The following is a 111,434-nucleotide window of genomic DNA, read 5'->3' as shown; positions in this document are numbered from 1 at the left end:
GCGCCGGCTGCAGCGTGCCGGCGTCCTTGAGCCGGCCCAGTTGCAGCGCCAGCAACTGCGCGGTGGCGATGCGCCGCGCCATGTCGGCCAGCTTGATCTGTGCGCTCTGCGTCGCCGCCAGCGGCCGCCCGAACAGCAGGCGCTCGCAGGCGTAGGCCAGCGCCTCGCGCAGGCAGGCGATGGCCGCGCCGATCGCGCCCCAGCTGATGCCGTAGCGGGCCTGGGTCAGGCAGCCCAGCGGGCCCTTGAGTCCGCGCACGCCCGGCAGGCGCTGGCTGTCGGGCAGACGCACGTCGTCGAAGAACAGCGCCGAGGTCACCGAGGCGCGCAGGCTCATCTTGTGCGCGATGTCCTGGGTGCCGAAGCCCGGGGTGCCCGCCTCGACCAGGAAGCCCTGCACGCCGTCCTCGGTCTGCGCCCACACGATCGCCACGTCGGCGATGCTGCCGTTGGTGATCCACATCTTGTTGCCGCGCAGGCGCCAGCCGTCGCCGTCGCGCACCGCACGGGTCTGCATCGCCGCGGGGTCGGAGCCGCCCTGGGACTCGGTCAGGCCGAAGCAGCCGATCGCCGTGCCGGCGGCCATCGCCGGCAGCCAGCGCTGGCGTTGCGCATCGCTGCCGTAGGCGTGGATCGGATACATGCACAGCGAGGACTGCACGCTGACGAAGCTGCGCAGGCCGCTGTCGCCGCGCTCCAGCTCCTGGCAGATCAGGCCGTAGCAGACCGCGTTGAGGCCGCCGCCGCCCTGCCCCGCGGGCAGGCTGGCGCCGAGCAGCCCCAGTTGCGCCAGTTCCGGCACCAGCTCGCGCGGGAACCGCGCCTGGTCGAAGGCATCGCCGATCACCGGCAGCACCTTGGCGTCGACGAAGCGCGCCACCGCCTGCTGGATCGCGCGTTCTTCCTCGCTCAGCAGCGCGGCTACGTTGAACAGGTCGTCGCAAGGCAGGGGCATGGCGGTGTCCACGGCGAAAGCCGCATTGTATCGGCCCTGCCCGCGCCGCCACCCGCAAATAGACGAAGGCCGGCGCAAGCGCCGGCCTTCGGGGAGACACACCGGTGGCGGATCAGCGCTGGCTGACGGCGCTGTCGCCGGCCGAGGCGGTCTGGGTGACCAGGCGGCCGTCCAGCACCGGCAGGCGGTCGCTGTTCGGGCGGTCGTCCATGCGCACGGTCTTTTCCTGGCCGTCGTAGCGGTAGGTCACGTCGTAGCCCTTGACCACGTCCTGCGTGCCCATGGCGATGCGGCTGCCCGGCTTGCTGTCCATGCGCATGGTGCCGGTGGTGCCGTCGTCGTTGCGGTAGGTCACGTTGTAGCCGGTGATGGTCGAGGACTGCGCGGTGCTGTTCTCGGTGTGGCACTGGCGCTCGGTGCGGTCGACCACGCGGCCGCCGACGTGGTTCTGGTCGATGCGGTTGCCGATGAAGCCGCCGGCCACCGCGCCGGCCGCGGTGGCGGCCTTGCGGCCGTTGCCGTGGCCGACCTGGTTGCCGAGCAGGCCGCCGACCAGCGCACCGACCACGGTGCCGCCGACGTTGCCGTCGCGCTCGGGCAGGCGCTCCTGCACCACCACGTCGTTGCACACCTGGCGCGGGGTGGTGGTGGTGGAGGTCTCGCGCAGCGGCTCGGTGCCGATCACCTGGGCGTAGCGCTGCTGCTTCTGGGTGATCGGATCGACCCGCACCACGTCGGCGTACTCGAGCTTGCCGCCGACGCTGTTGTCCATCGCGCTGTCGCCGCGCGTATTGTCCAGAGCCGGGCGCACGTCGCTGCTGGCGACGTCCACCGGCTTGTCGCGATTGTTCATGAAGGCTGCGGTGGCGACGCCGCCGACCAGCAAGGCGCCAGCCGCGACCAGAACGGTTGTCGTAGTGCTTTTCATGTGTGCTCTCCTGCGGGCTGACCGCGTTGTCTACGGTGCTGTGATTACCACGCCGAAGCTGAACCGATCCGCTCCCTATTCAGTAACGCGGCGGATACGCGGCTGGTAACGTCCCCGGAACGTCGCCATATCGCGGCTGTTAGCGTTTCCACCGCTGCCCCGGAGAACCTGCCATGCCCAACCCGATCGTGTATCCGCTGCTGCGCTGGGCGGGCAAACTGCGCTACCCGACGCTGTTCAAGATCACCGCCGGCCTGTTCGTGCTGAGCGTGCTGCTGCCCGATCCGGTGCCCTTCATCGACGAGATCGTGTTCGGCCTGGGCACGCTGCTGCTGGCCAACTGGAAGACCCGCACGCCGGCGCAGGCCACCGAGCCGCTGACCTCGACCGCGCAGCGCGTGCGCCGCTGATCGCCGATGCAGTTGATCGACAGTCACTGCCACCTGGACGCGGAGGAGTTCGACCCCGACCGCACCGCAGTGATCGCGCGCGCGCAGGCGGCCGGCGTGCAGGCGCAGGTGGTGCCGGCGGTGACCGCGGCGTCCTGGCCCAAGCTGCGCGCGGTCTGTGCGGCCGCACCCGGCCTGTATCCGGCATACGGCCTGCATCCGCTGTTCCTGGCCGAGCACCGGCCCGCGCACCTGCAGACCTTGGAGGAATGGATCGAACGCGAGCGGCCGTGCGCGATCGGCGAGTGCGGCCTGGACTTCTTCGTCGAAGGCCTGGACGCGGCCGAGCAGCAGCGCTACTTCGTCGGACAGCTGCAGTTGGCGCGCCACTTCGACCTGCCGGTGATCGTGCACGCCCGGCGCGCGGTGGACGCGGTGATCCTGGCGATCCGCCAGGTCGGGCGCGTGCGCGGCGTGGTGCACAGTTTCGCCGGCAGCGCCGAACAGGCCGCACAATTGCGCTCGCTGGATTTCCTGGTCGGCCTGGGCGGGCCGGTCACCTATGCGCGGGCGCAGCGCCTGCGCCGGCTGGCCGCCGCGCTGCCGTTGCAGCAGCTGCTGCTGGAGACCGATGCCCCGGACCAGCCGGATGCGGCGATCCGCGGCCAGCGCAACGAACCGGCGCGGCTGCGCACGGTGCTGGACACGATCGCCACGCTGCGCGACGCATCCCCCGCGTCCATCGCGGCGCAGACCACGGCCAACGCGCGACGCCTGTTCGGCCTGCCCGAGCCACGCGCCGACGCCGCCGATCCGGCCTGAGGCAGGATCGCGTTCGCAGACAGGCGGCGCCGCGCGCCGATGCCGCAGCGATGCGCCAGCGCACCGCCGCCACGCAAGGCACCGAGCGCCTCACGGCGGGCGCGGACCGCAGCAACACGCCCGACCGCCGCTTGCCGCGCACCTTTCGCACGAAACTGTGAACTGGGCTACCGGATCGGCCTCTTTTGGCAGGGTTTCGGCGTGCTCGCTTCTGCTACTGTGCACCGCGCTGAAACGGCGAGCGGAGTGTTTGTCCGCCAGGCACCGGAGTGTGAACCCGTTCGCTCTCAGCGAAGGCTCGGCGGCCGGCTCGATGGCACGCGTTCTGGCAGATCGGATCATCCTGGCGTGAAACAATCGGCAAGCCGTTCCCCCTACCCGCTTCTCCACAGCGCGCGGTGCGCGCGTGCGATCTCCTCGACCGCCGCCTTTCCCGCGCGGACGGCGACCGCGCGCATGCGGGCGCCGTGGCGATGAAGAGTGGCGCCGGGTCGGAAAAATACGCCTCCAACGGCGAAAGCTGGGTCACGCTGAAGTTCCGCGACGGCAATCGCAGCCGCAAGATGCGCAGCACCCTGACCCTGGCCGGGGTGTCGTGCACCACGCTCGGCGTCCTGTGGACCATGTGCTACCTGTACTACGGCCGGCCGGAACTGGCCTTCGCCTTCGTCGGACTGACCGCGGTCGGCCTGCTCGCACTCGGCCGACGCCATCAGTGCGACGAGGCCTCGCTGTCGCTGGTCGCGCACGGCATCTTCGTGGTGGTGCTGGTGATCTCGATCATCGACGCACCGATCGGCACGGTGCCGCGCTCGGTACACACCTATTTCCTGACGCTGGCGGCCGGCGCGCTGTTCGTGTTCGAGCGCAGCCGCAGCTACCGCGCGCTGGTGTTTCCCATGGCGTGCCTGGCCGCCTTCGTCGCCTTCGGCTCGGGCGAACTGGACTGGCTGGCGCCGCATGCGTCGCCACCGTTGCGGATGCGCCAGCTCGGCGCGGTGTCCAACCTGGCCTGCGCGGCCGGACTGCTGGCGGCGATCCTGCACATCTACCGCAACGACGTGAACGCGCGCATCTCGCTGGAACGGGAACTGGCGCGGGCGGTCGGCAACGGCGAGATCGAGGTGCTGTACCAGCCGCAGGTCAACGCAAGCGGCAGCATGCTCGGGGCCGAGGCGCTGGTGCGCTGGCGGCATCCCAGCGGCAAGCTGCTGACCCCGGACAAGTTCATCCCGCTGGCCGAAGAAAGCCAGTTGATCCGCGAAGTGGGCCTGGAAGTGCTGCGCCAAGTCTGCAGCACCCTGCGGCGCTGGTCGCACGACCCGGACCTGCGTGCGCTGGTGGTGGCGGTGAACGTCAGCCCGGTGCAGTTGCTCGACCCCAACTTCGTGGCCGCAGTGAAGCAGGTGATCACCGGCGAGGGCGTGGCGCCGGCGTCGCTGGAATTCGAGCTGACCGAATCGGCGCTGTACGTGGACACCGCCGCGGTGCGCGCCAAGATGCACGAACTCAAGGCGTTCGGCATCGGCTGGGCGCTGGACGACTTCGGCACCGGCTTCTCGTCGCTGGCGATGCTCCGGACGCTGCCGGTCACCAAGCTCAAGATCGACCGGCAGTTCGTCAACGACGCCAAGGCCGACGAGTCCTCGCGGCGCCTGCTGGCGAAGATCGTGGAGATCTCCGAGGTGATGGGCATGGTCGCGCTCGCCGAAGGCATCGAGGACGCGCAGCAGTGCGAGATGCTCTCGGCGATGGGTTGCCGGCACTTCCAGGGCTTCCTGTTCGGCCGGCCGCAGCCGGCGCACGACCTGGAACGGCTGGCCGTGCTGCAGGCCGCCACCGAGCGCAACCTGTCGACCGGCGCGGCGCCCGGCGCACCGGAGCCGCCCGACCCCGGCCCCGACACGCGCTAGGCGGCCGCGGCCGCGCGCGCCGCGGCGCGCTTCAACAGCATCTCCAGCGCCTTGCCGACCGCGGCGAAGGCGAACGCCCCGGTAATGTGCGTGGCCGCGCCCAATCCGGCGCCGCAGTCCAGGTTCAGCGCCGCATCCGGCCCCAGCGCCGGCCGCAAGCCGCAGACGCTGCCGTCGGCCTGCGGGTAGCGCACGTTCTCCAGCGAGTACACCGCCGGCACGCCGAAATAGCGCTGCGGGTTCTTGGGAAAATTGAATTCGCTGCGCAGCTTCTTGCGGATCAGCGCCAGCATCGCGTCGTGCTCGGTGCGCGACACGTCGCGGATCCGCACCAGGGTCGGGTCGGTGCGTCCGCCGGCCGAACCCACGGTCAGCAGTGGCAGCTTGCGCCGCCGGCACCAGGCGATGGTCTCGACCTTGACCCGGAAGCTGTCGCAGGCGTCGATCACCAGGTCGAACCCGGCATCGAGCAGTTCGGCGATGTTGGCCGGGGTGAGGAAGGCCTCGACCGCCACCGCCTCGATCTGCGGATTGATCGCCACGCAGCGCTCGGCCATGGCCACGGCCTTGTTGCGCCCGTACTGCCCGGCCAGCGCCGGCAACTGCCGGTTGGTATTGGAGACGCAGATGTCGTCGGCGTCGATCAGGGTCACATGCCCGACCGCCGAGCGCGCCAGCGCCTCCACCACCCACGAGCCGACCCCGCCCATGCCGACCACCGCCACCCGGCAGTGCGCCAGCCGCTCGATCGTGCCTTGCCCATAGAGCCGGTCGATGCCGGCGAAGCGCTCGCGCCATTGTTCGTTCATGCGCCCATTTTAGGGGATCGTGGGGTGGAGCCGGGATTCGGGATTGGCGATTCGCGCCGTGGCCTGGGCGCTCGCGCGCGACGCGTTGCCGCGGGCGTACCATCGGGACTTCATCCCGCTGCGCACGCCTCCGATGGCCAAGCCGCCCCCGCCCGCCTCCGCCTCCCGCTATCTGTTCGTGCTGCTGGCCGGCTTGCTGCTCGGCCTGGTCCTGACGGTGATGACGCTGCGTGCGGTGCAGGCGCGGCAGGATCCGTTCCCGCGCAGCCTGATGCAGGTCATGGGCAAACAGTTGGCGCTGCTCGAACGCGACACCGCGTACCGGCAGTGCAATGGCGCCGGCCCGCAAGCGCGGCTGCGCACGCTGCGCCTGCTCGGCGACGAACTGGGCACGGCGTTTCCCGCCCTGGCCGACGACAGCCGCTTCCGCGAGCACGCCGCCGCGCTACGCGCCGGCCTGGATGCGGCGCTGGCGCATCCGCCGGCGGACTGCGCCGCGCTGGCGCAGGCCCGCCAGCAGATCGACGAACGCTGCGACGCCTGCCACCGCGATTTCCGCTGACCATCCGGCGAGATCGGCGCCGACCTGCCTGCGGGCTTCATGGCGCACGTGCCGCGGCACGTTTCGCTGCCCACCCGGCGCGCGTTGCCGCGGTCGTTTCGCGGATCCGCCGGCACGCTGTTGCGCTGACCGGCCCGCGCGCCTTTCGATGAATTGCCGCTGACGCCGGCCGCCGCGAGGCTGAACGGCGCCTGCCAGGGTTGGCGTTGCATTCACGCGGGGGTGGACAGGATGCGTCCGAACGCGGCGCTGCCGCGCTCCATCACTGTCTGTCGAGGAGAGCACCCATGAAGATCCAACTGATGGCCACCGCTGCCGTGGCGACCCTGGCGCTGGCCGGCTGCGCCACGTCCCCCGGCTATGGCGGCGGTTACGGCGGCGGCTACAGCCAGCCGGCCGGCGGCGGCTACACCCAGACCCGCTGCGCCGACTGCGGCATCGTCACCCGCATCGACACCGTGCCGTCCGGGCGCACCGCGCCGTCGGCCACCGGCGCGATCCTCGGCGGCATCGTCGGCGCGGTCGCCGGCCACGAGATTTCCGACCACACCGGCGGCAGCAAGGGCAACCAGAACGTGTCGGCGGTGGCCGGCGCGGCGGCTGGCGCGCTTGCCGGCAACCAGATCCAGAAGAACGTCACCAGCGACACCTACGACGTGCACGTGCAGATGGACGACGGCCGGGTGATCGTGGTCAACCAGCGCGACCTGGCCGGCGTGCGCGAGAACACCTACGTGCGCGTGGTCAACGGGCGCGTCGTACCGCGCTGATCGGCCGCGCCGACCATTGCCGGAAACGCAAAAAGGCCCGCATTGCGGGCCTTTTTGCTGCGCTTGGCGCGACGCGGCGCGCGGCGGCGACTCAGAGCGGCTGTACCGCGTCGGCCTGCAGGCCCTTCTGGCCCTGCACCACGGTGAAGCTGACCTTCTGACCTTCCTTCAGGCTCTTGAAGCCCTGGGTCTGGATGGCCCGGAAGTGCACGAACACATCCTCGCCGTTTTCGCGGCTGATGAAACCGAAGCCCTTGGCATCGTTGAACCACTTCACGGTGCCGTTTTCGCGATTGCCGTTGCCGTTCATGATCGACTTACTCCTTGGAACACGTCTCAGGGGTGGGTACGCCGGGGGTGCGGCGGCTGGTTGCAAGGAGGAAGCGAGGTATAACGATGTAGCGGATCGATGGATCTACCGCATCAGGCCACGATTCACGGTGACCTTTGCAAGCGCAGCGGCTGCAACTTACCCCGGCCAAAATGAAAATGCAATCATCAAAAATGCCCCGCCTGTCAACCCCCAAAACTGCCCGACGGTGAGCCACATGGACCCTGCGTTCATCTACTACCTGTGTGCCGGTCTGCTGGTGCTGGTCGGGCTGGCGGGGGTGGTGCTGCCGGCCCTGCCCGGCACCCCGCTGATGTTCGCCGGCATGGCGCTGGCGGCCTGGGCCGACGGCTTCCAGCGGCTGGGCTGGCCGACGCTGACGGTGCTGGGCGTGCTCACCGCGCTGTCGCTGCTGGTCGACCTGCTGGCCACCGCGTTCGGCGCGCAGCGCGTCGGCGCCAGCCGCAAGGCGTTGTGGGGGTCGGTGCTGGGCAGCATCGCCGGCCTGTTCTTCATGCCGATCGGGCTGTTCGTCGGCCCCTTCGTCGGCGCGCTGGTCGGCGAGTACTGGCATGGCCGCGAACTGCGCCAGGCGACCCGGGTCGGCGTCGGCACCTGGCTGGGCATCGTCCTGGGCACCGCCGCCAAGCTCGGCCTGGCGCTGGCGATGCTCGCCGTGTTCGCGGTGGCATGGGTCGTCTGAAGGACCACAACCCACGTTCGCCACGCATGCCCTGTTCCGTGGGAGCGGCTTCAGCCGCGACGGGCGTTCCCGGTAAGCCCGTCGCGGCTGAAGCCGCCCCTGCAGGTCGCGTCCCGGCGTTATTAGAGCGGCCCTGAAGACGGCGTCGCGGTGGCAGCATGAACGTGTGATGACCCTGTTGGCGTGGCTTCCTGTATTTTCGCTGCCGGCCATTCACCCCGGCAGCGCACCACCCGCCCGCGCCGCCCGTTGCAGCGAGAACCGCATGTCCCACCGCCAGGTCCGTCCCCTGTTGCTGCTGTCGATCGCGGCCGTGCCGCTTGCGCACGCCCAGGAAGTCCTGCCCACCCCCGCCTCGCCGGAGGCCTGCGTGGCGATCTCCAGCGACGCCGCGCGCCTGGCCTGTTACGACCAGGCGCTTTCGCGCAAGGTCGCCGACCCGCAGGCGGCCGATGCCGCCGCCCAGGTGGCCAGCGAACGCCAGAAGCAGCGCCTGGACGCCAGCGTACCCGAGGACGCCAGCGTCGCCGAGCGCGCCCGCCAGCGCGCCGCCGCGCTGTTCAAGCAGGACCGCTACGACAGCACCATCGCCAATGCCGGCAAGGGCTCGCTGCTGGACAGCCGCTGGGAACTGGCCAAGGACTCCAAGCTGGGCACCTTCCAGTTGCGCGCCTACAAGCCGGTGTACCTGCTGCCGGCGTTCTGGACCAGCAAGAAGAACGAGATGCCGTCCTCGCCGAACCCGGCCAACACGGTGACCACCGCCGAGCCGCTGGACAGCGTGGAGGCGAAGTTCCAGCTGAGCTTCAAGACCAAGATCGTGGAGAACATCTTCGGCGACAACGGCGACCTGTGGGGCGCCTACACCCAGAGCTCGCACTGGCAGGTCTACAACGCCGAGCAGTCGCGGCCGTTCCGCGAGACCAACTACGAGCCGGAACTGATGCTGGTGTTCCGCAACAACTACAGCCTGTTCGGCTGGAAGGGACGGATGACCGGCATCCAGCTGACCCACCAGTCCAACGGCCGCAGCGATCCGCTGTCGCGCAGCTGGAACCGGGCGATGCTCAACATCGGCCTGGACCGCGAGAACTGGGCGCTGGTGCTGCGCCCCTGGTACCGCATCCCGGAGAGCCGCAAGCAGGACAACAACCCGGACATCGAGGACTACATGGGCCGTGGCGACGCGACCCTGATCTACAACCGCAACGGCCACGAAGTGGCGCTGATGGCGCGGCATTCGCTGCGCGGCGGCGACCGCTCGCACGGCGCGGTGCAACTGGACTGGGGCTTCCCGATCAGCAACCTGCTGCGCGGCCATGTGCAGGTGTTCGACGGCTACGGCGAGAGCATGATCGACTACAACCACCGCGCGACCTACGTCGGCGTCGGCATCTCGCTGCTGGAGTGGTTCTGAACCGGCTCCACGGCCGGAGCGTCTGCGCCGCCGGCGCCGTCTAGGCACACGAAGTACCGCATGCGGCAGCCGGACGGCTGTCGTGTGCGACGGCCGCTTCAGCCGCCGTCCGCCACGCGCGCCACGCGCGCAACGCGAAGCCAGCCCTCCTTACCGCTGCGATGCCACACCAGCGGCACAGTTGAGGCTGGCGCCACCCCGCCGACTCCCCGCACGGCGCCGCCCACTTGCGGCGGCGCCTGGCGAGCACCGACCATGCGCCCATGAGCACCGATGCCGCCGCGCGCCTGGTGGCGCGCCTCAAGACCGACCTGACGGCGGCGCTGCGTGCACGCAACGCCGCCGAGATTGCGGTCCTGCGCCAACTGATCGCCGCCATCGACGATGCGCAGGCGGTCGCGGTCGGCGACCGCCACGACCGCTACCGGGTCCACGCCTTCGGCGATCCGGCGGTGGAAGTGCCGCGCCGGTCGCTGGACGACGCCGCGCTGCGCGCGCTGCTCGAACACGAGATCCACGCCCGCGCCGCCGCCGCCGCGACCTATCGCCGCCTCGCCCAGGACGACCGGGCGCAAGCGCTGGACGACGCGGTGCGGGTGTTGCGGCGCTATCTGCCGCCTGCGCACTGAGCCGGGCGCGGCGGCGGCCGGACGATCGCGACGCCGCAAACCGGCGGGACCGCCTTGCCTGTCGGTCGCCGACCGCATGAAACGCGTGCGGGGCGATGACGACGGCGGCAGCCCGACGCCGATCGTCCACCGGCGCTTGCCGCAACGGCCACGGCGGCCTCGCGCGGCGGCCAGGCGCCTCCGCCGCACTCAGAACCGATAGTTGCCCTTCAGCCACAGGTTGCGGCCCGGTTCGGCGATGCGCACCGGGTCGGCCGGGAAGCCGAAGTCGGCGCTGCCGGCCAGATTGAGGTGTTCGCTGTAGCGCCGGTCGAAGACGTTGTCGATGCCGGCGGTCAGGCGCAGCGCCGCGCTGACGCGGTAGCCGCCGCTCAGCCCCAACGTGGCGAAACCGGCGCTGCGGCCGAGGTCGCGGCCGACGACGTTGCCCTGGTCCGGCGCCACCCGTCCCTGCCGCGCCACCGCGCGCAGCAGCGCCCCGGCCGACCAACGCTGACCTTCCCACTCCACCCGCCACCGCGACTCCAGCGGCGGCATCTGCGGCAACGGCGTGCCGTCGCTGCGGTTCTCGCCCCAGGCATAGGCCAGCGTGCCGCCGAGGGTCAGGCCCTGCCACGGCTGCCAGTCCAGTCCGGCCTCGGCCCCGGCAATGCGTGCGTCGACGTTGTCGACGCGGGTGGTGGTGCCCATCATGCCGCCCTCGGCATAGGTGAACAGGATGAAGTCCTGCACCCGCCCGGCGTAGGCCGACACCCACCCCTGCACGGTGGCGCCGCGATACTGCAGGCCGAGGTCGAGCTGGGTGGTGCGCTCCGGACGCAGCCCGGCGAAGGCGTTGGCCGCGCCGATCGGGCCCATGTCGGCGGAGAACAGTTCCCAGTAGTCCGGCATGCGTGCGCTGCGGCCCAGCCCGGCATACCAGACGGTGTCGGCGGAAAGAGTGCGCTCCAGGCGCAGGAAGCCGCTGCCCAGGTCTTCGCGGCGCGTCTGCCCGGCGGTGGGATTGGGCATGCCCATCATGCCGACGCTGCGGCGGGTGTCCTCGACCTGCGCGCGGTCCAGGCGCAAGCCGGCGATCCAGCGCTGCGCGGTCCCGGCGCCGAAGGTGGCTTCGGCGAAGGCACCGAGGTTGTCGAACCGGGCGTCGGTCCGCCACGGCACGCTTCGGTACACACCCTCGCCGCTGGCGCTGCGGTCGCGGTGGCGGCTTTGCTGGGTGTCCACGCCGGCCTGGACCACGACCTGGTCCCAGCGCCACTCCGATTCCACGCGGCCGCCACTGGTGCGCCGGTCCACGTTGGCGGCCATCGGCATCGGCATCGCCGACTGCGGGTTGGGCCGGCGCAACGTGTAGTTGTCCATGACGTGGTCGGCGTCGTTGACGTAGGCATTGGCGCGCAGCGCCTCCCAGGCGCCGGGCAGATCGGTGCGCTCGAAACGCGCGGCGACACTGCGGCGGCGGAACTGGGTGCCGTCCATGCTGCGCCCGGCGTAGCGGGCCAGGCCGTCGCCGGTGCCGGCGGAGAGTTCCAGCACGGTGTCCGGATCCGGGGTCCAGCCGACCGCGGCGTCGGCGTTCCACTTGCGCCAGCGCGACGGCACCACCGCACCGTCGCCGTCGCGGTAGTCGCCGGACTCGGAGCGGTTGGCGTCCACGCGCGCGTAACCGCCGCGGTTGCCGCCGCGCAGGTCCAGGGTCTGGTCGTTGCGGTTCCAGGAACCGACCAGCGCGCTGGCCTCGCCTTCCAGCGTCGGCGCGGCGTAATGCGGGGTATCGCGCTCGAAGCGCACGGTGCCGGCGGAGGCGCCGGGCCCCCAGCGCACCGTCTGCGGCCCCTTGACGATGGTGAGCCGGTCGAAGGTTTCCGGGGCGATGTAGGACAGCGCGTTGTCCATCCGCGCCGGGCACGCACCGATCAGGATGCCGTCGTTGCTCAACACGTTGAGCCGCGAGCCGAACATCCCGCGCAGCACCGGATCGCCGTTGGTGCCGCCGTTGCGGATCGCGGCGAAGCCGGGGACCGTCTTCAGATAATCGGCGCCGTCGCTGGCCGGCACCGGCTGCCGCGGCAGTTTCGGATCGACCGTCCAGGTCAGTGGCGCGACCGGCGCGGTGGCGGTCACCAGCATCCGGTCGAGGGTGGTGGCAGCGGGTGTCTCGGCATGGCCGGTGGTGGGAAACAGGCTGGCGAGCAGGCAGCACGACAACGCCGCCCGCGCGGGCGGCGGCAGGAACTGAGGCATGAGGTGAACTCCAGAAAGGAACGGCGCCGGCGCGCCTAGCGCACCGGAAGCAGGAGGGCGTTCTGGAGACCCGGTGGCGGCCCACGTGCCGCATGCGCGCGCCGGCGCACGGCGGCGTGGACGCGGTGGCGCAGCGGCGTCGTGGCTGCCGGCGCCGGCAGCGCCGCGGCCAGCAGCAGGACGATCGCCAACCACGGCAACAACCGCGCGGCGAGCAGGCAGTAGTCGCAGGCGGCATGCGCCGAGCCATGGTCGCGCTGCGCGCCCGCTGCATCGGCATGGCCGGCCTGGACCGCACCGTGCTGCGCCAGCCCGTCCGCGGCGGCCTGCAATCCGGCCGAGGTACACAACGGCACCGGCAGCGTCTCCGCCTCGAGGAGGCGGCTGGCCACCGGCGCGCCCACCAGCAACAGCGCGGCCAGCAAGGCGGGCCAGCGCATCAGGCGGCGCAGTCGTGCGGGAAGGCAGGGAACGGACACCGCGTCATTCTAGGTGGCGACGCGGGTGGCGGCCACGGCATGGCGGCGGGTGCGACAACGTGACGCAGGCGGGCCGCCGGGCCTGCGTCGCCACGCGCTGCCGATGGGCAGGCGGCGTGGCAGACGTCCACGACGATGGTGCAGGAGCGTGGAACGACCGGCGCCGGGAGTGAACGGGAGGCGCCTGCTCAGCTCTCGGCACGAGCCTGCGCGTCAATCGCCCATGCCGCCATTCACGCGCGTCTGCGCGCCAGACGCAGCGCCGATGCTGTTCATTCCCTGCTCCGTACTGAAAATGAAGCGATGCTCGGCAGGCAAAGCCCCCTGCGAAACCGGCAGTTCGATCATGGAGTAAGCCGGCGCGCCTTCGCCCGAGAAAAGCGCGGCGTGGATGCGCTGATACTGCGCCTCGCCCTGCGGGCCGTAGGCGATCAAGCGCCCGGCACAAATGCTGATTCCACAAGCAAATGACGCCAAGGAGATGGCGCGGTCGTCGGTGACACCGCTCAACATCTGCCTTGCGTACACTTCAGTCAGTTCCGCGGACTCCACATCGCGCCGGGATTGAGAGGACATCGTCTTCATAAACTCGAGGAAGGCGTCGCCGCTCATCAGGCTGACTGCACGATCGCGCGATAGCTGACCGCCGCGGATCATGTCGATCTCCGCAGGGAGATTTGCGCTCTTCACTGGATTCTCCGCTGCCGTTCCTAGACGCGGCCTGTCCTGCTTCGGTACGTGTTCTTCGTCCACGCGTTGCAGCTGGCGACCATGCGGTGAGGCCGGCACTGCAGCGGACTCAATCGCGTGGCGAGCACGCCCTTCCAGTGCAGTCTTGTCGCCCGGAGCGCATGCAACGACCAGACACGCCACCACGAGCGCGATCGAAAAAATGCGATTCCGTGTAATCCTCACCTCGATCTCCTTGGGCTTTCTGCATCCTGCTTTCGCGGCCACTTGGCAATAACGCGAATGGAGCTGTTTGGATGCGCGCATTCAGAAAATAGCGCTTGACACGCTCGCCGGATCAGGCAGGTAATGCTGCGGCCTGCACATGCAAGTTTCATGGGTGGAGCGCTTGCGCGTCCAGAGCATCATGTCGTATCGGAAAATCGCTTGCGCCACCCATCAAGGAGGATTTTATGAGGACGACCAGTGTAGTGATTGTTTCAACGCTCGTCCTGGGATTTGCGGCTGCAAGTTTTTCATCATATGCGGCCACCCAGACGATCACGGCAAGCGCGAGCCATGGAAATACGTACAACGGGACGGCTTCCACCTCCGTGCCTTCCACCGTGACCTGCACGCAGGCAAGCGCGCCCGGCACCGACGGCACCAAGTGCATGATTCAAGCACCCGGCTGGTACGGCGCCATCAACCAGGGAGATTCCATCGGGACCACTGGCGCGGGGACGGTTGTGCTGAACTGCAGCGGTCAGTACGACTACAACAGCGGGAGTCTGTCGTGCGCCGCCACGGTCGAGGACACGGTCTGCCGCCAGTCGACGACACTGAATTCATCGATAAAAGGGCAGCGCAATATCGTTGCGACGACACCGATCAAGGCTGGCGCGACCGTGAAATGTACCGCGGCATCCGGCGGAATCTACGGAACGACCTGCGGCGTGACAAATCCGGGAGCGTCCATGGTCGTCCTGCCCGTCGGGCAATCGATCGTGGCCAACGGCCCCGGCACCGTCAAAATGGGGTGCAATGGCGCCTATGACGCCAATAGCGGCTCGCTGACCTGCTCGGCGCTGGTGACCCAGGTTTGCCAGTAGCTGGGGCGTCCCATCTGGACGTTTCCACCCCGGCGACAACAGACGTTTAGCGAGCCCGGACCAGATTCTGCACCGGCTATCTCGTTGTTTGCAGACGGTTGCGGAATCAGCAGTTGACCAGCGCCTGGCCGCTGCGAGTCCAACGCTGGGACCGGACACACCACGGGGCTTGCGAATGTTCCGCAAGCCCTGTGCCGGCGCTCAGCGAAAACCTGCCGTGAAACGTCGAAAGCCGCTGCCAGACAGCGCGACCGTCGGTACGGCCAGGCTCAGCGCGCGCGCCTCACATCCAGTCGCTAATGCCCTCGCGGCGATAGGCCTCGTGGAACGCCGGGCGCGCCTTCATCCTGTCGGCCAGCGCCTTCAGCGCCGGCCAGGTGTCGGTGGGCCGCGGCATGTTGCGCGACCAACGCATCAGCATGACCAGCACGAAGTCGGCGGCGCTGCAGTGCTCGCCCAGCAGGTAGGGGCCGCCCTGCTCCAGGTGCGCCGCCACTTCGTCCCAGGCCTTTTCCAGGAACGCGCGGGCGTTGGCGCGCACGCGCTCGGCATTCTCGGCGCCGGCCGGTTCGTCGGAGTAGAACCAGGCGCGATAGGCCGGCATCAGGGTGTAGGCGCCGAACAGCATCCAGCGGTAATAGGCCGCGCGCTCGGGGGTACCGGGCGGCGGCGCCAGGCCGGCGTGCGGATACAGGTCGGCCAGGTGCATGGCGATGGCGACCGATTCGGTCAGCACCTGTCCGTCCAGGACCAGCGTCGGCACCCGCCCCTGCGGGTTGAGCGCCAGGTACTCGGGGCTTTTCTGCTCCTGGCGGTCGAAATCGAGCATGCGCAGTTCGAAATCGACCTGCAGTTCGATCAACAACCAGTGCACGACGAACGAAGCGGTACTGGGCGAACCGTAAAGCACGATGGACACGACGCTTTCCCCGGAGGCGGAACCAGCGCCGATTATTGCCGCGACGCCGGCGTGCCGCCAGCACCGCGCGGAACGCCGGCGCCAGCGCCGGCGTTCGCCAGGCCGATCAGGCCTCGACCACCACCGGGATCTTGCCGATGCGCGCCTGCCACTCGCGCGGGCCGGTCTTGTGCACCGACTCGCCGCTGGCATCGACCGCCACCGTCACCGGCATGTCCTTGACCTCGAACTCGTAGATCGCCTCCATGCCCAGGTCTTCGAAGGCCAGCACCTTGCTGGCCTTGATCGCCTTGGACACCAGGTAGGCCGAGCCGCCGACCGCCATCAGGTACACCGCCTTGTTGTCGCGGATCGCGGCGATCGCCGCATCGCCGCGCTCGGACTTGCCGACCATGCCCAGCAGGCCGGTCTGCTCCAGCATCTGCCGGGTGAACTTGTCCATGCGCGTGGCGGTGGTGGGACCGGCCGGGCCCACCACCTCGTCGCGCACCGGATCGACCGGGCCGACGTAGTAGATGAAGCGGTTGGTGAAGTCCACCGGCAGCGTCTCGCCGCGGTTGAGCATGTCGATCATGCGCTTGTGCGCGGCGTCGCGGCCGGTCAGCAGCTTGCCGTTCAGCAGGATCGTCTCGCCCGGCTTGAAGCTGGCCACGTCCTCGCGGGTGATGGTGTCCAGGTTCACCCGGCGCGCGTTGGTCGGGTTGTAGGTCAGCTTGGGCCAGTCTTCCAGCGACGGCGGATCCAGCATCACCGCGCCGCTGCCGTCCAGGGTGAAGTGCGCATGGCGGGTGGCCGCGCAGTTGGGGATCAGCGCCACCGGCAGGTTGGCGGCGTGGGTCGGGTAGTCCTTGACCTTGATGTCCAGCACCGTGGTCAGGCCGCCCAGGCCCTGCGCGCCGATGCCCAGCGCGTTGACCTTTTCGTACAGCTCCAGGCGCAGTTCCTCGGCACGGTTGGAGGCGCCGCGGGCCTGCAGGTCGACGATGTCGATCGGCTCCATCAGCGCTTCCTTGGCCAGCAGCATCGCCTTCTCGGCGGTGCCGCCGATGCCGATGCCGAGCATGCCCGGCGGGCACCAGCCGGCGCCCATGGTCGGCACGGTCTTGAGCACCCAGTCGACGATGGAGTCGGACGGGTTGAGCATGGCGAACTTGCTCTTGGCTTCCGAGCCGCCGCCCTTGGCGGCGACGATGACGTCGACGGTGTCGCCGGGGACGACCTTGACGTTGACCACCGCCGGGGTGTTGTCCTTGGTGTTCTGGCGCTTGCCGGCCGGGTCGGCCAGCACCGAGGCGCGCAGCTTGTTGTCCGGATGGTTGTAGGCGCGGCGCACGCCCTCGTTGACCATGTCCTCCACGCCCATGGTGGCGTCGTCCCAGCGCACGTTCATGCCGATCTCGAGGAACACGGTGACGATGCCGGTGTCCTGGCAGATCGGCCGGTGGCCCTCGGCGCACATGCGCGAATTGATCAGGATCTGTGCGATGGCGTCCTTGGCCGCCGGCGACTGCTCGCGCTCGTAGGCGGCGGACAGGTTCTTGATGTAGTCGACCGGGTGGTAGTAGCTGATGTATTGCAGCGCGTCGGCGACGGACTGGATGAGGTCTTCCTGCTTGATCGAGGTCACGGCTGGCTCTGCGGCTGGCGGGGGGGAAACCGGCCCATTTTAGGGCAAAGTGGCGGCCCCGCCCGCTGTCACGCCGGCACGCCCTGTTCCGTCCTGGTCGTCATGACCCACGATCCGACCTTCGCATCCCACCGCACCAGGCTGTTCGGCCTGGCCTACCGCCTGCTCGGCAGCCGCGCCGACGCCGAGGACACCGTGCAGGACGCCTGGCTGCGCTGGCAGGCCAGCGACCGCGACGCGATCCGCGACCCCGAAGCCTGGCTGGTGACCGCCACCACCCGGCTCGGCCTGGACCGCCTGCGCGCGGCGCGCAGCGCCCGCGTCCACTACGTCGGCCCGTGGCTGCCCGAGCCGCTGGAGATCGCCGACGACGCCGACCCGGCCGAGCGCCATGCCCGTGCCGAGCAGGTGTCGCTGGCGTTCCTGGCGCTGCTGGAGCGGCTCGGCCCGCACGAGCGCGCCGCCTTCCTGTTGAAGGAGGCCTTCGACTACGACTACGCGCAGATCGGCCGCACCCTGGAGCGCAGCGAGGCCGGCTGCCGGCAACTGGTGCACCGGGCGCGTGAGCGCCTTGGCCAGGACCAGGTGCGCTTCGCGGTCACGCCCGAGCGCCACCGCCAGCTGCTGGAGCGCTTCCTGCACGCCTCGCAGCACGGCGACCGCGCCGCCATCGCGGCATTGCTGCATGCCGACGCGCAGTTGCGCTCCGACGGCGGCGGCAAGGTCACCGCGAGCCTGCGCCCGCTGCGCGGCGCCGAGCGCATCGGCCGGCTGTACTGGGCCTTGGCGCGGCGCAACCTGGGCCTGCAGGCGCGGATCGGCACGGTCAACGGCGAACCGGCGATCCTGCGCTTCCTGGGGCCGCGGTTGCACTCGGCGACGGTGCTGCGCATCGAGGGTGAGCGCATCGCCGAAGTGCTGACCCTGATGAACCCGGACAAGCTGCCGACACCGAGCGCGCGCCCTGCCGCCGGCGACTGACCTGCGGCGGCGCTGTCACGCCGGCACGCGCCGCCGCGTCCTGGAGGGGAAGGCGGCCATGGTGGCCGCCATGACCGCCACGCCCATGCACTTCCATCGGATCGACTACACCCGCCACGAACCCGAGGCGTACCGCGCCCTGCTCGGTGCCAGCCAGCAAGTCCACGGCGGCACGCTCGGCAGCGCCCTCACCGAACTGGTGTTCCTGCGCGTGTCCCAGCTCAACGGCTGCGCCTACTGCATCGACATGCACGCCACCGCCCTGCGCAACGCCGGCACCGAACCGCGCAAGCTCGACACCCTCGCCGCCTGGCGCGACAGCCGCTTCTTCGACGCCCGCGAGCGCGCCGCGCTGGCCTGGGCCGAGGCGCTGACCACGCTACCGGCCGGCGCACCGTCGCAGGCCGTCTACGACGCACTCGCGGCGCAGTTCGACCCGGCCGGCATCAGCGCGCTGACCATGGCCGTGGCGGTGATCAACGCCTGGAACCGGCTGGGCGTCGGCTTGCAGCCGGCGCTGCCGTAGGCGCTGCGCGCCGGGAATGGGGAATGGGGAATGGGGAAGCGGGAGGCAGATGCAGATGCAGATGCAGATGCAGGACAGATGCAGATGCAGATGCAGATGCAGATGCAGGATCTTGCAAGCGGCGGGACGTGTGGGGAATGCCGAATCCCGAATGTTGGCTGCTGGACGCGCTGCCAGGCACGGCACACGCCAACGCAGCGCATGGCCGCAGCGCGCGCGATCCTGCCTTCCCGAATCCCCGATCTCCACTCCCTAATCCCCGATCCCACTGGCATGCGCCGCCGATGACCGACATGTCTCCGCAACACGGCGCCGCTAGCGTGACGCCCATTCCCGACGCGGAGCGCACGCATGATCGAGAACGTCCTTGCTGGCAGCCTGGCCGACGACGCCGACCTGGCCCTCGCCTCCCCCGAGCCGCAGTCCCGCACCGGTGCCGGCCATCGCCACCGCCTGCTGATGTGCGCGCCGCTGCACTTCGCGGTGGACTACGTGATCAACCCATGGATGGAAGGCAACGTGCACGCCGCCAACCGCGTGCGCGCGCAGGCGCAGTGGAACGCGCTGGTGGCCGCCGCCGAGGCCGCCGGCGCCCGCGTCGACTGCATCGCCGCCGCCGCAGGCCTGCCGGACATGGTGTTCAGCGCCAACGCCGGCCTGGTGCTGGGCGACCGCTTCGTGCCCAGCCGCTTCCGCCACGCCGAGCGCCGTGGCGAGGAAGCCTTGTTCACCGCCTGGTGCCGCCAGGCCGGCCTGCGCATCCACGCACTGCCGGAAGCGGTGTATTTCGAAGGCGCCGGCGACGCGCTGCTGGACCGCGGCGCGCGCCGGCTGTGGATGGGTCACGGCCACCGCAGCGACCTGGCCGCCGCGCACGAGCTGACCGACCTGCTGGACATCGAGGTGGTGCCGCTGCGCCTGGTCGATGCGCGCTTCTACCACCTGGACACCTGCTTCTGCCCGCTGCGCGACGGCTACCTGCTGTACTACCCGGCCGCGTTCGACGCCGACGCGCAGCAGGCGATCGCCCAGCACGTGCCGGCGTCGCGGCGCATCGCCGTCGGCGAGGCCGACGCCCTCGCCTTCGCCTGCAACGCGGTGGACCTGGACGACACCCTGCTGCTCAACCGTGCCTCGCCGGACCTGTGCGCCGCCCTGGCGGCGATCGGCTACCGCGTGGTGCAGACCCCGCTGGACGAATTCCTCAAGGCCGGCGGCGCCGCCAAGTGCCTGACGCTGCGGCTGGACGAATAAGCCGAAAGAGGCTCCCCCGAGCCGCCGCAATCAGCCCCTCTCCCACCGGGAGAGGGGTTGGGGTGAGGGTGCGAGACGGCGCATGACACGGCCGGCGCGCCGGACAGCCCGCGCCGCAACCAACCGCCATCAGCACAGACCGAGGACCGCATTGAGCACCTCGCGCCACACCTGATCGAGGTCGATGCCGCCGCGGCCACCGAACAAGCGAAATACGCTGTAGCCGATCGCGAAGCCGACATACGACAGCGTCAGCACCACCATGACGGCGTTGCCCCACCACAGCAGCGCGGCGGCGAACAGAACGAAGACCGCGCAACCGAGCAGCTCGCGCCGCGACGGCAGGTGCCCACCCACGCGGGCGACGATAGGCGCGACGGGATCGGACATGGCAACAGCCTCGGCGGGACATCGACGAGACTAACCGACGCCTCGCCTTCGGAGGTCGCGCGCCTGCCACCCGGGTCAGCGCCGGTGCAGCCGCCGCCCCGGCGCGACCCACACTCCCCGCCCACACCCGCCCCCGGCACAATGCGCCGATGGCCTCTTCCTCCCCCTCCCATGGCGGCGCCCGCGCCGCGTCCCGCACCGGCCCGAGCCTGCGCGAGCGCTTCGACGCGATGCGCAACCTGCCGCCGTTCCTGCGCCAGATCTGGCAGACCAGCCGCTGGCTGACCCTGAGCAGCATCGGCCTGCGCGTGATCCGCGCGCTGCTGCCGGTGGCCTCGCTGTACGTCGGCAAACTGATCATCGACGAGGCCATCCACCTGGTCGGGCAAGCGCCCGGCTTCGAGTCGCTGGGCCAGGCCCTGGCCAGCGGCCGGCTCAACCGGCTGCTGGAACTGCTGGGCCTGGAACTGGCGCTGGCGATCGCCTCGGACCTGCTCGGACGGCTGGTCAGCTATGCCGACACGCTGCTGTCGGAGCTGTTCAACAACACCACCAGCGTGCAGCTGATGGAGCACGCCGCGCAACTGGACCTGGAGGATTTCGAGGATCCGGAACAGCAGGACCGGCTCGACCGCGCGCGGCGCCAGACCATGGGCCGCATGAACCTGATGAGCCAGCTGTTCGGCCAGGTGCAGGACACGATCACCGTGGCCAGCTTCGCGGTCGGCCTGCTGGTCTACGCGCCCTGGCTCATCGCCCTGCTGGCGGTGGCGCTGGTGCCGGCGTTCATCGGCGAGGCGCACTTCAACGCGCTGGGCTATTCGCTCAACTTCCAGTGGACGGCCGAGCGCCGCCAGCTCGACTACCTGCGCCAGCTCGGCGCCAGCGTCGAGACCGCCAAGGAAGTGAAGATCTTCAACCTGCACAACTTCCTGATCACGCGCTACCGCGCCCTGGCCGACCGCTACTTCCAGGCCAACCGCGCGCTGGCGCGCAAGCGCATGCTGTGGGGCACGCTGCTGGCGGCGCTGGGCACGCTGGGCTACTACGGCGCCTACGGCTACATCGCCTGGCGCACCGTGCGCGGCGACTTCAGCATCGGCGACCTGACCTTCCTGGCCGGCAGCTTCCTGCGCCTGCGGCAGTTGCTGGAAGGGCTGCTGATCGGCTTCTCGCAGGTGGCCGGGCAGGCGCTGTACCTGGACGACCTGTATTCGTTCTTCCGCATCGTCCCGGAGATCCGCAGCCGTCCCGGCGCGGTGCCGGTGCCGCGGCCGATCGTGCAGGGCTTCGTGTTCGAGAACGTCGGCTTCCGCTATCCGGACGCCGAGCAATGGGCGGTACGGCACCTGGACTTCACCCTGCGCGCCGACGAGGTGCTGGCCCTGGTCGGCGAGAACGGCGCCGGCAAGACCACCCTGGTCAAGCTGCTGGCGCGGCTGTACGACCCGGACGAAGGCCGCATCCTGCTCGACGGACGCGACCTGCGCGACTACGACCTGGACGACCTGCGCGCCAATCTCGGGGTGATCTTCCAGGACTTCGTGCGCTACCACTTCAGTGCCGGCGAGAACATCGGCGTCGGCCAGGTGGACGCGCTGGACGACGCGCCGCGGATCCGCGCCGCCGCGCAGCGGGCGATGGCCGCCGAGCTGATCGACGGCCTGCCGCAGGGCTACGCGCAGGTGATCGGGCGCCGCTTCAAGACCGGCGTGGACCTGTCCGGCGGGCAGTGGCAGAAGATCGCCATCGCCCGCGCCTACATGCGCGACGCGCAGGTGATGATCCTGGACGAGCCGACCGCCGCGCTGGACGCGCGCAGCGAGTTCGAGGTGTTCCAGCGCTTCAAGGAACTGTCCGACAACCGCACCGCGGTGCTGATCTCGCACCGTTTTTCCAGCGTGCGCATGGCCGACCGCATCCTGGTGCTGGCCGACGGCCGGATCGAGGCCAGCGGCACCCACGACGAACTGATGGCGCAGGGCGGCCGCTACGCGGAGCTGTTCGAACTGCAGGCCGCTGGGTATCGTTGAGCCTGGTCCGCCCCTTCCGACGCCGCCATGCCCCGCATCCTGCTCTGCCTGTTCGCCGCCGCCCTCGCCGTCCCGGCTGCCGCCGCTCCCGCCGCGGACGCGCCGGCGCCCGCCGACTACGCCGCGGCCAAGGCCCTGGCCGACCGCGACGAGGCCGGCCTGCCGGCGGCGCTGGAGCAACGCCTGCAGACCCTGCAGCGCGCGGCGCTGGACGAGGGCGTGGCCAGTTGCGCCACCCCGCGCCCGGACACCTCGCCGTTCACGGTGGTGGTGCAGGTGCAGGCCGACGGCAGCGTCGGCGCCAGCTGGCGCAACGGCACCACCCCGCTCGCCCTGTGCCTGGAACGCTTCCTGCGCCAGCGCCCGCTGCTGGCGCCGCCGCAGGCGCCGCTGTATCTGTCCTACGAGGTTTCGTTCGAGAAGTGAGCGTCGCCGGCGCGATGGCCACCCGGCCCCTCCAAATGAGAGTTGATCTCATTTGAGTCGACATGGGGTAGAATGGCCGCCGTTCCTTCCCCATCACGATCAACGGCATGTCTTCCGCTTTTGGCCCCGAAACGGTGCTCGAGGTCCGCCACTGGACCGAGGACTACTTCAGCTTCACCACCACCCGCAACGACGGTTTCCGTTTCGACAACGGCCAGTTCGTGATGATCGGCCTGGAGACGGAGACGCGGCCGCTGCTGCGCGCCTACTCCATCGCCAGCGCCAACTGGGAAGAACAACTGGAGTTCTTCAGCATCAAGGTGCCGGACGGCCCGCTGACCTCGCGCCTGCAGCACATCAAGCCCGGCGATTCGGTGCTGGTCGGCAAGAAGCCCACCGGTACCCTACTGATCAGCGACCTGCACCCCGGCCGCCACCTGTACCTGCTCGGCACCGGCACCGGCCTGGCGCCGTGGCTGTCGGTGATCAAGGACCCGGAAACCTACGAACGCTTCGACAAGGTGATCCTCACCCATGGCGTGCGCTTCGAGAAGGACCTGGCCTACCGCGACTATTTCGAAAAGGAACTGCCGCAGCACGAGTTCCTCGGCGAGACCATCCGCGAGAAGCTGCTGTACTACCCGGCGGTGACCCGCGAGGACTTCCGCAACCGCGGCCGCCTCACCGAACTGATCGAGAGCGGCGCGATGCAGCGCACCCTCGGCCTGCCGCCGCTGAACCCGGAGCACGACCGTGCGATGATCTGCGGCAGCCCGCAGATGCTGGCCGACCTGCGCCACAGCCTGGACGCGCGCGGCTTCGTCGCCTCCCCGCGCATCGGCTCGCCGGGGCACTACGTGTTCGAGCGCGCGTTCGTCGAGAAGTGACATCGCATTGCGCGTAAGCGGCGCCAGGTGGCTGGCCTCCAGGCCATCGGCCGCGCCGGACGCATGACCGATAACGCCGCACTATCCCCTGTGGGAGGGACTTCAGTCCCGACGCGTTCGAGTTAAAGGCGTCGGGACTGAAGTCCCTCCCACAACAGCAGCAGCCCGGCATTCGCGACCACGCCGGGAGTTCCGCGCCGAAGCGTCACCCCAGCGCCCGCTCGATATCGTCAGCCAGCGCTTCCGGCTTGTCGGTCGGCGCATAGCGCGCCAGCACCTGGCCGTCGCGGCCGACCAGGAACTTGCTGAAATTCCACTTGATCGCGGCGATGCCGAGCAGCCCGGACTTCTGCTGCTTGAGCCAGCGCCACAGCGGATGCGCACCGTCGCCGTTGACCTGCACCTTGGCGAACATCGGGAAATCGACGTCGTAGCTGAGCGAACAGAACTGGCGGATCTCCGCGGCATCGCCCGGCTCCTGGTGACCGAACTGGTCGCACGGAAAGCCCAGCACCACCAGCCCGCGATCGCGGTAGCGCTGCCACAGCGCCTGCAGCCCCGCATATTGCGGCGTGAAACCGCACTTGGACGCGACATTGACGATCAGCAGCACCTTGCCGGCGTACTCGGCCAGCGGCTGCGCCTGCCCGTCCAGCGTGGTCGCGGTGAAGGCGTAGGCGGTGGTCGGGGTGTCCATGCGAGGAACCTCACTGGCGATGCGCGCCGCGGCGGCGCGTGTTCGGCGCGATGCTACGCGCTGGCCGCACGCCTCGCCAGCGCCCAGTGCAGGCCTCACACCGGCAGCGCACCGGCAGCACCACGCGCCTGCGCGCTGGCTCGCGCAGCATCAGCGCCACCCACCGGTGCGCGCCCCTTCACCGGCACCCGCAAGAGAAGGCGCATTGCATCAAGCCGCACGCCACATCCCGCAAAGCCGTACCGGCCGCGGCGCGCCTGCTGCAGCGCGTCCATGGCTTTCGTCACGGGTCACGCCTGCCGGCCTGGGGTAGCCTGCCGGATCACCATGATTGCGGATACCGCTTGATGACCTCTCGCCTCGCCCTTGCCCTCGCCGCCACGCTCGGACTCGCCATGCCCGCCTACGCCGCTCCGGCCACCACGCCCGCCGCCACGGCGGCCACGCAGGCCAACCCGTTCTTCGCCGAAAGCCCGCTGCCGCTGCACTACCCGCAGTTCGACAAGATCAAGGACAGCGATTTCGCCCCCGCGTTCGACGCCGGCATGGCGCAGCAGTTGCAGGAAGTGCAGGCCATCGCCGACCAGGCCGCCAAGCCGACCTTCGACAACACCATCGTGGCGATGGAGAAAAGCGGGCAGGTCCTGGACCGCGCCACCACCGTGTTCTTCAACCTGGTCGGTGCCGACACCAACGACACGCGCAAGAAACTGCAGGCCGAATACGCCGGCAAGCTGGCCGCGCACCGCGATGCGATCGCGCTCAATCCCAAGCTGTTCGCGCGAATCCAGACGCTGTACGACACCCGCAACCAGCTCGGTCTGGACGCGGAGGGCGTGCGCCTGATCGAGAAGTACCACAGCGACTTCGTCCGCGACGGCGCCAAGCTCAACGATGCCGACAAGGCCAAGCTCAAGGCGATGAACGCCGAACTGGCCGAACTGGGCACCAAGTTCAGCCAGAACGTGCTCGCCGAAGTGAACGCGGCCGCGGTGGTGGTGGACGACGTCAAGCAGCTCGACGGCCTGTCCGACGCGCAGATCGCCGCCGCGGCCGAGGCGGCCAAGGCGCGCAAGCTCGACGGCAAGTACGTGATCGCCCTGCTCAACACCACCGGCCAGCCGCCGCTGGCCCAGCTCAAGGATCGCGCCCTGCGGCAGAAGATCTACGAAGCCTCGGTGTCGCGCGGCAGCCACGGCGGCCCCTACGACAACACCGCGCTGGTGTCGCGGATCATGACCCTGCGCGCCGAGCGCGCCAAGCTGCTCGGCTACCCGAACCACGCCACCTATTCGCTGGAAACCCAGACCGCCAAGACCCCCGCAGCGGTCAACGCGATGCTCGGCAAGCTGGCCCCGGCCGCGGTGGCCAACGCCAAGCGCGAGGCGGCCGACCTGCAGGCGATGATCGACCAGGAACAGAAGGCCGCCGGCAAGCCCAGCTTCAAGCTCGAGGCCTGGGACTGGGCCTACTACACCGAGAAGGTGCGCCAGGCCAAGTACGACTTCGACGAGGCCCAGCTCAAGCCCTACTTCGAGCTGAAGAACGTGCTGGAGAACGGCGTCTTCTACGCCGCCAACCAGGAGTACGGGCTGACCTTCAAGCGGCGCACCGACCTGCCCACCTACCGCGACGACGTGCTGGTCTACGACGTGTTCGACGCCGACGGCAGCCAGTTGGCGATCTTCATCGCCGACATGTACGCGCGCGAGTCCAAGCGCGGCGGCGCCTGGATGAGTTCCTACGTCTCGCAGTCGGCGCTGACCGGCGACAAGCCGGTGGTCGCCAACCACCTCAACATCCCCAAGCCGCCGGCCGGGCAGCCGACCCTGCTGACCTGGGACGAGGTCACCACCGCGTTCCACGAGTTCGGCCATGCGCTGCACGGCATGTTCTCGAACGTGAAGTACCCCTACTTCTCCGGCACCAGCGTGCCGCGCGACTTCGTCGAGTTCCCCTCGCAGGTCAACGAGATGTGGGCCGACGATCCGGCCATCCTCAAGCACTACGCCAAGCACTACCAGAGCGGCGCGCCGATGCCGCAGGCGCTGCTGGACAAGGTGGTGGCCACCGCCAAGTTCAACCAGGGCTTCGCCACCACCGAATACCTGGGCGCGGCCATGCTCGACCAGCGCTGGCACCAGCTCAGCGCCGGCCAGGTGCCGCCGGCCTCGGGGGTGATGGACTTCGAGGCCAAGGCGCTGGCCGCCGACGGCATCGCCTATCCGCCGGTGCCGCCGCGCTATCGCACGCCGTACTTCAGCCACATCATGGGCGGCTATGCGGCCGGCTACTACGCCTACATCTGGGCCGAGGTGCTGGACGCCAACACCCAGCAGTGGTTCAAGCAGCACGGCGGGCTGAGCCGCGCCAACGGCGACCGCTTCCGCCAGACCCTGCTCTCGCGCGGCGGCAGCGTCGATGCGATGCAGTTGTTCCAGGATTTTGCCGGGCACGCACCGCAGATCGAACCCTTGCTGGAGAAGCGCGGCCTCAACGCCACGCCGGTGGCGACGCCCAGCGCCCGTTGAGGCGCAACGCGGCACGGCCCCTGCGCCGTGCCGCCCGCTCGCGGGGACAGCGCAACAACACCCGAACCAACCGCATCACCCAATACGCACGACGCCCGGCTAAGCCGGGCGTCGTGTTTTTCAGCCTGCAGTCTCGATGGCGACGCGTGTTGCGTCGCGCGGCCGTCGGCGGCTTATTGGCCGTCGCTGGAGGCGTTGATGCTGGCCCCCAGGGAGGCATTGCCGCCGGCCTGCCCCTGCGCCTGGCCGTTGCCGGCCTGCGCACCGCCCTGGCCGCCCGCGCCCAGCTGGCCCGACACCGACCCGCCGCGCGCGCCGGCATGGTGCGAGGCGCTGCCGCTGGCCGCGCCATTGGCGCTCCCGCTGCCGGACAGCGCCGGCAGGCCGCCACCGCTGGCGGCGCCGTTGCCGTTGCTGTTGCCGCTACCGTTACCGGCCGCGCTCGCGCCCTGACCGGTCATGCCGTCGACCGCGCCGGCGGCATTGCCGGCCGTCGCCAGCGCCGCCGCGGGCGTGGCCGCACTGGTCGCCGCGCCGAGTGCAGCGTCGGCCTGGCCCATCGCACTGCTGGCCGTGCTGCGTGCCGCCGCACTGCCGCTGGCGGCGGCATTGCCGGCCAGCGTCCGGCCCTGGTTCACCGCAGCGCCGGCGGTCTGCGCCGCGCCGTCGGCGGTGGCCGCGCCACGCGCCGCCGCCCGCTGCGCCGCCATCCGCGCACGCTGCGACTGCTGCTCGATGCCGCTGCGCGCGCGATCCAGCGGAACCCCGGCGTCCAGGCGGCCTGCGCCCATCCCGTTGCCGCCGAGGCTGCCGCCGCCCAGGCCGCCCAGGGTGCCGTTGACCGCACCGCCCACGCTGCCCGCACCGCCCAGCAACTGCGCACCGGCCACGCCCGGAATCAGCGCCACCGACGCCACCAGCACCGCGCTCGCCAACAGAGTCTTGCCGTTCATCGCATTCTCCTCGTGTCGCCGCAGGCCATCTGCGGCTCTCATGTAGTCCTACGAATCGAACGGCGCGGAACATCCCCCGCGCGGCGGACGCAGACAGAAAGCGTTCAGCCGCCCGGCGCGCGCTGCAGCGCCAGGTCCGCGCCAAGCAGGCCAGCGCCGTACACCGGATCGGTGCCGGGCGCGCCGAGATCGCGTGCCTGCGCCTGCAACTGCGCGCGCACCTGCGCGGCCGCCTGCGGATCCGGCCGCGACAGTGCCTGCGCCGCCAGCCGCGCCACCAGCGGCGCGGCGAAAGAGGTGCCGCGCTGCATCTGCCAGGGGCCTTGCGGCGCCGCCGCGATCAAGGCGCCGACCGCGGCGAAGGCGACTTGCGGTCCTCGCCCGGCTTCGGGCAAGACCCGCCCACGCGCATCCACCGCGGTCACCCCAAGCACGCCGGGATAGGCCGCGGGATACAGCGGCGGTGCCGCCGGGCCGTCGTTGCCGACCGCCGCGACCAGCACGTGGCCGCGCGCGAGCATGCGCTGCACGGCCAGTTGCAGCGCGCGATTGGGGCCGCCGATCAGGCTGATGTTGACCACCGGCACCTGCCGCTGCGCCATCCACGCCAGCGCCGCGACCAATTCCACCGCGGTGCCGCCGTCGGCCTGCCCGCAGTAGATGTCGGCCGCATACAGCGTGCGCGCGAACGGCCCGTGCGCCACCGCGCGCCCGGCCAGCAACGAGGCGACCGCCGTGCCATGCGGTTGCGCGCGCACCTGCCCGTCGCAGCCCCAGGGCTGCACCTGGATGCCGGCCAGTGCCGGATGCGCGGCGTCCACGCCGCTGTCGATCAGGCCGACCACGAACCCGCCCACTGCGGCCTCCGCAGTTGCCGGTGCAGCGGCTGCGCTGGCCGCTGCCGGGGGCGCCGCCGCCGATCCGCTGTAGACGTGGTTGTAGTCGTAGTCGCCCTGCGGATCGCGCTCGCGCAATTGCTGCAGCGCGCGGCGCGTGGACAGGCCCGACGGCACCTGCAGCACCACCAGGCGCAGGCCGAATTCGCCGAAGCTACGCTGCTCCAGCACCGCGAAGCCGGCCGCCTGCGCCGCCCGCAGCGCCGCCGGGTCCGGTTCCAGCGCCACCACCTGCCCGCGCATCACCACCGCGCCGCCCTCGTCGCGCTCCAGCCCGCGCGGATCGCTGCGCAGCAGCGCCTGCAGGCGTTTGAGCCGCAGCCGTTCGAGGTCGCCGCGCGCGTCCTGCAGCGACTGTCCCAGCCGATCCATCCCGCCTTGCATGCCCTGGGTGACGTCCTGCACCAGGCCGCCGGCCGATGGCAGCGCCAACTGCGCCAGCGCCGGTGTCGCCACCGCCAGCAAGGCCACCGCCATCCAGCGCATCCGCCTGCCCGTCGCCATGCCCCACTCCGTCGTCCGCCCCTGTTGGCGTGCCACACTAATCCTGCCATCCCGACCCGCCGTGAACGCCGCGCCGCGCCCATGGAAGAAACCGCCTCCGCCGAACGTATCCCCCACATGCATGCCGATCCCACGGCCGCCGTCGGCGACGGCATCTGTACCCTGCTGCCGCAGTTGCGGCGCTTCGCGCGTGCCGTCGCCGGCCACCGCGAGGATGCCGACGACCTGCTGCAGATCGCGATCGAACGCGCCCTGCGCCGCGCCGCGCAATGGCGGCCGGAGACGCCGCTGCAGTACTGGCTGTACGGCATCATCCGCCACGCCTGGATCGACGAGGTACGGGCACAGCGGCGACGGCGGCACCTGTTCGTCGATGCCGCCGAGGGCGAACACGTCGGCGACACGCCGCTGGAGCGGCAGCAGGACTGGATGGCGGTGCAGGCCGCGATGGCCGGCCTGCCCGAGGAACAACGCCTGGCGATCGCGCTGGTGCTGATCGAAGGCCTGTCCTACAAGGATGCCGCGGCGGTGCTGGAGATTCCGCTCGGCACACTCACCCGCCGGCTCGCGCGCGGGCGCGAGGCCCTGCAGGCGTCACTGGAGGCGACCGCATGAACACCACGATCGACGCACTCACCCTGCAGGCCTACGCCGACGGCGAACTGGACGCGGCGCAGGCCGCGCAGGTGGAAGCGGCGCTGCGTACCGATCCACAGCTGGCACAGGCGCTGGAGCGGTTGCGCCAGCTGCAGGCGCGGCTGCGCGCCGGCTTCGCCCCGGTGCTGGACGAAGCCGTGCCCGCACGCTTGCTCGCCGCTGCGCGCGCACGACCAACCGACGCGCCCGGCCAGGACGCCGCTGTCGCGGCGCGGCCTCCCTCGCCCGTCCATGCGACGGCGCAGGCGAGCCGGCCGACGCCGCTGCGGCCGCGGGCGCGCCGCCGCTGGGCGCTGCCGGCGGCGTTGGCGGCGGCATTGCTGCTGGGGCTGTGGATCGCGCAGCGGCAGTTGCCGCAGGGCGCTGCGCCGGGCCCGACGTTCGTGGCGACCCAGGGCGGCATCGCCGAGGGCGCGCTCGCGCAGGCGCTGGCGCAGCAGTTGTCCGGCCACAACCAGGGCAGCGTGCGCATCGGCCTGAGCTTCCGCGATCGCGACGGCCATTACTGCCGCACCTTCGCCATGGCGCGCGCCAACGCCGGCCTGGCCTGCCAGCGCGATGGCGCATGGCGGGTGGAACTTCTGGTGCCCGCCGACGCGCGCGGCGACGGCAACGGTGGCGGCATGCGCATGGCGGCCAGCCCGATGCCGGCCGCCGTGCTGCAAGCGGTGGATGCACGGATTGCCGGCGAGGCGCTGGATGCCGACGGCGAACAGCGCGCACGCGCGCGTGGCTGGCGCTAGCGGCAGCGCAACGCCCTGACTCCGTTGGGATGGACAGCGCGACCGAGGAGCGACCTTCAATCACTCCGGGACACGTCCGTTAGGAGCGGCTTCAGCCGCGACGGGCTTATCGGGAACGCCCGTCGCGGCTGAAGCCGCTCCTACAGGCATGCTGCATTCCGCTCGACTGTCGCGGAAGCAGCGTCTTCGAGGTGTCCTTATGGCAGCGCGGCCTGCGTCTTCGATTCGGCAGCATCGAGGCCGTCGATGCCGGCCAGCATCTTTTTCAGCAGCGTCTCCAACTGCTGCTGTTCGCCGGCATCCAGCGCCGCGGTCTCCGCATCCAGGAACGCGCACACGTCCGGCAGCAGCCGCTCGATCAGGGCGATGCCGGCCGGCTGCAGGGTCAGCGCGACCTTGCGCCGGTCTTCCGGACTGGCCGTGCGCGACAGCAGCCCCTTACTGCACAGGCTGTCGGTGAGACGGGTGATGTTGGCCGGTTTCTCACTGGCGGCCTCGGCCACCTCGGTGGGGGTGATGCACTGCTCGGGCGTGCCATACAGCATCATCAGGATCTCGTACTCCGGCGGGCTGATGCCGTACTCCTTGAGCACGCCGCTGGCGTTGGCATGCACGCGCTTGTACAGATGCTTGACCAACCGGACCAGGACGGCGGGTTCGCGCGGGAAAGCGGGATAACGCGCGCAAGTGTGCGCCACACGCCGCTCGGTCTGATCGAAACTGCCCATGAGGAAATCGATTGCAAAGTGGGGTGGCCGCCAATGCTACCCATTGCGCACCGCCCCGACGAGGGCAGGCGTTGCGTTCCGGCGCGCTGTCGACGCGATGCACCAAACGCGTTCGTCCAAGCGCAATGGCGCACTCGCGACCGCTCAGGCGGCGAACAGCGACGCGTACTCCGGCGCCACCAGGGGGCGCAGCACGCTGGCCGGCACGTCCACCGTCTGCGTGCCATCGGCGTACGGCCCCACCTGATACGGCGGGAACACGAAGCGCAAGGCGGTGATCTTGCCCGCCGCGTCGACCAGCGGCTGGAACTGGCTGAAGTTGCTGGCCTGCGGCTCGGTGCCTTCGGCGATCATCTTGCTGGCGCTGCGCACCTGCTCCTGCTGATCCTCCGGCGGCACCTGCTCGGCATCGACCCGCGCCTGCACCGCCTGGCGCAGTTGCGCGGCGGCGTAGTCGGCGACCTGTTTCCAGTGCGCCGCATCCGGGATCAGCGTTTCGGCGGTGAGCATGCGCTGCTGCTGCGGCAGCCACACCCAGCGCGCCACCAGCGGTTCGCCATGCGCGCCGCCGGTATAGCGGCTGCCGTCGGCGCTCAGCGCGACCAGATCCGGACGCTCCAGCAGCATCTCGAACTGCAACGAGAGTTCGTAGGGTGCGCGCGGGCGATCGTTGCCAAGCCCGTCCACCGCCTCCATCAGCTCGCTGCGCGCGTTCTGCGCATAGCGGTTGGCGGCGTCGGCCAGCCCCGGATAGCGGTTGATCGCCGGCGGGAAAGTGATCCCGACCACATAGCTGGGGCTGTGCTCGACGATATCCTTCAGTTCCGGCGGCGTGGCCGGCGCCTGCTCCGCGACCGCCGGCGCGGCGGCCTCGGCCTGCGCCGCGGCGGGCGCTGGTGCGGCAGCCGGTTCCTCGCGCTTGCAACCGGCCATTGCCAGTGCCGCCGCGACCGCCAGTGCCGTCCATGCCATCCGCCCGTTGCCCATCGTCTCTGCCCTGCTCACGTTCGACTGCCCCTGTTCCTGCGATGTCTGTGGAAATGCGCGCATTATCGCGCCGTTGCGATGCCGCGCGCTCAGCCGAGCAGCGCGGCGTACTGCGGATGCCGCTGGATGAACAGCGCCGCGTACGAACACGCCGGCACCACCTTCCAGCCTTGCGCCTGTGCATACTCAAGCGCGGCGGTGACCAGTTGCGCAGCCAGGCCGCGCCCACCGATCGGCGCCGGCACCCCGGTATGGGTGATGACCATGCGCCCCTGCTCCAGCACGTAGTCGAGTTCGGCGCGATGGCCGTCGACTTCCAGGGAGAAGCGGCGCTGCTGCGGATCGTGCGTGATCGGGACGTTGGCTGCGGACATGGGGAGCGGGCGGTGTCGCGGAGCACGCAGTGTCCGCTGCCGCTTGCCGCGACGATGTGAAACACCCGCTCCGGCGCGTCACGCCGCCGACGCGGTGCGTCGGCCACCCGCCGCTCAAGTCGTGCCGCGCGTGGCCGATACCGCCGGGACGGGCCGAAAACCTGGCACGGGAGTTGCAACTCCCATCACGCAGCGATCCAACAGGGAGCCACGCGCATGAGCGAGAACGAGAGCAAATACGACCAGGGCGACCACAACGCCTCCCTGCTGGAAGGGCTGTTCCAACTGTCGGTCCACGGCGACCACCAGGGCGGCGAGTTCAAGCAGCTCGACAACGAGGTCTACCAGCGCCTCAAGCGCACCTACGAGAATGCCGCCATCGGCAGCGCCAAGGTGCAGTTGCGCGGCCAGCAGACCCGCTGAGCGTCGATGGCGGCCGAACGGGCCGCCGCCGCCCGCCCTTGCGCAATGCGGCCGTCCCCGGCCGCGCCGACGCCCCGGCGTCTCTCCCGACGCAGCGCACCCGACAGGCGCCACTCACGCGGCGCCGCACTGCCGTGCTGGCGTCGGCGCGCCGCGCGTCACCCGCGCCCGAAGCGCGGGTTCGCCAGCTCACCCAAGAAGTGCTGCAGTATCGACGGTTCCATGATCAGCAGGAACATCACGCCGAACGCCGCGCCGGCCAGGTGCGCACTGTGGTTGACGTTGTCGCCGCCGCGGCGGTCCATCCAGATGCTGTAGCCGACATAGAACACGGCATAGAGGATGGCGGGGATCGGAATCGGGATGAAGAAGAAGAAGATCCCGGTCCAGGGCGCCATCAGGATGAAGGCGAACAGCACCGCCGACACCGCGCCGGACGCGCCCAGGCTCATGTAGTTGGGGTTCTTCTGGTTCTTCAGGTAGCTGGGCAGGATCGAGACCACCAGCGCCGCCAGGTAGAACAGCGGATACACCAGCATGTTGCCGGTCAGCCGCTCCATCAGGACCTCGATCGGGCCGCCGAAGAAGTACAGCGTGACCATGTTGAACAGCAGGTGCGGGAAATCGGCGTGGATGAAGCCGTAGGTCACCAGCCGGTCGTACTGCTTGTGGCGGTCGATCGCCGGCGGCCACAGGATCAGCCGGTCGAGCAGCCGGCGGTTGTTGAACGCCGCCCACGACACGAGCACGGTCAGGACGATCAGGATCAGGTTGACGGGGGTGACGGAAGGCATGCGGGGTCTCAGGCGGGGCGGTAGTGGTCGACCATGCGGTAGCGGCGCGCGTACAGCCCGAACAGCAGTGCGGCGACGAAAGCGAAGGCGGCGAAGAAGAACATCAGGAACGCGGTCTCGCTGAGCCCGGTGCTGCCGATGTGCGCGGTGACGCGCTCGTTGCGCACCGCGGCGTTGGACAGCAGCACCCACAGGTTGCCGACGGTGGTGGTGAGGTTCCAGAAACTCATCACCACGCCCTTCATCGACTGCGGCGCCTGGCTGTAGGCGAACTCCAGGCCGGTCGCCGAGACCAGCACTTCGCCGAAGGTGAGCAGCGCATAGGGCAGGATCTGCCAGGCGATGGACAAGGCGTCGCCGCCGTCCATCATCACCTGCAGGCTGCCGACCACGATCCAGGCCAGGCCGCTGAAGGCGATGCCGGCGGTCATCCGCCGCAGCGCGGTCGGCTCGTAGCCGCGCCGGCGCAGCAACGGGTACAGCACCAGGTTGTTGAACGGGATCAGCAGCATCACCAGCGCCGGATTCAGCGCCTGCATCTGCGAGGCGCTGAACCACGCCGGCATCTGCATCTGCTGGCCCTGCAGCACCCAGGTCGAGGCCTTCTGGTCGAACAGCGAGAAGAACGGGGTGACCAGCGCGAACACCACCAGCACCCGCAGCACCGCGCGCACGCCGTCCACCGCGGCGTCCGGATGCACCGCGCGGGCGCGTTCCAGCTGCCACCAGGTGCCGCCGCCGATGCCGGCCAGCAGCAGCACCAGCGCCATGCACAGGCAGATCACCAGGCCCAGCGTCGGCACCAATGCGAACGTGCCCAGCGCCAGCAGCACCGCCACGCCGGCCAGGGCCAGCCCGGGACGCCCCTGCCCCGGCACCTGCCGCAGCAACGCGGTGCGCACCACCTGGGCGAAGCCGTGCGGATCCTTGGGCGGCAGCGGCACGCGCACGTAGCGGTGGCGCCCGGCCCAGAACACCAGGGTGGCCACCAGCATCAGGATGCCGGGGATGCCGAACGCCCACGCCGGGCCCAGGTTCTTCAGCGCCAGCGGGATCAGCAGCGAGGCGAACAGCGAGCCGAAGTTGATGATCCAGTAAAAGGCGTCGAACACCACCTTGGCCAGGTGCTTGTTGCCCTGGTCGAACTGGTCGCCCATGAACGAGGCCACCAGCGGCTTGATCCCGCCCGCGCCCAGCGCGATCAGGCCCAGGCCGAGGAAGAAACCGCTGCGGTGGCCCTCGAACAGCGCCAGGCACAGGTGTCCCGCGCAGTAGACCAGGCTGAACCAGAGAATGGTGTTGTACTTGCCGAAGAAGCGATCGGCCAGCCAGCCGCCGAGCAGCGGGAAGAAGTACACGCCGATCATGAAGCTGTGCATGATGTGCTTGGCCTCGGCCTCGCGGCCGGGCGCGGTCACTTCCTGCAGCAACAGCGAGGTGATCAGGAACTGCACCAGGATGTTGCGCATCCCGTAGAAGCTGAAGCGCTCGCAGGCCTCGTTGCCGATGATGTACGGAATCTGCCGCGGCATGCGCGCGGTGGCGCGTTCCTGCGCCGCGCTCATGCGGCGTGTCTCGTGGTGGCTTGGCTGCTCACGGGCCCTCGTCCAGGCAAAATTTTCAGAAGGTTACCCGATCGTTCCGGCGAATCGAACCGCTAGGGCGTGTCCTAGGGTGCTTTCGCAATCGGCGCGCTGCCCGCATCATGGGGGCCTGTCCCGAGACGGTGCCGAGATGATCCGACCCTGGCTGGCCTGCCTGCTGTTGCCGATGCTGCTGTGCAGCATGCCATCCCTGGCCAGCGATGCGGGCCTGTCCACCGAGGCCGAGCGCAGCGGGTTCGCGCGCACCGGCCGCTACGCCGAAACCATCGCCCTGTGCGATGCGTTCGCGCAGCGCTACCCGCAATCGGTGCGCTGCTTCGACTTCGGCACCTCGCCCGAAGGCCGGCCGATGAAGGCGCTGGCGGTGTCCACCTCCGGCACCCTGGACGCGGCGGGCGCGCAGGCGCGCAAGCTGCCGGTGGTGCTGATCCAGGGCGGCATCCACGCCGGCGAGATCGACGGCAAGGACGCCGGCTTCCTGGCGCTGCGCCAGTTGCTCGACGGCCAGGCCGCGCGCGGCGCGCTGGACAAGCAGGTGTGGCTGTTCGTGCCGGTGTTCAACGTCGACGGGCACGAGCGTTTCGGCGCCTGGAACCGGCCCAACCAGCGCGGCCCGGAACAGATGGGCTGGCGCACCACCGCGCAGAACCTCAACCTCAACCGCGACTACGTCAAGGCCGATGCGCCGGAGATGCAGGCGATGCTGCGCCTGGTCGAGCAGTGGGATCCGCTGCTGTACGTGGACCTGCACGTCACCGACGGCGCGCAGTTCGAGCACGACGTGTCGATCCAGGTGGAACCGCTGCGCGCCGGCGACGCCGCGCTGCGCGGCGACGGCCTGCGCCTGCGCGACGGCGTGCTCGCCGACCTGAAGCGGCAGGGGTCGCTGCCGCTGCCGTACTACCCCTCGTTCGTGGTCAACGACGACCCCGCCTCCGGCTTCGAGGACGGCGTGCCCACGCCGCGCTTCTCGCACGGCTACTTCCAGCTGCGCAACCGCTTCGGCATGCTGGTGGAGACGCACTCGTGGAAGCGCTACCCCGAGCGCGTGCGCATCACCCGCAACACCATCGTCTCGGTGCTGCAGCAGGTGGCGCGGCACGGTGCGCAGTGGCGCGCCGACGCGCTGGCCGCCGATGCCCGCGCGCAAGCGCTGGGCGGGCAGACCGTGGCGCTGGACTACCGCACCACCGACGCCTCGCACCTGGTCGACTTCCGCGGCTACGCCTACACGCGCACGCTCTCGCCGGTCTCCGGCGCGTTGATGACCCGCTACGACGAACGCACCCCGCAACGCTGGCGGGTGCCGCTGCGCGACCAGGTCGTGCCCAGCGTGGAGGTCGCCGCGCCGCGCGCCGGCTACGTGGTGCCGGCGGCGCAGGCCGCCCTGGTCGGTGCCAAGCTGCGCCAGCACGGCATCGCCTTCCGCACCCTGGAGCACGACGCCACCCTGCCGGTGCAGACCTTCCGCGCCGACACCGCCAACTTCGCCGCACGCTCCTCCGAAGGCCACCAGCGGCTCAGCGTCACCGGCGCCTGGAAGCCGGAAACCCGCGCCGTCGGCGCCGGCGCGCTGTTCGTGCCCATCGCCCAGCCCAAGGCGCGGCTGCTGATGGCGCTGCTGGAACCGCAGGCACCGGATTCGCTGCTGCAATGGGGCGAGTTCAACAGTGCGTTCGAGCGCGCCGAGTACATGGAGGACTACGTCGCCGAGGACGTGGCGCGGCAGATGCTGGCCAGCGACCCGGCGCTCAAGGCCGAGTTCGAGGACAAGCTCGAACACGATGCGGCCTTCGCCAAGGATCCGCAGGCACGGCTGGAGTTCTTCTACCGCCGCCACAGCTCCTGGGACGAGCGCTACCGCCTGTACCCGGTCATGCGCAGCGACGAAGCCCCGTCCTGATCCGCGGTTCCGCCCTCCCCCCGACTCCCCCCGATGCGCCTTCCCTTCATCTGCTAGAGAGGCTGTTCGCCCCGCTATGAAAACGTTTACAGGATCCCTTTGCCTGACCCTCGCGCTGGCCGCGCCCGCCACCGCCGCCCCGCCGGCGACGGCCGCCAGCGCCACCTCCACGACGAACGCCGCCGCCGATGCGCAGCGCCCGTGGAACGACCGCACCCTGTCGCCGGACCGGCGCGCCGCGCTGCTGGTGCAGGCGATGACCCCGGACGAGAAGTTCCAGCTGCTGCACAGCTACTTCGGCCTGGGCAAGGACGGCGGCCCGCGGCCGCCCGGCGCGCTCGGCTCGGCCGGCTACGTGCCGGCGATCGCGCGCCTGGGCATCCCGTCGCAGCAACTGGCCGATGCCGGCCTCGGCGTGACCAACCCCGGCAACATCCGCCCCGGCGACCATGCCACCGCGATGCCGTCCGGCCCCGCCACCGCCGCCACCTGGAACCGCGCGCTGGCCTTCGCCGGCGGTGAGACCATGGGCCGCGAGGCCTGGCAACAGGGCTTCAACGTGCTGCTGGCCGGCAGCGTCAACCTGCAGCGCGACCCGCGCAACGGCCGCAACTTCGAGTACGCCGGCGAGGACCCGCTGCTGGCCGGGGTGATGGTCGGCGAATCGATCCGCGGCGTGCAGAGCCAGCATGTGGTCTCGACCATGAAGCACTTCGCGATGAACGACCTGGAGACCGGGCGCAACACCCACAGCGCCGACATCGGCGAGCAGGCCATGCACGAGTCGGACCTGCTGGCCTTCGAGCTGGCGCTGAAGATCGGCCAGCCCGGCTCGGTGATGTGTTCGTACAACCGCATCAACGGCGTGTACGGCTGCGAGAACGACTACCTGCTCAACCAGGTGCTGAAGCAGGAATGGAAGTTCCCCGGCTACGTGATGTCCGACTGGGGCGGCGTGCACAGCGGCTCCAAGGCGGCGCTGGCCGGCCTGGACCAGCAATCGGCCGGCGAAGTGTTCGACAAGGCGGTGTACTTCGACCAGCCGCTGCGCATGGCGGTGGCCGCCGGCACCGTGCCGCAGGCGCGCCTGGACGACATGGTCAAGCGCATCCTGCGCGCGTTCTTCGCCACCGGCAGTTTCGACAACCCGCCGCAGCACCAGCCGATCGACGACGCCGCCGGCGGCCTGGCCGCGCAGCGCGTGGTCGAGGAAGGCACGGTGCTGTTGCGCAACGAGGGCAAGCTGCTGCCGCTGTCGCGCAGCGTGCGCCGCATCGCGGTGATCGGCGGCCATGCCGACAAGGGCGTGATCGGTGGCGGCGGGTCCTCGATGGTCGGCGTCACCGTCAACGGCGGCAACGCGGTGCCGGGGATCGCCCCGACCACCTGGCCCGGCCCGGTGATGTTCCATCCGTCCTCGCCGCTGCAGGCGCTGCGCAAGGCCCTGCCCAACGCGCAGATCGACTATGCCAGCGGCGACGACCCGGCCGCGGCGGCCAAGCTCGCGCGCGCGGCCGACGTAGCCATCGTGTTCGCCACGCAGTGGTCGGCCGAGTCGGTGGACCTGCCGGACATCGCCCTGCCCGGCAAGCAGGACGCGCTGATCGCCCGGGTGGCCAAGGCCAACCCGAAGACGGTGGTGGTGCTGGAGACCAACGGCCCGGTGGCGATGCCGTGGCTGCAGCAGGTGCCGGCGGTGCTGGAGGCCTGGTACCCGGGCATCCGCGGCGGCGAAGGGCTGGCGCGGCTGCTGCTGGGCGAGGTCAATCCGTCCGGGCGCCTGCCGGTGACCTGGCTGCGCGACGTGTCGCAACTGCCGCGGCCGTCGATTCCCGGCCTGGGCTTCAAGCCCGCGCAGCCGGCCGGCAGCAACGTCGACTACACCATCGAAGGCGCCAACGTCGGCTACCGCTGGTTCGCCGCGCGCGGCCTGGAGCCGGTGTATCCGTTCGGCTATGGCCTGTCCTACACCACGTTCGCCTACAGCAACTTCAAGGTGCAGGCCGACGGCGACCGCGTCGTCGCCAGCTTCGACGTGCGCAACACCGGCGACCGCGAAGGGGCCGACGTGCCGCAGCTCTACCTGCGCCTGCCGCAGGGCCACCACACCCCGATCCGCCTGGTCGGCTGGGACAAGCTGACGCTCAAGCCGGGCGAAAGCCGCCACGTCAGCATCGTCGCCGAGCCCAAGACCCTGGCCGACTACGACCCGAAGCAGCGCCGCTGGCACATCGCCGCCGGCGACTACGAACTGCTGCTGGGCCGTTCGGCGACGCAGGTGGAGGCGCGCGCGCCGCTGCACCTGAAGGACCGCGTGCTGCAGCACTGACCGCGGGCCGCGGCGGCCGCGCCGCGGCCCGGTGCCAGCCCCGCCTCCGCGCCCATGCGCGCCGGAGGCGGGGCGATGTTCGCATTGCCACCCGCACGGCAGCGATTGTGTGGCGGCCGCCGCAGCGCCGCCGGCTGTATACGCAACCCTGAGGCGCTGCGCCGTAGCATCCTGCGCATGAATCCCCGCGTCTTCCGATGGCATCGCACCGGCTGGCTGTTGCTGGCCGTGGCGGCATTGGCGCAGGCGCAGGTGGCCGCGGACGCAGTGCCGACGGTCTCGGCGACACCGGACAGCGCCCTCACCGTGGTCACCCTCACGCTCGCCCCGGATCCGCGCGCGGCGCAGGACGGCGACGACTGGAGCGCGCGCCGCGAGCGCATCGTCGCGGCCCTGCAGCGCCTGCAGCCCGACGCCATCGCCCTGCAGGAAGTGCTGCAGACGCCGGAGATGCCGAACCAGGCGCAATGGCTGGCCGCGCGCCTGGGCTACCACTGCCATTTCATCAGCCCCGATCCGCCGAGCCGGCCGCAACGCCGCGGCAATGCGCTGTTGACTCGCCTGCCGGTGCTGGAGGAGGCCGAGACCTTGCTGCATCCGCTGGAGGACTACAGCGTGGCCGGCCTGGTGCGGGTGGATCTGCACGGGCAGCCGGTGAACCTGTACTTCACCCGCCTGCACGCCGCCCGCGATGGCGGCGCCAGCCGCCGCGAACAGGCCGAGGATCTGATGGCATGGATCGACGCCACCGCCGAGGGCGTGCCGTCGCTGCTGGCCGGCGGCTTCTTCGCCGCGGCGCGCGCGCCCGAGCTGGCGCCGCTGGCGGTGCGCTTCGAGGACGGCAGCGTGCGCGGCGAGTCGACGCGCAACCGGATCGCCGTGCGCGCGCCCGGCACGGCGGCGGCCGCCGATCACGTGTTCTTCGAACGCGGCCACTTCCGCCCCCTGCACGGCGCGCGCCTGTTCGCGCCGGCACCGGACCTGCGCGCGGCCGGCACGCGCGGCCTGCTGATGGCGCTGCAACCGCTCGATCCGCTGCCGGAGCCGCTGCCGCCGATACCGTAGCGCACGGCGGGCCGGGCGCGTTCGCGCGCCGCGCGAGCACAGCCGTGCGATGCGGCGCATGCGAATGCCATCGGCATCGGCAAGCCACCGGCCCGGGACGATCGGGCACCTCACGCATCACGGCATCGTGTACGCGACGGCCTTGCACGGACAACCTGATCGCGGCTGAAGCCGCTCCTACGCGCGTGCGGCCCCGAGGTGATAGACGCCCTGGCGACGCCGCGGCGCAAGCGGTGGCCGATGCGGTGCGGACCGCCATCGCTGCGAAGCAGGCTGCGCACGCGTACGGTGGGCGACTTGCCACCGCGCCTCGCCGCGCCGCGCAGCCACGCCCGCCTGCACCGCCAGCGCGTCCGTGTGGCATCCCCACAAAAAAGGCCGGGCGAACCCGGCCTTGTTCCTGCTGCGGCGCTGGCGCGCGATCAGCCGATCGCGGCGTGGTAGCGGCGCTCCACTTCCTTCCAGTCGACCACGTTGAAGAACGCGCCGATGTAGTCCGGACGGCGGTTCTGGTACTTCAGGTAGTAGGCGTGTTCCCACACGTCCAGGCCCAGGATCGGGGTATTGCCCTCGAACAGCGGGCTGTCCTGGTTGGCGGTGCTCTCGACCACCAGCTTCTTGTCGGGGGTGACGCTGAGCCAGGCCCAGCCGCTGCCGAAACGGGTCAGCGCGGCCTTGGTGAAGGCCTCCTTGAACTTGTCGAAGCCGCCCAGTTCGCTGTCGATCGCCTTGGCGACGTCGCCGCTGGGGGTGCCGCCGGCGTTGGGCGCCATCACCGTCCAGAACAGCGAGTGGTTGGCATGGCCGCCACCGTTGTTGCGCACCGGACCCTGCAGGTTCTCCGGCAGCGACTTCAGCTTGGACACCAGCGCCTCGATCGGCAGATCGGCGTACTCGGTGCCTTCCAGCGCGGCGTTGACGTTGTTGATGTAGGTCTGGTGATGCTTGGTGTGATGGATCTCCATCGTCTGCGCATCGATGTGCGGTTCCAGCGCGTCGTAGGCGTAGGGCAACTTGGGGAGGGTGTAGGCCATGCGGTTCTCCTGGACTTTCGCCGTCGAAAGGACGAGCGTTGCGTGAGCAATGGTAGGGACGGTCGGCAACCTTACCAAGGGCGCGGCTGGGGAAACATCGTCCCATCCCGCGGCGGCGGTGTCGGCCGGCGTAACGAATCGGCGCCTACCATGCCCCACGCCCCGGTTAGTCGGATGTGAATCGCCCGCGCTACCGCCATGACCGGCGGCGTTTAGAGCGGGAACAGGCAGGCCGGCCCATACTGTGCGCGATGGCGCCGTTCTGCGCGCCGCCGCCGTTCCTGCAGGAGAGTCCATGCGCAAGCCCGTGCTGTTGATCGCCGCCATCGTCTTGCTGGTGGGCGGGCTGTGGGGCATCCGCGGGCTGCAGCACCCGCCGCACCCGCAATTCGCGCCCTCGCTGGACGCCGCCGCGCAGGCGCCGTACACCGTGCCCGGCAAGGCCGCCGCGGCATCGGATGCCACGGCGCCGACACTGCCGGCGTTCCTGCCACCCGAAGCCCGCGCCACGGTGGCGCTGATCCTGCGCGGCGGGCCGTTCCAGCATCGCCAGGACGGCAGCGTGTTCGGCAACCGCGAGAACCGGTTGCCGGCGCAACCGCGCGGCTACTACCGCGAGTACACCGTCGACACCCCGGGCCTGTCGCATCGCGGCACGCGCCGCATCGTCACCGGCGGCACCCCGCCGCAGGTCTGGTACTACAGCGACGACCACTACGGCAGCTTCCGCAGCTTCCAGGTGGACGGTACGAGGACGACACCATGAGCGGCTTCCCGTTCGCACTGAACCTGGCCGAGCCGGCCGCCTCCGGCGTCTACCGCGTCGCCAACCGCGACCTGGACAGCGTCGCTGCCCTGGCCCGCGACGCCGGCCTGCGGCTATGCCGGATCGACCTGCACGGCTGCACCGGCAAGGCCATGCTGCTGATGCGGCTGGCCGCGCAACTGGACTTCCCGCCCGGCTTCGGCCGCAACTGGGATGCGCTCACCGACGGTCTGCGCGACCTGTCCTGGCTGCCCTCGCCGCGCGGCTACGCGCTGCTGCTGGAGGATGCCGGACAGTTGCAGGCGGTGGCGCAGCCGGCATTCGACGTGCTGTTGGAGATCCTCGACGACGTCGCCCGCGAGTGGGCGCAGGACGGTCTCAGCTTCGTCGCGTTCGTGGGCGGCAGCGAGGATTCGGAAGCGCCTGCGGAGTCCGACTGAGCGCAATGCGTAGGAGCGGCTTCAGCCGCGACCGGCCGTCGGAGCGATCGCCATCGCGACCGGCGTGCGAACTGATGCCATCGCTCACTATTGGTGGCACAGGCACATCCGTGGACGCGAGCCCGCGCGCACCGAGTAAGAACGGCGTCAGCCGCGACCGCATTCACCGGGAACGCCCGTCGCGGCTGAAGCCGCTCCTACGACGAGCGCACACGCGACGCTCCAGCCGGAGCCGCCTAGCTGTGGCGGCTGCCGTTCCGGGTCCCGGGTCCCGGCCTTTCACCCGTCCAGTTCGCTCCAGCGCGCATACGCCGTATCCAGGTCCGCCTGCGCCTGGCTCAAGGCCTGCGTGTGTGCGGTCACCGCCGCCGCGTCGCGCTGGTAGAACGCCGGGTCGGCCATCGCCTCGGTCAGCGCCGCGACCTGCTGTTCCAGCGCTTCGATCCGCGCCGGCAGTTGCTCCAGTTCGCGCGCGTCCTTGTAGCTGAGCTTGCGCTTGGCCGGTGCGGACGCGGGCGCCGCAGCCGCCGCCACCGGCGTGGTCGCCGCGGCGGTGGCCGACGCCTTCGCCACCGCCATCGCGCTGGCCGGTGCCGCCGGGCGCTGGCGCACCCAGTCGCTGTAGCCGCCGACGTATTCGCCGATGCGGCCATCGCCTTCCATGACCATGGTCGAAGTCACCACGTTGTCGATGAAATCGCGGTCGTGGCTGACCAGCAACAGCGTGCCGCTGTAGTCGCCCAGCAGCTCTTCCAGCAGCTCCAGGGTTTCCACGTCCAGGTCGTTGGTCGGTTCGTCCATCACCAGCAGGTTGGACGGCTGCGCGAACAGCCGCGCCAGCAGCAGGCGATTGCGCTCGCCGCCGGACAGGCGGGTGATCGGCGCGCGCGCGCGTTCCGGGGTGAACAGGAAATCCTGCAGGTAGGCATGCACGTGCTTGCGCTTGCCGTTGACCTCGATGAAGTCGCGGCCTTCGGCCACGTTCTCGATCGCGCTCCAGTCCTCGCGCAGGGTGGCGCGGTACTGGTCGAAGTACGCCACCTGCAGATTGGTGCCGGCGCGCACTTCGCCCTGGTCCGGGGTCAGTTCGCCCAGCAGCAGCTTCAGCAGCGTGGTCTTGCCGCTGCCGTTGGGGCCGATCAGGCCGATACGGTCGCCGCGCAGGATGGTGGTGGAAAAATCGCGCACCATGCTGCGCGCGCCGAAGGCGAAACTCAGGTCCTTGGCCTCGATCACCTTCTTGCCGGAGGACTCGCCCTGCGCGGCCTCCATGCGCACGTTGCCGCCGAGTTCGCGGCGCTGGGTACGCTCGCGGCGCATCGCTTCCAGGCGTCGCACCCGGCCCTCGTCGCGGGTACGCCGCGCCTTGATGCCCTGGCGGATCCACACTTCTTCCTGCGCCAGCAGCTTGTCGAAGCGCGCGTTCTCCTGCGCCTGCGCGTTGAGCCGCTCCTCGCGACGGCGCTCGTAGTTGGCCCAGTCGCCCGGCCAGCTGCTGACCTGGCCGCGGTCGATCTCGACGATGCGCGTGGCCAGGGCACGCAGGAAGCGCCGGTCGTGGGTCACGAACACCACACTGCCGTTCCAGCCCTTGAGGAAGCCTTCCAGCCAGTCGATGGCCTCGATGTCGAGGTGGTTGGTCGGTTCGTCCAGCAACAGCAGGTCCGGCGCCGACACCAGTGCCCGCGCCAGCAGCACGCGGCGCTTCATGCCGCCGGACAGCCGCGCGAACTCGGCATCGCCGTCCAGCTCCAGGCGGGTCAGGGTCTCGTTGACCCGCTGGTCCAACGCCCAGCCATTGGCGCCATCGATCTTGGACTGCACCGCGCCCAGCGCATCGCCGTCGAACTCGGCGGCATGGCTGAGCCGATGGAACTCGGCCAGCCAATGGCCGAGCTCGCCCAGGCCGTCGGCGACCACGTCGAACACGCTGCCGGCGGCGCCGTGCGGCACCTCCTGCTCGAGCCGGGCGATGCGCACGCCCTGCTGCACGCGGACCTCGCCGTCGTCGGGCTTGAGCTCGCCGGCGATCAGTTTCATCAGGGTGGATTTGCCGGCGCCGTTGCGGCCGATCAGGGCGATGCGTTCGCCCGGCTCGATCGACAGGTCGGTCTTTTCCAGCAACAAGGGGCCGCCGACGCTGTAGTCGAGGTTCTGCAGAGTGATAAGAGGCATCGCGCCATTGTACGTGGATGCGCCCGTCGCCGAAGCCGACGCGTGCCGTCCTGTCCGTCGGCCATCGGCCATCGGCCATCGGCCATCGGCGCCAGCCAGCGCATCGCGCTGGAGCGGATCGGGGCGCGGTTCGGCGCGAACAAACGCGACAAAGCCTGCGAGGCTGCGGTCGAACGCATGCAATGCGGCCTTTGGCGACCAGGGCTCCCGGGTGCGACTCACAGTCGACACCGGAAAAGCCACCCCGCGTGCCGTCGATTCCTGCTGCACCTAAACGCCGAGCCGGCGGATCTAGAGCCGGAGTAAGACCAGCGCCGCCCGGCTAGACTGACCCACCCGCGTCTGGATGCCGCCCGTTTGTCCGCCATGCTCTCGTACCTTCGCCATACTGCGGCCGCCCGTCGGAGCGCGTTGCGCCAATGACCGCGCTCGTCATCCTGCCCGGCCTGGACGGCACCAGCGAGCTGCTGGGCGAATTCGTCGCCGAAGCCCGGCGTTGCTTCGCGCAGGTGACGGTGGTGGCCTATCCGAGCGACCAGCCGGCGTCGTACGCGGAACTGGAGCAATTGGCACGGCAGTCGCTACCGCAGCAGCGCTTCGTCCTGCTCGGCGAGTCGTTCTCCGGCCCCGTCGCCCTGTCGCTCGCCGCGCAACACCCGCCCGGCCTGGCTGGCCTGGTCCTGTCCACCACCTTCGCCCGCAACCCGGTCCCGGCGCTGGCGCCGTTCGCGGCGCTGACGCGCTTCGCACCGGCGCATCGCCTGCCCATCGCCGCATTGCGCTGGTGGCTGCTCGGCCGCTGGGCCACGCCCACGCTGGAGACGCAACTGACGCGTACGTTGCGCGGGATCGCTCCCGCGGTGTTGCGCGACCGCGCGGCCAGCGCCCTGCGCGTGGACGTCAGCGCGCGCCTGGCCGACATCGCCGTGCCGACCCTGTACCTGCGCGCCAGCCACGACCGGCTGATGCATCGCACGGCCGGCACCACGATCCTCGCCAGCATTGCCGGCGCCCGGTGCATCGAGTTGCCCGGCCCGCACCTGCTGCTGCAGACCGCCCCTGCTGCAAGCACGCGCGCCATTGCCGATTGGCTGACCACGGTGGGCTGAGCGGACACCCGCGTATCGAACCGATGCAGATGCCGTTTCTCTTGGCTCGCAACTAGACCTTTCCTCCGAGTTTTAGAGGCACGCCCGTCGCGGCTGAAGCCGCTCCTACGACGCGCAACGGGCATGACGCGATGCTCAGCGCTCGCCGGACCACCCAATCCCGAATCCCCACTCCCGAATCCCCGCCGTCAACCGGCTAAAATGCCGCATGACCGATTTCGCCACCCTCTCCCTCTCCCCGGCGCTCGCGCCCGGCATCGACGCGCTCGGCTACACCAGCATGACCCCGGTGCAGGCGCAGAGCCTGCCGCCGATCCTGGCCGGGTGCGACGCGATCGTGCAGGCGCCCACCGGCAGCGGCAAGACCGCGGCGTTCGGCCTGGGCCTGCTGCACAAGCTGGACCCGACGCTGAGCCGCGCGCAGGCGCTGGTGCTGTGCCCGACCCGCGAACTGGCCGACCAGGTCGGCAAGCAGTTGCGCAAGCTGGCCACCGGCATTCCCAACATGAAGCTGGTGGTGCTGACCGGCGGCATGCCGCTGGGCCCGCAGTTGGCCTCGCTGGAGGCGCACGACCCGCAGGTGGTGGTCGGCACGCCCGGCCGCATCCAGGAGCTGGCGCGCAAGCGCGCGCTGCACCTGGGCGGGGTGCGCACGCTGGTGCTGGACGAGGCCGACCGCATGCTCGATATGGGCTTCGAGGAGCCGATCCGCGAGATCGCCAGCCGCTGCGACAAGCACCGGCAGAGCCTGCTGTTCTCGGCCACCTTCCCCGAGGCGATCCGCGCACTGGCGCGCGACCTGCTCAAGGACCCGGCAGAGATCACCGTCGAGGGCGCCGACAGCGCCCCGGAGATCGACCAGCAGTTCTTCGAGGTCGACCCCACCTACCGGCAGAAGGCGGTGGCCGGCCTGCTGCTGCGCTTCACCCCCGAATCCAGCGTGGTGTTCTGCAATACCCGCAAGGAGGTCGACGAGGTCGCCGGGTCGCTGCAGCAGTTCGGGTTTTCGGCGCTGGCGCTGCATGGCGACATGGAACAGCGCGACCGCGACGAGGTGCTGGTGCGCTTCGTCAACCGCAGCTGCAACGTGCTGGTGGCCAGCGACGTGGCCGCGCGCGGGCTGGACGTCGAAGACCTGACGGCGGTGATCAACTACGAACTGCCGACCGACAGCGAGACCTACCGCCACCGCATCGGCCGCACCGCCCGCGCCGGCAAGCACGGCCTGGCGCTGAGCCTGGTGGCGCCGCGCGAGACCGCGCGCGCGCAGGCGCTGGAAACCGAACAGGGCCAGCCGCTGCGCTGGTCGCGCGCGCCACTGGCGACCGCGCGGCCGGCGCAGTTGCCGCAGGCGGCGATGGTCACCCTGCGCATCGACGGCGGCAAGACCGACAAGCTGCGTCCCGGCGACATCCTCGGCGCGCTGACCGGCGATGCCGGCCTGTCCGGCGCGGCGATCGGCAAGATCGCCATCTACGCCACCCGCTCCTACGTCGCCATCGCCCGCGCCCACGCCGGCAAGGCGCTGGCGCAGCTGCAGGCGGGCAAGATCAAGGGCCGCCGGTTCCGGGTCGCCAAGCTGTGAGCGCGACTACGCGGATCCTGGCGTCGCTGCACCCGGACGAGGACGGCAACCTGTGGAGCGATGCGGTGCCGGTGCCGTGGATGCGCGACAGCTGCTGCTTCGTGCTGGTGGGGTGCGACGCCGGCGACGTCCCGGCCGACGCGGCACCCGCCATCGAGACCTTCCTGCAGCTCGACGCCGCGGTGTTCGCCGCGGCCGCGCCGCACGTGTTCGCCTACTACCGGCACACGCAGGCGCTGTGCGCCAAGTACGGATGGCCTTCGCCGGACATCGCCGGCCCCGCCGAGGTATGGGCGCACGTGCAGTTCGGCAGCGAAGCCTATGTCCGTCGCCACCGCGACGGCCGCCTGCGCATCAGCCTGGAATGCAACTGCGACTGGGAACAGGAACACGGCCTGCACCTGGTGTTCGCCGACGATGGGCGGATCTGCAAGGTCGGCCCGTTCGACGGCAAGCTGAGCCACGCCGCCGCGCATGCCGACCCGGCGCTGGAAGACGTGATCTACCCGCATTGAGCCGGCTGCCGGCGCGGGTGCGACCGCTGCCGGCCTCGCCCGCGCGCAGCCTCCGGCCTCAGTAGCGCAGCGGCGCGGTGAGCGGAATGTCCGCCGGCCAGCGCGCCCGCGCGCCCAGCGCGGCCAGTTCCACCAGCACCGTCGCCGCGACCACCTCGGCGCCCACCCGCTGCGCCAGCGCCAGCGCCGCCAGCAGGGTGCCGCCGGTGGCCAGCACGTCGTCGACCAGCAGCACGCGCATGCCCGGCTGCAGCGCGTCGGCATGGATCTCGATGCGGTCGCGGCCGTACTCCAGGCCGTAGTCCTGGGCCAGGGTCTGCGCCGGCAGCTTGCCGGGCTTGCGCACCGGTACGAACCCCACGCGCAGTTCGTGCGCCAGCGGCGCGCCGAGGATGAAGCCGCGCGCCTCGATGCCCAGCACCGCGTCCAGCGGGGTGCCGCGCCAGGGCTGGGCCAGCGCATCCAGGGCGGAGGCGAAATCCGGCCCGTCGGCCAGCAGCGGAGTGATGTCCTTGAACAGGATGCCGGGCTTGGGGAAGTCCGGCACGTCGCGGATTCGGGTGGCCCAGGACAGGGGTTCGGCAACGGCGTCGGTCATGGTCGCGCGTCCCGGCAGGCCGGGACGATCCAGTGAGGGCGTGACATCCTACCCGCTGTGCGCCGCCGTTGCCGCATCCGCCGGGTTGCGCCGCAGCGCGCGCCGCACCAGCACGAAGAACAACGGCACCAGCAGCACCGCCAGCACGGTGCCGGTGACCATGCCGCCGATCACGCACACGCCGATCTCGCGGCGGCTGGAGGCGCCGGCGCCGGTGGACAGCGCCAGCGGCAGCACGCCGGCGACGAACGCCAGCGAGGTCATCACGATCGGCCGCAGGCGCAGCCGCGCGCCTTCCAGCGTCGCCTCGAGCAACGGCATGCCCGCGCGCTGCCGCGCTTCGGCGAACTCGACGATCAGGATCGCGTTCTTCGCCGACAGGCCGATCGTGGTCAGCAGGCCCACCTGGAAATAGATGTCGTTGACGAACCCGGCCAACGTGGTCGCCAGCACCGTGCCGACCACGCCCAGCGGAATCACCAGCAGCACCGCCACCGGGATCGACCAGCTCTCGTAAAGTGCCGCCAGGCACAGGAAAATGAACAGGATCGAGGCGGTGTACAGCCACAGCGTCTGGTTGCTGGACAGCTGCTCCTGGTAGGACAACCCGCTCCACTGCAGGTCGAACCCCTGCTGCTTGGCCACCAGCGCCTGCATCCGCTGCATCGCCTCGCCGGAACTGCTGCCGGCCGCCGCACCGCCCTGGATCTGCGCCGCCGGCAAGCCGTTGAAGCGCTGCTGCAGTTGCGGGCCGCGGGTCCAGTGGGTGCTGGCGAAGCTGGCGAACGGCGCCATCTGCCCGCCGCTGCCGCGCACGTACCACTGCGCGATGTCCTCCGGCAGCGCGCGGTACGGCGCATCGCCCTGCACGTACACGCGCTTGACCCGGCCGCGGTCGATGAAGTCGTTGACGTAGCTGCCGCCCCAGGCGGTGGCCAGGGTGGCGTTGATGTCGCTCTGCGCCAGGCCCAGCGCGCTGGCCTGGGCGTGGTCGATGTCCACCTGCAGCTGCGCCTTGTCGCCCAGGCCGTTGAGCCGCACCGCGGTCAGCTGCGGATCGTCGCCGGCGTCCTTGAGCACCTGCTGCTGCGCCTTCAGCAACGCCGCGCGGCCGGCGCCGTCGCTGTCGCGGATCCACAGCTCGAAGCCGCTGGACTGGCCCAGGCCGCGCACCGCCGGCGGCGACAGCACGCTGATCTTGGCGTCGCCGACGTTGCGGAAATGCGCGTTGGCGCGGTCGATGATGGCCTGCGCGGTATTGTCGCGATTGCGCTCCCCCCACGGCCTGAGCGCCACGAAGGCCTGGCCGGCGTTCTGCCCGGTGCCGGCGTTGTTGCGGCCCACCACCATGAAGATCGCGGTGAGATTGGCCTTCTCGTGGGTCATGAAGTAGTCGCTGATGCGATCGCCCAGCGCCTGGGTCTTGGCCAGCGGCGTGCCTTCCGGGGTGGTGAACTGGATCTGCACCTGGCCCTGGTCCTCCACCGGCAGGAAGCCGGTGGGCATGCGCATGTACAGCACGACCATCGCCAGCACCACCAGCGCATACAGCGCCAGCCAGCGCCGCGGCCGCTGCAGCACGGAGCCGAGGCGCCGCTGGTAGGCCTGCTGGCCACGCTCGACGCTGCGGTTGAACCACCGGAAGAAGCGGCCGAGCTTGCGTTCCTGCTCCACCGGCTTGAGCAGGGTCGCGCACAGCGCCGGGGTCAGGGTCAGCGCGACCAGCGCCGACAGCGCCATCGCCGAGGCGATGGTGATGGAGAACTGCCGGTAGATGATGCCGGTGGAGCCGCCGAAGAACGCCATCGGCAGGAACACCGCGCCCAGCACCACGGTGATGCCGACCAGCGCGCCGGTGATCTCGCCCATCGAGCGCTCGGTGGCCTCGCGCGGCGGCAGGTGCTCCTCGTGCATGATCCGCTCGACGTTCTCCACCACCACGATGGCGTCGTCGACCAGCAGGCCGATCGCCAGCACCATCGCGAACAGGGTCAGCGTGTTGATGGTGAAGCCGGCCGCGGCGAGGATGCCGAAGGTGCCCAGCAGCACCACCGGCACGGTGATCGCCGGGATCAGCGTGGCGCGGGCGTTCTGCAGGAACAGGAACATCACCACCACCACCAGCACGATGGCCTCGGCCAGGGTGTGCACCACGTTCTCGATCGAGATCCGCACGAACGGCGTGCTGTCGCGCGGATAGGCCACGTCCAGGCCCGGCGGGAAGGTCGGCTTGAGCCGTTCGATGGTGGCGTGGATCGCGTCGGAGGTGGCGATCGCATTGGCGCCGGCGGACAGCGTCACCGAGAAGCCGGACGCCGGATGGCCGTTGAGGGTGGCGTTGTTCTGGTAGTTCTCCGCGCCGATCTCCACCCGCGCCACATCGCCCAGGCGCACGCTGGAGCCGTCGGCGCGCGTGGCCAGGATGATCTGGCGGAATTGCTCGGGGGTCTGCAGCCGCGACTGCGCGGTCACCGTGGCGTTGAGTTCCTGCTCGGCGCCGGTGGGCAGCGCACCGAGTTCGCCGGCGGTGACCTGGGTGTTCTGCGCCAGGATCGCGCTGCGCACGTCGCCGGGCATCAGTTGGTAGGCATTGAGCTTGTGCGGGTCCAGCCACACCCGCATCGCGTACTGCGCGCCGAACACGTTGATCTCGCCGACGCCGTTGATGCGGCTGATCGGGTCCTGCAGGGTGCTGACCAGGTAGTCGGAGATGTCGACGTTGTCCATGCGGTCGGTGCGGTCGTACAGCGCCACCGCCATCAGGCTGTCGCCCTGCGACTTGGCCACGGTCACGCCCTGCTGCTGCACTTCCTGCGGCAGGCGGTTGAGCGCCTGGTTGACCGCATTCTGCACCTGCACCTGGGCGATGTCAGGATTGGCCGCCTGGTCGAAGGTGATGCTGATCCGCGCCTGCCCGGACGAGGAACTGGTCGAGGAGAAGTACAACAGGTGGTCGATGCCCTTGATCTGCTGTTCGATCACCTGGGTGACGCTGTCCTCCACCGTCTGCGCCGAGGCGCCGTTGTAGGTGGCGGTGACATTCACCGACGGTGGGGCGATGTCCGGGTACTGCTCGATCGGCAGCGTGAACACGGCGATGGCCCCGGCGGCCATGATGCAGATCGCCAGGACCCAGGCGAAGATCGGGCGGTGGATGAAGAAACGCGGCAGCATGCCGGCTCAGCCCTGGCCGGCGGCAGGGGCGGCCGTGGCGGCGGCCTTCACCGTCACCTTGGCGCCGTCGCTGAGGCCCTGCCGGCCCGCCACCACCACCCGCTCGCCGGGCTTGAGGCCATCGCCGACCAGCCAGCGGTTACCGACCGCGCGCAGCGTGGTGAACTCGCGCTGGCGCACCACGTTGTCGGCGCCCACCACCCAGGCCACCGCCTCGCCGCGCGGGGTGCGGTCCACCGCCGCCTGCGGCACCAGCAGGGCCTGCTGGCGCACGCCCTGCCCGACCAGCGCGCGCACGTACATGCCCGGCAGCAGTTGCGCGTCGGGGTTGGGGAAGCGCGCGCGCAGGGTGACCGCGCCGGTGGTTTCCTCCACGTCGAGGTCGGCGAATTCCAGCGTGCCCGGCAGCGGGTACTCGGTGCCGTCGGACAGGGTCAGCCGCACCTGCGTGCTGGCCGGCTGCACGCCGCCGGCGGCGATCGCCCGGCGCAGCGCCAGGAACTGGTTGCCGGACTGGGTGATGTCCACGTTCATCGGATCCAGCTGCTGGATCTTGGCGATGGCGTCGGTCTGGTTGGCGGTGACCAGCGCGCCGGGCGTCACCCGCGCGCGGCCGATGCGCCCGCCGATCGGCGCCAGCACCGTGGCGAAGCGCAGCTGCGTGCGCGCGGTGTCCAGCGCCGCGCGTTGCGCGTCGCGGCTGGCCAGCGCCTGCTTGTAGGCGGCCTGCGCATCGTCCACGTCCTGTTGCGCGGCCAATTGGGTCTTGCCCAGGGTGCGATAGCGCTCGGCGCGCAGCGTGGCGGCGGCCAGCGTGGCCTCGGCGGTGGCCAGGTTGGCCTGGGCCTGGTTCGCGGCGGCCTGGTACAGGGTCGGCTCGATCTGGAACAGCGGCTGCCCGGCCCGCACCGTGGCGCCCTCCTCGAACAGCCGCTGGCGCAGAATGCCGCTGACCTGCGGCCGCACCTCCGATTCCTCCGAGGCCACGGTGCGCCCGGCCAGCTCCACGCTCAACGGCACGCTCTGCGGCTGCAGGGTCACCACCTCCACCGTCTTCGCCGCCGGCGCCACTGCCTGGCCCCCGCCCTTGCAGCCGGCGAACGCGAGCACGACGACGGACAGCAGCAACGGCAGCGCGCGGCGGCGCTGGACGAAAGGCGCGGGCATGCGCTTGATCCTGGGGACGACGAGGGGGATCATTTAATTTACTTAAAGACAAAAAAACAATCATGAAGGGAAGCACACCCCTTGCCCGCCAGGAGGCACAGGCAGTGGCCACGGCGCCGGGGGCAGCGGCATCGGGCGCGCCCACCCGCCCGCGCGGACGGCCGGCGCTGGCGCGACCGCGCCTGCTGGCGGCGGCGCGCACGCTGCTGCTGGAGCACGGGCTGGAGGTGTCGCTGGAACAGATCGCCAGCCGGGCCGGGCTGACCCGGCAGAGCATGTACAACCATTTCGCCAGCAAGGCCGAGCTGCTGATGCAGGTGTTCGAGGCCTTGAGCGAGGAACTGCAGACCCGCCTGGAGAACATCGGCAGCGCCACCGCACAGGACCTGCCTGCGACCCTGCGGCAGATCGCGGTGACCGTGCCCGCGCACCTGTACGCGCCCGACGCCTTGCGCCTGCATCGCCTGCTGGTGCAGGCCAGCGCGCAGATGCCGGACCTGCTGCAGTCGCTGCACCGGCGCCGCGCCGGACGCCTGCGCGAGCGCCTGAGCGCCTTGCTGCAGACCCTGCACGCGCGTGGCGACGTGCAGGTCCCCGCTCCCTCCCTCGCCGCCACCGCGTTCATCGGCGCCACCTTCGGCTATGCCTATCCCGGCGCGATGCTCAACGGGCAGGCGCCGGACGCGGCCGCGCAGCAGGCGCTGGCGGAAGAAGTGGTGGCGACCTTCCTGGCCGCCTGGCGCTACCGCGGCGCGACGCCGTCCTGAGCGCACGCGCCGGCCCCGCTCAGGAACTGCACGACAGCATCGAACAGCCGGCCCGGCTCCGCGCCCAGTCCGGGCGTTTGGCCGCGAAGGCCTCGCGCCCGGGCTGCTCGTCGTAGGGATGGCGCATCACCTCCAGCAACTCGTCGATGCCGCCGGTGTCGCCCTGCTCGGCACGGTCGATCGCCTGCTGCGCCAGGTAGTTGCGCAGCACGTAGCGCGGGTTGGCCGCGCGCATCTTCTCCACGCGCGCGGCGGCGGGCAACGGATCCTGCTGCAGGCGCTGCGCATAGCGCGCCAGCCAGGCCTCGAACGCCGGCGCCTGCGCCGCCAGCCTGGCGGGGTCGTAGAACGCCTCGGCCAGCGCCGCCAGCGCCTGCGCCGGCATCCACGCCTGCCGCGGCAGCGCGCTCAGCCCGCGGAACCACAAGGTCATGTCGACCTCGCCCTGCTGCAGCAGGTCCAGCAACGCGTCCATCAACGCCACATCGGCGTCGCCGCAGGTCTCCAGGCCGAGCTTGGCCGCGATGCTGTCGCGCTCGGCCTGCGCGTATTCGGTGCGGAACCGCTCCAACCCGTCGTGCAGCGGTGCGACGTCGCCGAACAGCGGCGCCAGCGCCTGGGCCAGCCGCCCCAGGTTCCAGTACGCGACCTGCGGCTGGGTGCCGAAGCGGTAGCGCCGCCCTTGCGCGTCGGTGGTGTTCGGAGTCCAGTCCGGGTCGTAGTCGTCGACCCAGCCGTACGGGCCGTAGTCGATGGTCAGCCCCAGGATCGACATGTTGTCGGTGTTCATCACCCCGTGCACGAAGCCGACCCGCATCCAGTGCGCCACCATGCGCGCGGTACGCGCGCAGATCTCGGCGAACCAGGCCGCATCGCGCGTGGCGCCGGCGCCCTGCAGTTCCGGGAAATCGCGCGCGATCACCAGGTCGGCCAGGCGCCGCAGCAGCGCCGTGTCGCCGCGCGCGGCCGGCAGCTCGAAACTGCCGAAGCGCACGAACGACGGCGCCACCCGGCACACCACCGCGCCCGGTTCGGCGCGCGGATGACCGTCGTAGAACATGTCGCGCACCACCGTCTCGCCGGTGCCGACCAGGCTCAGCGCGCGCGTGGTCGGCACGCCCAGGTGATGCATGGCCTCGCTGCACAGGAACTCGCGGATCGAGGAGCGCAGCACCGCGCGGCCATCGGCGCCGCGCGAGTACGGCGTGGGCCCGGCGCCCTTGAGCTGCAACTCCCAGCGCCGTCCATCCGCGCCCAGGGCCTCGCCCAGGGAGATCGCGCGGCCGTCGCCGAGCTGCCCGGCCCAATGCCCGAACTGGTGGCCGCCGTAGTTGGCCGCGTAAGGCTGCATGCCCGGATAGCGCGCATTGCCGGCGAACACCGCGGCGAACTGCGGCGCCCGCACGTCCTGGCCGGACAGCCCGAGCAAGGCCGCCACCTCCGGCGAATACGCCAGCAGGCGCGGCGCCGCCACCGGCGTCGGCTCGACCGGCGACCACAACGCCCCCAGCACCTCGCGGCGCCGCGGACCGGTTTCGGGGTCGCCAGGCAGTTCGGCGACGAAGCGATTGTCGAAACGCAAGGCAGACATGGGCAACAGCGTAGAAGTCGTAGCCCGCATTGGAAAGGCCGCAGGGTGAGCATACGGTGCACGCCCGGCGCCGCTCGGGCCGGCAAAGCCCCTCTCGCCCCGGGAGAGGGGTTGGGGTGCGGGTCCGACTGCCGCAACGTCACAGCGCCCATGCAAGAAGCCCGCGCCCCAGCAAATCCCCAATCCCGGATCCCCAATCCCCGCCCCACCTCCACTCGCCGCCGACACCGGCATCCGGCATGCTCCGCGCTCCTCTCAGGGATCGCCCATGTCCGACCGTCCGTTTCCGCCACGCTGGCCCCGCAACGTCCTGATCGCCGTGTCCTCGCTGCTGGTCTCGGCCTGCAGCAGCCTGTTCTTCGGCGGCCTCAACGCCAGTTCCTCGCGCCACGGCCTCAGCGAGCAACGCGGCATCGTCTACGACGCCGCGCATGGCCTGGCAATGGACGTGTACCGCCCGGCCGGGGCGCAGCATGCGCCGGTGGTGGTGTTCTTCCACGGCGGCACCTGGAAGACCGGCAACCGCCAGAACTACCGCTGGGCCGGCGAAGCGCTGGCGCGGCACGGCGTGGTCGCGATCGTGCCGGACTACCGCAAGTACCCGCAGGTGACCCTGGACGGCTTCATGCGCGACGCCGCCGCCGCGGTCGCCTGGAGCCAGCGCCATGCCGCCGACTACGGCGGCGACCCGCAGCGACTGGTGCTGATGGGCCACTCCGCCGGCGCGCACATCGCCGCGCTGCTGGCCACCGACGGCCACTGGCTGCAGGCGCAGGGCCTGTCGCCGCGGCAGTTGTGCGGCCTGGTCGGCCTGGCCGGCCCCTACGATTTCCTGCCGTTGACCGACCCGGACCTGATCGGCATGTTCGGCCAGGACCCGGCGCAGCAAAAGCGTTCGCAGCCGGTGACGTTCGTCGACGGCGACGAGCCGCCGGCGCTGCTGCTGCACGGCGACGCCGACACGGTGGTGGCACCGCACAACAGCCAGTCGCTGCAGGCCGCGCTGCAGCGCGCCGGGGTGCCGGCGACACTGAAGACCTATCCCGGCGTCGGCCACATGCGCCTGGTGCTGGCGCTGCGCAAGGACGACCCGGCACTGCCGGTCATGGCCGACAGCATCGCCTTCGTGCGCGCCTGCCCGGCGCGTCCGGCCGCTCCCTGAGCCTGCGGAAGGCGCGGCCGGGGCGAAGCGGGTTCAGCCGTCCGCACCGCCGAGCAGTTCGAACGGACCGCCCTGCTGCAACGCGCGCTGGTAGGCGGGACGCTGTTCGATCCGCTGCACGAACCCGGCCAGGTGCGGATGCGCCTGCAGGCCGGTGCGCGCCGCCGCGGCCTGCACCGGGAAGCTCATCTGCACGTCCGCGGCGGTGAAGCGGTCGCCGGCGAACCAGCCGGTGGCCGCCAGCTCGCGCTCCATCCAGTCCAGGTGCAGGCGCAGCTGTGGCCCGACGAAGCCGCGCATCGCCTTGTCGACGATGGCCTTGGCGATCGGCCGGGCGAAGAACGGCATCTTCGCCGAGCGGATCCGCCCGAACACCAGGCTCATCAGCAGCGGCGGCATCGCCGAGCCTTCCGCGTAGTGCATCCAGTAGCGGTAGCGCAGGCGCTCGGGCGAATCCAGCGGCTGCGGCGCCGGCGACAGGGTGCAGCCGGTGTCGTAGCGGTCCACCAGATAGTCGAGGATCGCCCCGGACTCGGCCAGCACGTGGCCGTCGTCCACCAGCACCGGCGACTTGCCCAGCGGGTGGATCGCGCGCAGTTCCGGCGGTGCCAGCATGGTCTTGGGGTCGCGCTGGTACTTGATCACCTGGTACGGCAGCGCCAGTTCCTCCAGCAACCACAGCACGCGCTGCGACCTGGACTGGTTGAGGTGATGCACGGTGATCATGGCGACGGCTCCGGAACTCGGGGGCCGCCATGGTAGCCGGATGCAGGGGTGAACCCGCGCATGCACGGGCAGCGCCGCTGCGCCTGCGACATGACCGCGGCAGCGCCCCAACCGGCGCGAACGATGTCCGGGAAAAACGATCGTCCAAACAAAAACGCCGGAAGCTTGCGCTTCCGGCGTCTGGCTACCTTGCGGTGGCGGGCGTCCTTAGACGGCCTGCACCTGGTCAGCCTGCATACCCTTCTGGCCCTGCACGGCGACGAAGGTCACCTTCTGGCCTTCCTGCAGCGACTTGAAGCCGGTGCCCTGGATCGCACGGAAGTGCACGAACAGGTCCGGGCCGCTTTCCGGGGTGATGAAGCCGAAGCCCTTGGCATCATTGAACCACTTCACGATACCGTTCTGACGGTCAGACATTTGCTAACTCCTGAAACATTGAATTGAAGAAATCGCAGCCATCGGAGATCGAGGCCGAGACTGAGTTGCAGGCGTTAGTAAAGCGAGCGGAACGATGAAGCGGATCGCGAGATCTACTGCACCAAGCCACGATTCACGGTGACTCTAGCAAACACAGTGGGGCCACCATACGCGGGTCGCGCTCAAAAAGCGACATGTTTGTGTAGACAAACCGGGACTCACCACAAAGAAGCTGAACCTCACCCTAAAGTTAGCGCCAGCGCGGCCGATCCCCGTGCCGATTCGCGGAAACTGCGCAAATCCGCCGCCGTCCCCGGCAACGCCGACTGACCCCGCGGTCACGCCGGAGGCGCCCGTCTCGGCCCACCGCACCCATCGCCCCTCCTCCCGGAAACGCCGGACCGGCCACCGATCCTCGCCTCCCGGGCAGGTCCAGGACCGCCTGCGCCGCCGCACGCCGTATCCTATGCGCCCTTCGATCCCGGTAGCCGCATGGCCCTCACCGCCACCCTCCGCAAGGCGGAGCTGCAGATTTCCGACATGGACCGCGGCTACTACGCCGCGCATTCCCTGACCCTGGCGCAACACCCGTCCGAAACCGACCAGCGGCTGATGGCGCGCCTGCTGACCTTCGCCCTGTACGCCGACGAGCGCCTGCTGTTCGGCAAGGGCCTGAGCAGCGACGACGAGCCCGACCTGTGGCGGATGGACTACACCGGCGCGATCGAACAATGGATCGAGGTCGGCCAGCCCGACGAATCGCGGGTGCGCAAGGCCTGCGGCCGGGCGCGCTCGGTGGTGGTGGCCAATTACGGCGGCCGCGCCGCGGACATCTGGTGGGAGAAGAACGCCTCGGCGCTGGGCAAGCTCAAGCCGGTGCAGGTGATCGACCTGCCGGCCGATGCGGTCGCCGCGGCGGCCGAGCTGATCCAGCGCAGCATGCGCTTCGACGTGATGATCCAGGACGGCGAGGTGCAGTGGCTGGGCGACGCCGGCAGCGTCACGTTCACCCCGACGGTGCGCAAAGCCGCGGCATGAGCGCCGGGACCGCCCCCATCCGCAGCGACGTCGTGGTGATCGGCGCCGGCGCCGCCGGACTGATGTGCGCGATCGCCGCCGGCCAGCGCGGCCGCCGGGTGCGGGTGATCGACCATGCCAACAAGGTCGGCAAGAAGATCCTGATGTCCGGCGGCGGCCGCTGCAACTTCACCAACACCGGCACCGGGCCGGGCAACTTCCTGTCGGCCAACCCGCACTTCTGCAAGTCGGCGCTGGCCCGCTACCGTCCCGCCGACTTCATCGACCTGGTCGAACGCCACGCCATCGCCTACCACGAGAAGGAACTGGGGCAGCTGTTCTGCGACCTGTCCTCCAAGCAGATCGTGCGCATGCTGGTGGACGAATGCGCCGCGGCGGCGGTGACGGTGCGCACCGGCTGCAGCGTGCGCGCGGTGGAACGCGGCAGCGAAGGCTTCCGCCTGGACACCGACGACGGCCCGGTGCATGCGGCCTCGCTGGTGGTGGCCACCGGCGGCCTGTCCATCCCCAGCCTCGGCGCCAGCGGGTTCGGCTACGACCTGGCGCGGCAGTTCGGCCATGCGGTGCTGCCGACCCGCGCCGGCCTGGTGCCGCTGACCCTGAGCGGCAAGCACCAGGAGCGCCTGCAGGACCTGTCCGGGCTGGCGCTGCCGGTGGAGGCCCGCTGCAACGGCGCGCGCTTCCGCAACTTCATGCTGATCACCCACCGCGGGGTCAGCGGCCCGGCGATCCTGCAGATCTCCTCATATTGGCAACCGGGCGACGACCTGCGCCTGGACCTGCTGCCGGGGCAGGACGCGGCGGCCTGGCTGCGCGACCAGAAGCGCCTGCGCGGCGCCGCCGAGCTGCGCACGGTGTTGGGCGAGGCGCTGCCGCGCCGCTTCGCGCAGCGGCTGTGCGAGGTGTGGCTGCCGGACAAGCCGGTGCGCCAGCTGGACGAGCCGCAGCTGCGCGCCGCCGCCGAGCTGCTCGGCGCCTGGCCGCTGGTGGCCAGCGGCACCGAGGGCTACCGCACCGCCGAAGTCACCCTGGGCGGCGTGGACACCGACCAGGTGTCGTCCTCGACCATGGAATCGCGGCGCGTGCCCGGCCTGTACTTCGTCGGCGAAGTGCTCGACGTCACCGGCTGGCTGGGCGGCTACAACTTCCAGTGGGCCTGGGCCTCGGGCCATGCTGCTGGCTTGGCGGCCTAGGGGCCGGGAATGGGGAATGGGGAATGGGGATTTGACACAGCGCGCGTTGCTTGCGTGCGTCTCGGCCTTCCCCGGGAACATTCCCGCTCTTGCGATTCCCCATTCCCGATTCCCCATTCCCATTCCGACATGGACGCGACAGCAGGCATCGTGTATTAAACCCCGTCCCCGGGAGGCTTCATGCAGACAGGCAAAGACATCACCCTCCGCCTGATGATCGTCGACGACAGCGGCGAAGACGCCGAGGCGATCGTCAGCAGCCTGCGCAACAGCGGTATCGCCGTGCGTCCGTCGCGGCCGCAGCACGCCGAGGAGCTGGCGGCCATGCTCGCTTCGCAGCCGATCGACCTGGTCCTCAGCGCGCAGGCCCAGTCGATCCCGCTGCCGCAGGTGCTGCAGCGGGTGGCGGCCAGCGGCAAGGACATCCCGGTGATCGTGCTGGCCGAGCGCATCGAGGAGCAGGAATGGCTGGAGGCGGTGGCCGGCGGCGCGCGCGCGATCGCGCTGCGGCGGCGCCCCGAGCACCTGCTGGCGGTGGTGCGCACCACCTGGGCCGACCTGCAGGCGCGGCGCGGCCTGCGCCGGATCGAAGCGCAGATGCGCGAGACCGAGCGCCGCTGCGACGCGCTGATCGCCTCCTCGCGCGACCCGATCGCCTACATCCACGAAGGCATGCACATCCGTGCCAACGACGCCTACCTGGAGATGTTCGGGTTCGACTCGTTCGACGACGTCGAGGGCGTGTCGCTGCTGGACATGGTCGCCCCGCAGCACGTGGAAGGCTTCAAGCAGTTGCTGAAGTCGCTGGGCAAGGGCGAGCCGCCGCCGGCGCAGTACCAGGTGGACGCGCGCACCCTGGAAGGCGAGAGCTTCCCGGCGACGATGGAGTTCGCCACCGCCAGCTACGAGGGCGAAGCCTGCGTGCAGGTGGTGTTCCGCCGCCGCGAGGAATTCGACCCGGAGCTGGCGCGCGAGGTCGAGGACCTGCGCCAGCGCGACCAGGTCACCGGCCTGCTCAACCGCCCGACCTTCATGCTGGCGCTGGAGACCGCCGTGGCCCACGTCGGCCGCGGCGAGGGCCAGTACGGCTTCCTGCTGGTCGAGCCGGACCACTACGCGCGGCTGCTGGCCGACATCGGCCTGGACTCGGCCGACGCGCTGGTCGCGGCGCTGGCCCAGCACCTGGCCGCGGCCATCGACGGCGACGTGCAGGCGGCACGCTTCGGCGAACACAACTTCGCGCTGCTGCTGGAAGGCGACTACGCGCGCACCGCGGCGCTGGCCGAACGCCTGCTGCAGGCCTACGCCAGCCAGGTGTTCAGCGTCGGCGAACGCTCGGCCACGGTCACCGTCAGCATCGGCGGCGTGCAGATCGGCGAGAAGATCGCCAGCGTCGGCCAGGTCCTGGCCCGCGCCAGCGAGAACGTGCAGACGACCGTGGAACTGGGCGGCAACGCCTGCAAGATCTTCGACCCGGGTGCGGCCGACCGGCTCGAGGAGGAGCGCGTGCAGCGCTGGGTCCAGCACCTGCGCGAGGCCCTGGCCGGCGACGGCTTCCTGCTGCACTACCAGCCGGTGCTGAACATGCAGGGCGAACCACACGAGCTGTACGAGGCCTACCTGCGCCTGGAGCGCAACGACGAACTGATCGGCCCGTCGACCTTCCTCGGCATCGCCGCCGAGCACGGCCTGACCGCCGAGATCGACCGCTGGGTGGTCGCCCGTGCGATCGCGGTGATCGGCGAGCGCCAGCGCGCCGGCCATGCCACCAGCCTGATGGTCAAGGTCAGCCCGGAGGCCTTCGCCGACAGCCAGATGGTCGACCTGATCCGGCGCGAACTGGCGGCGCATGGCGTGCCCGGCGAGCGCCTGTGGCTGCAGACGCCGGAGGCCAAGGTGTTCACCCACCTGCGCAATGCGCAGCAGTTCCTCGCCGACGCCACCGCGCTGGGCTGCAAGGTCGGCCTGGAACAGTTCGGCTCGGGCCTGGACTCGTTCCAGCTGCTGGCGCACTTCCAGCCCGCGTTCCTGAAGCTGGACCGGGGCTTCACCCAGGATCTGACCCAGACCCGCGAACACCAGGACAAGATCCGCGAGATCACCGCACGCGCGCAATCGGCCGGCATCCGCACCATCGCCGAGTTCGTCTCCGACGCGACCTCGATGAGCCTGCTGTTCAGCGCCGGCGTCGATTACGTGCAGGGCGAGTTCGTCGGCCTGGCGACGCCGGCGATGACGTTCGATTTTGCCTGAGGGGCCGGGATTCGGGAGTGGGAAGTGGGAGTGGCACAAAGCGCCGGCCGGCGCAGCCTGCGCTGCGCCGGCCGGCGTCTCGCTCCCGCGCTGGCTCAGCTGACCGTCGCGTTGACCTGCGCGGCGCGCAGGGTGGCGATGCGCTCGGCCAGCGGCGGGTGGCTCATGAACAGCTTGCGCAGGCCCTGGCCCAGGCCGCCGGCGATGCCGAAGGCCTGCACCTGCGCCGGCAGCGTGCTCTGCCCGTGGTTGAGTTCCAGCCGCTGCAGCGCCGCGATCATCTTGCCGCGACCGGCCAGGCTGGCGCCGCCGGCGTCGGCGCGGAACTCGCGGTAGCGCGAGAACCACATGGCGATCATCGTCGCGAACAGGCCGAACACCAGTTCCAGCACCATCACGATCGCGTAGTAGGCCAGGCCGCGACGGCCGTCGCGGTTGCCCGACAGGTAACTGTCCACCACGCCGCCGACCACCCGCGCCAGCACGATCACGAAGGTGTTGAGCACGCCCTGCAGCAGCGCCATGGTCACCATGTCGCCGTTGGCGATGTGGCTGATCTCGTGGCCCAGCACCGCCTCGGCCTCGTCCTCGGTCATGTTCTGCAGCAGGCCGGTGGAGACCGCGACCAGCGCGTTGTTGCGGTTGGCGCCGGTGGCGAAGGCGTTGATCTCCGGGCCGTCGTACACGGCGACCTCGGGCATGCCGATGCCGGCGGCCTGCGCCTGGCGCTGCACGGTCTGCAGCAGCCAGCGCTCGGTGTGGTTGCGCGGCTCGGTGATGACCTGCGCGCCGGTGGCGCGCTTGGCCATGAACTTGGACAGCAGCAGCGAGACCAGCGAGCCGCCGAAGCCGAAGATCGCGGCCATCACCAGCAGACCGCCCATCTGGTTCGGATTGACCCCGAACACCGACATGACAATGCCGGCCAGCACCAGCACCGCCAGGTTGGTGATGAGGAACAGGACGATGCGATTGAACATGTGAGCGTGGGCTCCGCACGAAGAATGATGGAGGGATTGGCTCGAATCTGCGGTGTCGGCCGCTTGAATTCAAGCGCGTACCTGACCGAGGATTCAGCTTGTCCATGTCCCCGCCTCTCTACCGCGGCCGTTTCGCGCCTTCGCCCACCGGCCCGCTGCACCTGGGTTCGCTGCTCGCCGCCTTCGGTAGCTGGCTGCTCGCGCGCCACGCCGGCGGCGAATGGCTGCTGCGCATCGAGGACGTGGACCGCCCGCGCAGCGTGCCCGGCGCCGCCGAGCGGCAGTTGGCCAGCCTGCGCGCCTGCGGCCTGGAGGCCGACGGCCCGATGCTGCGGCAGAGCGAGCGCGACCCGGTCTACCGCGACGCGGCGCACCGGCTGCTGCAGGCCGGCCTCGCCTTCCCCTGCCATTGCAGCCGCAGTGCGCTGGCGGCGCAGGGCGGCGTGCACCATGCCTGCGTCGCCACCGCGCCGCGTGCGCAGCCGGCCATCCGCCTGCGCGTGCCGCCCGGCACGGCCAGCGTGATCGCCTTCCACGACGGCCTGCGCGGGCGGCTGAGCCAGGACGTCCACGCCGAGGTCGGCGATGTGGTGCTGCTGCGCGCCGACGGCTGCTGGGCCTACCAGTTGGCGGTGGTGGTCGACGATGCCGCGCAAGGCGTCACCGACGTGGTGCGCGGCGCCGACCTGCTGGATTCCACGCCGCGGCAGATCCTGCTGCAGCGCGCGCTGGGCCTGCCGACGCCGCGCTACCTGCACCTGCCGCTGCTGCTGGGCGCCGACGGCCGCAAGCTGTCCAAGTCGCATGCGGCGCTGCCGCTGGACGATGCCGACCCGCTGCCGGCGCTGCGCCTGGCCTGGGCGACGCTGGGCCAGCCGCCCGCGGCGTTGGCCGGGGCCGGTTCGGTGTCGGCGCTGCTGGCCGCCGCGCTGCGCGCCTTCGACCCGTCGCGGCTGTCCATGCAGGACCGAGGCGTGGACGATGCGGCGCAGGTCGCGGCCGCTATCCCCAGCGACACCCAGGCTGACTAGAATCGGACCCTTGGCCGCGCCGCGGCCCCCTTTCCTTATCTTTATCCGGAGCAACATCCATGACATCACGCGTTGCGCTGGTCACCGGCGGCACCGGCGGCATCGGAACCGCGATCTGCGAGCGGCTGGCCGCCCAGGGCCACCGCGTGGCCAGCAACTACCGCGACGAGGCCAAGGCCCTGGCCTGGCAGCAGCGCATGCGCGAGCGCGGCCATGACGTCGCCATCGTCCCCGGCGACGTCGCCTCGCCCGAGTACGCGCAGGCCCTGGTCCGCGAGGTCGAACGCCAGCTCGGCCCGGTCGAGATCCTGGTCAACAACGCCGGCATCACCCGCGACACCACCTTCCACAAGATGACCGCCGAGCAGTGGCACGAGGTCATCAACACCAACCTCAACTCGGTGTTCAACGTCACCCGCCCGGTGATCGAAGGCATGCGCCAGCAGCGCTGGGGCCGGGTCATCCAGATCAGCTCGATCAACGGCCTCAAGGGCCAGTACGGCCAGGCCAACTACGCCGCGGCCAAGGCCGGCATGCACGGCTTCACCATTTCGCTGGCGCGCGAGAACGCCAGCTACGGCATCACCGTCAACACGGTCTCGCCCGGCTACGTCGCCACCGACATGGTGATGGCGGTGCCCGAGGAGGTCCGCGCCAAGATCGCTGCCGACATCCCCACCGGGCGCCTCGGCAAGCCGGAGGAGATCGCCTACGCCGTGGCGTTCCTGGTCGCCGAGGAAGCCGCATGGATCACCGGCTCGAACCTGGACATCAACGGCGGCCACCACATGGGCTGGTGAGCGGCTGAATCGGTCAGCCGGCGGCGCTGGGCGCGCGGTAACGCCGCCCGCGATCGGCCCATCAAGGCCCGTGCGGCGACCGGCGCCGGGCCGCGAATGCTGCGCAGCATAAATTTTTTGCTGCACCCCCCTGTTCAGGCGGCAACGGCGGTTGCAAGCCCTGCTGCGCTGCGCCATGCTGCGCGCCTACCGTCACAGAGCGACCGCTTCATGGCTGAGATCCGCATCATCAAGAAGTATCCCAATCGCCGCCTCTACGACACCGAGATCTCCAGTTACATCACCATCGAAGACGTCCGCCAGCTGATCATCGACGGCGAGGAATTCGAAGTCCGCGACGCCAAGACCGGCGAAGACCTCAGCCGTGCGGTGCTGCTGCAGATCATCGCCGACCAGGAACAGGACGGCGAACCGATGCTGTCCACCCAGTTGCTCAGCCAGATCATCCGCTTCTACGGCGACTCGCTGCAGGGCTTCATGGGCAACTACCTGGAGCGCAGCATGCAGGTGTTCCTCGACCAGCAGCAGCAGTTCCGCCAGCAGATGGGCAATCTGCTGGGGCAGACCCCGTGGACCATGATGAACCAGCTCACCGAGCGCAACCTGGAGCTGTGGCAGGAGTTCCAGCGCAACCTCGGCGCCGGCTTCGGCCGCCCGGCCGGCGGCGCGGGCAAGCCCGGCGAACCGCCGGCCGGCGCCACGCCGAAATCGCGTCCGCGCTGAGCCGCGCGACCGCGCAGGGTTCGGCGGGGCGCTTCGCGCCTTACCCTCACCCCAACCCCTCTCCCGGCGGGAGAGGGGCTATGGCGTTTCCCTTCTCCCGCCGGGAGAAGGTGCCCCGCAGGGGCGGATGAGGGTCGGGCAAAGCCGCGCAGACTCGCGTCGGCGGGGCGCTTCGCGCCCTCCCCTCACCCAAACCCCTCTCCCGCTGAAAGAGGGGCTATGGCGTTTTCCTTCTCCCGCCGGGAGAAGGTGCCCCGCAGGGGCGGATGAGGCTCGGGCGCAGCCGCGCAGACCTGCTCAGCGCGACCTTGCCGGCTTGCAGCTCGCGCAGATCCGCTCGACCTTGTAGCCGCGCGCGCGCAGGCCCTCGACCACCCCGTCCGGCCCCAGTAGGTGCAGTGCCCCGACCACCACCAGGGTGTCGCCGCCGCCGTCCTTCAGGCGCTGCTCCAGGCGCGGCAGCCAGGCCTGGTTGCGCTCCACGTAGATGCGCTGGTACAGCCGCGGATAGTCGCGCTTCATCTGCGCGCCGATCTCCTGCCACAGTTGGCGCTCGTCGCCGCGGCGCCAGGCGTCGTGCAGGCGCAGGGTCTGCGCCGCGCCCTGCTCGGCATCGTCCAGCGCCTCGGTGAGCATCTGCTTCTGCTCCACCGGGTCCATGCCGTCGAGCAAGTCGATCTGCGCCTGCGCCGTCTCCAGGCCTTCGGCGGTCTTGCCGTCCTGCAGGGCCAGGGTCATGAAGTGGCGGTCCAGCCCGGCATCGGCCTGCAGGCCCTGCGCCTTCATGTCGGCGATGCTGATGCTGAGGCCGACGAACCACGGCTCGAAACCGCTCATCTGCGCCAGCGGCAGGCCGTGCCCGGCGGCATAGCGGCGCAGCCGCTCCCAGGTCGCCGGGTCCAGGTCGTCCTGCAGCCGCTTGCCGTCATGGCGCTGTGCCGCCTGCAGCATCTGTGCGCCCAGCTGCGGCGCGTCCACGTCCTTCGGCGCCAGTTCGAACAGCAGCCGCGGCGAGGCCGCATAGGCCGCATCGACCTCGCGCGCCAGCGGATAGTCGTCGGCCTTGAGCATGTGGAACGAACCCAGCAGGTACAGCGCCCCGCGCGGGCCGCTGACCTTCCACAACAACGGCGTGGGCGGCGCCACGGCGGGCGCAGCGGCGGGTGCGACAGGCGTCGCGGCCACCGGCGGCGGCGTGCGGGCCAGTGCCGGCAGCACCAGACACAGCGACAGGCCCAGCAGCAGGCGGCGCAACGGGCGCGGGAACGGGGTCATCGGTTTCCTCGGTTCAATGGGCGGCGGCGTAGGTCTTCTCGCCGGCGTCCACCGCCAGGTCGAGGCGATTCTCCGGCGGCGGCAGCGGACAGGTCGCGAACGGGGTGAACGCGCACGGCGGGTCGTAGGCGCGGTTGAAATCCAGCACCACGCTGCCGTCGGCGGCGGGCGCGTCCACGTCCAGGAAGCGTCCGGCCGGGTAGCTGCCGTGGCCGCTGGTGCGGTCGGCGAACACCACGAACAGCGGCTGGCCGGGTTCGCCGATGGCCTGCAGGCGGTAGCGCTTGCCGCCGCGCTCGAACTCCAGGGCACCGGGATTGGGCGATGGCGTGGTGACGCCGATGATGTCGACGATGGGCAGGGTGGTGCCGGGCGGATTGGGCACGAAGCGGCCGCGCACGCGCCAGGACTCGGCCAGCGGCCAGTACGGCACGCCGGTGAAGCCGCGCCGGGTCGGCGCATCGGCGTGCTTGACCCGCAAGGCGTAGCGACCGCCGCGCTCGATCAGGCTGAGCTTGCCCTTGCCGTCGTCGAAGTCGACGACCGTCGGCTGCGGGTCGTGGTCGCTGTACAGGCGGATGCGCCCCTGCACCGGCGCGCCGGCGACGCTCAGTCCGACGCCACGCTCCGGGGTCAGGTACACCTCGCGCTGCACCTGCGACACCAGCGCCATCCGCGCCGGCCCCACCGCCAGGCGGATGCCGCTGTCCGCGCCGCTGCCGATGTAGTGCTCCTTCAGTTCCAGCCAGTGCAGGCCGACCAGGCTGGTCCAGCCGTCCGGCGCCTGCAGCTCGCGCTGGCGCTGCGCGCGCCAGGCCTGTTCGTCGGCCACGAACCGCGCGTCCGGCGCTGTCGGCGCGGCCGGTGCCGGCGCCTGCTTGCCGCATCCCACCAAGGCGACAAGCGCCGCCAGCAGCGCCGTCGTCCAGATCCGCTTGTCCATCATCGCCCCCGCAAGAACCAACGATCGATTTCGCCCAGGGTGAACCGCGCCCAGGTCGGACGCCCATGATTGCACTGGCCGGAGCGCTCGGTGGCTTCCATGTCGCGCAGCAAGGCGTTCATTTCCGGCACGGTGAGGCGGCGATTGGCGCGTACCGCGCCGTGGCAGGCCATCGTCGACAGCAGCGCATCGCGGGCGCCGGCGACGCGGCCGCTGTGGCCGTGTTCGCGCAGGTCGGTGAGCACGTCGCGCAGCAAGGCCTCCGGCTCGGCCTGCGCCAGCAGCGCCGGGATGCTGCGCACGTGCAGCGACTGCGGCCCGCTGCGGGTGACCTCGAAGCCGAGCGCGGCCAGCGTCTCCGCCTCGCGTTCGGCGGTGTCGGCATCGCGTTCGCCGACCGCCAGGGTGATCGGCACCAGCAGCGGCTGCGCATGCAGGCCGATGCCGTCGTGCGCGGTCTTCAAGCGCTCGTAGCCGATGCGTTCGTGCGCAGCGTGCATGTCGACCACGATCAGGCCGTCGGCGTTCTCGGCCAGGATGTAGATGCCGTGCAATTGCGCGATGGCGTAGCCCAGCGGCGGCACGCCGCTGTCGGCGGCGGTGGGCGGCAGGCCGCCGGCCGGATCCTGGGTCTGCCGCGGCAGGCCGGCGACGGTGCCCGGCTCCGCAGGCGCGGCATACAGCGCCGCGTACGCGGCCGGCGCCTCTTCCACGCGCAAGCCCAGCGGCGATTGCGCCGGGCGCCATTGCGCGCCGTACCCGTAGCCTTGTCCGCCGCCACCCGCGCCGCTGCCGCCATTCGACGCGCCTGCGGCCACCCAGCCAGGGGCGCCCGCGGCCGGCGGTAACGCGTCGGCACCCAGCGCGCTGGGCAGGCTGCCGGCGCGGGTCTGCGCCAACGCGTCCTGCAGCGTGCGGTAGACGAAATCGTGGATCAGCCGCGCGTCGCGGAAGCGCACCTCATGCTTGGCCGGATGCACGTTGACGTCCACCCGCGACGGTTCCAGTTCCAGGAACAGCACATAGGCCGGCTGCCGGCCATGGAACAGCACGTCGCCATAGGCCATCTTCACCGCGTGGGCGACGCTGCGGTCGCGCACCGAGCGGCCGTTGACGTAGAGATACTGCTGGTCGGCGCTGGCGCGCGAGTAATGCGGCTGCGCGATCCAGCCATGCAGGCGCAGGCCGGCACCGCTGTGGTCCACCCGCAGCGCCTGCCGCGCGAAGTCCTCGCCCAGGGTTTCGCCCAGGCGCGCGTCCGAGTACAGATCGCCCGGCTTGTAGCGCCGCGACGGCTTGCCGTTGTGCGCAACGCGCAGCTCCACGTCCGGGCGCGCCAGCGCCAGCGAACGCAGCCACTCTTCGATGTGGCCCAGTTCGGTGCGTTCGGCGCGCAGGAACTTGCGCCGCGCCGGCACGTTGTAGAACAGCTCGCGGACCTCGACCAGGGTGCCCGGCGGCAGCGCGCGCGGCTGCACCTCGCCGACCTTGCCGCCTTCGACCTGCAGGGCCGCGCCGTGTTCGTCGCCGGCGCGGCGCGAGGCCAGGGTGAAGCGGCTGACCGAAGCGATCGACGGCAGCGCCTCGCCGCGGAAACCCAGCGTACCCACCGATTCCAGGTCGTCCAGCGAGGCGATCTTGCTGGTCGCATGCCGCGACACCGCCAGCGGCAGTTCCTCGGGCGCGATGCCGCCGCCGTCGTCGCGGATGCGGATCAGGCGCACGCCGCCTTCTTCCAGATCGATGTCGACGCGGCGCGCGCCGGCGTCCAGCGCGTTCTCCACCAGTTCCTTGACCACCGAGGCCGGACGCTCGACCACTTCGCCGGCGGCGATCTGGTTGATCAGGATCTCGGGCAGCTGACGGATGCTCATGCGGTCGCGGCCCCATGCACGCGCAGGCGCACGCCGGTCGTGGCGACGAAAGGAGGACGACAGCAGGGAAAGGACATCGGCACGGCTCGCGGCGCGGACGCCGTCATCGAGGATCAGCCGTTAATGATAGCGTCTCAGCGACTGCCGCCGGCCACGGTGCCGGCCGCCGCTTCCGCCTCGGCCTGCGCGCGCGCGGCGAACAGCGTGCCCGGCGGCGGCTGCCGGGTGAAGAAGGTGCTGACGCCGTCGAGCACGGCGCTGGCGATGCGGCGCTGGTAGGCCGGATCGGTCAGCCGGCGCTCCTCGTCCGGGTTGGAGATGAAGGCGGTCTCGACCAGCATCGCCGGCATGTCCGAGGTGCGCAGCACCGCGAAGTTGGCGCGCTCGATCTCCGGCTTGTGGTTGTTGCCGATCCGCTTGAGCCCGCCCAGCACGTGCCCGGCCGCGTCTTCGGAGGCCTTCATGTGGCCGCTCTGGGCCAGGTCCAGCAACACGTTGGCCAGGGTGCTGTCGGTCTTCTGCAGGCGCACGCCGCCGATCAGGTCGGCCGCGTTTTCCTTGTCCGCCAGCCAGCGCGCGCGCTGCGAGGAGGCGCCCTTGGTCGACAGCACGTACACCGAGGAGCCGGTCGCGCTGCGGTTCTCGGCCGCATCGGCATGGATCGAGATGAAGATGTCGGCCTTGGCCGCGCGCGCCTTCTGCGCGCGCATCGGCAACGGAATGAACACGTCGGTGGTGCGGGTCATGTAGGCCTTCATGCCCGGCGTGGCGTTGATCTGGCGCGCCAGTTCGCGGCCGATGGCCAAGGTCACGTCCTTCTCGTGCTTGCCGGTCGGGCCGCTGGCGCCGGGATCCTGGCCGCCATGGCCCGGATCGATGGCCACGATCAGCGGACGCATGCCCGGCGCCATCTTCACCCGCGCCGCCGCGCTGGGCATCACCGGCCGCGCTTCGGCGGCAGCGGCGACCGCCGCGTCGTCCGCGTCGTCACGCTCGGAGCTCTCGTTCGCCGGCGGCGCGACCGGCGCGGGCGTCGGCGGCGGCACCACCACACCCGGCATGGGACGGCCGGATCCCGCCGCGACCGCGGTCGGCGCGGCCGCCACGACGGTCGGTGCGGCCGCGGCGGGCGGCGGCGGCGGAGCCGGCGCGGGCTGGCTGGCGCGCTGCACCACCGACGAGGTCAACGCCGCGGTCGCGCGCGCCGCTTCGGCCCGCGCATCCACTGGCGGCCTGGGCACCGGCACTGGCGCGGCCTGGGGCAGCGCGGCCGCGGCTGCCGGCGCGTCGCCGGCCACCGCCCTGCCCGCCGGCGCCTCGCCCGGCCACTCGATCACCAGCACCGAACTGCCGCCAATGGTCTGCATCTGCGGCTTGAACGCCACCACCGGGCTGCTCAGATCGAACACGATGCGCAAGGTGCCCGGTACCGGATGCCCGGTGCGCACGGCGCTGACCACGCCGCCGCCGGCCGGCAGCTTCAGCCCCTTGACCGCGGACGACTCGGGAAGATCCACCACAAGACGATTGGGATTGGCCAGCGACAGCGTGCTGAAGCCGCCACTGCCCTGCAGGCGGATCTCCGCGCGGGTGCCGGTGGCGCCGTTATCCAGAGAGACCGACTGCACCTGACCGGCGAACGCCGCCTGCGCCGCCAGGCACCAGCCTGCGGCGGCGGCGAAACTGGCGAAAAAACGGGTCCCCGGGCGCATGAACGCGATTCAAACATCGACGGGGGCCAAAGGCAAGCGGTTTTCCCTTAATAATCCATAACCTGCCTTCACTTCCTAGCGTCAGCCGGCAAAAAGTCCCTGCAAGTCGGCCTGTTCGGCCATCCGTGCCAACCAGGCGGCGCCGACCTCGGTGCGCGCCTGCAGGACGACGCTGCGCCCGTGCGCGCGCACTGCCAGTCGCACGTCCAGATCGGCCGGCGCCAGCACGTCGCCGCCGCGCTCGGGCCATTCCACCAGCCACAGCGTGGCCCCGCCCTCGTCCAGCCCCAGGAAATCCAGCTCGCCGGCCGCGCCGATGCGGTACAGATCCAGGTGCCAGGCCTCGCCATCGGCCAGCGGATAGCGCTCCACCAGGGTATAGGTGGGGCTGCGGATCGCGCCCTGCACCCCGAGCGCGCGCAGCAGCGCCCGCGCCAGGGTCGATTTGCCGGCGCCCAGGTCCCCGTGCAGATGCACCGAGGCCTGTGCCGGGCGGGTCGCGGCCAGTGCGCGACCGAGGCGTTCGGTGGCCTCGCTGTCGGGCAGGAACAAGGCCATGCTCATGGTGTGGATTCCGGATTGGACAGGCGCCGCAGCGCCGGCAACAGGTCGGTGGGCAGCAGCCCGCGCTGGCCCGCGGCGGCGGCGCGGTCGCCGGCGCCGGCATGCAGCAACGCGCCGACGCTGGCCGCCTCGAACGCCGCCAGGCCTTGCGCGCGCAGCGCCGCGACCACCCCGGTCAGCAGATCGCCCATGCCGCCGACCGCCATGCCCGGATTGCCGGCGGCGATCACCCGCGGCGTTTGCCCCGGCGCGGCGACCAGGCTGCCGGCGCCTTTCAGCACCACCGCGGCCTGGTAGCGGTCGGCCAATGCCGCGGCGGCCGCGAAGCGATCGCGCTGCACCTGGGCGGTGGAGAGGCCGAGCAGGCGCCCGGCCTCGCCCGGATGCGGGGTCAACACCGCCTGCGGTACGGCCCGCGGCGCCTGCGCGAGCAGGTTCAAGGCATCGGCATCCAGCACCAGCGCGCGCTCCGCGTCGGCCAGCACCGCCTGCCACAGCGCCTGCGCCCAGGCATCCTGGCCCAGCCCGGGGCCGAGCGCGACCACGTCGGCCTTGCGCAGCAACGGCGCCAGCGCCGCCGCATCGTCGACCGCATGCACCATCGCCTCCGGACAGCGCGCCAGCAGCGGCGCCACGTGCACGCCGCGGGTCGCCACGCTGACCAGGCCGGCCCCGCTGCGCAGGGCCGATTCGGCACCGAGCATCACCGCGCCGCCGCTGCCGAGGTTGCCGCCGACGCACAGCACATGGCCGGAATCGCCCTTGTGGCTGTCCTGCCGGCGCGGCGCCAGACGGCTGCGCAAGGCGCCGACGGTCCAGGCCTGCGCACGCGGCGCACAGCCGGCGAACGCCGCCGACGGCACCTCCAGCGTCGCCAAGGCGCGCTCGCCGACATGATTCAACGCCGCACCGGTATGCAGCCCGGCGTGGGCGACGATGAACTGCAGGGTCAGCGTCGCCGGCAGGACCGCGCCGGGCACGCTGCCGGATTCGGCGTCGACGCCGCTGGGCACGTCCAGCGCCAGCACCGGCGCACCGAGCCCGCCCAACGCGCCGAACAGTGCCGCCAGTTCGGCATCCGGCGCGCGATTGAGCCCGATCCCGAGCAGCGCATCCACCACCACGTCGGCCGGCGCCAGCGCCGCGTCGAATTCCTCGATGCGGCCGCCCACGCCGATGTAGTCGGTGCAGGCGCGCTGCGCCAGCGGCGATTGCGGCCCGCGCCCAGGCAACTGCAGCACGCGCACCTGGCGCCCGGCGCGGTGCGCCAGCCGCGCCAGCACGTAGCCATCGCCGCCGTTGTTGCCGCTGCCGCAGGCCACCAGGATGCGCTGCGCCTGCGGCCAGCGCTGCAACAGCGTCTGCCAGGCGGCCTGGCCGGCGCGCTGCATCAGCGTGTAGCCGTCGCCGCCGAGCAGCGCGGTGGCCTGCGCATCGATGCGGCGCGCGGCCGCGGTGGCGTGGAGATCGAAACAGTCGTACATGCACGGGATTCTATACTTGCGCGATGTCCGCCCGCCTCGCCATCGCCGATCCCCACGCCGCCGCCGCGCGCATCCGCGCGCTCGCGCGCACGTTCGGCTTCCAGCGCTGCGGCATCGCCGGGATCGAGCTGCAGCAGGACGAGGCGCATCTGCGCGACTGGCTGGAACAGGGCCTGTACGGCACGATGCACTGGATGGCGCAGCACGGCGACAAGCGTTCCCGCCCGGCGGAGTTGATTCCGGGCACGCTGCGGGTGATCTCGGTCGGGCTGGACTACGGCCGCAACGACGACGATTCGGCCTGGGACACGCTGCGCGACGGCGAGCGCGCCTACGTCGCGCGCTACGCGCTGGGCCGCGATTACCACAAGCTGATGCGCAACCGCCTGCAGAAGCTGGCCGAGCGCATCCAGCGGGAGATCGGCCCGTTCGGCCACCGCGTGTTCGTCGACTCCGCGCCGGTGCTCGAACGCGCCCTGGCGCGCGATGCCGGCCTGGGCTGGATCGGCAAGCACACCTGCCTGATCGACCGCAACGGCGGCTCCTGGTTCTTCCTCGGCGAGATCTACGTCGACCTGCCGCTGCCGATCGATCCGCCGGCCAGCGCGCACTGCGGCACCTGCACGCGCTGCATCGACGTCTGCCCGACCCAGGCGATCGTCGCGCCGTACCGGCTCGATGCGCGCCGCTGCATCGCCTACCTGACCATCGAGCACGACGGCGCGATTCCCGAAGAACTGCGTCCGGCGATCGGCAACCGCATCTTCGGCTGCGACGATTGCCAGCTGATCTGCCCCTGGAACAAGTTCGCCAAGCGCAGCGACGAACCGGACTTCCGCGCCCGCAACGACCTGGACAAGGCCACGCTGGCGCAGCTGTTCGCCTGGGAAGAAGACGAGTTCCTGCGCCGTACCGAAGGCAGCGCGATCCGCCGCAGCGGACACGAACGCTGGCTGCGCAATCTGGCGGTGGCGCTGGGCAACGCGCCGACCACGCCGCAGGTGCTGGCCGCGCTCGACGCGCGCGCGCAGCATCCTTCGCCGCTGGTGCGCGAACACGTGCAATGGGCGCTGGCCCGGCATGCGGACACGTCGGCCCACACGCCGGTTGTGCCTTCGCGGCCGGCGGCGCCTGCCGACGTGCGAGGATAGGCGCCCGTACGCCCTGCACTGCCCGCATGTCCGATCGCGCCGACCAGATCCTCAGCCCCAGCCAGCTCAACACGCTGGCCCGCGACCTGCTGGAAAGCACGTTTCCGCTGGCCTGGGTGGAAGGCGAACTGGGCAACGTCACGCGCCCGTCCTCCGGCCATCTGTACTTCACCCTGAAGGACGCCCGCGCGCAGGTGCGCTGCGCGATGTTCAAGCCCAAGAGCCAATGGCTGCGGTTCGTGCCGCGCGAAGGCCTGCGGGTGCTGGCGCGCGGGCGCCTGACCCTGTACGAGGCGCGCGGCGACTACCAGTTGGTGCTGGACCACCTGGAAGAAGCCGGCGAAGGCGCCTTGCGCCGCGCGTTCGAGGAACTCAAGGCCAGGCTCGCCGCCGAAGGCCTGTTCGCCAGCGAACGCAAGCGCGCCCTGCCCGGCTTCGTGCGCCGCCTGGCGGTCATCACCTCGCCCAGCGGCGCCGCCGTGCGCGACGTGCTGAGCGTGCTCGGCCGGCGCATGCCGCTGCTGCAGGTGGACATCCTGCCGAGCCTGGTCCAGGGCGACAGCGCCGCGGCGCAGATCGCCGCATTGCTGCGCCAGGCCGATGCCAGCGGCCGCTACGACGCGATCCTGCTGACCCGCGGCGGCGGCTCGCTGGAAGACCTGTGGGCGTTCAACGACGAGCGGCTGGCACGCACCATCGCCGCCGCGACCACCCCTGTCGTGTCGGCGGTCGGCCACGAGACCGACGTGACCCTGGCCGATTTCGCTGCCGACCTGCGTGCGCCGACGCCGTCGGTCGCCGCCGAATTGCTGGTCCCGGACCAGCGCGATCTCGGCGCACGCCTGCGCGCCCAGCACGCGGCGCTATTGCGCTGGCAGCAGCATCGGCTGCGGCAAGCCCAGCAACGCGCCGATCGCGCCCTGCTGCGTCTGCAGGCGCAGAGTCCGCAAGCGCGCCTGCAGTTGCTGCAGCGCCGCCAGCACGAGATCGGACGGCGGTTGGAGGCCGCGTGGCGGCAACAGCAGGAACGTCGCCAGGCGCAGCTGCGCCATGCCGCCGCGGTGCTGCGCGCCGCGCAACCGCAACGACGGCTGGCACTGCTGCGGGTACGCCTGCTGGCGTTGGGCCGGCGCCCGCAGGCGGCGATGGCGCGGCAATTGCAAGCCGATGCGCAGCGCCTGCGCGCGCTGGCGCGCGCCCTGGAGACGGTCAGCCCACTGGCCACCGTGGCACGCGGCTACAGCATCCTGACCCGCGCCGACGACGGCAGCGTGGTCCGCTCGGCGGCGCAGGTCGCGCCCGGCGATCGCCTGCGCGCACGCCTGGCCGACGGCGAGCTGCACCTGCGCGCCGAGCGCGCAGAGTGACCTTTCCACCCGCATCATCCTCGCCGCCCATGACCGACGACAACCTCCACGAAGAAAGGATCAAGGCGATCCTGCAGGGCATGCGCCGCGCCGAACGGCGCCGGGCCGAGCGGCGCGCCGACAGCAGCGACCTGCTGTCGCTGATCGACGGCGCCGCCTATGGCGCACCGGAGGACGCGCAACGCGCGCTCGCCTGGCTGGCGCACGACGGCACCCTGGCGCACCTGAACCAGGCCGACCTGCTCAATGTCGGCGAAACCATCTGCGTGGCGTGGAACGGCTGCGGCAGCGATCTGGCGGCGCTGTCGCACTGGATGCGGGAGATGCGCCTGGCCGATGGCCGCAGCGCACTGCAGACGCTGCGCGACGGCGACAGCGCGCAACTGCTGGCGGCGGCACGGGCGACGTTTCCCGACTGACGCCGATCGGCTCCGCCGCCTGGCGCACGCATTGATCCACCAGGCGCTGCGCTGGCGTCCGCAATGCGCTGGCAGATTGCCGTCACGCGCGGCGTTCTACCGCACCGGCGATCGCCGGCGAAGCGGCCGACCGGCAGTTCTCGCCCAGTTGCCTAGCCAGCGCTCGGTCGTCAGGGCCCATCGCCCGTGCGGCGCTGGGCCTGCACGCCAAGGCACCCTGCGGCGGCGCTGCACTCAATCCAGCGGCGCGACCACCAGCAGCGGATCGAGGTCGTACCCCATCGCCACCGCCTTGGCCTTGATCGCCTCGAACACGCTGCGCTGCATGCGCGGCGAGCGCGACAGCACCCACAGGTACTTGCGCCCGGGTTCGCCGATCAGCGCCCATTGATAGTCCGGATCCAGCGCGATCACCCAGTAGTCGGCCCATACAAACGGCACCCACCCCAGCCAGTCCGGCGCGAAGCGCACCTGCAGCCGTCCGGGATGGCCTTCCACCCGCCGTGCCACGCCCTCGGCCACCAGCAGGTCGCCGCCGGCGGTGCGGCAGGCGTTGCGCACGCCGATCTGGCCGTCGTCGCGCAACACATAGGCCGCGGTGACGTCGCCGACGCATTTCCTCTGGAAGGAGACCGGAAGGTGCGCGATCTCGTGCCACTGCCCGGCATAGCGGCCGAGATCGAACTCGGCCACCGAACTCACCGGCTGCGCGGCGCGCAGTGGCGATGCGAGGCACAACAGGCATGCCAACAACAGCAGCGCGATCGGCGAAAGGCGCATGCGCAGGTTCCGACGGACGGGAAGCAGCAGCTTATGCAGGAGCTGCGCAGCGATGTAAAGCGCCGCGGCACACGCCCGCGGCGATGGCGCCGCGGATCATTGGCTGAGATCGGCCATGGCCTGCGGATCGGACTGGCCGGCGCAGCACCACTCGTTCGACCAGCCCGTCGCTGCAGATACGTATTGACCAGCACGCACTCTGCGCCGACCTGTTCGATATAGGGCGCATCGGCACCGGAGTTGCCCTGTTCGCCCGCATGCTCGGCCCCGTCGACGGGGGCGGCCACACCACGGCTGGCCATGGCCCACCGCAGCGCCACGCTGCCGTATCGCCATCCGAATCCGCTGGTCATTGGCCGATCCCCCCGATCGCCCGCCCCTGTAATTACGACAGGCGATGCCTTCGATTGAGCGGGATCCACCGAAAAACCGTGAACCGGCTGCACTTGTTTACCAGCGTGGACACACTTCTTCACACGCGACCGGCGCAGGCGATCGCCGTCGCATACGACACGACGGCAACGCGCATGCGGAAGTCTGCATAGCACCACAAGTCGGCACGCACGCCGGATGGCGACGGCCGTGGCCGTTCGCATGGCAGGATCGCCCGGCCAGCCCCGCGTCACGACGCTCTATAGGGGCTGCGAAACTTAGCGGCAAAAGAAAAGGGCCTGCATTGCTGCAAGCCCTGAAAGAAATGGTGGCCGAGGACGGAATCGAACCGCCGACACGGGGATTTTCAATCCCCTGCTCTACCAACTGAGCTACTCGGCCACTGCGCAACGCGGCAGTACCGGTGCGAGGACGCGCATCATAACGAGGTGATCGGGATTGGGCAAGCGCAATGTTGCAGAATTTTCCTACGGCCCGACGCGGCATGCGCCGACTGCGCCCGCCCCCGGGTCGACACGATGCTGTCCGCGTCCTCGGCATCCGGCCGGCGCATGGCAGGGACGCCTTGGCGATGGCGGCCGGCCGGAACGCCGAGGACGCTCTCCAGTCGCTGGAGCAACACGAGGTTGCCCCGTGCATTCCGAACACTTTCAGGCACGCGCGGGCGCGCGTGGCCAATGGGTTGCCTGGCCTCGGGAAGGATGGAGGAGGATCGGCGACGCTGACGGAACAACAGCCCGGCTAATGGCGCGCCCATAGACCGACGGCCTGACCCGAAGGGCTGGCGATGGAACGGACCATCGGCAGACGACGCCATCGCGCAGCCACGTCAGGCGTCGCATGCCGATGACGGGAGCGCTCGGCGCCAGGCCGGGGCGACAGGACAAGCGCCTCCGCCGCCCGTCGCGTCGCGGTGGCCTCCCGCGGCGGCGGCCATGCCGCCAACACGCCGCGGCGCACGGGTCCGCCCGCGCCGGTTCCGCCAGCGCCGCGCTACCACGGCATGCGGGGCTGTGGTGTAGTCTTCGCCGGTCTTCCCTTCCGTGGATTCCGCCCATGCGTCACCCGCTCCGCCTCGGCTTGCTCGTGTTGTGCACCGCCCTGCTCGGCGCCTGCAGCGACGGCATCGTGCGGCGCGTGTCCGACCCGGCCGCCAGCGTGCAGCAGCTGACGGTCAACATGGACGGCAGCTGGAAGGTGGAACTGCGCCTGCAGAACTACAGCAGCATCCCGATGCGCTACGACACCCTGCGCCTGGACCTGGGCGTGGGGGGCGAAGCGGCCGGCAGCCTGCAGGCCGCCCCCGGCATCTCGATCGGCCCGGAGACGGCGGACGTGGTGAGCATCGCGCTGCGGCCCAGTTCCAGCGCGCGCCTGGTCGTTGCCGATGCCCTGGCCGGCCGCCGCAGCCTGGAGTACACCCTCAAGGGCAGCATCGCCGCGACCCCGGAAGACAAGAAGCAGCGCAGCTTCGACATCGACACCCGCAACATGCTCTCGCCGGCGCCCGGCCTGGACGGCGTGCTGCGCTGACCACGCGGTGGCGCTGAAGCGCCCCCTGCTCCGCTCGCTCTAACACGACGCCCCGGCCTCCGGGGCGCAGCGCGCGCCTGCGCGTCGACCTGCGCTTCACCGGATACAGGCACCTTCTCGACCTGCCCCTCGGCACGCTAGCGCGCCGCCGCTTCGGCGCAGGCCCGTCCGCGCGTGCGCTGTTCACATCTGCGTCCCTGGCGCCGACCGCGTTCAGCCAGCATTACCATAAAATTAATACACAAATGTATTATCTATATATGTACAAGAACCCGAGCCGGCCATGAGTCGCTTTGCCGCCACCGAGCAGCGCCTGGACGTGACCGCGCGCAAGCATCCGCCCTTCCCGCGCGAAGCGGCGCTGCTGCTGCGGCTGATCAAGCTGCTGCACAAGCTGAGCCTGGACCAGAGCAACGAGGTGCTGCGGCCCTACGGCCTGACCTATGCCGAATACAACGTCTTGATGATGATCGACGCCAGCGCGGACGGGACCTTGAATCCGTCCCAGCTCAGCGACGCGGCCGGCGAGAAGTCCGCCAACATCACCCGTCTCACCACGCAACTGGTCGACAAGGGCCTGATCCAGCGCACGCCCAGCGCCGAGGACCGGCGCATGCTGTTGCTGCGCCTGACCGACGCCGGCGAGCGCCTGATCGAAGCGTTGATCCCGGCGCTGTGCGCCCAGCTCGACGCCTATGTCCAGCATCTGGATCCGGCGGCGATGGCGCAGTTGCAGACGCTGCTGAAGGCCTTGCTGCGCGGCGTCGAGGACGCCGCATGAGCGCGCCCCGGCCCAATCCCGTGCCCGCCGAGACCGCGCCGGGCCTGCGCACGCTGCTGGCCGATGCCCTGCGCGGCGAAGGCGAGGCCTGGCTGTTCGTGCTGCGCTCCCTGCTGTCGATCTATCTGGCCGGGTGGATCGCGCTGCGCCTGGATCTGGCCTCGCCGATGACCGCGATGATCACCGTGGTGGTGGTGATGCACCGGCAGACCGGCATGGTCTTCGCGAAGGCGTTCTATCGGGTGCTGGGCACGCTGATCGGCAGCGTCGCGGCGCTGACCATGGCGGCGCTGTTCCCGCAGGAGCCGGTCCTGTTCCTGCTGGCGCTGTCGCTGTGGATCGGCGCCTGCACCGGCGGTGCGCTGCTGTACCGCAACTTCAAGGCCTACGCCTTCGTGTTGTCCGGCTACACCGTGGCGCTGATCGCGCTGCCGGCGGTGAACCAGCCGCAGAACGTGTTCAACCTGGTGGTGGCGCGGGTGACCGAGGTGCTGCTGGGGCTGCTGGTGACCGGCATCGTCAGCGACGTGGTGTTTCCCAGCCGGCTGCGCCAGACCCTGCGCGACACCGTGCGCCGCGCCTCCGACGGCTTCCTGGACTTCGTCCGCGACGCCACCGGCGGGCAGCTGCCGCGCAAGGCGATGGAGCAGGCGCACCTGCGCTTCGTGCGCGACGCGGTGACCATCGAGGACCTGCGCAGTTCGGTGGTGTTCGAGGATCCGGAAGCACGCGCGCGCAGCGGGCGGCTGCGCCTGCTCAACCAGCGCTTCATGGCAGTGTCGACCAGCTTCCAGGCGCTGCACCATTACATCAACCGCTTGCTGCGCAATGGCGCCGCCGACGTGGCCAAGGCGCTGATCGGCCTGTACCGGCCGCTCAAGGCCGCGCTCAGCGACCGCGGCGGGCGCGAGGGGGCCGCCGCGACGGCACGCAAGCTGGCCGCCTGCCGCGATGCGCTGGCGACGCGTGCGGCCGAAGCGCGGGCACCGCTGGCCGCGGCACAGCACGAGAGCTTCGACACCGGGGTCTCGCTGCTGCGGCGTTTCTTCGCCGATCTGCACGACTACGTGGCGACCGAGGCGACCCTGGCCGCGCCGCAGCAATGGCGCACGCCGCAGGACCGTGGCGACACCGCCGTGTTCGTGCGCGGCAACGACTACGCGGCGGCGGCGCTGACCGCGTTGCGGGCGGCCCTGCTGGTGGCGTCGCTCTGCTGGCTGTGGCTCAACGCCGGCTGGGTCAGCGGCTCCACCGCGGTGCTGATGGCCGCGGCGCTGAACGCCATCCTGTCCTCCAGCGCCAACGCGCCGAGCGCCGCTCGCTCGCTGTTCAAAGGCTTCGTGTTCGGCCTGACCCTTGGCGTGGTCTGCCAACTGATAGTGCTGCCGCAGATGGACGGGTACTTGCTGTTCGTAGCGGGCACGGCGCCGTTCCTGCTGCTGCTCCTGTATCTGGCTTCGAAACCAGCGCTGTTCGGCTTCGCCACCGGCGGCAATCTCGCCTTCATCACGGTCCTGGGCGTGCAGGCCACGCCCACCTTCAACGCCAGCGCCACCTTCAACAACGTGATGCCGACACTGTTGGGGTCGCTGGCCGTGTGGGCCGCGTTCCTCCTCCTGCCGCCGGTGATCGGCACCCCGTGGCAGCGCCGGCGCCTGCTGGAGCGGTTGCGGCGGCAGACGGTGCTGGCGGCGCGCGCGCCGTTGCCGGGACTGGCGTTGCAGTTGGAGAGCGTCAATCGCGACCTGTTCCAGCAGATCGTGGCGCACACGCCGGCCGACAGCGACGAAATGCGCGAATTGCTCGGCTGGGCGCTGGCGGTGCACGAGACCTGCCGCGTCCTGGTCGATCTGCGCCACGATGCCGACGCCGGCGCGCTGCCGGCGGAGCTGGCGTCGGCGGTGGATGCGGTGGTGCAGGCCATGGCCCAGTTGTATCAGACGCCATCGCCGGAGCGGCATCGCGTGGCGCTGCAGCGCGTCGAGGCCGCGCTGGCAGCCAGTTGCCCGAACGGCGAGGTGCCGCTGCGCTGGAAACCGACCCGCGAACATCTGCACCTGGTACGCAGCGCATTGCTCGACGCCGACTCCGTCCTCGCCGCCCTCGCCGGCGACTCCGCCCCTTCCCCTACCTCGTCAGGAGCCAGCGATGCAGCTGCCCGCTGAAGTGTCGATCGCCGGCGTCTATGTGCCCGGCCTGCTGCTGGTGGCGGCCGCCCTGCTGCTGGTCGCCTGGGCGCTGGACGCGGTCGCCGGCCGCGCCGGCCTGTACCGCTATGCCTGGCATCCGGCCCTGTTCCGTCTGGCCCTCTACGTGGGCGCGTTCGCCGCGCTCGGCCTGCTTCTTCTTCCCTGAGTCCCGCCATGAAGACCCCTGCCCTGATCCGTTTCGCCCTGACCGCCATCGTGGTGCTGGTCGCCGCCCTGCTGGCGCATGCGCTGTGGCGCCATTACATGCTCTCGCCCTGGACCCGCGACGGCCGCGTTCGCGCGGAAGTGGTGCGGATCGCGCCGGACGTCTCCGGCCTGGTCGATGCGGTGGCGGTGCGCGACAACCAGCACGTCAAGCGCGGCGACCTGTTGTTCAGCGTGGACCGCAAGCGCTACGAACTGGCCCTGGAGAAGGCCCGCGCCAACCTCGCGGTCGCGCAGGCGCAGGCACGCGCGGCCGGCGCCAGTCTGTCGGCGGCGGCGGCCACCCAGGCGGCCAGCGAAGCCGAGTTCCAGATGCGCCGCGCCCAGGCCGAACGGCGCGCGCGCGCCGCGGCGGTGATCTCGGCCGAAGCGCGCTCGGACGCCGAAGCCACCGCGCGTTCGGCCCAGGCCGACGTGCACCGCAGCGCGGCACTGCGCGGGCAAGCCACCGCGGCGCAGGCGCAGGCGGTGGCCACCGTGGAGCAGGCGCAGGCCGCGCTCGACCTGGCCGAGCTGGATCTGCAGCGCACCCAGGTCCGCGCCACCGCCGACGGCTACATCACCAATCTGGACGTGCGCGTGGGCGACTACGCCCAGGCCGGCGGCGCCCGCCTGGCGCTGGTGCGCGACGACGCGATGTGGATCTACGGCTACTTCGAGGAGACCAAGCTGCCGCGCGTCCATGTCGGCGACCGCGCCGACATCCGCCTGATGAGCGGTGGCGTGATGCTGCACGGCCAGGTCGAGGGCATCGCCCGCGGCATCGCCGACAGCGACAACCCCACCGGCAGCTCGCTGCTGGCCGACGTCAGCCCCACCTTCAACTGGATCCGCCTGGCGCAGCGCGTGCCGGTACGCATCCGCATCGACCCGGCCAGCGTGCCGCAGGGCACCCTGCTCGCTGCCGGCATGACCGCCACGGTCAGCGTGCATCCGCGGCAGGACTGATGCGGCGCCCATGCGCGCTTCCCATCATCAGGGAAGGCGCGTGTGCAGGCGCGGCTTCAGGGTACCGCTACTATCGCCAGGACGCGTCCCGTAGAAGCGGCTTCAGCCGCGACGGGCATTCCCGGTAAACCGTCGCGGCTGAAGCCGCTCCTACGGTTGCAACGACGGATCCCGCGAAGCCGCGGCAACAGCGCGTTACTGGAAGTGCCGGTGCCAAGCGCCTGCAGCGGAACGCTAGTCACGGCGCAGGCGTTGCACCTGCGTGAGCAAGGCGCGTGTGTAGGAGCGGCTTCAGTCGCGACGCGCCTGGCCGGGAACGCCTGTCGCGGCTGAAGCCGCTCCCACGATTGCAACGACGGAACCCGCGAAGCAGTGAAAACAGCGTGTTACTAGGATGCCGGTGCCAAGCGCCTGCAGCTGGGCACCGGTCCATGGCGCAGGCGTTGCACCTGCGCGCATGGCCTCGTTGCGTTGACCGCGGTCCTCAGTCCTTGGCCTGCCGATTGACCCCGAGGAAGCGCCCGGCGATCACCGCATAGCCGCTGCGCGACACCGCGCTGCCGGGATCGAAGTACGCATGCAGGGTCGGCGACAGGTCCTGCGGCCCCTGGGTCACCGCGAAGCGCGCGTTGAGGATGCCGGCATCCAGCGCCAGCTGCACGTAGCCGCGCAGATTGCTCGGGATCGCCGCCACGTCCTCGATCGGCAGGCGCTGGTTGTTGTAGCTGACCGACAGCGTGCCGTCGAAGGCCAGCGCCTGCGTCTGCAGGCCCAGCGCCTGCACCAGCGAATACGCCAGCTGCAGCTTGCTGACGGCATCGTTGGGACGGAAATCGCCCGCGACCAGCCCCATCACCGCCGCCTGGTTCTGCTGCAGGTCGCGCAGCACCCCGCCCTTGCCCACCGCCGCCTCGGCGAACGGATAGGCCGGGTCGTTGCGACCGAGCCCGCTGAAGCTGGGCGTGGCCGGCAACGCCTGGCGCACGCCGGCGCCCATTACCAGATAGCGCGCCAACTCCGAGCGCTTGAGCGGATTCTGCGGGCGGAACAGGCCATCGGCATAGCCGTCGATCAAGCGGTTGGCGACCGCGTACTCGACCGCGCCGCGATCGCGATCGCCGCTGGCCACGTCGTTGAGACCGGTGTAGCCGCCGCTCAGCAGGAAGCTCAGGGTGCCGCGCACCGTGCCCGGGGCCGCCACGCCGTTGCTGCCCTTGGGCGCCACCTGCACGCCGCCGATCGATCCGATGCCGCGCACGCTGATGGTCCAGGTGCCCGGCTTGCCCGGCGCCCCGACGCTGACCGTGCTGCCCAGCAGCGGCAGCGCGATCGGCGAGCCGTGGCTGACGCCGTCCGGATCGGTCAGCACCAGCGCCTGGGTGTTGGCGTCGATGGTGGCCTTGGCGCTGACCCAGGCGACGTCCTTGCCGACGGTGAACGCCTGGGTCTGCGGCGTGCCCACCGGCGAGAATTGCACCTCGAACGGCTGGCTGCCGCCGGGCAGCACCAGCGCGTTGCTGTTGAACGGATGCAGCGCATTGACCGTCTTGCCGAAGCCGCTGCGCTGCTTGCTGGCTTCCAGCAGCGCGGCATAGGCGTTCACGTAACCGGCGCCGGCCTCCCAGTAGGTGCGGCCGGGGATGTTGGTGGCGGTGCGTTCGAGCAGGTCCTTGACCTGGTCCGGGGTCAGGTCCGGATTGGCCTCCAGCAGCAGCGCGACGATGCCGGCCACGTGCGGCGTGGCCATCGAAGTGCCGCTCATCGTGGTGTAGAACGGCAGCTGGGCCGGCGCGATCAGCTTGCTGTCCTTTTCCGCGGCCAGCGGCGGCAGCGCGCCGGTGGAATCGCGGGTGGAGACGATGTCCACGCCGGGTGCGGTGATCGTCGGCTCGTTCAGATAGGTCCAGGTCTTGCCGTCGGCCATGGTGAAGCTGCCGCTCTCGCCGCGTTTGCCGCGCGAGGAGAAGTCGGCCAGCGTGCCGTCCTTCTCGCCGGCGGCCACCGAAATCACCCACGGCGCCTGCGCGTACGGATTGTGCGTGTCCTCGTCGGGGCCGTCGTTGCCGGCGGCGAACACGCTGACGATGCCGCGCTTGTACAAGGCGTAGGTGGCGACGTTGACCGGGTTCTGCGGATCGAACTTGCCGGACGAGCCCCAAGAGTTGCTGGTGACGCGGATCGGATCCTTGAAGCTGAACTGGTGCGTGGCCGCATAGTCCAGGCCGCCGACCGCGTCCAGGATCAGCAGCACCGCGCCGGATCCGTAGCCGACCAGGCTGGCGCCGGTCGCCACGCCGCGGTAGTCGCCGTTGGACTGGGCGCCGGTGCCGCCGACCGTGCCGGCGCAATGCGTGCCATGGCCGGAGCCGAGGTCGGTATTGGGCACGCCCTCCACATAGGTGATCGGCAGCATCGCATCGACGTTGGCCAGGTTGGTGGTGCCCAGCACGTTCTGCACGACGCGGGTGCCGTAGGCCAGATCGCGATGGGTGGCATCGATGCCCGAGTCGTTGATCATCACCCCGACGCCGCGGCCGCTGTACGGCAGCGCGCGGCCGAAATCGCCGGGATTGCCCTGCGCGCGGTCCACGCCGGTCAGCTCGCGCGCTTCCTTGTTGAAGTAGCGCAGCGGCGCGTTGTAGTAGATCGAGGCGACGTCGTCGCGTTGCGCCAGCGCGCGGATCTCCGCCGGCGTGGCCAGCGCGCCGGCGATCGGCAGCGTGCGCATGGTGATCCCGCGGGTGATGCCCAGCGCGTGCAGCGCGGTGAGCTGCGAGGCGGAGACCGGCCCGGACTGGTCGTAGGTGATCACGATCTGCAGTTCGTCGCTGGCCGGCGCGCCGGCGAGCTTGGCCTCCAGCAACTGGTCCAGATGGGCGGCGGCCAGGGCGTCGCCGGCGAATGTAGCGCCGGCAAGCACGGCGCAGATGCCGATGGCAAGAATGGGACGGCGAATGGACATTGCAAAATCCCCGGATCGTCGAGGCCCGTAATGGGCGGTGGCCGAAGCGTGCCGGCCATCCCGATACGCGGCCAATCCGGCATCGCACCCAGCGCGACCGGGTGGAAACACTCAGCCGAGCGTGCCCAGCCACCACGGGGACGTGGCCACCGAACACCGGCGGCGCGCACAGGCATCTCAGGCACCTTGCCTGGTCGAGACTGCCCCTGGCACAGGTCCGCCAGCGCACGCCGGGAGACGCCGGCACACGCTGCCTCGGTCCGCGCGCGGCATGGCAGGCATGCCACCACGCCGTGTCGTCGCGTGCGATGCGTCGATGACAACGTTGGCTTCGGCGACGCGACAGCGTTGGCGAGAGCGGGCGCTGTTCGTCCATCCCGTTGCGCAGGTACAAGCGGCCACGCCCTGAACGACGGCCTGGCCGCCCTTGCCCGGCGAGCGGTAGCGCTCGGCTGCCTGCGGCAGGGTCACGGCGCGTGATCAGCGAATACCGCGAACGGAACCCGGACAGCGCACGTTCCGGGCAGCGGTGATCGACATGCGAGAAAGACCGGATCCGGCGGCGACCGGCCGGTCCGAGGCATGCGGCGCAGCGCGACGCAAAAAAGAATGCGGGACGTGCGGGGCCCCACCGATTCCCGAACGCCATTCCGGGAACGCTGGAACCCCGCACGCCCCAGCACGGGGGGACCGCGGCGGCCGGCCGATTGCGCTGCCCCACACCGACAGCGTGATCGAAGGCAGCCGCGAGGGCGTCGACGACGCCAGTCATGCGGGTGGAGCTGCACGCCGTCGGCCAAGGACGGCGCACCGACTACAGCGCAAGCGCAGGCATCACGCGCGGTTGCACTTGCGCGGTAGCGCGGGCGGACGTCGGCGTCCGCCCGGCCCGGATTACTTCTTGCTGGCCTCGAGCAGCGCCGAGTAGGCGTTGAGATAACCGCCGCCGACTTCCCAGGAGGCGCGTCCAGGCATCTTGGTCGCGGTGCGTTCGATCAGGTCCTTGACCTGGTCCGGGGTCAGGTTCGGATTCGCCTCCAGCAGCAGCGCCACCACGCCGGCCACGTGCGGCGTGGCCATCGAGGTGCCGCTCATGGTGGTGTAGAACGGCAACTGGGTCGCCGCGATCAGCTTGGCGTCCTTCTGCGCCGCCAGCGGCGGCAACAGGCCGGTGGAGGCACGGGTGGAGATGATGTCCACGCCCGGCGCGGTGATGCTGGGCTCGTTGATGTGGGTCCAGGTCTTGCCGTCGGCGGTGGTGAAGGTGTCGCGCTCGCCGGCCTTGCCACGCGAGGAGAAGTCGGCCAGGGTGCCGTCCTTGTTGCCGGCGGCGACCGAGATCACCCACGGCGCCTGCGCGTACGGATTGTGGGTGTCTTCCTTGGGACCGTCGTTGCCGGCGGCGAACACGCTGACGATGCCGCGCTTGTACAGTTCGTAGGTCGCCACGTTGACCGGGTCCGCCGGGTCGAACTTGCCGGACGTGCCCCAGGAATTGCTGGTGACGCGGATCGGATCCTTGAAGCTGTGCTGGTGCGAGGCCGCGTAATCCAGGCCGCCGACCGCGTCCAGGATCAGCAGCACGCCGCTGGAACCGTAGCCGACCAGGCTGGCGCCGGTCGCCACGCCGCGGTAGGTACCGCCGGACTGGGCGCCGTTGCCGCCGACCGTGCCGGCGCAGTGGGTGCCGTGGCCGGAGCCGGCGTCGGTATTCGGCACGCCCTCCAGGTAGGTGACCGGCAGCATGGAATCCAGATTGTGGAGATTGGTGTTGGCCAGCACGTTCTGCACCACGCGGTCGCCGTAGGCGAGGTCGCGATGGGTGGCGTCGATGCCCGAGTCGTTGATCAGCACGCCGACGCCGCGGCCGGTGAACGGCACGGTGCGGCCGAAATCGCCCGGATGGCTTTGCGCGCGGTTGACGCCGGTGGCCTCGCGGGCCTCCTGGTTGAAATAGCGCAGCGGCGCGTTGTAGTAGATCGAGGCGACGTCGTCGCGCTCGGCCAGTGCCAGGATCTCCTCCGGCGTGGCCAGCGCACCGGCGATCGGCAGGGTCTGCATGCTGACGCCACGGGTGATGCCCAGGTCGTGCAGGACCGTCAGCTGCGCCGCCGAGACCGGCTTGGACTGCTTGTAGGTGATGACGATCTCCAGCTCGTCGGTCAGCGGCGCGTTGGCCAGCTTGGACTCCAGCAGGCTGTCAAGATGTGCGGCGGCTTCGGCCTTGCCGCCGGCGAAGACGCCGCTGGCGAGGACGGCGCAGATGCCGATGGCGAGTGCGGGACGACGGATGGACATCTGGAATCTCCGGTTGGTGGCCCATGACGGGTGGGTGACTGCAGACTGAACCGGCGGCGCGGCGGCGCCTATCCGGGATCGCCCCTAGTGGGTATGAGTGGAAACACCCAGGACCGCGTGCATCGCGCGAACGGATCGGTATGATCGGGACGAAGGCAGCTGCCGCGCCGCGGTGCCGGGAGGGACGCGGCTGCGGTGCGCGGCGTCGGCACATGCAACAGGGGGTTTCAGATGCACACGTTTCAGATGCACACGATGTTCGCAAGAGTTTGCCTGCTGCTCTGCGCCGTGGCGGCGTCCGGCGGGCTCGCCGCGCAACCGCTGCCGGTGCAGGTGGACGTGAGCGGCAATGTGGCGACGGCGGCGATCGGCGCCGGCCCGCACCCGCTGGCGGAGCTGACGCTGGAGTTCGACAGCGTCAGCGACCTCAGCCCGGGCAATCTGGGCCTGAGCGCGGAACTGCTGAGCCCGGCCCAGGTCACCGCGCTGCTGCCGCGCCTGCCCGACGCGCAGGCCGGCCAGGTGCCGTCGCAGCTGCCGCTGTTGATCACGGTGGCGCCGCCGCCGAGCGGCGGCCTGTCGTTCCGACGGATCGTGCATGTCGAACTGCACACGCATGCACTGACCTACACCGCCGGCAGCACCCTGCGCCTGTTCAAGGCACCGGAGGGCGGCGATTTCCGCGACATCACCGACGAGATCGCCCCCGGCAGCGTCCGCGCCCGCGGCACCACCGGCGGCTTCTCGCAGTTCATCGTGCTCCACGACCTGCGCCCGACCGCCAACGTGGTGGCCACCAAGCTGAGCCGCCTGCGGGCGCTGGTGGCACAGTTGCCCGCCAGCGAGGCGGCGCCGCTGACGCCCCTGCTGGACAGCGTGCAGAGCGCACTGGCCAACACCGACTACAGCGCCGCCACGGTGGCGCTGGACGGGTTCCGCGAGCAGGTGTCGGCGCGCGCCGGCCAAGGCATCGCGCAGACCTGGCACGCCGGCATGAGCGTGGGCAATCCCGCAGGCGAACTGCTGGCCGGCGCCGCGACGCTACGCTTCTCCATCGACTACCAACGTCTCTACGCGCCTTGAGCGCGGCTGGACCGGCCACGCGCGCCGCGACGGAGGACATCCCGCAATGCCCGCGCGCCTGACCGCCTACCTGCCCGACGCGCCGGCACCGACGCTGCTGCTCGCCGCCGGGCAGACCCTGGCGATCGGCCGTGCCGCGGACAACGCGCTGGCGCTGCAACACCCCTCCGTGTCGCGCTGGCACGCGCAACTGCAGCCACAGGCCGACGGCCACTGGCAGTTGCACGACCTGGGCAGCAAGAACGGCAGCTTCCGCGACGGGGTGCGCGTGGCCGCGCCGATCGCGCTGGAGACGGCGACCTGGCTGCGCTTCGGCGATATCTACGCCGAGTTCGCTCCGCTCAGCGCGGCCGACGCCGAACTGGCCGAACACCGCCAGCGCGCCCGCTGCGACCGCGCCACCGCACTCACCCAGGGCCTGGCCCAGCTCGGCGGACTCGACGACCTGCTCGGCGCCAGCCTGGAGGCGGTGGTCGAACTGGCCCAGGCCGAACGCGGCGTGCTGGTCCTGGCCGAGCCCCAGGGCCAGCGCGTCGCGGCCAGCCACGGCACCGGGCCGCTGCCGCTGCAGCGCGGTCTGGCCGGCAGCGAAGGAGCCCTGCAGCGCGCCCTGCGCCACGGCCAGGCCACCGTGGCCCACGACGTCGGCGGCGTGCCGTGGCTGGCCGAGCGCGCCTCGGTCTGCGCCGCCGACCTGCGCACCGTGCTGTGCCTGCCGCTACGCGACGGCGCGCGCGTGATCGGTGCGATCTATGCCGACAGCCGCCGCGCCGGCAGCGCCATCGGCGCGCTGGACATGCAGTTGCTCGAGGCCTTCTGCGAGCGCGCGGCGCTGTGGATCGCCGCGCGCCAGGCGCTGCGCGACGCCGGCGCGGAACCCGGGCCGGCATGAGCGACGCCGCCACGTCCACCGGCCTGTACGCGCAGGAAAGCCTGGCCACGGGCGACGTGCTGGCCGGCCGCTTCCGCATCGAGCGCCTGCTCGGCATCGGCGGCATGGGCCTGGTGTACCTGGCCCACGACCAGGCGCTGGGCATCGACGTGGCGGTCAAGCTGCTGCGCCCGGAACTGGCGCAGCGGCCGCAGGCGTTCGCCCGCTTCCGCCAGGAACTGCTGCTGGCGCGGCAGGTCTCCAGCCCGCACGTGGTGCGGATCCACGACCTGGCCGAACACGCCGGGCGTTGGCTGATCAGCATGGACTACGTGGATGGCGAGTCGCTGGAGGCGCGGCTGCAGCGCGAGGAACGGCTGGACCTGGACAGCGCCCTGCGCATCGCCGGCGACATCGCCCGCGGCCTGCAGGCGGCGCATGCGCGCGGCGTCGTGCACCGCGACCTGAAGCCGGCCAACATCCTGCTGCAGCGCGGCGGCGATGCGCTGATCAGCGACTTCGGCGTGGCCTGTTCGATGGCCAGCAGCGGCCTCGGCGCGACCCTCGGCAACGTCATCGGCACGCCCGCCTACCTGTCGCCGGAACAGGCGCGCGGCGATCCGCTCGACCCGCGTAGCGACCTCTATACGCTGGGCCTGATCCTGTACGAAATGCTCGCCGGGCAGGTGCCGTTCGCCGGCGGCACCCTGTCCGAGACCCTGGCCCAACGCATGCTGCGCGAGCCGCCGCCGGTGGACCGGCTGCGCGCCGACGCGCCGGCCTGGCTGGTGCGGCTGCTGCAGCGGCTGCTGCGCCCGCAGCCGCGCGACCGGCTGCAGCACGCCGGCGAGGTGATCGCGGCGATCGAGCGGCGGCAACTGCCGCGCGATCGCCGGCGCTGGCGCCGGATCGGGCTGGGCCTGGCCGCGACCCTGGCCGGCGCCGCCCTGCTCGGCGCCGGCGCCTGGCAATGGCACGCGCAACGCGCCAGCACGCCGCCGCCGGTGGCCGCGGTGCAACCGCTGCCGCGCCTGCTGGTCCTTCCGCTGGCCGGCGATCCGGCCAGCGCCGAACAACGCCTGGCGCTCGGCGCCTGGTTGCGCGGCAGCCTCGGCGAAACGCTGACCGTGGTCGACGACGAACGCACCCGCCAGGCGCTGCGCCAGTACGACCCCACCGGCCAGGCGCCGTTGGACGTGGCGGCGCTGCGCCGGCTCGCCTCGGCGCAACGCGTGCTGCAGCCGAGCCTGCAACGCCAGGGCGCCGGCTGGCGCCTGCAGGCGCTGCTGTCTCCGGCCAGCGGCGCGCCGCAACGCCTGGACGGGCCGGTCGCCGCCGATCCGGCCGCGGCCTATGCCGCCTGGTTGCCGATCGCGTCCAGGGCACTGCTTCGCGATGGCACCGCCCTGCCCGACGACCTCCCCGCGCCCGCCGCGCTGCAGGCCTACGCGCGCGGCCTGGCGGCGCAGCAGCACGACGACAGCGCGCAGGCGCTGCAGCAGTTCGCCGCGGCCAGCGCGCAGGCCCCGCACTCCGCGCCGCTGCGCCTGGCCGAGGTGACGGCGGCGCAGGCCATCGGCGAGGAACAGAAGGCACACGAGGCGTTGAGCGCGCCCGTGCCCGCAGCGCCGGCGCGGCCGCGCACCCTGGCGCTGCTGGCGGCGCTGCGCCTGGAAGCCGAAGACGATCTCGCCGCCGCCGACCGCGCCTGGCAGGCGCTGGCCACGGCCCGGCCCGACGACAGCGTGGTGCAACTGCAGTACGCGCGCATCCAGGCGCAGGCCGGCCACCTGGACACGGCGCGCGGCCGGTTGCGCGCGCTGGCGCAGCGCGATCCCGACGATCCGCGGCTGTGGCTGGCGCTGGGCAAGCTGGCGATCCTCAGCGGCAACGCCGCCACCGCGGTGGACGACGACCTGCTGCGCGCGCAGCTGCTGTTCCGCCGCGGGCGCGACCTCTATGGCGAAGCGGAGACGGTGAACGCACTGGGCGTGGGCTACGGCCGCCTCGGTCTGGCGCAGCAGGCGCAGGCGCAATACCTGCGCGCCGTGGAGCTGCGCCGGCAGGTCGGCAATCGCCGCGGCGTCGCCACCAGCCTGCGCAACCTGGCCGGCACCCTCAGCATCGGCGGCGCCTTCGCCGAGGCCGAACAGCACCTGCGCCAGGCGCAGGCGCTGTACACCGAACTGGGCGACCGCAACGGCCAGGCCGCGGCCGCCAACGAACTCGGCCTGCTGGCCGAGGAGCGCGGCGACTACCCGCAGGCGCTGCAGGCGTTCCGCGGCGCGCTGTCGGCCTGGCGCGCGCTCGGCGATGCGCTCGGCGTGGCCGAGACCCTCAACAACATCGGTTTCGCGCATTTCCAGTTGGGCGACCTGGACAGCGCCCAGGCGTTCTGGGAACAGGCCGCGCGCGCCTATGCCGACCTCAACGACGCCACCGGCCGCGTGCGCACCGCGCAGAATCTCGGCCTGCTGGCCACCGCGCGCGGCCACTGGACGCAGGCGCATACCCTGCTGACCCAGGCGCTGCGCGAGGCCGAGCGCCACCAGATGCTCGAGGAGGTGGCGGTGAGCCGGCGCAACCTGGCCGAACTGGCGTTCTGGCAAGGCCAGCGCGGGGTGGCGCTGACCGAACTGGACCAGGCGCAACGGCTGTTCCAGCAGAGCCGCGACCAGCGCGGCCAGACCGACATCGCCCTGCTGCGCGCGCAAGTGTGGCTGGCATTGGACGACCGGGCGCAGGCACGGCTGGCGCTGCAGCAGGTGCAGCGGCAAGCGCCCGCCTCGGTGTCCAGCGAACAGCGCGCCAGCGCCGCGCTGCTGCAGGCGCAACTGGCCGAACGCGACGGCGACAGCGCCGCGGCCGCCACCGCGCTGCGCCAGGCCGAGGCGCTGGCGCGCGCCAGCGGCACCCGCCTGCTGCAACTGCAGGTGCAGGTGCAGGCGGCGCACGACGAACCCGCCCTGGCCGCGCTGGAGGGCGACGTCGCGCGCCTGGGCAATGCCGGGCTGCGCCTGCGCTTTCTGCAGCAGGCGCTGCGCTATGGCGCGGCCGACCAGGTGGCGGCGCGCTACGCGCAGGCGCAGGCCCTGCTGCTGCGCGGCACTCCGCTGTTCGCCGCGGCGCTGCACACCCAGGCCGCGCAGCGCCTGCAGGCGCTCGGCGACGCCGATGCCGCGCAACGTGCCCGCCGCGCCGCCGCGCAGGCCGCCAGCGGTTCAGATGTCGCGCGCGCAGGAACCACCCCATGAGCGAGGCCGCCACGACCGCCGCCGAACGCTACCGCCTGCTGCTGCAGCGCCTGGAAGCCAACGAACGCGAGTTCCGCCGCCTCGGCCGCGCCGTGGTCAAGGTCCAGGAGGACGAGCGCCGGCGCCTGGCGCGCGAGCTGCACGATGGCGTCGGCCAGAACCTGACCGTGCTCAAGCACCGGCTGGCGCAGCTCGGCGCGGCGCTCGGCGGCGCCGATGCGGCGCTGCGCGCGCCGCTGGAGGACGCCATCCACCTGTGCACGCAGGCGCTGGAGGACACCCGGCAGATGTCGCGGCTGCTGCGCCCGCCGATTCTCGACGACCTGGGACTGGAGGCCGCGCTCGGCTGGCTGGGCCGCAGCCAGTCCGCCGCCGGCGCCACCCCGGTGGCGGTGGAGATCGGGCCGCTGCCGGCGCTGGACGAAGCGCTGCAGACCCTGCTGTTCCGCAGCGCGCAGGAGGCGCTGACCAATGCGCTGAAGCACTCGGGCGCGCAATCGGTGCTGCTGCGGCTGGTCGCCCGCGACGGCTGGGCGCACCTGCAGGTGCTCGACGACGGCCGCGGCTGCGATCCGCAGCGGGCGCTGACCGCCGGCGGCAGCGGCCTGAGCGGCCTGCGCGAACGCCTACGCCTGAGCGGCGGCAGCCTGCGCCTGCAATCGTCCCCGGGCGAGGGCTGCTGCGTGCAGATCCGGGTTCCGCTGGAGGCCGATTGAACGCGCCCGCCCTGCCCCATTCCGACGCCCGCGCGGCGCTGCACACGCCGCGACCGGCCCCGCGACGGCGGCCTCCCGCCGCCCCCGGCCAACGCCACGGGAGCGGACCGGCATGACCGCGCCGATCCGTGTCCTCATCGCCGACGACCACACCCTGGTGCGCGAAAGCCTGGTCGCCGTGCTCGACGCCGTCGCCGGCATCCAGGTGGTGGCGCAGGCCGCCGACGGCATCGAGGCGCTGGCCAAGGCCGAGGCGACCCGCCCGGACGTGGCGATCGTGGACATCTCCATGCCGCGGCTCAACGGCATCGACGTGGTCCGGCGGCTGTGCGAGACCGTGCCGCTGGCGCGGATCCTGGTGCTGACCATGCACGAGGAACACGAGTACGTGCTGCACGCGGTGCGCGCCGGCGCCTCCGGCTACCTGCTCAAGGACAGCGCCAGCGCCGACCTGATCGCCGCGGTGCGCAACCTGCACGCCGGCCGCGGCCACTTCTCGCCGCAGGCCGCGCAAGCGCTGGTGACGCAGATGCAGCAGCCGCAGGCGCTGCCGCAGGACCCCTACCGCAGCCTGACCGCGCGCGAACGCGAGGTGTTCCACCTGATCGTGGAGGGTCGCACCACCAAGGAGATCGCGCGGGTGCTGCAGATCAGCGTCAAGACCGCCGAGAACCACCGTTTCCGCGTGCTCAACAAGCTGGGCATGCGCAATACCGCCGAACTGGTGCGCTACGCGGTCCGCCACGGCCTGCTCGACTGAACGACGCCGCGCGCCCGCGCCTTCGCCGCGGCTGCGCACACTCCATACGCCATAGTATCCTGGCGACCTCGGCCGCGCCGCGGCCCCGTCACGAGCGATCGCATGAGCACCTATCAAGCCCCGTTGACCGATCTCCGCTTCGCACTGCACGACGTGCTGCAGGTGGAGGCGCTGTTCGCCCGCCTGGGCCATGCCGACGCCAACGCCGAACTGATCGACGCGGTGCTGGAGGAAGCGGCGCGCTTCACCGGCACGGTGCTGGCGCCGCTGAACCGGGTCGGCGACGAGCACGGCTGCACCCTGGACAAGGCCACCGGCGCGGTGACCACCGCGCCCGGCTTCCGCGAGGCCTACCGACAGTTCGCCGAGGGCGGCTGGACCGGGCTGACCGCCGCCGCCGAGTTCGGCGGCCAGGGCCTGCCGCACACCCTGGGCGTGCCGCTCAACGAGATGGTCAACGCCGCCAACCTGGCCTGGGGCAACTTCCCGCTGCTGTCGCACGGCGCGGTCGAGGCGCTCAAGCAGCACGGCGAGGCCTGGCAGCAGGAGGTGTTCCTGAAGCCGCTGGTGGACGGCCGCTGGACCGGCACCATGTGCCTGACCGAGCCGCACTGCGGCACCGACCTGGGCCTGCTCAAGACCCGCGCCGAGCCCAACGCCGACGGCAGCTGGTCGGTCAGCGGCACCAAGATCTTCATCACCGCCGGCGAGCACGACTTCACCGACAACATCGTGCACCTGGTACTGGCGCGGCTGCCGGACGCGCCGGCCGGGGCCAAGGGCATCTCGCTGCTGGTGGTGCCCAAGTTCAAGGTCGCCCGCGACGGCAGCGTCGGCGAGCGCAACGCGCTGCGCTGCGGCTCGCTGGAGCACAAGATGGGCATCCACGGCTCGGCCACCTGCGTGATGAACTTCGACGGCGCCGAGGGCTACCTGGTCGGACAGCCGCACAAGGGCCTGCAGGCGATGTTCACTATGATGAACACCGCGCGCCTGGGCGTGGGCCTGCAGGGCATCGGCCTGTCCGAGCGCGCCTACCAGAACGCGCTGCGCTACGCCCGCGAGCGCCTGCAGTCGCGTTCGCTCAGCGGCGCCAAGCTGCCGGAGAAGCCGGCCGACCCGATCCTGGTGCATCCGGACGTGCGCCGCATGCTGCTGACGGTGAAGGCGCTGACCGAAGGCAGCCGCCTGCTGGCGCTGCATGCCGCCACCCTGATCGACATCGCGCACAGCGCGCAGGACCCGGCCGAACGCGAGCAGGCCGACGTGCTGGTCAGCTTCCTCACCCCGATCTCCAAGGCCTGCCAGACCGAGTGGGCGGTGGAGAACACCTACCACGCACTGCAGTGCTTCGGCGGCCACGGCTACATCCACGAGCACGGCATGGAGCAACTGGCCCGCGACGCGCGCATCACCACCCTCTATGAAGGCACCACCGGCATCCAGGCGCTGGACCTGATCGGGCGCAAGACCGCGGCCAGCCAGGGCGCCGGGCTGAAGCTGTTCCTGGCGCAGATCGAGGCGTTCCTGAGCGAGCACGCCGACAACCCGGCGGTGGCCGAATTCGTCGCGCCGCTGCGCGAAAAGGCCGCCGAGTGGGCGGCGCTGACCAAGCGCGTCCTGCAGCGCGCCGCCGGCAATCCCGAGGAGCTGGGCGCGGCCAGCTACGACTACGTGTTCTATTCCGGCTACGTGGTGCTGGCCTACTGGTGGGCGCGCAGCGTCGCCGCGGCCGAGGCCTCGGCGCACGGCGAGGCGTTCAAGCAGTCCAAGCGCGAGACCGCGCGCTTCTACTACGCCCGCCTGCTGCCGCGCATGCTGACCCACGCCGCGGCCATCGACAGCGGCGCCGCGCCGCTGATGGCGCTGGCCGACGCGCAGTTCTGAGGCGCACATTCACGTCCGAACGCCGCCCCGGCACGCACACCGTGTCGGGGTTGCACGGCGCGCCGCGGGCCGATACACAAACCGTCACCAATCGGGTATAAGCTGTCTTCCCGATGGAGACAGACACAACAACGCTTGGTCTGATCGATACCGGGGCCTGCGGCGCCTCGGCCGCGGTCCCGTCGCCTGCGGCGTCCCCTTCCCACCTGCCTTCGGTCCGGCTGCTGTCGCTGGACGCGCACGGCCGCGTGCTGGACTGGATCAACTGGCAGGATGCCGCCTGCCTGTACGCGCGCGGCGCGGTCGCCTGGACCCTGGGCGAGCCGTGCCTGCACATCCACGGCGGCATCTGCCGCGCCAGCGGCGAGCGCAGCGTGCTGGAGCTGCATCCGATCATCGCCGCGCGCGGCCATGCGCACGCGCGCGCGCTCGACCCCACCCCGACCCTGACCAACACCGCGCTGTTCGCCCGCGACGCGCAGTTGTGCCTGTACTGCGGCCAGCAGTTCAGCCGCCCGCACCTGACCCGCGACCACGTGCTGCCGGTGTCCAAGGGCGGCCGCGACACCTGGGAGAACGTGGTCACCGCGTGCTTCCACTGCAATTCGCGCAAGGGCAACCGCACCCCGCAGCAGGCGTCGATGCCGCTGCTGGCGGTACCGTACCGGCCGAGCTGGATCGAGCACCTGATCCTGTCCAACCGCAACATCCTGGCCGACCAGATGTCGTTCCTGAAGGCGCAGTTGCCGAAGCGCTCCAAGCTGTCGCGCTAGCCGCGCGGCGTCACGCCGCCCTCACGCCCGCTGCGACGGATTGCCGCACCCCGGCCGAAACAGGCCATCCCTGCGCCCGCGACTGAACGGGTTGATTGCGCGTGCCCGGAATGGAGAGGAAAATGACAGGTCCGCTGAACCTCCATTCCGATGATCGATCCCACCCGCTATCCGCGCCTCTCGCGCATCCAGGTCCCGGCCGAACTGCGTTGCTTCGATGAAGCGGAGCTGCCGGCCATCGCCGAGGAACTGCGCGCCTTCCTGATCGAGTGCGTCGGCAAGAGCGGCGGCCATTTCGGCGCCGGACTGGGCGTGATCGAACTCACCGTGGCCCTGCACTACCTGTACGACACGCCGGTCGATCAGCTGGTCTGGGACGTCGGCCACCAGACCTACCCGCACAAGATCCTCACCGGGCGCCGCGACCGCATCCACACGGTCAAGCAGGCCGATGGCGTGGCGCCGTTCCCCAAGCGCGAGGAAAGCGAATACGACACCTTCGGCGTCGGCCATTCCTCCACCTCGATCTCGGCCGCGCTGGGCATGGCGGTGGCGCTGCAGCGCAGCGGCGATGAGCGCAAGGTGGTGGCGGTGATCGGCGACGGCGCGATGACCGCCGGCATGGCCTACGAGGCACTGAACCACGCCGGCGGCATGGACCCGGAACCGAACCTGCTGGTGATCCTCAACGACAACCGCATGTCGATCTCCGAGGCGGTCGGCGGGGTCACCAAGATGCTGGGGCGGATGAGCGGCAGCAAGACCCTCAACGCCATCCGCGAGGGCGGCAAGAAGATCCTCGGCGACAAGAAGAGCAACCCCACCGCGCGCTTCGTGCGGCGCTGGGAAGAGCACTGGAAGGGCATGTTCGTGCCGTCCACGCTGTTCGAGGAAATGGGCTTCCACTACACCGGCCCGATCGACGGCCACGACCTGCCGGCGCTGCTCGGCGCGCTGAAGACGCTCAAGACCCTGAAGGGTCCGCAGTTGCTGCACGTCATCACCACCAAGGGCAAGGGCTACGAGCTGGCCGAGGGCGACCAGATCGGCTACCACGCGGTCGGCCCGTTCGACCCGAGCAAGGGCCTGGTGCCCAAGCCGGGCGCCAAGGCCCCGACCTACACCGACGTGTTCGGCGACTGGATCTGCGACATGGCCGCGGCCGAACCGGCGCTGCTGGCGATCACCCCGGCGATGCGCGAAGGCTCAGGCCTGGTGCGCTTCAGCAAGGAGTACCCGCAGCGCTACTTCGACGTGGCGATCGCCGAGCAGCATGCGGTGACCCTGGCCGCGGGCATGGCCGTGCACGGCGCCAAGCCGGTGGTGGCGATCTACTCCACCTTCCTGCAGCGCGGCTACGACCAACTGGTGCACGACGTGGCGCTGCAGCAGCTCGACGTGCTGTTCGCGATCGACCGCGGCGGCGTGGTCGGCCCGGACGGGGCCACCCACGCCGGCAACCTGGACTTGAGTTTCCTGCGCTGCGTGCCGCACCTGGTGGTGATGGCGCCGGCCGACGAAGCCGAATGCCGGCAACTGCTCAGCACCGGCCTGCGCCACCGCGGCCCGGCCGCGGTGCGCTACCCGCGCGGCACCGGCCCCGGGGTCGCCCCGGGCGACACGCTGGAGCCCCTGCCGATCGGCAAGGCGCAGCTGCGCGCGCAGGGCCACACGGTGGCGTTGCTGGCGTTCGGCGCGACCCTGGCGGCGGCCGAACAGGTCGGCCGCGAACTGGGCCTGAGCGTGGTCAACATGCGCTTCGTCAAGCCGCTGGACCGGACGCTGCTGCTGGAACTGGCGCAGAGCCACGACGGCTTCGTGACCATCGAGGACAACGTGGTGGCCGGCGGCGCCGGCGCCGGCGTGGCCGAACTGTTCAATGCCGAGGGCGTGCTGCGCCCGATCCTGCACCTGGGTCTGCCCGACGCGTTCCAGCATCACGCCAGCCGCGAGCAGTTGCTGGCCGAAGCCGGCATCGACGCCGCCGGCATCCGCGCCGCGGTGCTGGCGCGCTGGCCGCAGCTGGCCGCCAGCGGCACCGCGCCGCGCACCGCCGCGGGCTGACGGCGGCGGTCACCGCGAGCGCTGCTGCACTGACTGCTGCGCGACGCGACGCAGGCGGTCCGCACGCGTCCCGACACCGCGCGCACGCCAGGGCGGCCCATCCCTCCCAGATGACGCGCCCTAGGGCGCGATCACCTCGTCGCCGCGGGCGCGCAGCCGATCCAGCGGCCCGCCGGGTTCCTGCAAGGTCCGCATCGGCAGCACCGCGAAACTGGAGCGGTGCTGCGCCAGCGCCCGCTCGGCCGCCTGCAGCCACGCCGCCTGCGCACGCTGGCGCACGTCGCCCAGGCCGAGCTTGCGCGCGATCGCCGCTTCGCCGACCGCGTCCAGGCAGACCCGGTACTGATCGTTGCCGGGCAGCGTGGCCAGCGTGTCCAGATCGCCGATGGCCCAGGCGTTGGCGCGCTGGCGCATCGTCTCCAGGTCGCGGTCGATGACCTGCAGCGTGCGCGCAAAGCAGGTGTTGTCGTTGAGCGACGTCGCACGGAATTCCTGCAGCGCGTGCTTGGCGTCGGGCACGCTCACCTCGACCACCACAGGCACGATCGGCACCTTGGCGCGTTTGGCCGCGCGCTCGACCACCGGCTGCACGACGCTGCCCAGGACCAGGCCGGACTTGCGCATCGCCGCTTCGTACAGTTCCTGTGCGGCGAACACCGGCCGCCAGCGTTCCACGCCGCCGTCGCGGCCCAGGTAGCGCGCCTTCAGCGGCAGCCAGCGCGCGTACAGCTCGGGCGGCAGGACTTCCTGCAACGTGCGGTCGTCGGGATTGCGCCGCGCCTTGAGCAATGACGGCAGCAGCAACATGGTGCGGAACATGCCCAGGTTCGAATGCAGCGTCACCGTCGGCGCCGCAATCACCTGTTGCGATTCGGCGATCACCCGCTCCACTTCGCCCGATTCCCACTGCATGCGCCGGGGCAGCGGCGACACCGTGCCGAGGATCCACAGCACGTGGTCGCCGCGGCGAACCTGCCACAGGCCGGGGCCGGGCTGGCGCCCGCTGACCAGCACCGCCTCCAGGTCGACCACCGGTGGATTCGTTGGCGCGGCCGGCACCGCGGTCTGCGCCTGCGCGGCGGGCATGCCCGCCGCCAGCAACGCCGCAGCCAGGCACACCGCCGGCCCGATCCGGCGCCCGACCGCTTGCAGCGCGGTCGCCGCGCGCTCCGGCCGCAGCGGCATCAGCCCGCCAGCTTCGGCAGGTGCGCGGCCAGCGGATCGGTGTCCGCCAGCAGTTCGAAGCGCTCCCACAGGAAGCCCGGCGCCACCACGCAGCGCACCAGGCAGTAGTCGGCCAGCGGACGCGCCGCCTGCCAGGTGCCGGCCGCGATCACCACCGACGGCATGCCGCCGCGCTCGCTGGCATCCAGCCGGTAGCGCTGCAGGCCATGCTGCGGATCGAAGCCGAGCAGTTCCAGCGCCCCGCCCTCTTCCCATTGCCAGGTCTCGTCGGCATCGATGCGGTGCCAGTTGCTGACCTCGCCGTGCGCCAGCAGGAAGCGGATGGCAGTGCAGGCCGGGCGCAGCGTCTCCTCGTGTTGCACCTGCAAGGCCGAGGTGTGCACGCGCGCGTAGCGCCCGCCTTCGGGGTGCGGGAGCAGGGACAGGTCACGCACCAGGGCGGCGATTCGGAAAGCGGCGGCGCTGGACATGCGCCCAGTCTAATCCGGCACATGACCGTGCGGATGTCAGGCGACGCCATTTCCCCGGCCATGGCCGGCCGAGGTCACGACGGGCGCAGCGAGTCGCGCACGGGCGGCACCGCGCTCAGGCGCCGACCATGGCGCAGGCACAGGGCGAAGAACACCAGCAGGTCCCAGCTGTAGCGCTTGAGCAGGCGCCGCGGCTCGCGCAGCAGACGATAGATCCATTCCAGGCGCAGCCGACGCACCCAGGCCGGTGCGCGCCGGGCGGTGCCGGACAGGAAGTCCAGCAGCGCGCCCACGCCGAACGCCAGCGGCACCTGCAGCTGCGCGGCCTGCTGCAGCAGCCAGCGCTCCTGCAGCGGATTGCCGAAGGCCACCAGCAGCACATCGGCGCCGCTGGCGTTGATGCGCGCGGCCAGGCCGGCGCCGGCGGCGGCGAACTCGGCATAGCCGTCGCAGGTGCCGACCACCTCCTGTCCCAGCGTCTGCCGCAAGGTCCGCGCCGCGGCCTCGGCCACGCCGGGGCGGCCGCCGAGCAGGAAGAAGCGCAGCGGGCGCGGACTCTTCCGGCACAGCGCCGGGATCAGGTCGGTGCCGTTGAGATTGCCGGCGAAGCGGCGGCCGTGCACCAGCAGCGCGCCCAGCTCCATGCCGATGCCGTCGTTGACGATGCACACGCCCGGCGCCATCAGCCCTTCGCGCAGGGCCTGGCACTGCACCACGAAGTTGGTGTTGGCGAAGAACACCTGGCGGCGCTCGCCGCGCGCCAGCGCCTGCAGCAGCGTGGCGACGAAATCGGTCTCGGTGCTGCGCAGGATCGGATAGCCGCCCAGCGCCAGTACCGCGTCCTCGGCGCGCTCACCAGAGGTCATGCGGAAAGCTCTCCAGCAGGCCGCGCTGCACCGCGGCCAGGTCGAACACGGTATTGCCGCCCAGGGTCACGCACTCCTCCACGCTCCGCCCGGCATGCCAGCGGCTGCGGCCGGTGCCGGCGTAGTAGTCATCGTACTTGAAGCGGTCCTCGCCGTTGCCCCAGTCCAGGTACACCGACGGCACGCCGTAGGCCTCGGCCAGGATCAGGCCGTGCAGCGAACTGGACACGATCAGGTCGGCACCGAGCAATTGCCGCACGAAGGCGGCCGGCTGCCGGTTCGGCAGCACCAGATGGTCCTTGTAGCCGGCGTATTTCTCCAGCGGTTCGTTGAAATGCGGCACCACCAGGAACGGCCGCCGTGCCGGGGCCGGCGCCAGCGCTTCGCGCGGGAAGAACAGCGGCATCAGCAGGCCCGGGTCGCCGTACACCTCCGGCACCCGCAGGCCGCGCTCGCGCAGGAACGCGCGGGTCATGGGGCCGCGCACGGCGCGCACGTCGAGGTGGCGGAAGCCATGGCGGTCGGCGGGGATCTTGCCGTTGACGCCGCTGCCCCAGACCGTGTCGCCGTCGCGGGCGAAATGCAGCACCGAGCCGATCGCGATCAGCCGCGTGCGTTTGTCGCGCTTGTCCAGCAAGGTGCGGTCGCGCTGGCCGAGTACATTGGAGACGATGATCTTGGAAAGATGATCGCCGACGTTGATCTCGCCGTTCTTCGGCTTCCACCAGAACAGCGCCCGGCGCTCCTCGTAATCGATCCATTTTTGCAATGCGGACATCAGTCCTCCTTGGTTGCGCAGGGTGGACGGTGAAACGCGCTAGGCCACGCCGTCGGCGAACAGGCGCGTCTCCGGATAGGCGGCCGGGTCCAGGACCCGGTCGGTGGTGTCGGACCAGCTCAGGCACTGGCGATGGCGCACGTGCGGCGCCTGCAGCGCCTGCCCGATCGCCGCGACGATGGATGCTTCGTCGCCCGGGGTGTAGCCGAAGCGCGACGGATAGCGGCCGACCACGGCATTGGGGCACACCGCCGGCAGGCCGAAGAAGTCGTACTGCAGCAGCTTCATCGAGCTGTCGGCCAGGTAGGCCGGCACCTGCTCGGAGGCGTACGGGGCGATGCCGAAGCGGGCATGCTTGATGTAGCGGATGGTCTCGGCATGCTTCATCTCGCCATACACCACCACGTTGTCGCCGTAGCCCGGTGCGCGGCCCATGCCCGAGCCGATGACGTGGAAGGTGACCTGCGGGAAGGCGCGGCTGGCGGCGACGAAGAAGTCGGGATCGAACAGCATCGAGCCCACCGCCACCGCATGGATGCCCTCGCCGTACGGCGACGGGTCGCCGAGCGTGTGCAGGTCGTGGTCCACGCCGTGGCCGACGTGGTACACGTTGTGGCGGCTGGCGACCTCCTCGGCCATCGCCGGCGACACCAGCGCGATCACGTCCAGGCTCGGCGCCACGCGGTCGAACTCGCGTTCGATGTAGTCGGCGACGTTGATCGTGCTCAGGCCGTCGGAGGCGCGATACACCTTGCGTGCGGTCGGATTGATCCGCGCCGCCAGCGCGATGAAGGCCACCGCGATGCCGCTCTCGAACACGATCACGTCGGCCTCGCGCATCCAGCGGATCAGCGTGGCCGGCGCGCGCGCCGCGTACAGCTTGAACATCAGGTCTTCCAGCGGCCGCAGCCAGCGCCGCCGGGTGTTGAACGGATGCAGCAGCGCGCGCCACAGATAGCAGTCCACGCCGTTGTGGCGGACCACGCGGTTGGCGCTGGCGTCCAGCGGCAGGCGCAGGTCGCCCTTGAGCCGCGACAGCAGGCTGTAGCGCAGCGAGAAGAAGCGCGTGGTGCCGCGCTTGGCCAGCTCGTCGGCGATGAAGTGGATGTTGGCACGACGCGGCGTACGGTAGTCGTGCGCCGACAGCACCAGGTAGCACGGTGCACGGCCGCTGGCGGCCGCGGCCGGCGCGGACGCGGACAGCGTCGCTGCGGAAGAGTCGCTCATGCCGTCGCTCCTATGCGGAATGGAAGAATGAAGAACACGCAGGCGCACCTCGCTCATCGCTGGCCCCGCGCCTGGCGTAACAGCGTGCGCATCTGCAGGATCGCCAGCACGTCGCGGCGGAACGCCGGCCACAGCGCGAACACCAGCAGGCCAGACAGCGCCATCGCCGCCGCGCCGACGAAGAGCTGCAGCCACAGCGACGCGCCGCCCCACTGCTGCGCGGCCAGGTAGGCGGCAACGCCGCAGACGCCGTAGCCGAGCACGGCGCGCAAGGCGTTGTTGAACAGCTCCCAGGCCGGGATCTGCGGCGCGATGCGCGCGATCCAGATCACCGACAGCGGCCACATCACCAACAGGCCCAGCGTGTAGCCCACGGTCACGCCCATCACGCCCCACAGCGAGCCGGCGAAGATGCAGGCGATCAGCATCACCCGCCCCACCACCGAGTACACCAGCTGCTGGCGCATCAGGCCCAGCGCCAGGAACACCCAGTAGGTGGCGTAGGACGCGGTCTGGAAGATGCCGCCCAGGGTCAGCACCTGGAACAGCGGCACCGCCGGCCGCCATTGTTCGCCCAGCACCAGCACGATCAGCGGCAGCGCCAACGCGCAGGCGAAGGAAAACAGCGCCACGATCAGGTGCACCATCACCGTCTGCCCGCGCAGCAGGAAGTTGCCGAAGCGCGGCGGGTCGTCCTGCAGCTGCGACAGCACCGGCAGCGCCACCGAGGTGGCCGGCGCGTTGATCTGGTTCAGCGGCATCATCAGCAGCTGGAACGCGCGGTTGTACAGGCCCAGCGCCTCGGCGCCGATGCGGTGGCCGATGATCACCTGGCCGACGTTGCGGCTGGCGTAGCCGAGCAACTGCGCGGCCATCAGGTTCCAGCCGAAGCTCAGGAAGGTGCGCATCGGCGCATCGCGCCGGTAGCCGCGCGGCAGCCAGCGCGCGCAGGCGCCGGCGATCAGCAGGTTGACCAGCGCCTGCACCACCTGCTGCCAGACCAGCGCCCAGTAGCCGTAGCCGGCCAGGGCCACGCCGACGCCGGCGAGCAGGCCCAGCACCTGCGCGCCGACATCGCTCAGCGACACCTGGCCGAAGCGCAGCGCCCGGCTCAGGTGCGCGCGGTACTGGGTGGTCATGCCGTTGAGCAGGAAGGTCACCGCCAGCGCCTGCGAGATGCCCAGCAAGGCCGGCTCGCGATAGAAGTGCGCGATCCACGACGAGGACAGGAACACCACGATCGCCAGCGCCAGGCCGATGCCGCTGTTGATCCAGAACAGGTTGTCGCGCTGCTCGCGGCTGACGTGCTTGGCCTGGATCGCCGCCGAGGACAGGCCGAAATCGCGCAGGATCTCGGCCATGCCGACGATCGCCGTCACCATCGCCATCAGGCCGTAGTCGTAGGGCGTCAGCAGCCGCGCCAGCAGCACGATGCCGCCGAACTGCACCACCATCTTCGCCAGCTGCCCGGCCATGGTCACCGCCGCGCCGCCGGCCGCGCGCGCACCCAGCCCAGGTTGCGGCGCCGCCGGCCGCGACGTCTCCGCGCTGCTCATGCGCCCTCCCCATGCTGCGCGGTCAGCGCCTGCAGATAGCTGCGGTAATGCTGCTGGCCGATGCCGTTCCAATCGCGCCGCGACAGGTCCGGCACGGCGTCGGCCGGCAGTTGCTGCGCCTGCGCCAGGGCTTGCGCCAGTTGCGTCGCATCCAGCTCGCCCTGGTACAGCTGCACCCATTGCGCACCGACCTCGTCGGCGATGGCGGCATTGGCCTCGCTCCACGGCGCCAGCACCGGGCGCGCCAGCGACAGCGCCAACAGCAGCGTGCCGGAGTTGTGCATCTGCCGGTACGGCAGCACCACCAGTTCGGCCTCGCCGATCTCCTGCGCCAGCACCGCGTCCTCGACGTATTGCAGGCGCGCGCTGATCCGCGGATCCTCGGCGCAGGCGCGCTCGACCACGCCGCGGATCTGCGCGTCGATCGGATTGCCGGCGATGCGCAGGCTGAGCTGCGGATCCGGCAGCGCATGCACGGTGGCGACCAGCGTCTCCACGCCCTTGTACGGGCGCAGCAGTCCGAAATGCAGCAGGCGCCCGCGGACCCGCGGCGGTTGCGGCAGCGGCGCGTACCAGTCGCGGTAATGGCCGTGCAGGATGGTGTCGGTGGCCGGCGCGCGTGCGGGCGTGGTCGCATTGATGCGGATCCAGCGCGCGGTCTGGCGGTCGATCCAGCGCAGCAGCAGGCGTTCGCGCCAGCCCTTGTCCTCGTGCGGCGCCACGTTGTGCAGGGTGCGCACCAGCGGCACGCCAGCCAAGCGCAGGCGCAGCAGCAACACCGCGACGCAGAGCTGCTTGGCCAGCGTGCCGAGCGCCGTGCGATGCCGCAACAGGTACTCCGGCCAGTGCAGGTGCAGCACGTCGTAGCGCGACAGCAGCGCCGCGCGCATCGAGAAGAAACGCAGCCGCACCTGCGGCGGCAGCGCCGCATAGAGTTGGGTCAGGTAAGGATTGGTGGTCGCGGTCGGGCGCTCGGTCGACAACAGCACCGTGATCGTCGGCGCGGACGCGTGCGATGCGTCGTCGCGCTGGCGCTCGCCGCTCATCGGCCGCCCTCCGCGCCGCCCAGCGCCAGGCGGTATTCGTCCAGGTAGGCGCCGACCACGCGGCCCCAGTCGTAGCGATGCGCGTACGCCATCGCCGCGGCGCGCTGCGCGGCGAAATCCGCATCGGTGCCGGCGGCGAAGGCGCGCACCGTGGCCGCGGCCGCCTGCGGGTCGGCCGGGTCGACCAGCACGCCCTGCCCCGACTCGCGGTGCAGGCGCGCGAACGGCGGGATGTCGCTGAGGATCGGCAGCAGGCCGGCACTCATCGCTTCCACCGCGGCCAGGCCGAAGCCCTCGTGCCGCGACAGGCACACGAAGTACTGCGCGCTGCCGAGCAGCTGCGCCAGTTGCGCCTGGGTCGGCGCCACCTGCAGGCGGACCCGCTGCTGCAGGCTGCGCTCGGCGATCGCCTGCTGCAGGTCGGCCACGCTGAAGTCGTACTCGCGACCGGCCACGATCAACTGCCAGGCCGGGTCGTGCGCGGCCAGCGCGCGCAGCAGGTCCAGGGTCTCCAGCAAGCCCTTGTTGACCGACCAGCGCCCGAAGTAGATCAGCGTGCGCCCGGGCGCGGCGCTGCCCTGGCCGGCGAACTTGTCCACGTCCACGCCGTTCTCGATCACCCGCAGCCGCTGCGGCGCGACCACCTGCGAGAACAGCCGGCCATCGTTCTCGCTGGTCGCCACCACCCGCGCATAGGCCAGCGCCGAGGCGCGGGTGAGGGTCTTGAACCAGAGCATCTTCAGGCGCGAGGCATAGGTGGTGTGGAAGAAGCCGCCATGGGTGGACACGATCATCGGGATGCGGTGCAACGGCCGGGTCAGGGCCAGGAAGTCGTAGAAGAAATCGATGCCGTGCACGTGCAGCAGATCCGCGCCGCGCACCGCCGCCAGCACCGACGGCGCCAGCGGGTAGCGCGAGGAGCCGCGGTAGGCCAGCCGCACGATCGGCACGCCCTGGTACGCATCGCGCGGCGCCAGGCGCTGCTGCGGATCGGTGAACACCCGGTCCAGGCTCACCACCTTGACCTGGTCGCGCCCCTGTTGCAGATGGCGGCGCGCGATGTTCAGCACCACCTCCTCCATGCCGCCCACCGACGGATGGAACTGGCGCACCACGTGTACCACCTTCATGCCAGGCCTCCGCCAACCGACGTCACGCGCGCCGTCATCCTCATCGTCATGCCGCCGCTCCCGCCGGCGCGGCGCGCCGCACGCCGATCATCCACGGCGCCACCCGCACCAGCACCACCCGGATCGGCACGCTGGCCAGCACCGCCAGCACGCTCACCGACACCGCCCAGGTCGGCCCCCAGGCATCGCCGCGGACCAGTCCGGTGCGGGCGGCGACGCCGGCCATCACCGAGAACAGCAAGGTGTGGGTGCACAGGATCAGCAAGGTGTTGCGTCCGATCCACTGCAGCCAGGCCCAGTGCTGGACGAGTCCGGCGACGCACAGCGCCATCGCGCTGCCGAGCAGGCTGGCGGCGAGGAAACCCAGCGGGGAATCGCCGAACTTGAGCATGTTCACGTCCACGCGGCCGTTGTGCCACGCGATCGCGAACCAGACGGCCCCCAGCAGCACCGCCGCCAGCGCGTTGCCGGCCGGCCGCGCCGGCCACCAGTGCGCCCGCGTCGCCGCGAGCGCGCCGATCGCGAAGAAGCACAGCGCCACCGGCAGCACGTCCAGGGAGAACGGCAGGCGCATGTCCTGGCCCGGGAACCAGCACGCCCAGCCCCAGGCCAGCGGCAGCGACAGCCCGGCCAGGGCCTGCACCGACAGCACCCGGCGCAGCGCCAGATAGGCCAGCGTGCTCACGAACAGCGCCGGCAGGAACCACAGCGCCGGCATCACGTAGAGCTTGGGGCCGATGCAGCTGACCAGGCCCAGCAGCGGCTCCCACCAGGGCCGGTCGCCCCACAGTTGCGCCTTGCTGCCGATATGCCGGGTCAGCATCCAGTACGCGTAGGCGACGAAGAAGAACGCCACGTAAGGCAGCAGCAGGCTGCGCGCCAGCTTGCCGACCGTGGCCAGGGTCAGCGGGCGGTTGCCGAAGGCCTCGCCGACCCAGCCCGACAACAGGAAGAACATCGGCACGTGGAAGCTGTAGGCCAGGATCACGTAGGCGTGGGGGATGCCCTTGGCATGGCCGAACACCACCAGCAGGATCGCAATCGCCTTGGCCGCATCGATGCGCATGTCGCGCGGCGCACGCGTCCGTGCGCTGCGCGCCTGCGCCGGCACGGACGCGGAGACGGCCGTGGCGGGCGCGCTCATGCCGGCACCGCCGGAATCCGCGAGACCGGGGCCGACCCCGCCGGCAACGCGGGCGCATCGCGCAGGCGCGGTGCCATCTGCCACAGGCAACCGCACACGAACCACCACAGCGCCGCGGTCTTGATCGAGAAATAGCCGTTGGAGACCAGCAGGCTCAGCGAGAACGCGAAGATCAGCAGGTTCTTGAACAGCTGCCCTTCGATGGTGCGCATCAGCATCGCGAACGAATAGGCCAGCAGGAACGCCAGCACCAGCAGCACCGACTGCGAGGAGATGAAATAGGCGATGCCGCTGTCGAAGTAGCGGTACGGCTGGTCCACGTCCAGCCCCATCCAGGCATCGGCACGCATGTTGCGGATCGAATAGACGGTGAAGAACACCCGTCCCAGGGTGGTGTCCTCATAGCTCTGGATGCCCGAGGCCCACACCAGCAGCCACGCACCGCCCAACACCGCGAAGAAGATCAGAAATCCCAGGCGCTGGTCCATGCGCAACAGCAAGGGGCTCAGCAGCGCCATCATCACGCAGGTGCCGGCGGCCAGGCGTCCGTCCGAGGCCACGATCAGGAAGCCGATCATCGCCACCGATGCGACGATCGCCAGCGGCCGCATCCAGCGCCAGAAGGTCAGCAGGATGGCGGCGAAGAAGATGATGAAGTTGCCCATCGTCACCGGCTCGATGAACACCGAGGAGGCGCGCGGCAGGTTCGACGAGGGCAGGAAGTTGCGCGCGCCCGGCCGCGTCGCGCTGACGAACAGGTTGCTGTCCTGGTTCCAGAAGCTCGACGCACTGGCGCCGCGCGCATTGACGAAGTAGCTCTTGGGGTTGACCACGTCGCCATAGACCTTGGGCAAGGCCAGTTCGAACACCGCCACCAGCGACACCAGCAGCGCCATGCGCACGAACATGCGCGGCAGCGAGCCGGTATAGGCCGCGCCGAGGATCAGGAAGGCGAACGGGATCAGCGCATCGCGGAAGAACTTCGGATCCAGCGACCAGGCCAGGAACAGGCGCACCAGCATCAGCAGCGCCAGCAGGGCGATGCCGGTGAACACCATCGCCATGCGCTTGCGGTCCAGCGCGCGCAGGCCGAGCAGGAAGCAGGCCGCGTACACCGCCAGCTCCACCACATAGGTCATCGCCGGGCTGACCCGGAACACCTTGGCGTTGATCACCGCCAGCACGAAGTTGTAGCCGATGGCGAACAGCAGCACCAGCTCGATCAGCAGGTTGCGGCGCTGCTCGCGCAGCGGCATGTCCGGCGCGCTCAGCATGCGCACCTCAGCGCGGCGGCGCATCGCGCGATGGCGCCACGCTGGACACGCGCCCGGCGTGGCGCCGGCGTGCGGCGCGTGGCGCCATTCGGCGCAGGCAGGGCAGGAACGACGGCGACGCGGGGGCGACGCCGGCGCTGCACACGGTCGGCGGGAGGAAGACGCATCGGGCGCATCAGTAGGCGGTCTTCTGCCCGAGCACCTTGAACGCGGTGAGCACGATGATCCGCGTGTCCAGCCACAAC

Annotated in this window: 98 protein-coding genes and 1 tRNA gene (2 of these 99 cut by a window edge); 51 read left to right on the top strand and 48 right to left on the bottom strand. The window is 70.8% G+C overall.

The features are described 5' to 3' along the window. Positions 1-955, bottom strand: the 5' portion of a protein-coding gene (locus AC1PME_RS08755; RefSeq protein WP_430543953.1) for an acyl-CoA dehydrogenase family protein. Its footprint begins 209 nt before the window's first position; only the first 955 of its 1,164 coding nucleotides appear in the window; its start codon is at positions 953-955; its stop codon lies off the left edge, out of view. Between the two features lie 112 nt (positions 956-1,067). Next, the gene (locus AC1PME_RS08750; protein ID WP_302329813.1) at positions 1,068-1,883 is read right to left on the bottom strand and encodes a glycine zipper 2TM domain-containing protein; all 816 of its coding nucleotides are present in this window, start codon (positions 1,881-1,883) and stop codon (positions 1,068-1,070) included. Positions 1,884-2,056: 173 nt separating this feature from the next. Between AC1PME_RS08750 and AC1PME_RS08745 the strand changes: the two genes are divergently transcribed. From AC1PME_RS08745 to AC1PME_RS08735, 3 genes are all read left to right on the top strand, one after another. Beyond that, positions 2,057-2,293 carry a DUF6116 family protein gene (locus AC1PME_RS08745; protein WP_254461204.1) on the top strand — a complete coding sequence of 79 codons (237 nt, stop codon included), beginning with the start codon at positions 2,057-2,059 and terminating at the stop codon, positions 2,291-2,293. A 6-nt stretch (positions 2,294-2,299) separates the two neighbouring features. Then, on the top strand, positions 2,300-3,094 hold the full coding sequence (locus tag AC1PME_RS08740) for a TatD family hydrolase (RefSeq protein WP_307549955.1): 795 nt from the start codon (positions 2,300-2,302) through the stop codon (positions 3,092-3,094). 473 nt (positions 3,095-3,567) lie between these two features. Next, positions 3,568-5,007: a putative bifunctional diguanylate cyclase/phosphodiesterase gene (locus AC1PME_RS08735; protein WP_307549954.1), complete on the top strand. Its 1,440-nt coding sequence runs from the start codon at positions 3,568-3,570 to the stop codon at positions 5,005-5,007. On the opposite strand, the gene AC1PME_RS08730 is transcribed toward AC1PME_RS08735, so the two are convergent. Continuing rightward, positions 5,004-5,816 carry a tRNA threonylcarbamoyladenosine dehydratase gene (locus AC1PME_RS08730; protein ID WP_481097887.1) on the bottom strand — a complete coding sequence of 271 codons (813 nt, stop codon included), beginning with the start codon at positions 5,814-5,816 and terminating at the stop codon, positions 5,004-5,006. The two genes, AC1PME_RS08735 and AC1PME_RS08730, sit on opposite strands and share 4 nt — an antisense overlap. A 133-nt stretch (positions 5,817-5,949) precedes the next feature. Here AC1PME_RS08730 and AC1PME_RS08725 point away from each other — a divergent pair, with 133 nt between their 5' ends. Beyond that, positions 5,950-6,378 carry a hypothetical protein gene (locus AC1PME_RS08725; RefSeq protein ID WP_254461201.1) on the top strand — a complete coding sequence of 143 codons (429 nt, stop codon included), beginning with the start codon at positions 5,950-5,952 and terminating at the stop codon, positions 6,376-6,378. A 287-nt stretch (positions 6,379-6,665) separates the two neighbouring features. Continuing rightward, positions 6,666-7,148 carry a glycine zipper 2TM domain-containing protein gene (locus AC1PME_RS08720; protein WP_254461200.1) on the top strand — a complete coding sequence of 161 codons (483 nt, stop codon included), beginning with the start codon at positions 6,666-6,668 and terminating at the stop codon, positions 7,146-7,148. Between the two features lie 91 nt (positions 7,149-7,239). Here the strand turns inward: AC1PME_RS08720 and AC1PME_RS08715 are convergent, their stop codons facing one another. Next, the gene (locus AC1PME_RS08715; protein WP_153750422.1) at positions 7,240-7,458 is read right to left on the bottom strand and encodes a cold-shock protein; all 219 of its coding nucleotides are present in this window, start codon (positions 7,456-7,458) and stop codon (positions 7,240-7,242) included. Between the two features lie 238 nt (positions 7,459-7,696). On the opposite strand from AC1PME_RS08715, the gene AC1PME_RS08710 reads away from it, so the two are divergent. The 3 genes from AC1PME_RS08710 (at position 7,697) to AC1PME_RS08700 (ending at position 10,228) form a co-directional block, all read left to right on the top strand. Next, positions 7,697-8,182, top strand: a complete 486-nt coding sequence (locus AC1PME_RS08710; RefSeq protein WP_254461199.1) for a DUF456 domain-containing protein — start codon at positions 7,697-7,699, stop codon at positions 8,180-8,182. 265 nt (positions 8,183-8,447) lie between these two features. Then, positions 8,448-9,599, top strand: a complete 1,152-nt coding sequence (locus AC1PME_RS08705; RefSeq protein WP_307549949.1) for a phospholipase A — start codon at positions 8,448-8,450, stop codon at positions 9,597-9,599. 263 nt (positions 9,600-9,862) lie between these two features. After that, positions 9,863-10,228 (top strand): GatB/YqeY domain-containing protein, encoded by a 366-nt coding sequence (locus AC1PME_RS08700; protein WP_481097886.1) that lies wholly within the window; start codon positions 9,863-9,865, stop codon positions 10,226-10,228. A gap of 189 nt (positions 10,229-10,417) precedes the next feature. Here the strand turns inward: AC1PME_RS08700 and AC1PME_RS08695 are convergent, their stop codons facing one another. The 3 genes from AC1PME_RS08695 to AC1PME_RS08685 all read right to left on the bottom strand — a co-directional run bounded on the left by AC1PME_RS08695 (position 10,418) and on the right by AC1PME_RS08685 (position 13,947). Next, positions 10,418-12,472, bottom strand: coding sequence for a TonB-dependent copper receptor (locus AC1PME_RS08695; protein WP_481097885.1), 2,055 nt, complete (start codon positions 12,470-12,472; stop codon positions 10,418-10,420). Between the two features lie 35 nt (positions 12,473-12,507). Continuing rightward, entirely contained in the window at positions 12,508-12,912 is a 405-nt protein-coding gene (locus tag AC1PME_RS08690) for a DUF2946 family protein (RefSeq protein WP_481097884.1), read from the bottom strand. A 252-nt stretch (positions 12,913-13,164) separates the two neighbouring features. Further along, complete coding sequence (locus tag AC1PME_RS08685; RefSeq protein WP_481097883.1) at positions 13,165-13,947, bottom strand: hypothetical protein; 783 nt, start codon at positions 13,945-13,947, stop codon at positions 13,165-13,167. Positions 13,948-14,093: 146 nt separating this feature from the next. Between AC1PME_RS08685 and AC1PME_RS08680 the strand changes: the two genes are divergently transcribed. Then, a complete protein-coding gene (locus AC1PME_RS08680) occupies positions 14,094-14,732 on the top strand; it encodes a hypothetical protein (RefSeq protein WP_254461193.1) in 639 nt (212 codons plus the stop codon). Between the two features lie 283 nt (positions 14,733-15,015). On the opposite strand, the gene AC1PME_RS08675 is transcribed toward AC1PME_RS08680, so the two are convergent. Then, entirely contained in the window at positions 15,016-15,651 is a 636-nt protein-coding gene (locus AC1PME_RS08675; RefSeq protein WP_254461192.1) for a glutathione S-transferase family protein, read from the bottom strand. A gap of 106 nt (positions 15,652-15,757) precedes the next feature. After that, positions 15,758-17,278, bottom strand: a complete 1,521-nt coding sequence (locus tag AC1PME_RS08670) for a fumarate hydratase (RefSeq protein ID WP_184646612.1) — start codon at positions 17,276-17,278, stop codon at positions 15,758-15,760. 102 nt (positions 17,279-17,380) lie between these two features. Between AC1PME_RS08670 and AC1PME_RS08665 the strand changes: the two genes are divergently transcribed. From AC1PME_RS08665 to AC1PME_RS08655, 3 genes are all read left to right on the top strand, one after another. Then, positions 17,381-18,259: an RNA polymerase sigma-70 factor gene (locus AC1PME_RS08665; protein ID WP_481097882.1), complete on the top strand. Its 879-nt coding sequence runs from the start codon at positions 17,381-17,383 to the stop codon at positions 18,257-18,259. A gap of 85 nt (positions 18,260-18,344) precedes the next feature. Then, on the top strand, positions 18,345-18,785 hold the full coding sequence (locus AC1PME_RS08660; RefSeq protein ID WP_307552931.1) for a carboxymuconolactone decarboxylase family protein: 441 nt from the start codon (positions 18,345-18,347) through the stop codon (positions 18,783-18,785). 351 nt (positions 18,786-19,136) lie between these two features. Then, a complete protein-coding gene (locus AC1PME_RS08655) occupies positions 19,137-20,039 on the top strand; it encodes a dimethylarginine dimethylaminohydrolase family protein (protein ID WP_307549934.1) in 903 nt (300 codons plus the stop codon). Between the two features lie 129 nt (positions 20,040-20,168). On the opposite strand, the gene AC1PME_RS08650 is transcribed toward AC1PME_RS08655, so the two are convergent. Then, on the bottom strand, positions 20,169-20,429 hold the full coding sequence (locus AC1PME_RS08650; protein ID WP_254461188.1) for a hypothetical protein: 261 nt from the start codon (positions 20,427-20,429) through the stop codon (positions 20,169-20,171). 149 nt (positions 20,430-20,578) lie between these two features. Between AC1PME_RS08650 and AC1PME_RS08645 the strand changes: the two genes are divergently transcribed. From AC1PME_RS08645 to AC1PME_RS08635, 3 genes are all read left to right on the top strand, one after another. Continuing rightward, positions 20,579-22,462, top strand: a complete 1,884-nt coding sequence (locus AC1PME_RS08645) for an ABC transporter ATP-binding protein (protein WP_481097881.1) — start codon at positions 20,579-20,581, stop codon at positions 22,460-22,462. 27 nt (positions 22,463-22,489) lie between these two features. After that, positions 22,490-22,888 (top strand): hypothetical protein, encoded by a 399-nt coding sequence (locus AC1PME_RS08640; protein ID WP_481097880.1) that lies wholly within the window; start codon positions 22,490-22,492, stop codon positions 22,886-22,888. A 107-nt stretch (positions 22,889-22,995) separates the two neighbouring features. Then, the gene (locus AC1PME_RS08635; protein WP_254461185.1) at positions 22,996-23,775 is read left to right on the top strand and encodes a ferredoxin--NADP reductase; all 780 of its coding nucleotides are present in this window, start codon (positions 22,996-22,998) and stop codon (positions 23,773-23,775) included. Between the two features lie 205 nt (positions 23,776-23,980). Here the strand turns inward: AC1PME_RS08635 and AC1PME_RS08630 are convergent, their stop codons facing one another. Then, on the bottom strand, positions 23,981-24,472 hold the full coding sequence (locus tag AC1PME_RS08630) for a glutathione peroxidase (RefSeq protein ID WP_254461184.1): 492 nt from the start codon (positions 24,470-24,472) through the stop codon (positions 23,981-23,983). A gap of 347 nt (positions 24,473-24,819) precedes the next feature. Here AC1PME_RS08630 and AC1PME_RS08625 point away from each other — a divergent pair, with 347 nt between their 5' ends. Continuing rightward, positions 24,820-27,003 carry a M3 family metallopeptidase gene (locus tag AC1PME_RS08625; protein ID WP_481097879.1) on the top strand — a complete coding sequence of 728 codons (2,184 nt, stop codon included), beginning with the start codon at positions 24,820-24,822 and terminating at the stop codon, positions 27,001-27,003. 173 nt (positions 27,004-27,176) lie between these two features. On the opposite strand, the gene AC1PME_RS08620 is transcribed toward AC1PME_RS08625, so the two are convergent. Together AC1PME_RS08620 and AC1PME_RS08615 are read right to left on the bottom strand one after the other, a co-directional pair. Further along, entirely contained in the window at positions 27,177-27,956 is a 780-nt protein-coding gene (locus tag AC1PME_RS08620; protein WP_481097878.1) for a hypothetical protein, read from the bottom strand. Between the two features lie 104 nt (positions 27,957-28,060). Then, entirely contained in the window at positions 28,061-29,356 is a 1,296-nt protein-coding gene (locus AC1PME_RS08615) for a S8 family serine peptidase (protein ID WP_481097877.1), read from the bottom strand. A gap of 81 nt (positions 29,357-29,437) precedes the next feature. Between AC1PME_RS08615 and AC1PME_RS08610 the strand changes: the two genes are divergently transcribed. Together AC1PME_RS08610 and AC1PME_RS08605 are read left to right on the top strand one after the other, a co-directional pair. Then, positions 29,438-29,971 (top strand): RNA polymerase sigma factor, encoded by a 534-nt coding sequence (locus tag AC1PME_RS08610; RefSeq protein WP_481097876.1) that lies wholly within the window; start codon positions 29,438-29,440, stop codon positions 29,969-29,971. Then, complete coding sequence (locus AC1PME_RS08605) at positions 29,968-30,756, top strand: anti-sigma factor (RefSeq protein ID WP_481097875.1); 789 nt, start codon at positions 29,968-29,970, stop codon at positions 30,754-30,756. Before AC1PME_RS08610 ends, AC1PME_RS08605 begins: the two co-directional genes overlap by 4 nt. 197 nt (positions 30,757-30,953) lie before the next feature. Here the strand turns inward: AC1PME_RS08605 and AC1PME_RS08600 are convergent, their stop codons facing one another. The 3 genes from AC1PME_RS08600 to AC1PME_RS08590 form a co-directional block, all read right to left on the bottom strand. After that, positions 30,954-31,484, bottom strand: coding sequence for a MarR family winged helix-turn-helix transcriptional regulator (locus AC1PME_RS08600; RefSeq protein WP_254461178.1), 531 nt, complete (start codon positions 31,482-31,484; stop codon positions 30,954-30,956). 144 nt (positions 31,485-31,628) lie between these two features. Further along, positions 31,629-32,456 (bottom strand): DUF3298 and DUF4163 domain-containing protein, encoded by an 828-nt coding sequence (locus AC1PME_RS08595; protein WP_481097874.1) that lies wholly within the window; start codon positions 32,454-32,456, stop codon positions 31,629-31,631. A gap of 104 nt (positions 32,457-32,560) precedes the next feature. Further along, positions 32,561-32,845: a GNAT family N-acetyltransferase gene (locus tag AC1PME_RS08590; RefSeq protein ID WP_481097873.1), complete on the bottom strand. Its 285-nt coding sequence runs from the start codon at positions 32,843-32,845 to the stop codon at positions 32,561-32,563. A gap of 216 nt (positions 32,846-33,061) precedes the next feature. Between AC1PME_RS08590 and AC1PME_RS08585 the strand changes: the two genes are divergently transcribed. Then, the gene (locus AC1PME_RS08585) at positions 33,062-33,268 is read left to right on the top strand and encodes a hypothetical protein (RefSeq protein ID WP_307549915.1); all 207 of its coding nucleotides are present in this window, start codon (positions 33,062-33,064) and stop codon (positions 33,266-33,268) included. Between the two features lie 158 nt (positions 33,269-33,426). On the opposite strand, the gene AC1PME_RS08580 is transcribed toward AC1PME_RS08585, so the two are convergent. After that, positions 33,427-34,062 carry a rhomboid family intramembrane serine protease gene (locus tag AC1PME_RS08580; protein ID WP_254461174.1) on the bottom strand — a complete coding sequence of 212 codons (636 nt, stop codon included), beginning with the start codon at positions 34,060-34,062 and terminating at the stop codon, positions 33,427-33,429. A gap of 8 nt (positions 34,063-34,070) precedes the next feature. Beyond that, a complete protein-coding gene (locus AC1PME_RS08575; RefSeq protein WP_481097872.1) occupies positions 34,071-35,627 on the bottom strand; it encodes a POT-type proton-dependent oligopeptide transporter in 1,557 nt (518 codons plus the stop codon). Between the two features lie 169 nt (positions 35,628-35,796). On the opposite strand from AC1PME_RS08575, the gene AC1PME_RS08570 reads away from it, so the two are divergent. The 3 genes from AC1PME_RS08570 to AC1PME_RS08560 all read left to right on the top strand — a co-directional run bounded on the left by AC1PME_RS08570 (position 35,797) and on the right by AC1PME_RS08560 (position 40,963). Beyond that, on the top strand, positions 35,797-37,569 hold the full coding sequence (locus tag AC1PME_RS08570) for a M14 family metallopeptidase (RefSeq protein ID WP_481097871.1): 1,773 nt from the start codon (positions 35,797-35,799) through the stop codon (positions 37,567-37,569). A gap of 76 nt (positions 37,570-37,645) precedes the next feature. Further along, complete coding sequence (locus tag AC1PME_RS08565) at positions 37,646-39,898, top strand: beta-glucosidase family protein (protein WP_254461171.1); 2,253 nt, start codon at positions 37,646-37,648, stop codon at positions 39,896-39,898. A gap of 177 nt (positions 39,899-40,075) precedes the next feature. Continuing rightward, the gene (locus tag AC1PME_RS08560) at positions 40,076-40,963 is read left to right on the top strand and encodes an endonuclease/exonuclease/phosphatase family protein (RefSeq protein ID WP_481097870.1); all 888 of its coding nucleotides are present in this window, start codon (positions 40,076-40,078) and stop codon (positions 40,961-40,963) included. Positions 40,964-41,385: 422 nt separating this feature from the next. On the opposite strand, the gene AC1PME_RS08555 is transcribed toward AC1PME_RS08560, so the two are convergent. Beyond that, complete coding sequence (locus AC1PME_RS08555; protein ID WP_254461169.1) at positions 41,386-41,997, bottom strand: superoxide dismutase; 612 nt, start codon at positions 41,995-41,997, stop codon at positions 41,386-41,388. A gap of 295 nt (positions 41,998-42,292) precedes the next feature. On the opposite strand from AC1PME_RS08555, the gene AC1PME_RS08550 reads away from it, so the two are divergent. Both AC1PME_RS08550 and AC1PME_RS08545 read left to right on the top strand, forming a co-directional pair. Then, positions 42,293-42,763 (top strand): guanyl-specific ribonuclease, encoded by a 471-nt coding sequence (locus tag AC1PME_RS08550; RefSeq protein WP_481097869.1) that lies wholly within the window; start codon positions 42,293-42,295, stop codon positions 42,761-42,763. Continuing rightward, on the top strand, positions 42,760-43,203 hold the full coding sequence (locus AC1PME_RS08545; RefSeq protein WP_481097868.1) for a barstar family protein: 444 nt from the start codon (positions 42,760-42,762) through the stop codon (positions 43,201-43,203). Before AC1PME_RS08550 ends, AC1PME_RS08545 begins: the two co-directional genes overlap by 4 nt. A 279-nt stretch (positions 43,204-43,482) precedes the next feature. Here AC1PME_RS08545 and AC1PME_RS08540 read toward each other — a convergent pair whose 3' ends face one another. Beyond that, a complete protein-coding gene (locus tag AC1PME_RS08540; protein WP_481097867.1) occupies positions 43,483-45,378 on the bottom strand; it encodes an ATP-binding cassette domain-containing protein in 1,896 nt (631 codons plus the stop codon). Positions 45,379-45,797: 419 nt separating this feature from the next. Here AC1PME_RS08540 and AC1PME_RS08535 point away from each other — a divergent pair, with 419 nt between their 5' ends. From AC1PME_RS08535 to AC1PME_RS08525, 3 genes are all read left to right on the top strand, one after another. Next, positions 45,798-46,487, top strand: a complete 690-nt coding sequence (locus AC1PME_RS08535; protein ID WP_307549899.1) for an alpha/beta fold hydrolase — start codon at positions 45,798-45,800, stop codon at positions 46,485-46,487. A 208-nt stretch (positions 46,488-46,695) separates the two neighbouring features. Beyond that, on the top strand, positions 46,696-48,072 hold the full coding sequence (gene dbpA / locus AC1PME_RS08530) for an ATP-dependent RNA helicase DbpA (protein ID WP_481097866.1): 1,377 nt from the start codon (positions 46,696-46,698) through the stop codon (positions 48,070-48,072). Then, positions 48,069-48,587 carry a DUF6985 domain-containing protein gene (locus AC1PME_RS08525; RefSeq protein WP_481097865.1) on the top strand — a complete coding sequence of 173 codons (519 nt, stop codon included), beginning with the start codon at positions 48,069-48,071 and terminating at the stop codon, positions 48,585-48,587. Before dbpA ends, AC1PME_RS08525 begins: the two co-directional genes overlap by 4 nt. A 58-nt stretch (positions 48,588-48,645) precedes the next feature. Here AC1PME_RS08525 and AC1PME_RS08520 read toward each other — a convergent pair whose 3' ends face one another. From AC1PME_RS08520 to AC1PME_RS08510, 3 genes are read right to left on the bottom strand one after another with little or no spacing between them, the layout of a single operon-like run. Beyond that, positions 48,646-49,185 carry an adenine phosphoribosyltransferase gene (locus AC1PME_RS08520; protein WP_481097864.1) on the bottom strand — a complete coding sequence of 180 codons (540 nt, stop codon included), beginning with the start codon at positions 49,183-49,185 and terminating at the stop codon, positions 48,646-48,648. A 48-nt stretch (positions 49,186-49,233) separates the two neighbouring features. Continuing rightward, the gene (locus AC1PME_RS08515) at positions 49,234-52,359 is read right to left on the bottom strand and encodes an efflux RND transporter permease subunit (protein WP_481097863.1); all 3,126 of its coding nucleotides are present in this window, start codon (positions 52,357-52,359) and stop codon (positions 49,234-49,236) included. A gap of 6 nt (positions 52,360-52,365) precedes the next feature. Further along, on the bottom strand, positions 52,366-53,526 hold the full coding sequence (locus AC1PME_RS08510; RefSeq protein ID WP_481097862.1) for an efflux RND transporter periplasmic adaptor subunit: 1,161 nt from the start codon (positions 53,524-53,526) through the stop codon (positions 52,366-52,368). Between the two features lie 104 nt (positions 53,527-53,630). Between AC1PME_RS08510 and AC1PME_RS08505 the strand changes: the two genes are divergently transcribed. Further along, on the top strand, positions 53,631-54,293 hold the full coding sequence (locus AC1PME_RS08505) for a TetR/AcrR family transcriptional regulator (protein ID WP_481097861.1): 663 nt from the start codon (positions 53,631-53,633) through the stop codon (positions 54,291-54,293). A gap of 19 nt (positions 54,294-54,312) precedes the next feature. Here the strand turns inward: AC1PME_RS08505 and AC1PME_RS08500 are convergent, their stop codons facing one another. Then, positions 54,313-55,884, bottom strand: coding sequence for a protein adenylyltransferase SelO (locus tag AC1PME_RS08500; RefSeq protein WP_481097860.1), 1,572 nt, complete (start codon positions 55,882-55,884; stop codon positions 54,313-54,315). A 268-nt stretch (positions 55,885-56,152) separates the two neighbouring features. On the opposite strand from AC1PME_RS08500, the gene AC1PME_RS08495 reads away from it, so the two are divergent. After that, positions 56,153-57,046, top strand: a complete 894-nt coding sequence (locus AC1PME_RS08495) for an alpha/beta hydrolase (protein ID WP_481097859.1) — start codon at positions 56,153-56,155, stop codon at positions 57,044-57,046. A 33-nt stretch (positions 57,047-57,079) separates the two neighbouring features. Here AC1PME_RS08495 and AC1PME_RS08490 read toward each other — a convergent pair whose 3' ends face one another. Then, a complete protein-coding gene (locus AC1PME_RS08490) occupies positions 57,080-57,772 on the bottom strand; it encodes a glutathione S-transferase family protein (RefSeq protein WP_481097858.1) in 693 nt (230 codons plus the stop codon). Between the two features lie 207 nt (positions 57,773-57,979). Then, the gene (locus AC1PME_RS08485) at positions 57,980-58,189 is read right to left on the bottom strand and encodes a cold-shock protein (protein ID WP_209031199.1); all 210 of its coding nucleotides are present in this window, start codon (positions 58,187-58,189) and stop codon (positions 57,980-57,982) included. A 492-nt stretch (positions 58,190-58,681) separates the two neighbouring features. On the opposite strand from AC1PME_RS08485, the gene AC1PME_RS08480 reads away from it, so the two are divergent. The 3 genes from AC1PME_RS08480 to AC1PME_RS08470 all read left to right on the top strand — a co-directional run bounded on the left by AC1PME_RS08480 (position 58,682) and on the right by AC1PME_RS08470 (position 62,673). Further along, the gene (locus AC1PME_RS08480; RefSeq protein WP_254461156.1) at positions 58,682-59,227 is read left to right on the top strand and encodes a YaeQ family protein; all 546 of its coding nucleotides are present in this window, start codon (positions 58,682-58,684) and stop codon (positions 59,225-59,227) included. After that, positions 59,224-60,420, top strand: a complete 1,197-nt coding sequence (locus AC1PME_RS08475) for a BaiN/RdsA family NAD(P)/FAD-dependent oxidoreductase (protein WP_481097857.1) — start codon at positions 59,224-59,226, stop codon at positions 60,418-60,420. The genes AC1PME_RS08480 and AC1PME_RS08475 overlap by 4 nt, the downstream gene beginning before the upstream one ends. Before the next feature lie 180 nt (positions 60,421-60,600). Next, entirely contained in the window at positions 60,601-62,673 is a 2,073-nt protein-coding gene (locus AC1PME_RS08470; RefSeq protein WP_481097856.1) for a GGDEF/EAL domain-containing response regulator, read from the top strand. A 95-nt stretch (positions 62,674-62,768) separates the two neighbouring features. Here AC1PME_RS08470 and htpX read toward each other — a convergent pair whose 3' ends face one another. Beyond that, a complete protein-coding gene (gene htpX / locus AC1PME_RS08465) occupies positions 62,769-63,653 on the bottom strand; it encodes a protease HtpX (protein WP_254461153.1) in 885 nt (294 codons plus the stop codon). A 104-nt stretch (positions 63,654-63,757) separates the two neighbouring features. On the opposite strand from htpX, the gene gluQRS reads away from it, so the two are divergent. The 3 genes from gluQRS (at position 63,758) to phaR (ending at position 66,207) form a co-directional block, all read left to right on the top strand. Next, on the top strand, positions 63,758-64,684 hold the full coding sequence (gene gluQRS, locus AC1PME_RS08460) for a tRNA glutamyl-Q(34) synthetase GluQRS (RefSeq protein ID WP_481097855.1): 927 nt from the start codon (positions 63,758-63,760) through the stop codon (positions 64,682-64,684). Between the two features lie 59 nt (positions 64,685-64,743). Further along, a complete protein-coding gene (gene phbB, locus AC1PME_RS08455; RefSeq protein WP_254461151.1) occupies positions 64,744-65,484 on the top strand; it encodes a beta-ketoacyl-ACP reductase in 741 nt (246 codons plus the stop codon). Positions 65,485-65,694: 210 nt separating this feature from the next. Beyond that, a complete protein-coding gene (phaR, locus tag AC1PME_RS08450) occupies positions 65,695-66,207 on the top strand; it encodes a polyhydroxyalkanoate synthesis repressor PhaR (RefSeq protein ID WP_254461150.1) in 513 nt (170 codons plus the stop codon). 297 nt (positions 66,208-66,504) lie between these two features. Here phaR and AC1PME_RS08445 read toward each other — a convergent pair whose 3' ends face one another. From AC1PME_RS08445 to AC1PME_RS08420, 6 genes are all read right to left on the bottom strand, one after another. Beyond that, on the bottom strand, positions 66,505-67,482 hold the full coding sequence (locus tag AC1PME_RS08445; RefSeq protein ID WP_481097854.1) for a TraB/GumN family protein: 978 nt from the start codon (positions 67,480-67,482) through the stop codon (positions 66,505-66,507). Positions 67,483-67,495: 13 nt separating this feature from the next. After that, positions 67,496-68,425, bottom strand: coding sequence for a DUF1684 domain-containing protein (locus AC1PME_RS08440; protein ID WP_481097853.1), 930 nt, complete (start codon positions 68,423-68,425; stop codon positions 67,496-67,498). Next, positions 68,425-70,299, bottom strand: a complete 1,875-nt coding sequence (gene mutL / locus AC1PME_RS08435; RefSeq protein WP_481097852.1) for a DNA mismatch repair endonuclease MutL — start codon at positions 70,297-70,299, stop codon at positions 68,425-68,427. The genes AC1PME_RS08440 and mutL overlap by 1 nt, the downstream gene beginning before the upstream one ends. Before the next feature lie 134 nt (positions 70,300-70,433). Further along, positions 70,434-72,011, bottom strand: coding sequence for an N-acetylmuramoyl-L-alanine amidase (locus tag AC1PME_RS08430; protein ID WP_307549873.1), 1,578 nt, complete (start codon positions 72,009-72,011; stop codon positions 70,434-70,436). Between the two features lie 81 nt (positions 72,012-72,092). Beyond that, positions 72,093-72,575, bottom strand: coding sequence for a tRNA (adenosine(37)-N6)-threonylcarbamoyltransferase complex ATPase subunit type 1 TsaE (gene tsaE, locus AC1PME_RS08425; protein WP_254461145.1), 483 nt, complete (start codon positions 72,573-72,575; stop codon positions 72,093-72,095). Beyond that, positions 72,572-74,059, bottom strand: a complete 1,488-nt coding sequence (locus AC1PME_RS08420; RefSeq protein WP_254461144.1) for an NAD(P)H-hydrate dehydratase — start codon at positions 74,057-74,059, stop codon at positions 72,572-72,574. The genes tsaE and AC1PME_RS08420 overlap by 4 nt, the downstream gene beginning before the upstream one ends. A 23-nt stretch (positions 74,060-74,082) precedes the next feature. Here AC1PME_RS08420 and queG point away from each other — a divergent pair, with 23 nt between their 5' ends. Genes queG through AC1PME_RS08405 form a run of 3 tightly spaced genes read left to right on the top strand, consistent with a single transcriptional unit; the run spans position 74,083 to position 76,996 of the window. Beyond that, positions 74,083-75,210, top strand: coding sequence for a tRNA epoxyqueuosine(34) reductase QueG (queG, locus tag AC1PME_RS08415; RefSeq protein WP_481097851.1), 1,128 nt, complete (start codon positions 74,083-74,085; stop codon positions 75,208-75,210). Between the two features lie 26 nt (positions 75,211-75,236). Continuing rightward, positions 75,237-76,577, top strand: a complete 1,341-nt coding sequence (gene xseA, locus AC1PME_RS08410) for an exodeoxyribonuclease VII large subunit (protein WP_481097850.1) — start codon at positions 75,237-75,239, stop codon at positions 76,575-76,577. 29 nt (positions 76,578-76,606) lie between these two features. Continuing rightward, a complete protein-coding gene (locus tag AC1PME_RS08405) occupies positions 76,607-76,996 on the top strand; it encodes a hypothetical protein (protein ID WP_481097849.1) in 390 nt (129 codons plus the stop codon). A 234-nt stretch (positions 76,997-77,230) separates the two neighbouring features. Here AC1PME_RS08405 and AC1PME_RS08400 read toward each other — a convergent pair whose 3' ends face one another. Next, positions 77,231-77,776 carry a lipocalin family protein gene (locus AC1PME_RS08400; RefSeq protein WP_481097848.1) on the bottom strand — a complete coding sequence of 182 codons (546 nt, stop codon included), beginning with the start codon at positions 77,774-77,776 and terminating at the stop codon, positions 77,231-77,233. A gap of 698 nt (positions 77,777-78,474) precedes the next feature. Beyond that, positions 78,475-78,550, bottom strand: a tRNA-Phe gene (locus tag AC1PME_RS08395). 675 nt (positions 78,551-79,225) lie between these two features. On the opposite strand from AC1PME_RS08395, the gene AC1PME_RS08390 reads away from it, so the two are divergent. The 5 genes from AC1PME_RS08390 (at position 79,226) to AC1PME_RS08370 (ending at position 83,845) form a co-directional block, all read left to right on the top strand. After that, positions 79,226-79,702, top strand: a complete 477-nt coding sequence (locus AC1PME_RS08390) for an LEA/WHy family protein (protein WP_481097847.1) — start codon at positions 79,226-79,228, stop codon at positions 79,700-79,702. A 283-nt stretch (positions 79,703-79,985) separates the two neighbouring features. Next, entirely contained in the window at positions 79,986-80,483 is a 498-nt protein-coding gene (locus AC1PME_RS08385) for a MarR family winged helix-turn-helix transcriptional regulator (RefSeq protein ID WP_254461137.1), read from the top strand. Then, a complete protein-coding gene (locus AC1PME_RS08380) occupies positions 80,480-82,648 on the top strand; it encodes an FUSC family protein (RefSeq protein WP_481097846.1) in 2,169 nt (722 codons plus the stop codon). The genes AC1PME_RS08385 and AC1PME_RS08380 overlap by 4 nt, the downstream gene beginning before the upstream one ends. After that, positions 82,632-82,838 carry a DUF1656 domain-containing protein gene (locus AC1PME_RS08375; RefSeq protein ID WP_254461135.1) on the top strand — a complete coding sequence of 69 codons (207 nt, stop codon included), beginning with the start codon at positions 82,632-82,634 and terminating at the stop codon, positions 82,836-82,838. The genes AC1PME_RS08380 and AC1PME_RS08375 overlap by 17 nt, the downstream gene beginning before the upstream one ends. Before the next feature lie 8 nt (positions 82,839-82,846). Then, positions 82,847-83,845 carry an HlyD family secretion protein gene (locus AC1PME_RS08370; protein WP_254461134.1) on the top strand — a complete coding sequence of 333 codons (999 nt, stop codon included), beginning with the start codon at positions 82,847-82,849 and terminating at the stop codon, positions 83,843-83,845. A 484-nt stretch (positions 83,846-84,329) separates the two neighbouring features. On the opposite strand, the gene AC1PME_RS08365 is transcribed toward AC1PME_RS08370, so the two are convergent. Together AC1PME_RS08365 and AC1PME_RS08360 are read right to left on the bottom strand one after the other, a co-directional pair. Then, positions 84,330-86,807 (bottom strand): S8 family serine peptidase, encoded by a 2,478-nt coding sequence (locus AC1PME_RS08365; RefSeq protein WP_481097845.1) that lies wholly within the window; start codon positions 86,805-86,807, stop codon positions 84,330-84,332. An 894-nt stretch (positions 86,808-87,701) separates the two neighbouring features. Then, positions 87,702-89,105, bottom strand: a complete 1,404-nt coding sequence (locus AC1PME_RS08360) for a S8 family serine peptidase (RefSeq protein WP_481097844.1) — start codon at positions 89,103-89,105, stop codon at positions 87,702-87,704. A 246-nt stretch (positions 89,106-89,351) separates the two neighbouring features. Between AC1PME_RS08360 and AC1PME_RS08355 the strand changes: the two genes are divergently transcribed. From AC1PME_RS08355 to dxs, 8 genes are all read left to right on the top strand, one after another. Then, on the top strand, positions 89,352-90,188 hold the full coding sequence (locus AC1PME_RS08355) for a DUF6689 family protein (protein WP_481097843.1): 837 nt from the start codon (positions 89,352-89,354) through the stop codon (positions 90,186-90,188). A gap of 46 nt (positions 90,189-90,234) precedes the next feature. Beyond that, positions 90,235-91,080 carry an FHA domain-containing protein gene (locus AC1PME_RS08350; protein WP_307549848.1) on the top strand — a complete coding sequence of 282 codons (846 nt, stop codon included), beginning with the start codon at positions 90,235-90,237 and terminating at the stop codon, positions 91,078-91,080. Continuing rightward, a complete protein-coding gene (locus AC1PME_RS08345; RefSeq protein ID WP_481097842.1) occupies positions 91,077-94,313 on the top strand; it encodes a protein kinase domain-containing protein in 3,237 nt (1,078 codons plus the stop codon). The genes AC1PME_RS08350 and AC1PME_RS08345 overlap by 4 nt, the downstream gene beginning before the upstream one ends. Then, on the top strand, positions 94,310-95,029 hold the full coding sequence (locus AC1PME_RS08340; RefSeq protein ID WP_481097841.1) for a sensor histidine kinase: 720 nt from the start codon (positions 94,310-94,312) through the stop codon (positions 95,027-95,029). Before AC1PME_RS08345 ends, AC1PME_RS08340 begins: the two co-directional genes overlap by 4 nt. A 112-nt stretch (positions 95,030-95,141) precedes the next feature. Beyond that, entirely contained in the window at positions 95,142-95,789 is a 648-nt protein-coding gene (locus AC1PME_RS08335; protein WP_254461127.1) for a response regulator, read from the top strand. 102 nt (positions 95,790-95,891) lie between these two features. After that, complete coding sequence (locus AC1PME_RS08330; protein ID WP_481097840.1) at positions 95,892-97,676, top strand: acyl-CoA dehydrogenase C-terminal domain-containing protein; 1,785 nt, start codon at positions 95,892-95,894, stop codon at positions 97,674-97,676. A gap of 113 nt (positions 97,677-97,789) precedes the next feature. Then, entirely contained in the window at positions 97,790-98,449 is a 660-nt protein-coding gene (locus AC1PME_RS08325) for an HNH endonuclease (protein WP_307549840.1), read from the top strand. A 150-nt stretch (positions 98,450-98,599) separates the two neighbouring features. Further along, entirely contained in the window at positions 98,600-100,513 is a 1,914-nt protein-coding gene (gene dxs, locus AC1PME_RS08320) for a 1-deoxy-D-xylulose-5-phosphate synthase (protein ID WP_481097839.1), read from the top strand. 120 nt (positions 100,514-100,633) lie between these two features. Here the strand turns inward: dxs and AC1PME_RS08315 are convergent, their stop codons facing one another. From AC1PME_RS08315 to AC1PME_RS08265, 11 genes are all read right to left on the bottom strand, one after another. Further along, complete coding sequence (locus tag AC1PME_RS08315; RefSeq protein WP_481097838.1) at positions 100,634-101,698, bottom strand: TraB/GumN family protein; 1,065 nt, start codon at positions 101,696-101,698, stop codon at positions 100,634-100,636. Continuing rightward, positions 101,698-102,168 (bottom strand): cupin domain-containing protein, encoded by a 471-nt coding sequence (locus AC1PME_RS08310; RefSeq protein ID WP_254461122.1) that lies wholly within the window; start codon positions 102,166-102,168, stop codon positions 101,698-101,700. Before AC1PME_RS08310 ends, AC1PME_RS08315 begins: the two co-directional genes overlap by 1 nt. Before the next feature lie 74 nt (positions 102,169-102,242). Beyond that, positions 102,243-103,034, bottom strand: a complete 792-nt coding sequence (locus AC1PME_RS08305) for a WecB/TagA/CpsF family glycosyltransferase (protein WP_481097837.1) — start codon at positions 103,032-103,034, stop codon at positions 102,243-102,245. Next, positions 103,021-103,812: a polysaccharide pyruvyl transferase family protein gene (locus AC1PME_RS08300; RefSeq protein WP_429002508.1), complete on the bottom strand. Its 792-nt coding sequence runs from the start codon at positions 103,810-103,812 to the stop codon at positions 103,021-103,023. Before AC1PME_RS08300 ends, AC1PME_RS08305 begins: the two co-directional genes overlap by 14 nt. 39 nt (positions 103,813-103,851) lie before the next feature. Then, positions 103,852-105,039, bottom strand: coding sequence for a GumK N-terminal domain-containing glycosyltransferase (locus tag AC1PME_RS08295; RefSeq protein WP_481097836.1), 1,188 nt, complete (start codon positions 105,037-105,039; stop codon positions 103,852-103,854). A 53-nt stretch (positions 105,040-105,092) separates the two neighbouring features. Next, positions 105,093-106,595, bottom strand: a complete 1,503-nt coding sequence (locus tag AC1PME_RS08290) for a lipopolysaccharide biosynthesis protein (RefSeq protein ID WP_481097835.1) — start codon at positions 106,593-106,595, stop codon at positions 105,093-105,095. Beyond that, positions 106,592-107,641, bottom strand: coding sequence for a glycosyltransferase (locus tag AC1PME_RS08285; protein ID WP_481097834.1), 1,050 nt, complete (start codon positions 107,639-107,641; stop codon positions 106,592-106,594). The genes AC1PME_RS08290 and AC1PME_RS08285 overlap by 4 nt, the downstream gene beginning before the upstream one ends. Then, positions 107,638-108,771, bottom strand: a complete 1,134-nt coding sequence (locus AC1PME_RS08280; RefSeq protein WP_481097833.1) for a glycosyltransferase family 4 protein — start codon at positions 108,769-108,771, stop codon at positions 107,638-107,640. The genes AC1PME_RS08285 and AC1PME_RS08280 overlap by 4 nt, the downstream gene beginning before the upstream one ends. Positions 108,772-108,817: 46 nt before the next feature. Then, complete coding sequence (locus tag AC1PME_RS08275) at positions 108,818-109,915, bottom strand: acyltransferase family protein (protein ID WP_254461116.1); 1,098 nt, start codon at positions 109,913-109,915, stop codon at positions 108,818-108,820. Further along, a complete protein-coding gene (locus AC1PME_RS08270) occupies positions 109,912-111,189 on the bottom strand; it encodes a polysaccharide biosynthesis protein GumE (protein ID WP_254461390.1) in 1,278 nt (425 codons plus the stop codon). The genes AC1PME_RS08275 and AC1PME_RS08270 overlap by 4 nt, the downstream gene beginning before the upstream one ends. A gap of 175 nt (positions 111,190-111,364) precedes the next feature. Further along, positions 111,365-111,434, bottom strand: partial view of an undecaprenyl-phosphate glucose phosphotransferase gene (locus tag AC1PME_RS08265; protein WP_254461115.1) — the end only. It continues 1,391 nt past the right edge of the window; the window shows 70 of its 1,461 coding nt (coding positions 1,392-1,461); its start codon lies beyond the right edge, outside the window — the gene reads right to left on this strand; the stop codon is at positions 111,365-111,367.

It is taken from the genome of Xanthomonas sp. NCPPB 901 (assembly GCF_056725085.1).
This window is presented reverse-complemented; position numbering and strand designations above follow the sequence as displayed.

Excerpts from the sequence above, each read along its gene's own strand:
- phaR (WP_254461150.1), top strand. The coding sequence starts at position 65,695 with ATGGCTGAGATCCGCATCATCAAGAAGTATCCCAATCGCCGCCTCTAC.
- AC1PME_RS08550 (WP_481097869.1), top strand. The coding sequence starts at position 42,293 with ATGCGCAAGCCCGTGCTGTTGATCGCCGCCATCGTCTTGCTGGTGGGC.
- AC1PME_RS08610 (WP_481097876.1), top strand. The coding sequence starts at position 29,438 with ATGGAAGAAACCGCCTCCGCCGAACGTATCCCCCACATGCATGCCGAT.
- AC1PME_RS08400 (WP_481097848.1), bottom strand. The coding sequence starts at position 77,776 with ATGCGCCTTTCGCCGATCGCGCTGCTGTTGTTGGCATGCCTGTTGTGC.
- AC1PME_RS08330 (WP_481097840.1), top strand. The coding sequence starts at position 95,892 with ATGAGCACCTATCAAGCCCCGTTGACCGATCTCCGCTTCGCACTGCAC.
- AC1PME_RS08570 (WP_481097871.1), top strand. The coding sequence starts at position 35,797 with ATGATCCGACCCTGGCTGGCCTGCCTGCTGTTGCCGATGCTGCTGTGC.
- AC1PME_RS08595 (WP_481097874.1), bottom strand. The coding sequence starts at position 32,456 with ATGGCATGGACGGCACTGGCGGTCGCGGCGGCACTGGCAATGGCCGGT.
- AC1PME_RS08590 (WP_481097873.1), bottom strand. The coding sequence starts at position 32,845 with ATGTCCGCAGCCAACGTCCCGATCACGCACGATCCGCAGCAGCGCCGC.
- AC1PME_RS08565 (WP_254461171.1), top strand. The coding sequence starts at position 37,646 with ATGAAAACGTTTACAGGATCCCTTTGCCTGACCCTCGCGCTGGCCGCG.
- AC1PME_RS08310 (WP_254461122.1), bottom strand. The coding sequence starts at position 102,168 with ATGTCCAGCGCCGCCGCTTTCCGAATCGCCGCCCTGGTGCGTGACCTG.
- mutL (WP_481097852.1), bottom strand. The coding sequence starts at position 70,299 with ATGAGCATCCGTCAGCTGCCCGAGATCCTGATCAACCAGATCGCCGCC.
- tsaE (WP_254461145.1), bottom strand. The coding sequence starts at position 72,575 with ATGAGCATGGCCTTGTTCCTGCCCGACAGCGAGGCCACCGAACGCCTC.
- AC1PME_RS08560 (WP_481097870.1), top strand. The coding sequence starts at position 40,076 with ATGAATCCCCGCGTCTTCCGATGGCATCGCACCGGCTGGCTGTTGCTG.
- AC1PME_RS08665 (WP_481097882.1), top strand. The coding sequence starts at position 17,381 with ATGACCCACGATCCGACCTTCGCATCCCACCGCACCAGGCTGTTCGGC.
- AC1PME_RS08535 (WP_307549899.1), top strand. The coding sequence starts at position 45,798 with ATGACCGCGCTCGTCATCCTGCCCGGCCTGGACGGCACCAGCGAGCTG.
- AC1PME_RS08275 (WP_254461116.1), bottom strand. The coding sequence starts at position 109,915 with ATGAGCGCGCCCGCCACGGCCGTCTCCGCGTCCGTGCCGGCGCAGGCG.
- AC1PME_RS08440 (WP_481097853.1), bottom strand. The coding sequence starts at position 68,425 with ATGGACAAGCGGATCTGGACGACGGCGCTGCTGGCGGCGCTTGTCGCC.
- AC1PME_RS08475 (WP_481097857.1), top strand. The coding sequence starts at position 59,224 with ATGAGCGCCGGGACCGCCCCCATCCGCAGCGACGTCGTGGTGATCGGC.
- AC1PME_RS08730 (WP_481097887.1), bottom strand. The coding sequence starts at position 5,816 with ATGAACGAACAATGGCGCGAGCGCTTCGCCGGCATCGACCGGCTCTAT.
- AC1PME_RS08635 (WP_254461185.1), top strand. The coding sequence starts at position 22,996 with ATGTCTTCCGCTTTTGGCCCCGAAACGGTGCTCGAGGTCCGCCACTGG.
- dxs (WP_481097839.1), top strand. The coding sequence starts at position 98,600 with ATGATCGATCCCACCCGCTATCCGCGCCTCTCGCGCATCCAGGTCCCG.
- AC1PME_RS08385 (WP_254461137.1), top strand. The coding sequence starts at position 79,986 with ATGAGTCGCTTTGCCGCCACCGAGCAGCGCCTGGACGTGACCGCGCGC.
- AC1PME_RS08720 (WP_254461200.1), top strand. The coding sequence starts at position 6,666 with ATGAAGATCCAACTGATGGCCACCGCTGCCGTGGCGACCCTGGCGCTG.
- AC1PME_RS08350 (WP_307549848.1), top strand. The coding sequence starts at position 90,235 with ATGCCCGCGCGCCTGACCGCCTACCTGCCCGACGCGCCGGCACCGACG.
- AC1PME_RS08280 (WP_481097833.1), bottom strand. The coding sequence starts at position 108,771 with ATGAAGGTGGTACACGTGGTGCGCCAGTTCCATCCGTCGGTGGGCGGC.
- queG (WP_481097851.1), top strand. The coding sequence starts at position 74,083 with ATGTCCGCCCGCCTCGCCATCGCCGATCCCCACGCCGCCGCCGCGCGC.
- phbB (WP_254461151.1), top strand. The coding sequence starts at position 64,744 with ATGACATCACGCGTTGCGCTGGTCACCGGCGGCACCGGCGGCATCGGA.
- AC1PME_RS08360 (WP_481097844.1), bottom strand. The coding sequence starts at position 89,105 with ATGTCCATCCGTCGTCCCGCACTCGCCATCGGCATCTGCGCCGTCCTC.
- AC1PME_RS08650 (WP_254461188.1), bottom strand. The coding sequence starts at position 20,429 with ATGTCCGATCCCGTCGCGCCTATCGTCGCCCGCGTGGGTGGGCACCTG.
- AC1PME_RS08690 (WP_481097884.1), bottom strand. The coding sequence starts at position 12,912 with ATGCGCTGGCCCGCCTTGCTGGCCGCGCTGTTGCTGGTGGGCGCGCCG.
- AC1PME_RS08495 (WP_481097859.1), top strand. The coding sequence starts at position 56,153 with ATGTCCGACCGTCCGTTTCCGCCACGCTGGCCCCGCAACGTCCTGATC.
- AC1PME_RS08620 (WP_481097878.1), bottom strand. The coding sequence starts at position 27,956 with ATGAACGGCAAGACTCTGTTGGCGAGCGCGGTGCTGGTGGCGTCGGTG.
- AC1PME_RS08645 (WP_481097881.1), top strand. The coding sequence starts at position 20,579 with ATGGCCTCTTCCTCCCCCTCCCATGGCGGCGCCCGCGCCGCGTCCCGC.
- AC1PME_RS08290 (WP_481097835.1), bottom strand. The coding sequence starts at position 106,595 with ATGAGCAGCGCGGAGACGTCGCGGCCGGCGGCGCCGCAACCTGGGCTG.
- AC1PME_RS08380 (WP_481097846.1), top strand. The coding sequence starts at position 80,480 with ATGAGCGCGCCCCGGCCCAATCCCGTGCCCGCCGAGACCGCGCCGGGC.
- AC1PME_RS08575 (WP_481097872.1), bottom strand. The coding sequence starts at position 35,627 with ATGAGCGCGGCGCAGGAACGCGCCACCGCGCGCATGCCGCGGCAGATT.
- AC1PME_RS08705 (WP_307549949.1), top strand. The coding sequence starts at position 8,448 with ATGTCCCACCGCCAGGTCCGTCCCCTGTTGCTGCTGTCGATCGCGGCC.
- AC1PME_RS08655 (WP_307549934.1), top strand. The coding sequence starts at position 19,137 with ATGATCGAGAACGTCCTTGCTGGCAGCCTGGCCGACGACGCCGACCTG.
- AC1PME_RS08370 (WP_254461134.1), top strand. The coding sequence starts at position 82,847 with ATGAAGACCCCTGCCCTGATCCGTTTCGCCCTGACCGCCATCGTGGTG.
- AC1PME_RS08605 (WP_481097875.1), top strand. The coding sequence starts at position 29,968 with ATGAACACCACGATCGACGCACTCACCCTGCAGGCCTACGCCGACGGC.
- AC1PME_RS08365 (WP_481097845.1), bottom strand. The coding sequence starts at position 86,807 with ATGTCCATTCGCCGTCCCATTCTTGCCATCGGCATCTGCGCCGTGCTT.
- AC1PME_RS08315 (WP_481097838.1), bottom strand. The coding sequence starts at position 101,698 with ATGCCGCTGCGGCCGGAGCGCGCGGCGACCGCGCTGCAAGCGGTCGGG.
- AC1PME_RS08515 (WP_481097863.1), bottom strand. The coding sequence starts at position 52,359 with ATGCTGCCGCGTTTCTTCATCCACCGCCCGATCTTCGCCTGGGTCCTG.
- gluQRS (WP_481097855.1), top strand. The coding sequence starts at position 63,758 with ATGTCCCCGCCTCTCTACCGCGGCCGTTTCGCGCCTTCGCCCACCGGC.
- AC1PME_RS08480 (WP_254461156.1), top strand. The coding sequence starts at position 58,682 with ATGGCCCTCACCGCCACCCTCCGCAAGGCGGAGCTGCAGATTTCCGAC.
- AC1PME_RS08355 (WP_481097843.1), top strand. The coding sequence starts at position 89,352 with ATGCACACGATGTTCGCAAGAGTTTGCCTGCTGCTCTGCGCCGTGGCG.
- AC1PME_RS08390 (WP_481097847.1), top strand. The coding sequence starts at position 79,226 with ATGCGTCACCCGCTCCGCCTCGGCTTGCTCGTGTTGTGCACCGCCCTG.
- AC1PME_RS08540 (WP_481097867.1), bottom strand. The coding sequence starts at position 45,378 with ATGCCTCTTATCACTCTGCAGAACCTCGACTACAGCGTCGGCGGCCCC.
- AC1PME_RS08270 (WP_254461390.1), bottom strand. The coding sequence starts at position 111,189 with ATGCTGAGCGCGCCGGACATGCCGCTGCGCGAGCAGCGCCGCAACCTG.
- AC1PME_RS08740 (WP_307549955.1), top strand. The coding sequence starts at position 2,300 with ATGCAGTTGATCGACAGTCACTGCCACCTGGACGCGGAGGAGTTCGAC.
- xseA (WP_481097850.1), top strand. The coding sequence starts at position 75,237 with ATGTCCGATCGCGCCGACCAGATCCTCAGCCCCAGCCAGCTCAACACG.
- AC1PME_RS08585 (WP_307549915.1), top strand. The coding sequence starts at position 33,062 with ATGAGCGAGAACGAGAGCAAATACGACCAGGGCGACCACAACGCCTCC.
- AC1PME_RS08700 (WP_481097886.1), top strand. The coding sequence starts at position 9,863 with ATGAGCACCGATGCCGCCGCGCGCCTGGTGGCGCGCCTCAAGACCGAC.
- AC1PME_RS08340 (WP_481097841.1), top strand. The coding sequence starts at position 94,310 with ATGAGCGAGGCCGCCACGACCGCCGCCGAACGCTACCGCCTGCTGCTG.
- AC1PME_RS08750 (WP_302329813.1), bottom strand. The coding sequence starts at position 1,883 with ATGAAAAGCACTACGACAACCGTTCTGGTCGCGGCTGGCGCCTTGCTG.
- AC1PME_RS08680 (WP_254461193.1), top strand. The coding sequence starts at position 14,094 with ATGAGGACGACCAGTGTAGTGATTGTTTCAACGCTCGTCCTGGGATTT.
- AC1PME_RS08715 (WP_153750422.1), bottom strand. The coding sequence starts at position 7,458 with ATGAACGGCAACGGCAATCGCGAAAACGGCACCGTGAAGTGGTTCAAC.
- AC1PME_RS08325 (WP_307549840.1), top strand. The coding sequence starts at position 97,790 with ATGGAGACAGACACAACAACGCTTGGTCTGATCGATACCGGGGCCTGC.
- AC1PME_RS08375 (WP_254461135.1), top strand. The coding sequence starts at position 82,632 with ATGCAGCTGCCCGCTGAAGTGTCGATCGCCGGCGTCTATGTGCCCGGC.
- AC1PME_RS08305 (WP_481097837.1), bottom strand. The coding sequence starts at position 103,034 with ATGACCTCTGGTGAGCGCGCCGAGGACGCGGTACTGGCGCTGGGCGGC.
- AC1PME_RS08335 (WP_254461127.1), top strand. The coding sequence starts at position 95,142 with ATGACCGCGCCGATCCGTGTCCTCATCGCCGACGACCACACCCTGGTG.
- AC1PME_RS08445 (WP_481097854.1), bottom strand. The coding sequence starts at position 67,482 with ATGACCCCGTTCCCGCGCCCGTTGCGCCGCCTGCTGCTGGGCCTGTCG.
- AC1PME_RS08695 (WP_481097885.1), bottom strand. The coding sequence starts at position 12,472 with ATGCCTCAGTTCCTGCCGCCGCCCGCGCGGGCGGCGTTGTCGTGCTGC.
- AC1PME_RS08710 (WP_254461199.1), top strand. The coding sequence starts at position 7,697 with ATGGACCCTGCGTTCATCTACTACCTGTGTGCCGGTCTGCTGGTGCTG.
- AC1PME_RS08420 (WP_254461144.1), bottom strand. The coding sequence starts at position 74,059 with ATGTACGACTGTTTCGATCTCCACGCCACCGCGGCCGCGCGCCGCATC.
- AC1PME_RS08345 (WP_481097842.1), top strand. The coding sequence starts at position 91,077 with ATGAGCGACGCCGCCACGTCCACCGGCCTGTACGCGCAGGAAAGCCTG.
- AC1PME_RS08295 (WP_481097836.1), bottom strand. The coding sequence starts at position 105,039 with ATGAGCGACTCTTCCGCAGCGACGCTGTCCGCGTCCGCGCCGGCCGCG.
- dbpA (WP_481097866.1), top strand. The coding sequence starts at position 46,696 with ATGACCGATTTCGCCACCCTCTCCCTCTCCCCGGCGCTCGCGCCCGGC.
- AC1PME_RS08745 (WP_254461204.1), top strand. The coding sequence starts at position 2,057 with ATGCCCAACCCGATCGTGTATCCGCTGCTGCGCTGGGCGGGCAAACTG.
- AC1PME_RS08490 (WP_481097858.1), bottom strand. The coding sequence starts at position 57,772 with ATGATCACCGTGCATCACCTCAACCAGTCCAGGTCGCAGCGCGTGCTG.
- htpX (WP_254461153.1), bottom strand. The coding sequence starts at position 63,653 with ATGTTCAATCGCATCGTCCTGTTCCTCATCACCAACCTGGCGGTGCTG.
- AC1PME_RS08685 (WP_481097883.1), bottom strand. The coding sequence starts at position 13,947 with ATGCGCGCATCCAAACAGCTCCATTCGCGTTATTGCCAAGTGGCCGCG.
- AC1PME_RS08405 (WP_481097849.1), top strand. The coding sequence starts at position 76,607 with ATGACCGACGACAACCTCCACGAAGAAAGGATCAAGGCGATCCTGCAG.
- AC1PME_RS08520 (WP_481097864.1), bottom strand. The coding sequence starts at position 49,185 with ATGACCGACGCCGTTGCCGAACCCCTGTCCTGGGCCACCCGAATCCGC.
- AC1PME_RS08735 (WP_307549954.1), top strand. The coding sequence starts at position 3,568 with ATGAAGAGTGGCGCCGGGTCGGAAAAATACGCCTCCAACGGCGAAAGC.
- AC1PME_RS08510 (WP_481097862.1), bottom strand. The coding sequence starts at position 53,526 with ATGCCCGCGCCTTTCGTCCAGCGCCGCCGCGCGCTGCCGTTGCTGCTG.
- AC1PME_RS08725 (WP_254461201.1), top strand. The coding sequence starts at position 5,950 with ATGGCCAAGCCGCCCCCGCCCGCCTCCGCCTCCCGCTATCTGTTCGTG.
- AC1PME_RS08300 (WP_429002508.1), bottom strand. The coding sequence starts at position 103,812 with ATGTCCGCATTGCAAAAATGGATCGATTACGAGGAGCGCCGGGCGCTG.
- AC1PME_RS08580 (WP_254461174.1), bottom strand. The coding sequence starts at position 34,062 with ATGCCTTCCGTCACCCCCGTCAACCTGATCCTGATCGTCCTGACCGTG.
- AC1PME_RS08485 (WP_209031199.1), bottom strand. The coding sequence starts at position 58,189 with ATGTCTGACCGTCAGAACGGTATCGTGAAGTGGTTCAATGATGCCAAG.
- AC1PME_RS08600 (WP_254461178.1), bottom strand. The coding sequence starts at position 31,484 with ATGGGCAGTTTCGATCAGACCGAGCGGCGTGTGGCGCACACTTGCGCG.
- AC1PME_RS08500 (WP_481097860.1), bottom strand. The coding sequence starts at position 55,884 with ATGTCTGCCTTGCGTTTCGACAATCGCTTCGTCGCCGAACTGCCTGGC.
- AC1PME_RS08640 (WP_481097880.1), top strand. The coding sequence starts at position 22,490 with ATGCCCCGCATCCTGCTCTGCCTGTTCGCCGCCGCCCTCGCCGTCCCG.
- AC1PME_RS08660 (WP_307552931.1), top strand. The coding sequence starts at position 18,345 with ATGCACTTCCATCGGATCGACTACACCCGCCACGAACCCGAGGCGTAC.
- AC1PME_RS08630 (WP_254461184.1), bottom strand. The coding sequence starts at position 24,472 with ATGGACACCCCGACCACCGCCTACGCCTTCACCGCGACCACGCTGGAC.
- AC1PME_RS08470 (WP_481097856.1), top strand. The coding sequence starts at position 60,601 with ATGCAGACAGGCAAAGACATCACCCTCCGCCTGATGATCGTCGACGAC.
- AC1PME_RS08555 (WP_254461169.1), bottom strand. The coding sequence starts at position 41,997 with ATGGCCTACACCCTCCCCAAGTTGCCCTACGCCTACGACGCGCTGGAA.
- AC1PME_RS08545 (WP_481097868.1), top strand. The coding sequence starts at position 42,760 with ATGAGCGGCTTCCCGTTCGCACTGAACCTGGCCGAGCCGGCCGCCTCC.
- AC1PME_RS08615 (WP_481097877.1), bottom strand. The coding sequence starts at position 29,356 with ATGGCGACGGGCAGGCGGATGCGCTGGATGGCGGTGGCCTTGCTGGCG.
- AC1PME_RS08285 (WP_481097834.1), bottom strand. The coding sequence starts at position 107,641 with ATGAGCGGCGAGCGCCAGCGCGACGACGCATCGCACGCGTCCGCGCCG.
- AC1PME_RS08430 (WP_307549873.1), bottom strand. The coding sequence starts at position 72,011 with ATGCGCCCGGGGACCCGTTTTTTCGCCAGTTTCGCCGCCGCCGCAGGC.
- AC1PME_RS08625 (WP_481097879.1), top strand. The coding sequence starts at position 24,820 with ATGACCTCTCGCCTCGCCCTTGCCCTCGCCGCCACGCTCGGACTCGCC.